This window comes from Bradyrhizobium centrosematis, from assembly GCF_045571495.1.
In the GTDB taxonomy this organism is placed as follows: Bacteria; Pseudomonadota; Alphaproteobacteria; order Rhizobiales; family Xanthobacteraceae; genus Bradyrhizobium; species Bradyrhizobium centrosematis.
This window is the reverse complement of the sequence record NZ_CP120703.1, coordinates 3,752,917-3,866,372: the sequence shown is the minus strand read 5'-3', so window position 1 is coordinate 3,866,372 and position 113,456 is coordinate 3,752,917. Positions and strand designations below refer to the sequence as shown.

Annotated in this window: 105 protein-coding genes, 1 tRNA gene and 2 pseudogenes (2 of these 108 only partly in view); 55 read left to right on the top strand and 53 right to left on the bottom strand. The window is 64.7% G+C overall.

The features are described 5' to 3' along the window. On the bottom strand, positions 1-660 hold the 5' portion of the coding sequence (locus P6U31_RS18620; RefSeq protein ID WP_407183104.1) for a hypothetical protein. Its footprint begins 282 nt before the window's first position; only the first 660 of its 942 coding nucleotides appear in the window; its start codon is at positions 658-660; the stop codon falls past the left edge of the window. A 233-nt stretch (positions 661-893) separates the two neighbouring features. Here P6U31_RS18620 and P6U31_RS18615 point away from each other — a divergent pair, with 233 nt between their 5' ends. Then, entirely contained in the window at positions 894-1,535 is a 642-nt protein-coding gene (locus P6U31_RS18615) for a hypothetical protein (protein WP_407183103.1), read from the top strand. Between the two features lie 269 nt (positions 1,536-1,804). Further along, the gene (locus tag P6U31_RS18610; protein WP_407183102.1) at positions 1,805-2,995 is read left to right on the top strand and encodes an acetylornithine transaminase; all 1,191 of its coding nucleotides are present in this window, start codon (positions 1,805-1,807) and stop codon (positions 2,993-2,995) included. Positions 2,996-3,112: 117 nt separating this feature from the next. On the opposite strand, the gene P6U31_RS18605 is transcribed toward P6U31_RS18610, so the two are convergent. The 3 genes from P6U31_RS18605 to pcsA form a co-directional block, all read right to left on the bottom strand. Beyond that, positions 3,113-4,087, bottom strand: a complete 975-nt coding sequence (locus P6U31_RS18605) for a quinone oxidoreductase family protein (protein ID WP_407183101.1) — start codon at positions 4,085-4,087, stop codon at positions 3,113-3,115. Between the two features lie 77 nt (positions 4,088-4,164). Then, positions 4,165-4,899, bottom strand: a complete 735-nt coding sequence (locus P6U31_RS18600) for a TerC family protein (RefSeq protein ID WP_407183100.1) — start codon at positions 4,897-4,899, stop codon at positions 4,165-4,167. Continuing rightward, positions 4,896-5,663, bottom strand: coding sequence for a phosphatidylcholine synthase (gene pcsA / locus P6U31_RS18595; protein WP_407183099.1), 768 nt, complete (start codon positions 5,661-5,663; stop codon positions 4,896-4,898). Before pcsA ends, P6U31_RS18600 begins: the two co-directional genes overlap by 4 nt. 86 nt (positions 5,664-5,749) lie before the next feature. Between pcsA and P6U31_RS18590 the strand changes: the two genes are divergently transcribed. Then, the gene (locus P6U31_RS18590) at positions 5,750-6,934 is read left to right on the top strand and encodes a UbiH/UbiF family hydroxylase (RefSeq protein WP_407183098.1); all 1,185 of its coding nucleotides are present in this window, start codon (positions 5,750-5,752) and stop codon (positions 6,932-6,934) included. 73 nt (positions 6,935-7,007) lie between these two features. On the opposite strand, the gene P6U31_RS18585 is transcribed toward P6U31_RS18590, so the two are convergent. Then, positions 7,008-7,961, bottom strand: a complete 954-nt coding sequence (locus P6U31_RS18585) for an AEC family transporter (protein ID WP_407183097.1) — start codon at positions 7,959-7,961, stop codon at positions 7,008-7,010. Between the two features lie 106 nt (positions 7,962-8,067). Here P6U31_RS18585 and hspQ point away from each other — a divergent pair, with 106 nt between their 5' ends. Then, positions 8,068-8,400 carry a heat shock protein HspQ gene (gene hspQ / locus P6U31_RS18580; RefSeq protein WP_018317973.1) on the top strand — a complete coding sequence of 111 codons (333 nt, stop codon included), beginning with the start codon at positions 8,068-8,070 and terminating at the stop codon, positions 8,398-8,400. A 115-nt stretch (positions 8,401-8,515) separates the two neighbouring features. Here the strand turns inward: hspQ and P6U31_RS18575 are convergent, their stop codons facing one another. Then, positions 8,516-9,331 carry an invasion associated locus B family protein gene (locus tag P6U31_RS18575; RefSeq protein WP_407183096.1) on the bottom strand — a complete coding sequence of 272 codons (816 nt, stop codon included), beginning with the start codon at positions 9,329-9,331 and terminating at the stop codon, positions 8,516-8,518. Positions 9,332-9,591: 260 nt separating this feature from the next. Here P6U31_RS18575 and P6U31_RS18570 point away from each other — a divergent pair, with 260 nt between their 5' ends. From P6U31_RS18570 to P6U31_RS18560, 3 genes are all read left to right on the top strand, one after another. Then, positions 9,592-11,448: an extracellular solute-binding protein gene (locus P6U31_RS18570; RefSeq protein ID WP_407183095.1), complete on the top strand. Its 1,857-nt coding sequence runs from the start codon at positions 9,592-9,594 to the stop codon at positions 11,446-11,448. A gap of 4 nt (positions 11,449-11,452) precedes the next feature. Then, positions 11,453-12,955 carry an AMP-binding protein gene (locus P6U31_RS18565; RefSeq protein WP_407183094.1) on the top strand — a complete coding sequence of 501 codons (1,503 nt, stop codon included), beginning with the start codon at positions 11,453-11,455 and terminating at the stop codon, positions 12,953-12,955. 86 nt (positions 12,956-13,041) lie between these two features. Next, positions 13,042-14,262, top strand: a complete 1,221-nt coding sequence (locus P6U31_RS18560; RefSeq protein ID WP_407183093.1) for a GGDEF domain-containing protein — start codon at positions 13,042-13,044, stop codon at positions 14,260-14,262. Positions 14,263-14,393: 131 nt separating this feature from the next. Here the strand turns inward: P6U31_RS18560 and mfd are convergent, their stop codons facing one another. Together mfd and P6U31_RS18550 are read right to left on the bottom strand one after the other, a co-directional pair. Further along, on the bottom strand, positions 14,394-17,912 hold the full coding sequence (mfd, locus tag P6U31_RS18555; protein WP_407183092.1) for a transcription-repair coupling factor: 3,519 nt from the start codon (positions 17,910-17,912) through the stop codon (positions 14,394-14,396). Continuing rightward, positions 17,909-18,199 carry a succinate dehydrogenase assembly factor 2 gene (locus P6U31_RS18550; protein ID WP_407183091.1) on the bottom strand — a complete coding sequence of 97 codons (291 nt, stop codon included), beginning with the start codon at positions 18,197-18,199 and terminating at the stop codon, positions 17,909-17,911. Before P6U31_RS18550 ends, mfd begins: the two co-directional genes overlap by 4 nt. Before the next feature lie 256 nt (positions 18,200-18,455). Here P6U31_RS18550 and recG point away from each other — a divergent pair, with 256 nt between their 5' ends. Beyond that, complete coding sequence (recG, locus tag P6U31_RS18545; RefSeq protein WP_407183090.1) at positions 18,456-20,564, top strand: ATP-dependent DNA helicase RecG; 2,109 nt, start codon at positions 18,456-18,458, stop codon at positions 20,562-20,564. Here the strand turns inward: recG and panE are convergent. The 4 genes from panE to glmS form a co-directional block, all read right to left on the bottom strand. Then, positions 20,522-21,490, bottom strand: a complete 969-nt coding sequence (gene panE / locus P6U31_RS18540) for a 2-dehydropantoate 2-reductase (RefSeq protein WP_407183089.1) — start codon at positions 21,488-21,490, stop codon at positions 20,522-20,524. The two genes, recG and panE, sit on opposite strands and share 43 nt — an antisense overlap. Positions 21,491-21,689: 199 nt before the next feature. Then, positions 21,690-22,562: a DUF1932 domain-containing protein gene (locus P6U31_RS18535; RefSeq protein WP_407183088.1), complete on the bottom strand. Its 873-nt coding sequence runs from the start codon at positions 22,560-22,562 to the stop codon at positions 21,690-21,692. A gap of 104 nt (positions 22,563-22,666) precedes the next feature. Next, entirely contained in the window at positions 22,667-23,437 is a 771-nt protein-coding gene (locus P6U31_RS18530) for a DUF502 domain-containing protein (protein ID WP_407183087.1), read from the bottom strand. A gap of 84 nt (positions 23,438-23,521) precedes the next feature. After that, complete coding sequence (gene glmS / locus P6U31_RS18525; protein ID WP_407183086.1) at positions 23,522-25,348, bottom strand: glutamine--fructose-6-phosphate transaminase (isomerizing); 1,827 nt, start codon at positions 25,346-25,348, stop codon at positions 23,522-23,524. Between the two features lie 221 nt (positions 25,349-25,569). On the opposite strand from glmS, the gene P6U31_RS18520 reads away from it, so the two are divergent. Next, positions 25,570-25,788: a hypothetical protein gene (locus P6U31_RS18520; protein WP_128929278.1), complete on the top strand. Its 219-nt coding sequence runs from the start codon at positions 25,570-25,572 to the stop codon at positions 25,786-25,788. Between the two features lie 158 nt (positions 25,789-25,946). Here P6U31_RS18520 and glmU read toward each other — a convergent pair whose 3' ends face one another. After that, positions 25,947-27,302 carry a bifunctional UDP-N-acetylglucosamine diphosphorylase/glucosamine-1-phosphate N-acetyltransferase GlmU gene (glmU, locus tag P6U31_RS18515; protein WP_407183085.1) on the bottom strand — a complete coding sequence of 452 codons (1,356 nt, stop codon included), beginning with the start codon at positions 27,300-27,302 and terminating at the stop codon, positions 25,947-25,949. Positions 27,303-27,475: 173 nt separating this feature from the next. Between glmU and P6U31_RS18510 the strand changes: the two genes are divergently transcribed. Continuing rightward, positions 27,476-28,834: a hypothetical protein gene (locus tag P6U31_RS18510; protein WP_407183084.1), complete on the top strand. Its 1,359-nt coding sequence runs from the start codon at positions 27,476-27,478 to the stop codon at positions 28,832-28,834. 391 nt (positions 28,835-29,225) lie between these two features. Here the strand turns inward: P6U31_RS18510 and P6U31_RS18505 are convergent, their stop codons facing one another. Beyond that, positions 29,226-29,372, bottom strand: a complete 147-nt coding sequence (locus tag P6U31_RS18505) for a hypothetical protein (RefSeq protein WP_164934922.1) — start codon at positions 29,370-29,372, stop codon at positions 29,226-29,228. Positions 29,373-29,526: 154 nt separating this feature from the next. Between P6U31_RS18505 and P6U31_RS18500 the strand changes: the two genes are divergently transcribed. After that, entirely contained in the window at positions 29,527-29,907 is a 381-nt protein-coding gene (locus P6U31_RS18500; protein ID WP_100174799.1) for a hypothetical protein, read from the top strand. On the opposite strand, the gene P6U31_RS18495 is transcribed toward P6U31_RS18500, so the two are convergent. Beyond that, positions 29,867-31,426: a beta-(1-6) glucans synthase gene (locus tag P6U31_RS18495; RefSeq protein ID WP_407183083.1), complete on the bottom strand. Its 1,560-nt coding sequence runs from the start codon at positions 31,424-31,426 to the stop codon at positions 29,867-29,869. The genes P6U31_RS18500 and P6U31_RS18495 overlap by 41 nt on opposite strands. Positions 31,427-31,771: 345 nt before the next feature. Here P6U31_RS18495 and P6U31_RS18490 point away from each other — a divergent pair, with 345 nt between their 5' ends. The 4 genes from P6U31_RS18490 to P6U31_RS18475 all read left to right on the top strand — a co-directional run bounded on the left by P6U31_RS18490 (position 31,772) and on the right by P6U31_RS18475 (position 37,594). After that, a complete protein-coding gene (locus P6U31_RS18490) occupies positions 31,772-32,365 on the top strand; it encodes a beta-1-3, beta-1-6-glucan biosynthesis protein (protein WP_407183082.1) in 594 nt (197 codons plus the stop codon). 217 nt (positions 32,366-32,582) lie between these two features. Beyond that, positions 32,583-35,249 (top strand): glycosyltransferase, encoded by a 2,667-nt coding sequence (locus tag P6U31_RS18485; protein WP_407183081.1) that lies wholly within the window; start codon positions 32,583-32,585, stop codon positions 35,247-35,249. 436 nt (positions 35,250-35,685) lie between these two features. Further along, a tRNA-Lys gene (locus tag P6U31_RS18480) sits at positions 35,686-35,761 on the top strand. A 1,641-nt stretch (positions 35,762-37,402) separates the two neighbouring features. Continuing rightward, positions 37,403-37,594: a hypothetical protein gene (locus P6U31_RS18475; RefSeq protein ID WP_407189880.1), complete on the top strand. Its 192-nt coding sequence runs from the start codon at positions 37,403-37,405 to the stop codon at positions 37,592-37,594. 3,480 nt (positions 37,595-41,074) lie between these two features. Here P6U31_RS18475 and P6U31_RS18470 read toward each other — a convergent pair. Beyond that, on the bottom strand, positions 41,075-41,389 hold the full coding sequence (locus P6U31_RS18470; protein ID WP_407183080.1) for a hypothetical protein: 315 nt from the start codon (positions 41,387-41,389) through the stop codon (positions 41,075-41,077). A gap of 12 nt (positions 41,390-41,401) precedes the next feature. Then, a complete protein-coding gene (locus P6U31_RS18465; protein ID WP_407183079.1) occupies positions 41,402-41,638 on the bottom strand; it encodes a hypothetical protein in 237 nt (78 codons plus the stop codon). Positions 41,639-42,717: 1,079 nt separating this feature from the next. Here P6U31_RS18465 and P6U31_RS18460 point away from each other — a divergent pair. Further along, positions 42,718-43,044: a hypothetical protein gene (locus P6U31_RS18460; protein ID WP_407183078.1), complete on the top strand. Its 327-nt coding sequence runs from the start codon at positions 42,718-42,720 to the stop codon at positions 43,042-43,044. 335 nt (positions 43,045-43,379) lie between these two features. Here P6U31_RS18460 and P6U31_RS18455 read toward each other — a convergent pair whose 3' ends face one another. Further along, complete coding sequence (locus P6U31_RS18455; protein ID WP_407183077.1) at positions 43,380-43,601, bottom strand: hypothetical protein; 222 nt, start codon at positions 43,599-43,601, stop codon at positions 43,380-43,382. A 661-nt stretch (positions 43,602-44,262) separates the two neighbouring features. Here P6U31_RS18455 and P6U31_RS18450 point away from each other — a divergent pair. Then, positions 44,263-44,622, top strand: a complete 360-nt coding sequence (locus P6U31_RS18450) for a hypothetical protein (RefSeq protein ID WP_407183076.1) — start codon at positions 44,263-44,265, stop codon at positions 44,620-44,622. 85 nt (positions 44,623-44,707) lie between these two features. Next, positions 44,708-44,878: a hypothetical protein gene (locus tag P6U31_RS18445; protein ID WP_407183075.1), complete on the top strand. Its 171-nt coding sequence runs from the start codon at positions 44,708-44,710 to the stop codon at positions 44,876-44,878. A gap of 77 nt (positions 44,879-44,955) precedes the next feature. On the opposite strand, the gene P6U31_RS18440 is transcribed toward P6U31_RS18445, so the two are convergent. The 3 genes from P6U31_RS18440 to P6U31_RS18430 form a co-directional block, all read right to left on the bottom strand. Further along, positions 44,956-45,177, bottom strand: a complete 222-nt coding sequence (locus tag P6U31_RS18440; protein ID WP_407183074.1) for a hypothetical protein — start codon at positions 45,175-45,177, stop codon at positions 44,956-44,958. Between the two features lie 264 nt (positions 45,178-45,441). Further along, positions 45,442-46,110: a hypothetical protein gene (locus tag P6U31_RS18435; RefSeq protein WP_407183073.1), complete on the bottom strand. Its 669-nt coding sequence runs from the start codon at positions 46,108-46,110 to the stop codon at positions 45,442-45,444. Between the two features lie 295 nt (positions 46,111-46,405). Then, positions 46,406-49,720: a DEAD/DEAH box helicase gene (locus P6U31_RS18430; RefSeq protein ID WP_407183072.1), complete on the bottom strand. Its 3,315-nt coding sequence runs from the start codon at positions 49,718-49,720 to the stop codon at positions 46,406-46,408. Between the two features lie 571 nt (positions 49,721-50,291). Here P6U31_RS18430 and P6U31_RS18425 point away from each other — a divergent pair. Continuing rightward, positions 50,292-50,531, top strand: a complete 240-nt coding sequence (locus P6U31_RS18425; protein ID WP_407183071.1) for a hypothetical protein — start codon at positions 50,292-50,294, stop codon at positions 50,529-50,531. A 273-nt stretch (positions 50,532-50,804) separates the two neighbouring features. Next, entirely contained in the window at positions 50,805-50,987 is a 183-nt protein-coding gene (locus P6U31_RS18420) for a hypothetical protein (protein ID WP_407183070.1), read from the top strand. Position 50,988: 1 nt separating this feature from the next. On the opposite strand, the gene P6U31_RS18415 is transcribed toward P6U31_RS18420, so the two are convergent. After that, positions 50,989-51,381: an NUDIX hydrolase gene (locus tag P6U31_RS18415; RefSeq protein WP_407183069.1), complete on the bottom strand. Its 393-nt coding sequence runs from the start codon at positions 51,379-51,381 to the stop codon at positions 50,989-50,991. Between the two features lie 142 nt (positions 51,382-51,523). Then, positions 51,524-52,609, bottom strand: coding sequence for an AI-2E family transporter (locus tag P6U31_RS18410; RefSeq protein WP_407183068.1), 1,086 nt, complete (start codon positions 52,607-52,609; stop codon positions 51,524-51,526). A gap of 154 nt (positions 52,610-52,763) precedes the next feature. Between P6U31_RS18410 and P6U31_RS18405 the strand changes: the two genes are divergently transcribed. The 4 genes and pseudogenes from P6U31_RS18405 (at position 52,764) to P6U31_RS18390 (ending at position 55,910) form a co-directional block, all read left to right on the top strand. Next, positions 52,764-52,976 carry a hypothetical protein gene (locus P6U31_RS18405; RefSeq protein WP_407183067.1) on the top strand — a complete coding sequence of 71 codons (213 nt, stop codon included), beginning with the start codon at positions 52,764-52,766 and terminating at the stop codon, positions 52,974-52,976. Positions 52,977-53,126: 150 nt separating this feature from the next. Further along, a complete protein-coding gene (locus P6U31_RS18400) occupies positions 53,127-53,354 on the top strand; it encodes a hypothetical protein (protein ID WP_407183066.1) in 228 nt (75 codons plus the stop codon). 111 nt (positions 53,355-53,465) lie between these two features. Beyond that, positions 53,466-55,430, top strand: a pseudogene (locus tag P6U31_RS18395) (acetoacetate--CoA ligase); the annotation flags it as partial. 177 nt (positions 55,431-55,607) lie between these two features. After that, a complete protein-coding gene (locus tag P6U31_RS18390) occupies positions 55,608-55,910 on the top strand; it encodes a hypothetical protein (protein WP_027575377.1) in 303 nt (100 codons plus the stop codon). 71 nt (positions 55,911-55,981) lie between these two features. Here P6U31_RS18390 and P6U31_RS18385 read toward each other — a convergent pair whose 3' ends face one another. Further along, on the bottom strand, positions 55,982-56,200 hold the full coding sequence (locus P6U31_RS18385) for a hypothetical protein (RefSeq protein WP_407183065.1): 219 nt from the start codon (positions 56,198-56,200) through the stop codon (positions 55,982-55,984). Positions 56,201-56,736: 536 nt separating this feature from the next. Here P6U31_RS18385 and P6U31_RS18380 point away from each other — a divergent pair. The 3 genes from P6U31_RS18380 (at position 56,737) to P6U31_RS18370 (ending at position 58,351) form a co-directional block, all read left to right on the top strand. After that, positions 56,737-57,324, top strand: coding sequence for a formyltransferase family protein (locus P6U31_RS18380; RefSeq protein ID WP_407183064.1), 588 nt, complete (start codon positions 56,737-56,739; stop codon positions 57,322-57,324). Positions 57,325-57,510: 186 nt separating this feature from the next. After that, entirely contained in the window at positions 57,511-57,861 is a 351-nt protein-coding gene (locus P6U31_RS18375) for a hypothetical protein (protein WP_407183063.1), read from the top strand. Further along, a complete protein-coding gene (locus tag P6U31_RS18370) occupies positions 57,806-58,351 on the top strand; it encodes a hypothetical protein (protein WP_407183062.1) in 546 nt (181 codons plus the stop codon). Before P6U31_RS18375 ends, P6U31_RS18370 begins: the two co-directional genes overlap by 56 nt. A 52-nt stretch (positions 58,352-58,403) precedes the next feature. Here P6U31_RS18370 and P6U31_RS18365 read toward each other — a convergent pair whose 3' ends face one another. Then, positions 58,404-58,802 carry a RidA family protein gene (locus P6U31_RS18365; RefSeq protein WP_407183061.1) on the bottom strand — a complete coding sequence of 133 codons (399 nt, stop codon included), beginning with the start codon at positions 58,800-58,802 and terminating at the stop codon, positions 58,404-58,406. Between the two features lie 149 nt (positions 58,803-58,951). On the opposite strand from P6U31_RS18365, the gene P6U31_RS18360 reads away from it, so the two are divergent. Further along, positions 58,952-59,827, top strand: a complete 876-nt coding sequence (locus P6U31_RS18360) for a DMT family transporter (RefSeq protein WP_407183060.1) — start codon at positions 58,952-58,954, stop codon at positions 59,825-59,827. A 200-nt stretch (positions 59,828-60,027) separates the two neighbouring features. Beyond that, a complete protein-coding gene (locus tag P6U31_RS18355) occupies positions 60,028-61,458 on the top strand; it encodes a caspase family protein (RefSeq protein ID WP_407183059.1) in 1,431 nt (476 codons plus the stop codon). Between the two features lie 87 nt (positions 61,459-61,545). Here P6U31_RS18355 and P6U31_RS18350 read toward each other — a convergent pair whose 3' ends face one another. Both P6U31_RS18350 and cysK read right to left on the bottom strand, forming a co-directional pair. Then, on the bottom strand, positions 61,546-61,785 hold the full coding sequence (locus P6U31_RS18350) for a BrnA antitoxin family protein (protein ID WP_027575366.1): 240 nt from the start codon (positions 61,783-61,785) through the stop codon (positions 61,546-61,548). Positions 61,786-61,788: 3 nt separating this feature from the next. Next, positions 61,789-62,766 carry a cysteine synthase A gene (gene cysK / locus P6U31_RS18345; protein WP_407183058.1) on the bottom strand — a complete coding sequence of 326 codons (978 nt, stop codon included), beginning with the start codon at positions 62,764-62,766 and terminating at the stop codon, positions 61,789-61,791. Between the two features lie 224 nt (positions 62,767-62,990). On the opposite strand from cysK, the gene P6U31_RS18340 reads away from it, so the two are divergent. Beyond that, positions 62,991-63,209, top strand: coding sequence for a hypothetical protein (locus tag P6U31_RS18340; protein WP_407183057.1), 219 nt, complete (start codon positions 62,991-62,993; stop codon positions 63,207-63,209). A gap of 6 nt (positions 63,210-63,215) precedes the next feature. Here the strand turns inward: P6U31_RS18340 and tgt are convergent, their stop codons facing one another. Then, positions 63,216-64,361 (bottom strand): tRNA guanosine(34) transglycosylase Tgt, encoded by a 1,146-nt coding sequence (gene tgt, locus P6U31_RS18335; protein ID WP_407183056.1) that lies wholly within the window; start codon positions 64,359-64,361, stop codon positions 63,216-63,218. A 197-nt stretch (positions 64,362-64,558) separates the two neighbouring features. Between tgt and P6U31_RS18330 the strand changes: the two genes are divergently transcribed. The 4 genes from P6U31_RS18330 (at position 64,559) to P6U31_RS18315 (ending at position 68,763) form a co-directional block, all read left to right on the top strand. Beyond that, complete coding sequence (locus P6U31_RS18330; RefSeq protein WP_407183055.1) at positions 64,559-65,743, top strand: patatin-like phospholipase family protein; 1,185 nt, start codon at positions 64,559-64,561, stop codon at positions 65,741-65,743. A gap of 135 nt (positions 65,744-65,878) precedes the next feature. Beyond that, positions 65,879-66,625, top strand: coding sequence for a TetR/AcrR family transcriptional regulator (locus P6U31_RS18325; protein WP_407183054.1), 747 nt, complete (start codon positions 65,879-65,881; stop codon positions 66,623-66,625). Between the two features lie 252 nt (positions 66,626-66,877). Continuing rightward, positions 66,878-67,480: a PepSY domain-containing protein gene (locus P6U31_RS18320; protein ID WP_407189766.1), complete on the top strand. Its 603-nt coding sequence runs from the start codon at positions 66,878-66,880 to the stop codon at positions 67,478-67,480. A 245-nt stretch (positions 67,481-67,725) separates the two neighbouring features. After that, the gene (locus P6U31_RS18315) at positions 67,726-68,763 is read left to right on the top strand and encodes an aspartate-semialdehyde dehydrogenase (RefSeq protein ID WP_407189765.1); all 1,038 of its coding nucleotides are present in this window, start codon (positions 67,726-67,728) and stop codon (positions 68,761-68,763) included. Between the two features lie 129 nt (positions 68,764-68,892). Here the strand turns inward: P6U31_RS18315 and queA are convergent, their stop codons facing one another. The 5 genes from queA to coaD form a co-directional block, all read right to left on the bottom strand. Further along, positions 68,893-69,999 carry a tRNA preQ1(34) S-adenosylmethionine ribosyltransferase-isomerase QueA gene (gene queA, locus P6U31_RS18310; RefSeq protein ID WP_407189764.1) on the bottom strand — a complete coding sequence of 369 codons (1,107 nt, stop codon included), beginning with the start codon at positions 69,997-69,999 and terminating at the stop codon, positions 68,893-68,895. Between the two features lie 112 nt (positions 70,000-70,111). Further along, positions 70,112-70,576: a peptidylprolyl isomerase gene (locus P6U31_RS18305; RefSeq protein WP_407189763.1), complete on the bottom strand. Its 465-nt coding sequence runs from the start codon at positions 70,574-70,576 to the stop codon at positions 70,112-70,114. Further along, positions 70,573-70,998, bottom strand: coding sequence for a hypothetical protein (locus P6U31_RS18300; RefSeq protein ID WP_407189762.1), 426 nt, complete (start codon positions 70,996-70,998; stop codon positions 70,573-70,575). Before P6U31_RS18300 ends, P6U31_RS18305 begins: the two co-directional genes overlap by 4 nt. A 9-nt stretch (positions 70,999-71,007) precedes the next feature. Further along, positions 71,008-71,571: a peptidylprolyl isomerase gene (locus tag P6U31_RS18295; RefSeq protein ID WP_407189761.1), complete on the bottom strand. Its 564-nt coding sequence runs from the start codon at positions 71,569-71,571 to the stop codon at positions 71,008-71,010. A 34-nt stretch (positions 71,572-71,605) separates the two neighbouring features. Next, the gene (gene coaD, locus P6U31_RS18290; protein ID WP_407189760.1) at positions 71,606-72,103 is read right to left on the bottom strand and encodes a pantetheine-phosphate adenylyltransferase; all 498 of its coding nucleotides are present in this window, start codon (positions 72,101-72,103) and stop codon (positions 71,606-71,608) included. A 256-nt stretch (positions 72,104-72,359) separates the two neighbouring features. Here coaD and P6U31_RS18285 point away from each other — a divergent pair, with 256 nt between their 5' ends. From P6U31_RS18285 to P6U31_RS18275, 3 genes are all read left to right on the top strand, one after another. Continuing rightward, on the top strand, positions 72,360-72,617 hold the full coding sequence (locus P6U31_RS18285) for a hypothetical protein (RefSeq protein WP_407189759.1): 258 nt from the start codon (positions 72,360-72,362) through the stop codon (positions 72,615-72,617). Between the two features lie 200 nt (positions 72,618-72,817). Continuing rightward, positions 72,818-74,671 (top strand): potassium transporter Kup, encoded by a 1,854-nt coding sequence (locus tag P6U31_RS18280; protein ID WP_407189879.1) that lies wholly within the window; start codon positions 72,818-72,820, stop codon positions 74,669-74,671. Positions 74,672-74,711: 40 nt separating this feature from the next. Further along, complete coding sequence (locus tag P6U31_RS18275; RefSeq protein ID WP_407189758.1) at positions 74,712-75,653, top strand: phosphotransferase family protein; 942 nt, start codon at positions 74,712-74,714, stop codon at positions 75,651-75,653. 42 nt (positions 75,654-75,695) lie between these two features. Here the strand turns inward: P6U31_RS18275 and gyrA are convergent, their stop codons facing one another. Together gyrA and P6U31_RS18265 are read right to left on the bottom strand one after the other, a co-directional pair. Next, positions 75,696-78,428, bottom strand: a complete 2,733-nt coding sequence (gene gyrA, locus P6U31_RS18270; RefSeq protein WP_407189757.1) for a DNA gyrase subunit A — start codon at positions 78,426-78,428, stop codon at positions 75,696-75,698. Positions 78,429-78,781: 353 nt separating this feature from the next. Beyond that, on the bottom strand, positions 78,782-79,279 hold the full coding sequence (locus P6U31_RS18265; RefSeq protein ID WP_128925846.1) for a single-stranded DNA-binding protein: 498 nt from the start codon (positions 79,277-79,279) through the stop codon (positions 78,782-78,784). A gap of 459 nt (positions 79,280-79,738) precedes the next feature. Between P6U31_RS18265 and P6U31_RS18260 the strand changes: the two genes are divergently transcribed. The 6 genes and pseudogenes from P6U31_RS18260 (at position 79,739) to P6U31_RS18235 (ending at position 86,492) form a co-directional block, all read left to right on the top strand. Next, the gene (locus P6U31_RS18260; RefSeq protein ID WP_407189756.1) at positions 79,739-80,488 is read left to right on the top strand and encodes an outer membrane protein; all 750 of its coding nucleotides are present in this window, start codon (positions 79,739-79,741) and stop codon (positions 80,486-80,488) included. Between the two features lie 226 nt (positions 80,489-80,714). After that, positions 80,715-81,407 (top strand): annotated as a pseudogene (locus P6U31_RS18255) (outer membrane protein). A 273-nt stretch (positions 81,408-81,680) separates the two neighbouring features. Further along, positions 81,681-84,656 carry an excinuclease ABC subunit UvrA gene (gene uvrA / locus P6U31_RS18250; protein ID WP_407189755.1) on the top strand — a complete coding sequence of 992 codons (2,976 nt, stop codon included), beginning with the start codon at positions 81,681-81,683 and terminating at the stop codon, positions 84,654-84,656. Positions 84,657-84,746: 90 nt separating this feature from the next. Continuing rightward, positions 84,747-85,043 carry a hypothetical protein gene (locus P6U31_RS18245; protein WP_407189754.1) on the top strand — a complete coding sequence of 99 codons (297 nt, stop codon included), beginning with the start codon at positions 84,747-84,749 and terminating at the stop codon, positions 85,041-85,043. Positions 85,044-85,105: 62 nt separating this feature from the next. Further along, on the top strand, positions 85,106-85,804 hold the full coding sequence (locus P6U31_RS18240; protein ID WP_407189753.1) for a type II toxin-antitoxin system VapC family toxin: 699 nt from the start codon (positions 85,106-85,108) through the stop codon (positions 85,802-85,804). A 46-nt stretch (positions 85,805-85,850) separates the two neighbouring features. Beyond that, positions 85,851-86,492, top strand: coding sequence for an HAD family hydrolase (locus tag P6U31_RS18235; RefSeq protein WP_407189878.1), 642 nt, complete (start codon positions 85,851-85,853; stop codon positions 86,490-86,492). Between the two features lie 75 nt (positions 86,493-86,567). Here the strand turns inward: P6U31_RS18235 and P6U31_RS18230 are convergent, their stop codons facing one another. The 6 genes from P6U31_RS18230 to P6U31_RS18205 all read right to left on the bottom strand — a co-directional run bounded on the left by P6U31_RS18230 (position 86,568) and on the right by P6U31_RS18205 (position 92,848). Next, a complete protein-coding gene (locus P6U31_RS18230) occupies positions 86,568-87,521 on the bottom strand; it encodes a cytochrome D1 domain-containing protein (protein WP_407189877.1) in 954 nt (317 codons plus the stop codon). Positions 87,522-87,538: 17 nt separating this feature from the next. Beyond that, the gene (locus P6U31_RS18225; protein ID WP_407189752.1) at positions 87,539-88,117 is read right to left on the bottom strand and encodes an SRPBCC family protein; all 579 of its coding nucleotides are present in this window, start codon (positions 88,115-88,117) and stop codon (positions 87,539-87,541) included. Positions 88,118-88,909: 792 nt separating this feature from the next. Beyond that, positions 88,910-89,662, bottom strand: coding sequence for an AAA family ATPase (locus P6U31_RS18220; protein WP_407189751.1), 753 nt, complete (start codon positions 89,660-89,662; stop codon positions 88,910-88,912). 108 nt (positions 89,663-89,770) lie between these two features. Then, entirely contained in the window at positions 89,771-90,631 is an 861-nt protein-coding gene (locus tag P6U31_RS18215) for a PCC domain-containing protein (RefSeq protein WP_407189750.1), read from the bottom strand. 9 nt (positions 90,632-90,640) lie between these two features. Further along, a complete protein-coding gene (locus P6U31_RS18210; RefSeq protein ID WP_407189749.1) occupies positions 90,641-92,248 on the bottom strand; it encodes an acyl-CoA synthetase in 1,608 nt (535 codons plus the stop codon). Positions 92,249-92,353: 105 nt separating this feature from the next. Next, on the bottom strand, positions 92,354-92,848 hold the full coding sequence (locus P6U31_RS18205) for a hypothetical protein (RefSeq protein ID WP_407189748.1): 495 nt from the start codon (positions 92,846-92,848) through the stop codon (positions 92,354-92,356). A 94-nt stretch (positions 92,849-92,942) separates the two neighbouring features. Here P6U31_RS18205 and P6U31_RS18200 point away from each other — a divergent pair, with 94 nt between their 5' ends. Together P6U31_RS18200 and P6U31_RS18195 are read left to right on the top strand one after the other, a co-directional pair. Next, positions 92,943-93,302, top strand: coding sequence for a hypothetical protein (locus P6U31_RS18200; protein WP_407189876.1), 360 nt, complete (start codon positions 92,943-92,945; stop codon positions 93,300-93,302). A 71-nt stretch (positions 93,303-93,373) separates the two neighbouring features. Continuing rightward, the gene (locus P6U31_RS18195) at positions 93,374-93,649 is read left to right on the top strand and encodes a GNAT family N-acetyltransferase (protein WP_407189747.1); all 276 of its coding nucleotides are present in this window, start codon (positions 93,374-93,376) and stop codon (positions 93,647-93,649) included. 48 nt (positions 93,650-93,697) lie between these two features. Here the strand turns inward: P6U31_RS18195 and P6U31_RS18190 are convergent, their stop codons facing one another. Both P6U31_RS18190 and P6U31_RS18185 read right to left on the bottom strand, forming a co-directional pair. Then, the gene (locus tag P6U31_RS18190) at positions 93,698-94,093 is read right to left on the bottom strand and encodes an SPW repeat protein (RefSeq protein WP_407189746.1); all 396 of its coding nucleotides are present in this window, start codon (positions 94,091-94,093) and stop codon (positions 93,698-93,700) included. Between the two features lie 200 nt (positions 94,094-94,293). Next, positions 94,294-95,223 carry a tetratricopeptide repeat protein gene (locus P6U31_RS18185; protein ID WP_407189745.1) on the bottom strand — a complete coding sequence of 310 codons (930 nt, stop codon included), beginning with the start codon at positions 95,221-95,223 and terminating at the stop codon, positions 94,294-94,296. A 101-nt stretch (positions 95,224-95,324) separates the two neighbouring features. Here P6U31_RS18185 and P6U31_RS18180 point away from each other — a divergent pair, with 101 nt between their 5' ends. Then, positions 95,325-95,600 carry a GNAT family N-acetyltransferase gene (locus P6U31_RS18180; RefSeq protein ID WP_407189744.1) on the top strand — a complete coding sequence of 92 codons (276 nt, stop codon included), beginning with the start codon at positions 95,325-95,327 and terminating at the stop codon, positions 95,598-95,600. Between the two features lie 52 nt (positions 95,601-95,652). Here P6U31_RS18180 and P6U31_RS18175 read toward each other — a convergent pair whose 3' ends face one another. Further along, a complete protein-coding gene (locus tag P6U31_RS18175; RefSeq protein WP_407189743.1) occupies positions 95,653-96,054 on the bottom strand; it encodes a DUF3597 domain-containing protein in 402 nt (133 codons plus the stop codon). Between the two features lie 335 nt (positions 96,055-96,389). Here P6U31_RS18175 and P6U31_RS18170 point away from each other — a divergent pair, with 335 nt between their 5' ends. Then, positions 96,390-97,298 (top strand): DUF2189 domain-containing protein, encoded by a 909-nt coding sequence (locus P6U31_RS18170; RefSeq protein WP_407189742.1) that lies wholly within the window; start codon positions 96,390-96,392, stop codon positions 97,296-97,298. Between the two features lie 129 nt (positions 97,299-97,427). Beyond that, complete coding sequence (locus P6U31_RS18165; RefSeq protein ID WP_407189741.1) at positions 97,428-98,252, top strand: lytic transglycosylase domain-containing protein; 825 nt, start codon at positions 97,428-97,430, stop codon at positions 98,250-98,252. A 73-nt stretch (positions 98,253-98,325) separates the two neighbouring features. Here the strand turns inward: P6U31_RS18165 and P6U31_RS18160 are convergent, their stop codons facing one another. Continuing rightward, positions 98,326-98,655, bottom strand: coding sequence for a hypothetical protein (locus P6U31_RS18160; protein WP_407189740.1), 330 nt, complete (start codon positions 98,653-98,655; stop codon positions 98,326-98,328). A gap of 597 nt (positions 98,656-99,252) precedes the next feature. Here P6U31_RS18160 and P6U31_RS18155 point away from each other — a divergent pair. From P6U31_RS18155 to P6U31_RS18135, 5 genes are all read left to right on the top strand, one after another. After that, positions 99,253-99,405: a DUF1127 domain-containing protein gene (locus tag P6U31_RS18155; RefSeq protein WP_007590701.1), complete on the top strand. Its 153-nt coding sequence runs from the start codon at positions 99,253-99,255 to the stop codon at positions 99,403-99,405. 126 nt (positions 99,406-99,531) lie between these two features. Beyond that, entirely contained in the window at positions 99,532-100,959 is a 1,428-nt protein-coding gene (trmFO, locus tag P6U31_RS18150; protein WP_407189739.1) for a methylenetetrahydrofolate--tRNA-(uracil(54)-C(5))-methyltransferase (FADH(2)-oxidizing) TrmFO, read from the top strand. 7 nt (positions 100,960-100,966) lie between these two features. Next, entirely contained in the window at positions 100,967-102,061 is a 1,095-nt protein-coding gene (locus P6U31_RS18145) for a serine/threonine protein kinase (RefSeq protein WP_407189738.1), read from the top strand. Positions 102,062-102,157: 96 nt separating this feature from the next. Next, positions 102,158-102,712, top strand: coding sequence for a CAP domain-containing protein (locus P6U31_RS18140; RefSeq protein WP_407189875.1), 555 nt, complete (start codon positions 102,158-102,160; stop codon positions 102,710-102,712). Between the two features lie 77 nt (positions 102,713-102,789). Next, positions 102,790-103,968: an aminotransferase class V-fold PLP-dependent enzyme gene (locus tag P6U31_RS18135; RefSeq protein WP_407189737.1), complete on the top strand. Its 1,179-nt coding sequence runs from the start codon at positions 102,790-102,792 to the stop codon at positions 103,966-103,968. Between the two features lie 54 nt (positions 103,969-104,022). Here the strand turns inward: P6U31_RS18135 and P6U31_RS18130 are convergent, their stop codons facing one another. Then, the gene (locus P6U31_RS18130; protein WP_407189736.1) at positions 104,023-104,484 is read right to left on the bottom strand and encodes a cupin domain-containing protein; all 462 of its coding nucleotides are present in this window, start codon (positions 104,482-104,484) and stop codon (positions 104,023-104,025) included. A gap of 127 nt (positions 104,485-104,611) precedes the next feature. On the opposite strand from P6U31_RS18130, the gene P6U31_RS18125 reads away from it, so the two are divergent. Further along, positions 104,612-106,165: a winged helix-turn-helix domain-containing tetratricopeptide repeat protein gene (locus P6U31_RS18125; protein ID WP_407189735.1), complete on the top strand. Its 1,554-nt coding sequence runs from the start codon at positions 104,612-104,614 to the stop codon at positions 106,163-106,165. 20 nt (positions 106,166-106,185) lie between these two features. Here the strand turns inward: P6U31_RS18125 and P6U31_RS18120 are convergent, their stop codons facing one another. The 6 genes from P6U31_RS18120 to yajC are packed head-to-tail and all read right to left on the bottom strand — an operon-like array spanning position 106,186 to position 111,837. Beyond that, positions 106,186-107,430 (bottom strand): threonine ammonia-lyase, encoded by a 1,245-nt coding sequence (locus P6U31_RS18120; RefSeq protein WP_407189733.1) that lies wholly within the window; start codon positions 107,428-107,430, stop codon positions 106,186-106,188. Between the two features lie 45 nt (positions 107,431-107,475). Continuing rightward, the gene (locus tag P6U31_RS18115) at positions 107,476-108,339 is read right to left on the bottom strand and encodes a phytoene/squalene synthase family protein (protein WP_407189731.1); all 864 of its coding nucleotides are present in this window, start codon (positions 108,337-108,339) and stop codon (positions 107,476-107,478) included. Further along, complete coding sequence (locus P6U31_RS18110) at positions 108,336-108,719, bottom strand: Mth938-like domain-containing protein (RefSeq protein ID WP_407189729.1); 384 nt, start codon at positions 108,717-108,719, stop codon at positions 108,336-108,338. The genes P6U31_RS18115 and P6U31_RS18110 overlap by 4 nt, the downstream gene beginning before the upstream one ends. A 60-nt stretch (positions 108,720-108,779) precedes the next feature. Further along, positions 108,780-109,799: a protein translocase subunit SecF gene (gene secF / locus P6U31_RS18105; RefSeq protein ID WP_407189727.1), complete on the bottom strand. Its 1,020-nt coding sequence runs from the start codon at positions 109,797-109,799 to the stop codon at positions 108,780-108,782. Positions 109,800-109,810: 11 nt separating this feature from the next. Beyond that, on the bottom strand, positions 109,811-111,415 hold the full coding sequence (gene secD, locus P6U31_RS18100) for a protein translocase subunit SecD (RefSeq protein ID WP_407189725.1): 1,605 nt from the start codon (positions 111,413-111,415) through the stop codon (positions 109,811-109,813). Between the two features lie 47 nt (positions 111,416-111,462). After that, positions 111,463-111,837 (bottom strand): preprotein translocase subunit YajC, encoded by a 375-nt coding sequence (gene yajC / locus P6U31_RS18095; protein ID WP_407189723.1) that lies wholly within the window; start codon positions 111,835-111,837, stop codon positions 111,463-111,465. A 181-nt stretch (positions 111,838-112,018) separates the two neighbouring features. On the opposite strand from yajC, the gene P6U31_RS18090 reads away from it, so the two are divergent. Next, positions 112,019-113,023 carry an ATP-binding protein gene (locus P6U31_RS18090; RefSeq protein ID WP_407189721.1) on the top strand — a complete coding sequence of 335 codons (1,005 nt, stop codon included), beginning with the start codon at positions 112,019-112,021 and terminating at the stop codon, positions 113,021-113,023. Positions 113,024-113,180: 157 nt separating this feature from the next. On the opposite strand, the gene P6U31_RS18085 is transcribed toward P6U31_RS18090, so the two are convergent. Then, positions 113,181-113,456, bottom strand: partial view of a peptidoglycan DD-metalloendopeptidase family protein gene (locus P6U31_RS18085; RefSeq protein WP_407189719.1) — the end only. 1,107 nt of this gene lie beyond the right edge of the window; only the last 276 of its 1,383 coding nucleotides appear in the window; its start codon lies beyond the right edge, outside the window; its stop codon occupies positions 113,181-113,183.

Genomic DNA, 113,456 nt, shown 5'->3' with positions numbered 1-113,456 from the left:
GTACTGCTTGCCGACGATCGCGACTTCGAAGCGCGTCTTGTCCCAGGGATTTCTGCCCTTGGGCAGATGTGCGGCCAGCCGCCAGCCGAGCTCGGCCATCAGGCGGTGATGGGCCCAATAGTACTCGCGATCCCGGCTCCATTTCTCCACGAAGCCGCGGAAGTCGGGCAGATCCGCCGCGCCATCGTCACACGCCGCCTTGTCGCCGACCGGTTGTCCGGCGAGCCATTGCGCCAGCTCCACTGTCTGAGGCTCGACGTCCTCATGCGGCTTCAGATCGCTCCAGGCCCGGTCGAATTGCTGCGATGTCAGCCTCGTCAGCAGCGCGTCGAGAGACGGCGCCAGCAGCTCGTAATCGCCCTCCGATCCCAGTCCGACGATCGGCGGGTCGTCGCGATCGAGACCCGCGCCATACCAGCCGCCGACGGCCGAGCCGTCAGGCAGCCGCATGAACAGCGAGAACCTGTCGCGCAAGGGACTGCCGTCGACGATTGGCGCTGAATCGGAGAACTGGCCTTGCAGCGAGAAGCAGCCGACGCTGCCCCAGGGTCGCCCCTTCAGCCAGCCGGCGAAGTCGACCAACAGCGATGGCGCCTCAATACCCGGCGGAAACGCACCGCGAATGCTGTCGAGGTCAATTGGGTAAGGCGTGTCGGACAAGGCTGAAAACTGGTCTGATGGGTCCCGTCTTGCTTGGTCTGAACCGTCGTGAAGCCGGTTCGAACCAAATCGCGTCCCATGATCACAAACGCGCCAGTGCCCCAAGGGTTGCTGCAGGGCGTGCCACGGCGAGACGGCCAGCGCACCGCAATATGACACTATAATGCATTCACGCAGGGGTCACGGACTCGGCCTAACTCTGCCCGCGTTTTCAACGCGAGCGAGGAACGAGGATGAGCCACCTCTCGGACATGCTGCGCACGCAGCGCTTCGACGATTACCGCTTCTACCACCAGAGCACCGTCAACCAGACGCTGCACCTGATCAGTGCCGTGATCTTCCTCGGCTGCTACGCCCTGCTGTTCAAGGACTCCGCCCTCGCCGGCATCATTGGCTGGCTCGCGATGCTGACGCGGCAGACCGGGCATTTCTTCTTCGAGCCGAACGGCTATGATTCCGTCAACGACGTCAGCAACGAGCACAAGGAAGCGGTCAAGGTCGGCTACAATCAGACCCGCAAGATCATCCTGCTGCTGGTCTGGGGCAGCGCGCCGCTTGCGCTGTACGCCTTTCCGACGCTGTTCGGGTTGTTCGATGCGCCGGCTGACCGCCTCGATTTCATCCGGCATGTCGGCACGCTCTGGCTCGCCATCGGCATCGGCGGCGGACTTGCGCGCATGCTGCAGCTGTTCGCGACGCGCGATGTCACGACGGGCCTCGTCTGGGTGTTCAAGGTGCTGACCGACCCCTTCCACAACATCGCGCTGTACTGGAATTCGCCGCTCAAGCTGCTGCGCGGTGAGCTGATCGACACGGCGATTGCGGACGCGGATTGGGGCTGTGAAGAGGCCGAGGAAGCCGCGCACCCGACCTGACCGATGCACGCTCGGCGAGCATCCTGCAAAAGCCTTCTTGACAAGCCCTGCTATTCGGCTGTACGGACGCGCCCCATGATCAACGCCCGGACCAACCAGCGCACCGACATGCTCCGCCGTCGCTCCCGCGACGACGAGAGGGTGCGCCATGTCCGAGGACGCCGCTGAACCACTGAATTCAGCTGAAGTTTTCGAGAAGGCCGCACCCGCAAGGTGCGGCCTTTCTGCTTTTTGCGCCCGTTTTCCACCCGCCTCCAGAGGAGTACGACATGACCACGCATCCGTATGACGCGCTGATGGACATCACTGCACGGCCGAAGGCCGTGTTCGTCCGTGGCGCCGGCTCCTACCTCTGGGACGACAGCCGCAAGCGCTATCTCGACTTCGTGCAGGGCTGGGCCGTGAACTGCCTCGGCCACTCCCCGCCCGCGATCGCCGATGCTCTCGCAGCTCAAGCCAAGCGGCTCTTGACGCCGAGTCCGGCCTTCTACAACGAGCCGAGCCTGAAGCTGGCGCAGGCGCTGGTCGAGCACAGCGCGTTCGACCAGGTGTTCTTTGCCAATTCGGGCGCGGAAGCCAATGAGGGCGCGATCAAGCTCGCGCGGAAATATGGCAGCCTGCACAAGGGCGGCGCATTCGAGATCATCAGCTTCGAAGGCGGCTTCCACGGCCGGACGCTGGCGACCATGTCGGCCTCGGGCAAGAAGGCATTCGAGCCGCTGTTCGAGCCGAAGGTCGCGGGCTTCAAGAAGGCCAAGCTCAACGACATCGCCTCGGTCGAGAAGCTGATCAACGCCAACACCGTCGCCGTGATGCTCGAGCCGATCCAGGGTGAATCCGGCGTGTGGCCTGCGACCGATCAGTTCCTGCAGGAGCTGCGCGCGCTGACCGATGCGCACGGCCTCCTGCTCATTTTCGACGAGATCCAGACCGGCATGGGCCGGACCGGAAAGCTGTTCCATCATGAGCATACGGGGATTGCGCCGGACATCATGACGCTCGGCAAGGGCATCGGCGGCGGCGTGCCGCTCGCGGCCCTGCTCGCAACGGAACGCGCATCATGCTTCGAGCACGGCGACCAGGGCGGCACGTTCAACGGCAACCCGATCATGTGCGCGGCGGGGCTTGCGGTGCTCGAACAGGTCAGCGGGCCCGACTTCCTGAAACAGGTCACCGAGACCGGCCTCCTGCTCGAAAGCGAGTTGCAGAAGGTCTCCGCCCGGCATGGGCTCGGCGGCGTGCGGGGGCGCGGCCTGCTGCTCGCGCTCGACCTCAAGCTGCCGATGGCGCCGGGCATCGTCGCGCAGGCGTTCGAGGCGGGCGTGCTGCTCAACGCCCCACAGGTCGACACCTTGCGCTTCATGCCGGCACTGAATGTCACGAAAGCAGAGATCGCCGAGATGATCGCATGTCTCGACGCGATCCTGACCAAGGCCGGCGCGGCACGACGGGTGGCGTAGGTCCATCCTTGTCATTCCCGGGCGGTCCGCAGGACCGAACCATGGTGCGCAATTGCGCACCTGAGAATCTCGAGGTTCCGGGTTCGATGCTTCGCATCGCCCCGGAACGACGGCGGGCTACGGCTTCAAGATCGAGGCGCCGGTGGTCTTGCGGCTTTCGAGATCGATATGGGCCTTCGCGGCGTCCTTGAGCGCGTAGGCATGGTTGATGGGCACGTGCAGCTTGCCGTTGATGACGGCGGCGAACAGCGTGTCGGCGCCTTCCAGCAGCTCCTTGCGCGTGCCGATGTAGTCGTTGAGCTTCGGTCGGGTCGCGAACAGCGAGCCGTGACTGTTGAGCTCGGCGATCGAGAACGGCGGCACCGGACCCGAGGCGTTGCCGAACGAGACGAACATGCCGCGCGGCTTCAGGCAGGACAGCGACCCCGGGAAGGTCGCCTTACCGACGCCGTCATAGACGACGTCGCAGCCTTCATTGCGACTGATCTGCTTGACGCGCGCGACGAAGTCCTCCTCGTTGTAGAGGATGACGTGGTCGCAGCCATTGGCCTCGGCGAGCTCGGCCTTCTCGCGCGAGCCGACCGTGCCGATGACGTGCGCGCCGAGCGCCCTCGCCCATTGGCAGGCGAGCAGGCCGATGCCGCCGGCGGCGGCATGGATCAGCACGCGGTGATGCGGCTCGACCTTGAAGGTCTTGTGCAGGAGATACCAGACGGTCAGCCCCTTCAGCATCAGCACGGCACCCTGCTCGTGGGTGATGTGGTCGGGCAGCTTGACCAGCTTCTCCCAGGGGATGGTGCGCTCGCCGGTATAGGCGCCGAGATTGTGATAGTAGGCGACGCGGTCGCCGGGATGGAAATTCGTCACGCCGGGCCCGACCGCAGTGACCTCGCCCGAGGCCTCGTTGCCGGCGATGAAGGGCAGCCCCGGTGCCTTGTAGAGACCGGTGCGATAGTAGACGTCGATGAAGTTCAGGCCGACCGCATGCTGACGAATGCGCACCTCGCCGGGACCGGGTGCCGGCACGTCGACACTCTCATAGACCAGGGCCTCGGGGCCTCCGACCTTGTGCACACGGACCGCTTTGGTCATCACCTGACCTCCTCTTCTCCCGGGCTTGAGCGAAAGACATCGCGCCCGCCTTGTCAACTCGACGCTGGCCGCAGCCGCTAAGCGGCGGGCTTGCCGGTTTTCCTGCGGTTGCGCTTTGCCAGCACGTTGAAGAATTCGACCGCCGCGGAGAACGCAATTGCGAAATAGATATAGCCGCGCGGAATGTGGAATTGGAATCCGTTCGCGACCAGCGCGACGCCGATCAGAACCAGGAAGGCCAGCGCCAGCATTTTCGTCGTCGGGTGCTCCGCGACGAAGCGCGCCACCGGCCCTGCCGAAATGTACATGATCAGGCAGGCGATCACGACCGCCGCGATCATGATCTCGATGTCCTGCGCCATGCCGATCGCGGTGATGATCGAATCTAGCGAGAACACGATGTCGATGATCACGATCTGGACGATCACCCAGAAGAAGGCGCTGCCGCCGGATTTGCTCTCGCCCTCACCGTCGTCGGCTTCGACCTCGCCGTGAATCTCGTGCGTCGCCTTGGCGATCAGGAACAGGCCGCCGCCGATCAGGATGAGGTCGCGCCAGGAGAAGTCGTAGTCGTTGAAAGCGAACAGCGGCGCGGTCAGCCCGATCAGCCAGACCAGCAGGCTGAGCAGGATGATGCGGAACATCAGCGCCAGCGCAAGGCCGATCTGGCGGGCGCGATGCGCCTGCTGCTCCGGGATGCGCGAGACGATCACCGACAGGAAGATGACGTTGTCGATGCCGAGCACGATCTCGAGCGACGTCAAGGTAAGCAGCGCCGCCCAGGCTTCGGGGCTGGTCAGCAGCTGCATCATGCGAACGATCTTGCCAGGCGGATCAAGGCGTCGCTGAAGCTGATCCAGAGCGCGATGGCGCACAGCACGATGGTGACGGAAGTGCCGACGTGGAAGTCCATCTCCAGCACGTAGAGGCCGAGCACCGCCCAGATCGCGATCAGCGACAGCGTCAGCCAGCGCAGCCGCACGACGCGGACCGGATGCAGCACGTGGAACGGCACGAAGGTCAGCACGACCAGCGCGGCCACCAGCAGCGTCGACCACAGCGGGGGCCAATGCAGCAGGAACAGATAGAACGCCGCCGCATTCCACAGCGCCGGGAAGCCGCGGAAATGATTGTCGTCCGCCTTCATGCGCAGATCGGCGAAATATAATGCGCTGGTGACGATGATGGCGACGCCGAGCAAGGGAGCTGCGACGGGCAGCAACAGCCCGCTGGCCACGATCGCATAGGCCGGCACGAAGACATAAGTGACGAAGTCGACCACGAGATCGAGCACGTCCCCCGACCAGTTCGGCTGCACGTTCTTGACGTCGAGCCGGCGCGCGATCGGTCCGTCGATCGCGTCGATGATCAGGGCGACGCCCAGCCATTGAAACATCGCCGCCCAGTGCTCGCGCACGGCTTCCATCATCGCCAGCAGCGCGATCGCCGCGCCGAACGCGGTGAAGATGTGCACCGAGAAGGCCGCGGCGCGGATCGCGGGCGTGGGCTTCAGGGAATCCTCTTGGCTATCCATGGCTTCTGCTATCAGAACGAGGCCGATTTGCACATCCGCCATGGCGTCGCCCGACCGCACAATTCGTCGAAAAATCGGGCAAAATCAGTGGACTTGAATTTGCCGCGGAGCGTGTCATTTGTCGTTCCATGACAGACGCATCGACACTCCATGACACCGCCGTGATCGGCGGCGGACCGGCGGGCCTTGCCGCGGCGATCGCGCTGGCGCAGGCGGGGGCCCGGACCGCACTCGTGGCGCGCCGTCTTCCTTATGCCGACAATCGCACCACCGCATTGCTCGGCGCCTCCGTCGACCTCCTGGAGACGCTCGACGTCTGGTCGCACTGCAAGGACAAGGCGGCCGCGCTCGAGGTCATGCGCCTCGTCGACGACACCGGCCGGCTGTTCCGCGCACCGGAAGTCCGGTTCTCCTGTCACGAAATCGCGCTCGACGCCTTCGGCTACAATATCGACAATCGCTCGCTGATGCTGGCGTTGGAAGAGCGTGCGGCCGAGCTGCCCAATCTCGTCCGTTTCGACGACGAGGCCGAAAGCGTCATCGTCGGAGCCGACGACGTCGCGATCCGCACGACCACCGCACAGTTTCTCTCGGCCCGCCTCGTGGTCGGCGCCGACGGCCGGCATTCGCTGTGCCGTGAGGCCGCCGGCATCGAGGTGACGCGGCGCGAGCTGAACCAGACGGCGCTGACCTTCAACGTCGGGCACGCGCGGCCGCATCGCAACGTCTCGACCGAGTTCCACACCCCGCACGGGCCTTGCGTGTTCGTGCCCCTGTGCGGTGACCGTTCCAGTGTCGTCTGGGTCTCGGCACCGGCGGAAGCCGAGCGGCTGCGGAGCCTTGACGACGCGGAGCTGTCGGCGGCGGTCGAGAAGCAGTCACATTCGATCCTGGGACGCATGACGGTGGAGCCCGGGCGCAACTTGTTCCCGCTCGCGATCGAACGTCCAAAATCCTTCGGCCGCGACCGCATCGCGCTCGTCGGCGAAGCGGCTCACGTGGTTCCGCCGATCGGCGCTCAGGGCCTCAATCTTGGCCTGCGCGATGCCGCCGACATTGCGCGGCTTGCCGGCGAAGCCGTCGCCACGGGCCAGGATCCCGGCGCGGACGAGGTGCTCAAGCGCTACGATCGTGCCCGGCGCCCGGACATCCTCAGCCGGACCTTTGCCATCGACATCGCCAACCGCTCCCTCCTCAATGATTTCCTGCCGCTGCAGCCGGTCCGCGCCGTCGGCATGCACCTGCTCGGCGCCATCGGCCCGCTTCGCCGCTTTGCGATGCGCGAGGGCCTGACGCCGACCTGGCGACGGTAGCCGCGAACTGGCTGTCGGCCGGAGCGTTCGAACACCTCTCCCCGTCGGGGAGAGGTGGACATCCCGTCAGCACTCACGGAAACGCCAGCCGTCCCGTCTGGATCGCCCACATCACGCTGGTCAGCGTGACCACCGACGCGAAGGTCCCGAGCAGCACTGCGACGGACGCGGATTCGATCCAGGCATCGTTCTGCCGGGCGATCACGAACACGTTCAGCGCCGGGGGCAGCGAGGCCATCAACACCGCGGTGGCGGCCCAGGGCTGCGCGAACGGCCCGAACGCCAGCATCAGGCCGAATGCAGCGAGCGGGTGGAACAGCAGCTTGACCGTGATCACGCCCGGCACCTCCCATGGGACCCGGTCGAACGGGCGCAGCGCCACGGTCACGCCGAGCACGAACAGCGCGGTCGGGGCCGCGGCGTTCTGCAGGAAGGTGATGGTGCGGTCGAGTGCGACGGGCATTTCGATATGGAGCGCGGCGACCGCCGCACCAAAGCAGGCCGACATGATCAGCGGATTGAGCACGATCTGCTTCAGCACGACGCCGAAGGCGTGCACGATCGAGGGATGATCGCGGTCGGACAGCTCGATCAGCAGCGGCACGATGGTGAACAGGAAGATGCTGTCGCAGCAGAAGATCAGCGCGGTCGGCGCCGCAGCCTTGGTGCCGAGCACGGCGAGCGCCAGCCCGGGCCCCATGTAGCCGATATTGCCGTAGCCACCCGAGAGGCCGGCGAGCGTCGCCTCGCGCAGTGTCAGCCGGCCGAAAACCTTGGCCACCACCAGTGCCAGGGTGAATGCGGCGACGGTGGACAGCGTGGTCGCGACCAGGAACGGCGGGTTGTTCAGTTCCGAGAACGGCGTCTTGGACATGATCGCGAACAGCAGCGCCGGCAGCGACACGTAGAGCAGGAAGAAGTTCATCCAGGCGAGGCCCGATTCCGGCAACGATTTGACCTTGCCACACGCGAAGCCGACGAAGATCAAGCCGAAATAAGGTAGTGCCAAGTTGAGGATATCGACCATTGATGAAGTGTTTTCTGAAGATTTTGGGGCTATCCGCCCAGCAGCCGCAGGTTAATTCCAGATCAGGGCACTAGCATCGGCCACAATCCTGGTCTATCGACGAGGGATGATTAAAGCGCGGACCGCCAAATTCCAGATCGGACAGGTCGTGCGCCACCGGATCTTCTCGTTCCGGGGCGTGATCTTCGACATCGATCCGGAATTCAACAACACCGAGGAGTGGTGGCTGTCGATCCCCGAGGAGGTGCGGCCCCACAAGGATCAGCCGTTCTACCACCTGCTCGCGGAGAACGCGGAGTCCGAGTACGTCGCCTACGTGTCCGAGCAGAACCTGTTGCCCGACGAGTCCGGCGAGCCGATCCGGCATTCCCAGGTCGCCGAGATCTTCATCAAGAACAAGGATGGCGGCTACCGCCCGCGCAATCCCTCGCTGAACTAGAACGCGGGCGAACGCTTCGTTCATCTCTCCCTTCGGGTGTCGATCTCTCGAAGTGCGGCCAGCAAAAAAGGCGCTCGAGATGAGCGCCTTTTCCATGTCCGGGATCGGGTCCCGATTACTTCTGACCTGCCGGCGGTGCCCCGGGAGCAGCACCCTGCTGCTCGAGCTTCTTGCGCTGCTCTTCGGCTTTCTTCTGAAGCTCTTCCTGCAGCTTCTTCTGGGTTTCCTCGAACACCTTCGGATCGGTCGGCGGTCCGTCATAGGCCTTCTGGAACTCGCCGGCGAGCGGCAGCGGCAGGGTCAGCGGTGCGCCGTTGGCGTTGATCGCCTGGACGACGAGGTTCTGGCCCTTCTTCATGTTGTTGATGAGCTCGGGCGTCGCCTCGTAGTCGGACATGCAGCCGTTCTGGAAGCAGATCACATACGGGCTCTGCAGCGGCGCGTTGCTGTCGACGATGATGCGGGTGCCGTGCACGAGCTGCATGCCGAGCGGCAGCGTCACGCGCAGGATCTTCTTGGGCTCGCCTTCCGGCTCGATGATGACGGCCGCGATGACCGGCTGGCCCGATTCGATGCGGCCGTCCTTGCCGGTGAAGCAGACCTGCTTGGCGTTGGCGTCCTGGCCCTTCAGGCAGAACTTGGTCCAGGGGGCGTAGATCAGCTGGATCTGCTGATCAGCCGGCTGAGCCGCACCCTGCTGTGCCGGAGCGCCCTGGGCGGGAGCTTGCTGGGCCGGCTGCGCCTGGGCCGGCGCCTTGGGGGCGGCCTTCGGAGCCGCCGCTTTCGGGGCCGGGGCGGCCTTGGGCGCGCCGGGGGCTGGCGCCGGGTTCTGGGCCTCGGCAGCAAACGGAACGGCCAACGCCGTCGCCGTCAACAAGGCGAGAAGTCGCCCGCGCGGCCGGACGGACGCGGCCAAGTAACGGAAATTCATTGCGGAAAACCCTTTCTGAACGGGAAGCGCCCGAACCGCTCCGAAGCGCCGAACCTGGCCGCGTTGGGCGCGGTTCTCTCCCCGTCGATTGAGGCGGATAAGTGACGGGCTCGACGCTCTTGCGCGATCGGGTGCCTTCTTAACGTGGCCGACGAAAAGATCAATGCCGACAAGCGCCTTTGACCACATCCGCAGCTGCGCCCGGTGAAATTCCCTGTGATAGGATTCATGCGCGCCGATCCTCGAATCAACGTGTCCTGATGTTCATGTTCCCACGCCTTTTCGAGGGCCTCGGTATCCGCCTTTGCGTCCTGGCCTCGGCCATTGTCTCGGTCCTTGCTGGCGGACTGCCATCAGGCGCCGCGTGGGCCGAGGAGGCCCATGCCATTGCCATGCACGGCAAGCCGGCGATGCCGGCCGATTTCGCCCACATGCCCTACGTCAATCCGGATGCTCCCAAGGGCGGCCGCCTGACCTGGGGTGTTCTCGGGACCTTCGACAGCCTCAATCCCTTCATCGTCAAGGGACTGGCCGTGCAGCAGATGCGGAGCTACGTGGTCGAGAGCCTGCTCGCGCGCGGCAATGACGAGCCGTTCACGCTCTATGGCCTGCTCGCCAGAAGCGTCGAGACCGACGACGAGCGAAGCTTCGTCACCTTCCGCCTCGATCCGCGCGCCCGTTTCTCCGACGGCAAGCCGGTAACGGCCGAAGACGTGCTGTTTTCCTGGCAATTGCTGCGCGACCACGGCCGGCCGAACCACCGGCAATACTACGCCAAGGTCGCCAAGGCTGAGGCGCCCGATCCCCTCACCGTCCGCTTCGATCTCGCAGGCGCCAACGATCGTGAGCTGCCGCTGATTCTCGGCCTGATGCCGATCCTGCCCAAGCACGCCATCGACGTCGCGACCTTCGAGGAAACGACGCTGACGAGCCCGATCGGCTCCGGCCCCTATCGCGTCACGGCGGTCAAGCCCGGCGCCAGCGTCACGCTGACCCGCAATCCCGATTATTGGGGCCGCGACCTGCCCATCAACCGCGGGCTCTACAATTTCGACGAGATCCGGCTCGACTATTTTCGCGAGGCCAACGGCCAGTTCGAAGCCTTCAAGCGCGGGCTCTACGATTTCCGCATCGAGCACGAGCCGCTGCGATGGCACGACGGCTACGATTTTCCGGCTGCAAGGAGCGGCGAGGTGATCCGCGACACTGTCAGGCCCGGAGTGCCGCAGCCGTCCGAATTCCTGGTCTTCAACACGCGCCGCCCGATCTTCGCCGACATCCGCGTGCGCCGGGCGCTGACGCTGCTGTTCGATTTCGAGCTGGTCAATCGCAACTACTTCTTCGGGCTCTATTCGCGGGCCGCCGGCTATTTCGCCGGCTCGGACCTGTCGGCCTATGGCCGGCCCGCGGACGCGCGCGAGCGTGAGCTGCTGACGCCGTTCGCGGCGCGTATTCCGGCCGACATCATGGATGGCAGCTACCGCCTGCCGGTCACCGACGGCTCGGGCCACGACCGCACCACGCTGCGCGCGGCGCTGAAATTGTTGTCGGAGGCCGGCTACGAGCTCAACGGCAACGTGCTGCGCAACCGCGCGACCAAGGCGCCGTTCACCTTCGAGATCATGGTCACGACCCGCGACCAGGAGCGGATCGCCCTCGCGTTCCAGCGCGACCTCAAGCGCGCCGGCATCGAGCCGAGCGTGCGGTCGGTCGATCCCGTGCAGTTCGACCAGCGCCGGCTTGCCTTCGAGTTCGACATGATCCAGAACCGCTGGGACGAGTCGCTGTCGCCCGGCAACGAGCAATATTTCTACTGGGGCAGCGCTGCCGCGGACAATCCGGGCACCCGCAACTACATGGGCGCCAAGGATCCGGCGATCGATGCCATGATCGCCGCGCTGCTCGAGGCCCGTGAACATACGGATTTCGTCTCGTCGGTGCGGGCGCTCGACCGCGCCTTGATGGCAGGCTTCTATACAATCCCGCTGTTTAACGTATCCGAGCAATGGATCGCGCGCTGGAATCGGATAGAACGGCCCAAGGACACCTCGCTCTCGGGCTATTTGCCGGAGACCTGGTGGTCGAAGGGTGAGCCTCCAGCGACGCAAGCGAAGTAACGCCGTGAACCAGCCAGCCGTATCGCCGACGCTCGACACACTGTTTCAGCGCACGCTGATGCGGCAGCCGCATGCGACCGCCCTGCTCGATCCCCTCAACAAGGCGCGCATCACCGGGCACCAGCCGCGGCGCATGACCTATGCCGAGGCCGACACGGCCATCGAGGCGCTGTCGGCCTTCTTCGTCGAATCGGGCCTGCCGGCCAATTCCGTCATCGCGGTCCAATTGCCGAACACGGTCGAGTTCGTGCTCACCGTGCTCGCCGCCCATCGCGCCGGCCTCGTCGTCGCCGTGCTGCCGCTGCTGTGGCGGCACGCGGAACTGACCGCTGCGCTGAACCGTACCGCGGCGCGCGCGATCGTCACGATGAGCACGGTCGACGGCGTCGGCTATGCGGATCTCGCGATGCATGCGGCGGCCGAAGCCTTCTCGATCCGACATGTCTGCGGCTTCGGCACCGGTCTGCCCGAAGGCATGGCGCCGCTCGACGAGGTGCTGGCACGGCCGCCGGGGACCACGCGGGCCGTGATCCAGGACGGCCGCAAGGCGGCCATGATCTCCTTCGACGTCACGGCAGAAGGCTTTCGGCCGGTGCCGCGGCCGCATTTCAGCCTGATCGCCGGCGGACTGGCGATGTCGCTGGAAGCCGACATCAGGCAGGGCGCGACCGTGATGGCGGCGTTCGCGCCAATGTCGTTCGCCGGCCTCGCCTCCTCGCTCGCGGTGTGGCTGCTCTCCGGCGGCGCGCTCGCGCTGCATCATCCGTTCGAGCACGAGGTGCTGGAGCAGCAGATCAACGAGCATGAATGCGAGGTGCTGATCGCACCAGCGCAGCTTGCCTTGCGGCTCGGCGATGCCGATCTGGCGGCACGAATGCCGACCTTGCGCAACGTGATCGGCCTGTGGCGCGCGCCCGAGCAAGTGGCGGCGAGCGATGCCTGGATCGCTCCCCATGCCCCGCTGACCGACGTCTATCTGTTCGGTGAGGCAGGCTTGTTCGGCGCCCGCCGCGGCGAGGACGGCATGCCCGTCCCGGTGATGCCCGGGCCGCACGGCGCCCCGCGCGAGCAAGCGGGCTCGTCCATCGCCGGCGAAATCCTGCTGACGCCGAAGGGCATGCTTGGCCTGCGCGGCGCGATGGTGCCGATCGCGGCCTATGCCCCCCCGCAGCCGGTCGGCGAGACGCTGACGGCACAGCCGCCGCGCGACTATGTCGACACCGGTTATGCCGCACGGCTCGACCGTCCGAGCGGCGCGATCTGCATCACCGCGCCGCCCTCCGGCATCATGGCCGTCGGCGGCTACCGCTTCCTCTCCAACGATTTGCAGGAATGGGCCCGCCGGCTCGGCCAGGGCGCGCTGCTCACCGCGCTGCCCGACCGGCTCTCGGGGCACCGGCTCGCCGGTCGCGCCCAGGACAATGCCCGCGCCCGCGAGGCGCTCAGCGAACTCGGGCTTAACCCCCTGATGGTCGAGGCTTTTCGCGACCGCTCCGGGCCGGTCTAGGCGCAGTTTCGCCATCTCCGTTGACGCTGCATTAAGGCGGCCGAACTAGATTGCGCGGCAGATTGTTGCGCGATCAGAGTTCTCTAATGTCCCAGGCGGGCCCGATCCTGTTTGTGTCCGATGCCGAGCGGCCGCCCTTTATCGGGGCGCTGGACGAAGCCCGGCTGTTTCCCGTGGTGGATATCGACTGGGCCAGCGCGGCACGCGCGGTCGAGGAGGTGCAGCCGGCTGCAATTCTCGCTGCGATGCATGGTGGACACGAGCCGTATATCGCGCCGCTCGCAAAGAAGATCGCCGACCAATCGCCTTACCTTCCCTTCGTGGCCGTGGATGCCGCCGGCACGCTGCCTCACAACGCCCTGCCCTTCTCGCGCGGCGGCAATCCCGACCGCCTGATCGCGAGGCTTCGCGCCGCGCTGCGCGTGCGCACGCTCCATGCCACGGTGCTGCGCCGATTGCCCGAAGTGAAGGTCGCGGTGCCGGACGGCGATCCCGCGCGCGACGCCACCGTCCTCCTGATCGGCCGCGGCGCGGCTTACCCTGCGCTCTCCGTCGCGCTCGGCGAGCGCGTCGGCGTCGTCGGTGCGCTCTCGATCGAAGCCGCCGCCAAGCACCTCAACACCCGCGATCTCGACGGCGTCGTGCTCGCCGAAGGTTTCACCGCGCGCGTGACCGATGCCTTCCTCACCGTGCTCGCCGAGGACACCCGCTTCCGCAGCCTGCCCGTCGTCGTCACCGCGCACCAGCTGACGCAGACTTACGACCTGCCCAATCTCGAGCTGATCCCTGGCGAGCCCGCAAGGGTCGCCGCGAACGCGTTGCCCCTGATCCGCCAGCACGCGATGGAAGCGCAGCTGAGCCGCACCTTGCGCTCGATCGATGCCGGCGGCTGGCTCGACCCGCGCAGCGGTCTGCTGACGGTGGAAGCCTTCGCTCGCGATTTCGCCAAGGCGGTCGAACAGGCTCACGTCCGCGGCGGCGGTTTGTCGGTGGCGCGCTTCGCCTTCGATCCCGCCAATTCCCGCGCCCAGCTCGATGCTGCCCGCATCCTGAGCCGCCTGATGCGGCAGATGGATTTCGGCGCGGCGCAGAAGGACGGCTCGGTGATCGTCGTTTTCGCGGAAACCGACTTCCGCACCGCGCACATGATCGCGCGGCGCTTGTCGGCCGTGATGCGGCACACCTCCAACGGCAAGCACGAGATGCGCAGCGAGCCCGTGGTCAGCGTGGATTCGCTGTCGCCGTCGGATACGGCGAGGTCCTTGCTGGCCCGGCTGTCGGCGGACGCGTCAAGGGCGGCGTCCTAACTTTTCGCGCGAGCTACAGCAACCAGCACCGCCATTGCGAGCGCGGCGAAGCAATCCAGGCTCTCTCTGCAGAAAGATTCTGGATTGCTTCGTCGCAAAGGCTCCTCGCAATGACGTGGTGAGAGCCGGGCCTACGCCGCCTTCTTGCTCTCGGCGAGTTGGGCCAGTTGCCGCATGATCTCCGTGGTGCCGGCCAGACGCTCTTCCGGCGTCTCCCAATCCTGCAGGAACACCACCTTCATGTCGGGCCGCACCTTGGCGGCCTGGCCATAGCTGCGGATGAAGGTCACGAGGCGATCGGGATAGGCGAAGGAATTGTCGCGGAAGACTATGACGGCGCCCTTCGGGCCGGCGTCGATCTTCTCGACATTGGCCCTGCGGCAGAACGCCTTGATCGCGGCGACCTTGAACAGATAGCGCACCTCGTCCGGCAGCACGCCGAAGCGGTCGCGCATCTCGGCGCCAAAATTCTCGATCTCCTCCTCGGTGTCGAGATCGGCAAGACGCCGGTACAGCGACAGCCGCACCGAGAGGTCGCTGACGTAATCCTCCGGAATCAGCACGGGCATGCCGATGGTGATCTGTGGCGACCAGCGGTCCGCGGCGGGCTCGGAGACGCCGGCCTTGAGGTTGACGATCGCCTCCTCCAGCATCGATTGATAGAGCTCGAAGCCGACCTCCTTGATGTGGCCGGACTGCTCCTCGCCGAGCAGATTGCCGGCGCCGCGGATGTCGAGGTCGTGGGAAGCGAGCTGGAAGCCGGCGCCCAGCGTCTCGAGCGATTGCAGCACGGTGAGCCGGCGCTCGGCCTGCGCGGTGATCTTCTGCTGTGCCGGCAGCGTGAACAGCGCGTAGGCCCGCAGCTTGGAGCGGCCGACGCGGCCGCGGAGCTGATAGAGCTGCGCGAGACCGAACATGTCGGCACGGTGCACGATCAGCGTGTTGGCGTTGGGAATGTCGAGGCCGGATTCCACGATCGTGGTGGACAGCAGGATGTCGAATTTGCCGTCGTAGAACGCGGTCATGATGTCCTCGATCACGGCGGGCGGCATCTGGCCGTGCGCGACCGCGACCTTCATCTCGGGCACGTTCTTGTCGAGGAAGTCCTTGACCTCGGCGAGGTCGTCGATGCGCGGCACCACGTAAAACGCCTGGCCGCCGCGATAGCGCTCACGCAAGAGCGCCTCGCGGATCATCAGGGGATCGTGCGGAGCGACGAAGGTGCGCACCGCAAGGCGATCGACCGGGGGCGAAGCGATGATCGAGAGCTCGCGCACCCCGGTCAGCGCCAGCTGCAGGGTACGCGGAATCGGCGTCGCCGACAGGGTCAGCACGTGCACCTCGGCACGCAGGGCCTTCAGCCGCTCCTTGTGGCTGACGCCGAAATGCTGCTCCTCATCGACGATGAGCAGGCCAAGGTCGCGGAATTTGATGGCCTTGCCGAGCAGCGCGTGGGTGCCGACGACGATGTCGACGGAGCCGTCGGCGAGGCCCTTCTTGACCTCGTTGAGCTGCTTGGTCGGGATCAGGCGCGAGGCCTGCGCGACGTTGACGGGGAAGCCCTTGAAGCGCTCGCTGAAGGTCCGGTAGTGCTGGCGCGCTAGCAGTGTGGTCGGCACCACAACGGCGACCTGCTTGCCATCGAGCGCAACCGCAAACGCGGCGCGCAGCGCCACCTCGGTCTTGCCGAAGCCGACGTCGCCGCAGATCAGCCGGTCCATCGGGCGGCCCTTTTCGAGGTCCTTCAGCGTGGACTCGATCGCACCGAGCTGATCTTCGGTCTCGTCATAGGGGAAGCGTGCGCAGAACTCGTCGTAAAGGCCCTGCTGCACCGGCAGCTTCGGCGCCTCGTGCAGCATGCGTTCGGCGGCGATCTTGATCAGCTCGCCCGCGATCTCGCGGATGCGGTTCTTCAGCTTCGCCTTGCGGGTCTGCCAGCCCGAGCCGCCGAGCTTATCCAGCTCGACGCTGGTTTGATCCGAGCCGTAGCGCGACAGCAGCTCGATGTTCTCGACCGGGAGGAACAGCTTGGTCTCGGCGGCGTAATGCAGCTCGAGGCAGTCATGCGGCGCGCCGGCGACGTCCAGCGTCTGCAGGCCGACGAAGCGGCCGATGCCGTGCTCGACATGGACGACGATGTCGCCGGCGGCAAGGCTCGTCACCTCCGAAATGAAATTGTCGAGCTTCCGGCTGGCCTTGCGCGGCCGCACCAGGCGGTCGCCGAGGATGTCCTGCTCGCTGATCAGCGCGATCTCGTCGGTCTCGAAACCGCTCTCGAGGCCGAGCACGGCCAGCATGGTCTCGTTGCGCGGGGTGGCCTGCACCGTGCGCCAGGAGTTGACGCTGGTGGTGTGGGCCAGCTTGTGGTCGCGCAGCATCGAGGTCATGCGGTCGCGCGAGCCCTCGGTCCACAGCGCGATCACGACCTTCTTGCGCTGCGCCTGCAACGCCATCACGTGGCTGACGACGGATTCGAACACGTTGACATTGCTGTCGTTGCGCTCTGGCGCGAAATCGCGGCCCTTGCGCGCGCCGGCGTCCACCACGCTCGTCCCATCTGTCGGCACCGAAAACGGCGTCAGCCGCGCCAGCGGGATATCGCCGAGGCGCCTGGTCCACTCCTCCTCGGTCAGATAGAGCCGATCCGGCGGCAGCGGCTTGTAGATCGCACCGCCGCCGGGATGCTCCATCGCCTCGCGACGGGCCTGGTAGTAATCGAGGATCTGCTTGAAGCGCTCGCGGACGGCGTCCTCGGCCTGCGGCTCGATCGCGATTGCCGCGCCCTGCAGATAGTCGAACAGCGTGTCCATCCGGTCCTGGAACAGCGGCAACCAGTGCTCCATGCCGGGATGGCGGCGGCCCTCGCTGACGGCCTCGTACAGCGCATCGTCACGCTCGGGCGCTCCGAACTCGGCGACGTAGCCCATGCGGAAGCGGCGGATGGTGTCGGTGACGAGCTGGAATTCCGAGACCGGCACCAGATCGAGCGAGCGCATGTCGAGCAGCGTGCGCTGGGTCTCCGCGTCGAAGGTGCGGATCGATTCCAGGCTGTCGCCGAAGAAATCGAAGCGGACCGGCTGCTCGAGGCCGGCCGGAAACAGGTCGAGGATGCCGCCCCGCACGGCGTATTCGCCGGGCTCGCGCACGGTCGAGGAGCGGTTATAGCCGTTGTGCTCGAGCCAGGCGACAATGGTGTCCATCGGCACCACGTTGCCCGGCGCGACCGACAGCGCCTGCGCCGCCACGAGCTCGCGCGCCGGCACGCGCTGCACCACCGCGTTCACCGTGGTCAGCACGATCAGCGGCTTGTCGCTGCCGGTGAGCGCCGCCAGCCGTGCCAGCGTGGTCAGGCGCTGCGCCAGGATGCCGCCATGTGGCGAGACACGGTCATAGGGCTGGCAATCCCAGGCGGGAAAGGTCAGCACCGGCAGATCGGGTGCGAAGAATTGCAGCGCGCGCTCCAGCTGCTGCATGCGCGGGCCGTCGCGGCAGACCACGGCAAGGCTGACCGCGGGCTTCTTCGGCCGCGCCGCGATGGCGCGCGCCAGATCGGACACGACGAGGCCTTCGGCGCCTTCCGCGACATTGGCAATCGTCAGGGCTCGGCCGGGCGCAAGCAGCTCGGCCGGAGATTTCATCCCCTGCTTCATACGCCGCCGTCCGCGATCGGATAGGCCTTGATGCGGGCAAACAGCGCGCCGGTGACCGCGGCCGGCAGCACCTTGTCGCCGGTGATGGCGGCATAGAGATCGGGATCATTGACCTCGAGCAGCGTCTCGAGCTGCGTCAGCTCGTCATCCGACAGATTGCCGATCTCGGCATCCGCGAAGCGGCCGAGGATCAGGTCCATCTCGCGCGTGCCGCGGTGCCAGCAGCGGAACAAGAGCCGCTTGCGGCGGTCGTCCAGCCCGCTGCTCGATCGTGTCGTTCCCGTCATGTCTCAAATCCAATCAAACGCAGAAAGCCCGGACGTGCCGGGCGGGGGTGATATAGCCACTCGGACCGGTGATGTCAGCCCTTTGTTATTGCAATTGTTTGGGGGCGTCATTGCCGGGCTTGCCGTCTTCGCAAAGCTTCGCCGGCCTGATATCGAGAGCCCGGCGAAGCCGTTTGCGGCGCCGAGCCCCGGCAATCCATCGTCCTTGAAAAGATGGATGCGCGGGTCAAGCCCGCGCATGACGAATGTTGCAAGAATGCGCCCCAGCCTGCTCAATCCGCTGTTTGCTCCCGTGACCAGCCTGCCCGGCGTCGGTCCGAAGCAGGACAAGCTGCTGCAGTACCTGCTCAGCCGCAATGAGACGCCGCGGCTGGTCGATCTCTTGCTGCATCTGCCGAGCCAGGTGATCGACCGCCGGGCGCGTCCGAAGATCCGCGACGCGGCGCAGGGAACCATGGTGACGCTGGAGGTCACCGTCGATCGTCACCGCCCACCCCCGCCGCGCAATTCGCGCGCGCCGTATCTGGTCTATGCCAGCGACGACACCGGCGACGTCGTGCTGACTTTCTTCCGCGCCAAGCCGGGCTATGTCGAAAAGCTCTTGCCGGTCGGCGAGAAGCGCTTCGTCTCCGGCACGCTGCAGATGTATGACGGCATCCCGCAGATCGTGCATCCCGACCGCGTGCTCGACGAGGCGGCGATCTCGAAACTCTCTGGCATAGACCCGGTCTATCCGCTGACGGAAGGCCTTGCGCTCGGCTCGCTCCGCCGCGCGATCGCACAGGCGCTGCAGAAGCTGCCGGCCCTGCCGGAATGGATCAGCCCGGAGGTGATGCGCCGCTGCCACTTCCCGCCGATCGCGGAAGCGCTCATGCGCGTGCACCAGCCGGTCGAGCTGACGGACATCCTGCCGGACCGGCCGTTCTGGTCGCGGCTCGCCTTCGATGAGCTCCTGGCCGGCCAGCTCGCCCTCGCCCTGATCCGCGCACAGCTGCGCCGCCCGGCCGGCGTGCGCAATGCCGGTGACGGGCACCTGCGCAGCAAGATCATCGACGCCCTTCCTTATGCGCTCACGCCGTCGCAGCGCAACGCCGCGGCCGCCATCGCCGAGGATCTGCAACAGCCGGTGCGCATGCTGCGGCTGCTCCAGGGCGATGTCGGCTCCGGCAAGACCGTGGTGGCGCTGCTCGCGGCTGCCGCCGTCGCCGAAGTCGGCAAGCAGGCCGCACTGATGGCGCCGACGGAGATTTTGGCGCGCCAGCACATCAAGACCATCGCTCCGCTTGCCGAGCGGGCCGGCATGCGGGTTGCGATCCTCACCGGCCGCGAGAGGGGCAAGGAACGGCGCGAGATCATCACGCAGCTCGCCGCAGGCGAGATCGACCTCCTCGTCGGCACCCATGCCCTGATCCAGGACGACGTGATCTTCCGTGACCTCGCGCTTGCCATCGTCGACGAGCAGCACCGCTTTGGCGTGCGCGAGCGGCTGGCGCTGACCTCGAAGGGCGAAGCGGTCGACGTGCTGGTGCTCAGCGCAACGCCGATCCCGCGCACACTGGTGCTGACCTATTTCGGCGACATGGACATCTCAGAGCTGCGCGAGAAACCCGCCGGCCGCCAGCCGATCGACACGCGCGCGGTGCCGGTGAGCCGGATCAGCGAGGTCATGGAGGGTGTCGGCCGCGCGCTCGAAGCCGGCAAGCTGGTCTACTGGATCTGCCCGCTGGTCGAGGAATCCGAGGCGGAAGGAACCGAGCATCTCACCAATGCGACAAAGCGTTTCGAGAGCCTGCAGAAGCGGTTCGGCGACCGCGTCGGCCTCGTCCACGGCCAGATGAAGGGCACCGAGAAGGACCGCGTGATGGGCCAGTTCGCCGCCCACGAGATCGGGCTGTTGGTCGCGACCACCGTGGTCGAGGTCGGCGTCGATGTGCCGGCCGCCACCATCATGGTGATCGAGAATGCCGAACGGTTCGGCCTTGCCCAGTTGCACCAGCTGCGCGGCCGCATCGGCCGCGGCTCGGAGGCCTCGACCTGTATCCTGCTCTATGGCGAGCCGCTCGGCGAGATGTCGAAGGCACGGTTGAAGGTGATCCGCGAGACCACCGACGGCTTCCGCATCGCCGAGGAAGATTTGAAGCTGCGCGGCGAAGGCGACGTGCTCGGCGTGCGCCAGAGCGGCCTGCCCGGCTACCGCATCGCGCGCTCGGAGGTCCACGGCCAGCTCATCACCCAGGCGAGAGACGAAGCGCTGCGCATCCTCAAGGACGACCCGAAACTGAAGGGCGAGCGCGGCGAAGCGCTGCGCTGCCTGCTGTATCTCTACGAACGCGATGAAGCGATCCCGCTGATCGGGGCGGGTTGACGCTCGGCCCTCTGTCGCCCGACCTCGTAGGCCGCCACATGCGCGCGGGCGAGGTCCAGTAGCGGCGTGTCGATGCCGAGCGTCCGCGCGCGATTGGCCATATCGCCCAGAATATGCTCCGCCTCGGTGATCGAGCCGCGCTCGATGTCGCGCAGCATCGAGGCCTTCAGCGGCGAATCCAGCGTGGTGAACAATTTTCGGTCAAACTCAATGAACGGTGCGCGCGGCTCGAAACCGGAGGCTGTCGCAACGGCGCAGCATTCGGCGAACAGGCGGAAGATGGACTGCTCACCGTTCGGCACGGCCAGGATGTCTCCGATGCTCGCCCGCATCAGGCAGGTGATGCCGGCGAGCGTCGAGAGCTGGACGAACTTCTCCCACATGTCCTGCATGATCGCTTCGCTGGCGCGCACGTCGATACCGGGGACCTGGAGCAGCTTTTCCAGCGCGAGCACACGTTCGCTCAGTGCGCCATCGATCTCGCCGAAGACGATGGTCTGATTGGCCATGAAGTGAACCACCCGGCCCTCCGCATCGAGCCCGGCGCTGACATTCGCGAGCCCGCCGAGGACGCGGGCCGCGCCGAACCTCGCGGTGAGAGCGTCGAGATGTTTCAGCCCGTTCAGGATCGGCAGGATCATCGTGTCGGGACCGAGGGCGGGCGCAAACTGGCTCATCGCGTCATCCAGCGAATAGGCCTTCACCCCGACGAGCACGACGTCGAACGGCTCCTTGAGTTCACCGGCCACAAGAAGCGTCGGCTGCACGGCGAAATCGCCGTGCGGGCTCACGACCTGCAGGCCATTCAGCCGCAATTGCTCGGCCCGCTTCCCGCGCACCAGAAAGGTCACGTCTCGGCCCGCTCGGACGAGGCAGGCTCCGTAATAGCCGCCCAGAGCCCCCGCGCCGATCACCAGCACTCTCATTCGAACTCCCATGCGCCTGCTTCCGCAGAATAGTAACAGATGGGGATCGCGACGTCTCCTCCCCGTCATTGCGAGCGCAGCGAAGCAATCCAGAGTCCCTCCGCGGAAAAATTCTGGATTGCTTCGCTGCGCTCGCAATGACGCCGTGGATAGAGCAACTTCAGAACAATTGCGCCTTCGCCGACTGAGCGCGAACCGATCAGGTCTTCTTCTGCGCGATGCCCGCGGCAAACGTCTTCATCAGCGCAGCATCCGCCGCCTCGCCATTCGCATCCGCTGCGAGATGTTCAAACCACCGTGCAAAGCCCTCATAGATCTGGCTGGCGGGATGACCGGGCCCGAGGAAACCTGAAATCTCCCGCATCTCGGCGACCCAGCGATAGGCCTTCGGGATCATGTCCGGCAGCGCGATCTCGAGCCGTGCCAGGATCGCGGGCTGGCTCAAAGCCAGCTCGTCGCGCAGCGCGTCGGCCGCGCCCGCTTTCGTTGCCGCGACCACCATGGCCGAGCCGATGCCGGCGAGGCCCTTGACGATGCCGGCATAGGACATCTTCAGAGCGGATGCCGCGCCGACCGGGCCTTCGACGATCCGCACGTCGAGGCCGAAATCCCTGAGCACCGCAACGTCCTTGGCGTACTCGCCAGACATGTAGAAGGCCGGGCTCTTGCCGCCGGGCTGCGGCGGAAACCCGATGATGCCGGCATCGACGAACGGCGCCTGGGCCGAGCCGATGATCTCCTCGATCCTTTGCACGGTGTCGACATTGACCGCGTTGCAATCGACCACGATCGGCTTGTCCTCACGCCTGACGATCAGCGCAGCCAACCGTTCGGCCAGCGCAACGGCTTCGCCTGGCGGCACGATCGAGAGAATGATGTCGGCGGCGGCGATCGCATCGTCATCGGCGCCGACCATGCCGGCGTCTGCTGCGCGCTTCAGCGTCGCCTCGCTGCGGCCTTTCAGGGAGGTCAGCACGCGCGCGCCGTTCTCGCTGAGGCGACGGGCGACGGCGCTGCCCATGGCGCCGGGTGCGAGGATCGCAATGGTCTTGGACGCAATGGTCTTGGACATCGTGCACTCCAGGTCGATTCCGAGCGAGGCGCTCAGGTCAACCGGGACATTAGCAGAGGATGCGAATGCTTGCGTGAACGCGGCCATCCCGCGAGGGAATGGCCCTACTCCACCTTCGCAGGCTCGGGCTGCAGCGCCGACGCATTGGCGATCCGCGCGGCATTCGCCACGCCGGCAAGCGCCGCCGCCTTCTTCGGATCGGGTGCCGAGCCCGGCTGCACCACGCCGGCCGACATGATCAGCGTCGCCGCATCCTCTGCCGTGAGATCGACCTCGATGATCTTGCTCTTCGGGACATAGAAGAAGAAGCCGGTGGTCGGGTTCGGCGAGCACGGCAGGAAGACCGAGACATGCTCCTCCTGCCCCGGCAGGTTGCGCGCGATGTCCTCGTTCGGCGATTGCGAGATCAGCACGATCGACCACATGCCCGGCGACGGAAATTCGACCAGACCCACTTTCCGGAAGCTCGATCCCTTGCCCGAGAACAGCGTCTCGAACACCTGCTTCAGGCCGCGATAGATCGCCCGCACGGCCGGGATCCGGCCGAGGAAGGTCTCGCCGACGTCGACCAGCGTCTTGCCGATCAGGTTGGCGGCGAGGAATCCGACCAGAGTCAGCGTGAAGAATGCGACAATCAGTCCCCAGCCGGGCACGCCATAGGGCAGATAGGTCTCGGGCCGATAGGCCAACGGCACAAAGGGTCGCACCACGCCATCGACCCAGGTGACGAACCACCAGACCAGATACAGCGTGATCGCGATCGGCCCCGTCACGACGAGGCCGGTCAGAAAATAATTGCGGAAGCGGCCCATCAGGCCGGTATGCGGTTCCGGGACGGGATCAAGAGGCGCAGGCGCGTCGTCGCGGGGGGTCATTCGGGTTCCAGATCGGTCGCAGCACACAAGCTAGGGTCTTCTAGCAGGTTTTGGAAGGCCGCGACCGATCGATATCCCGTCTGCCTATTCCACAGTCACCGATTTCGCGAGGTTGCGCGGCTGGTCGACGTCGGTGCCCATGACGACGGCGGTGTGATAGGCGAGCAGCTGCACGGGCACAGCGTAGACCATCGGCGTGAAAGCCGCCGCCATGTCAGGCATGACGATGGTGACGAGGGACTCGACCGTGGCCTCTTCCGCGCCCTTGGCGTCCGTCATCAGGATGATGTTGCCGCCGCGGGCGGCGACCTCCTGCATGTTGGAGACGGTCTTTTCGAACACCCGGTCGTAGGGCGCGATAACGACGACCGGCATGGTCTCGTCGATCAGAGCGATCGGCCCGTGCTTGAGCTCGCCGGCGGCATAACCCTCGGCGTGGATGTAGGAGATCTCCTTCAGCTTCAGCGCGCCTTCGAGCGCGAGCGGGAAGCTGGTGCCGCGGCCGAGATAGAGCACGTCGCGCGACTTGGCGATCCGGTGCGCCAGCTTCTCGATCTGGAGCTCGGTGGTGAGCGCAGCCGCCATCAGGCGGGGCACCTCCACGAGGCCGTGGACCAGCTTGGTCTCGTCCTCGTCGGACAATTCGCCGCGCGCCTTGCCAGCCGCGATCGCAAGGTTGGCCAGCACCATCAGCTGGCAGGTGAAAGCCTTGGTCGAGGCGACGCCGATTTCGGGGCCGGCTAGCGTCTGCAGCACGGTCTCGCTCTCGCGTGCGATGGTCGAGGTCGGCACGTTGACGACGGCGACCGTGTGCACGCCCTCGGCCTTGGCATAGCGCAAGGCCGCCAGCGTGTCGGCCGTCTCGCCTGACTGCGAGATGAAGATGGCGAGATCGCCCTTGCGCAAGGGCGCCTCGCGGTAGCGGAATTCGGAGGCGACATCGACCTCGACCGGCAGGCGCGCAAAGCGCTCGAACCAGTATTTTGCGACGAATCCCGCATAGCTCGCGGTGCCGCACGCGGTGATATTGATGCGCTGGATGGTCTTGAAGTCGAAGGGAAGATCGACGGGCAGCGCGACGCGCTCGGTCGCCATGTCGACGTAGCGCGCCAGCGTGTGACCGACCACCTCCGGCTGCTCGTGGATCTCCTTGGCCATGAAATGGCGATAGTTCGCCTTGTCGACCAGCGAGGTCGAGGCGGCGTGCTTGATCTTGTCGCGCTGGACGGCGTTGCCGTCCTTGTCGAAAATCGTCGCGCTCTTGCGGGTGAGCACCACCCAGTCGCCGTCCTCGAGATAGCTGACCGTATCGGTGAACGGGCCGAGCGCGATCGCATCCGAGCCGAGATACATCTCGCCGTTGCCATAGCCGATCGCCAGCGGCGGGCCGTTGCGGGCGCCGATCATGAGGTCGTCGTCGCCGGCGAAGATGAAGCCGAGCGCGAAGGCGCCGCGCAAGCGCGCCAGCGCCAGCTTGACGGCTTCGACCGGCTTGTTGCCGCGCGTCAGCAGGTCGTCGACGAGGTGCAGCACGATCTCGGTGTCGGTCTCGGTGTTGAACACCGTGCCCTTCTTCTCGAGCTCCTCGCGCAGCTCGCGGAAATTCTCGATGATGCCGTTATGGACCACGGCGACGCGCTCGGTCGCGTGCGGATGGGCGTTGTTGACGGTCGGCTTGCCGTGGGTGGCCCAGCGGGTGTGGCCGATGCCGGTCGTGCCCTTGAGCGGCTCGGCTTCCAGCCGCTTCTCGAGATTCTTCAGCTTGCCTTCGGCGCGGCGGCGCTCGAGGTGCTTGCCTTCGAGCGTGGCAACGCCCGCCGAGTCGTAACCGCGATATTCAAGACGTTTGAGCGAATCCACCAGCTGCTCTGCAACCGGCTCGCGCCCGAGAATGCCGACAATCCCGCACATGCGGACCACTATCCCCCAAATCGTCGAAAAATCGCCTAAACGACGCGTTCGGTTTTTAGCGAAATTCCCAGGGAACCATATACTCAATAATTATTGCGGATTGAGACAGCGTGGACCGCAACCTGAGCTTCGCCTGCGTCGAATTGGCCGGCCTTAAACCTCGCGCGTTAACTCGTTGTCAACATGTTTGACCAACGATTCCGGTCCAGGAGGGTAAGGCCATGAAGGGCTCGTCCGACCGCAAAGGTCTGTCATCGATGTATTTGCGCGCCAGCGAGACCACGGGCACGCATCTGGCGCATTGGCCACCGCCCCAGCGCGGCAAGGAAAGCAAGCCCGTCTTCATGAAGCATCCGGAAGGCGAGCCGGTCAAGCGCGCCAAGCCGCGCGGCTGGCGCCTGACCCGCGCGATCTTCTCCGAATTCGCCGACGACGAATAACAGTGCAGCGGAAGGAATCCCTGATGGTGAGGAGCGCGAAGCGCGTCTCGAACCATGAAGGCCCACCTCTAGCCCGCAGCCATACTTCGAGATGCCCGCTTGCAGCGGGCCCTCAGGATGAGGGCGGAGACTGTTGCGACACAACAGAATAGCGGAGCTCATTTCTCCCGCTTCTTGCCGCCCGTCTTCATCTCGCGATAGCGCGCCGCGCCGCCGTCCCGGATGGTCTGCGGGCTCCGCTCCAGCGCCATCGCGTCGTCGGGTACGTCCTTCGTGATCACCGAGCCCGAGCCGATATAGGCGCCGTTGCCTATTCTGACCGGTGCCACCAGCGAGGAGTTGGTGCCGACGAAGGCGCCCTGCCCGATCACCGTCTTGTGCTTCTTGAAGCCGTCGTAGTTGCAGGTGATGGTGCCGGCGCCGATGTTGGAATTGGCGCCGACGGTGGCATCGCCGATATAGGAGAGATGATTGACCTTGACGCCGGCCTCCAGCGTCGCCGCCTTGGTCTCCACGAAATTGCCGATGCGCGCGCCGTCGCCGAGCGAGGTGCCCGGGCGGAGCCGCGCATAGGGCCCGATCGAGACGTTCTTGCCGAGCGTCGTCTGCACGATGTGCGAGAAGGAATGGATCACCGTGCCGTCGGCGATCGAGACGCCGGGGCCGATCACCACGAACGGCTCGATGGTGACGTCCTTGCCGAACACGGTGTCTGCGGCGAGATAGACGGTCTCCGGCGCGATCAGCGTGACGCCGGCCTCCATCGCCGCCTTGCGCAGGCGCGCCTGCATCACCGCTTCGGCTTCGGCGAGCTGCGCCTTGGTGTTGATGCCGCGCACCTCGTCCTCGCCGGTCTCGATCACCACGGACTCCCATCCCTGCTTGCGGACGATCTCGACCGCGTCCGTCAGATAATATTCGCCCTTGGAATTGGCATTGCCGATCTGCCCGAGGATCTCGAGCGCCCGGCGGCCGTCGATCGCCATCACGCCCGCATTGCACAGGTCGATCTTGCGCTCCTCGGCGCTGGCATCGGCCTGCTCGCGGATCGCGACCAGACGGTCGCCCGCGACGATGAAGCGGCCGTAACCGGTAGGGTCAGCGGCGCGAAAACCGAGCGCGGCGAGCGCGGCGCCCTTCGCGAGCGGCGCGCGCAGCCGCGCGAAGGTCTCGGCCGAGATCAGCGGCGTATCGCCGAAGGCGATCAGGAGATCGTCGACGCCGCGCGCGATGGCCTCGCGCGCCGCCAGCACCGCATGCGCGGTGCCGAGCCGCTCGGCCTGCACGAAGGTGAGCGCGTCGGGCCTGATGCGCTTTGCCTCATCGGCGACCGCCTGATGGTCGGGACCGATCACGACCGCAAGCGCACTACCGGTTCCCTTGGGAGCAGCGGCGAGCACATGGGCAAGCAACGTCTGACTTGCGACCGGATGCAGCACTTTCGGCAGGCTCGATCGCATGCGCGTGCCTTCGCCGGCGGCGAGCACGATCGTGAGGCTGGAACGGGCGGTCATCGAAATCCTGTCAGATATGGCCGAATCGATTTGCGACGGGCGGCAAGCCACCCTCAAAAAAGGGCTTGCCTTGCTACCCCCGCAAACGCCCGGAATTCAAGTGCGACACGCATTTCCTGTTAATGTTCCCTGATTGATTCGGGGAAGCCGGACAGGGCGGGCACTTAACGTTCATGGCAAAGGATTCCGACCCACTGGCGGATGCCTTCGGCACCAAGGAGACCGGCGGGCTGTTCTCCGGACTTGTCGCCGAGGAAAGCGCGCTCGATCGCCGCCTGATGTGGCGGCTTGGCTCGTGGGGCGTGGCCGCCGTCGGCGCGGTCACCATCGCGGTGATGGCCAATCAGGCCCAGCTCGGCTGGCGGCGTGATCAGGTCGCCTCCGCCGACCTTGCGCGCCAGGCCGACCGGCTCCAGGTGCTGACCAGGGAAAGCCAGAACGAGGCCCGCCGGCTCGCAGCCGCCATCGAGACGCTGAACACGGATCGCGACCGGCTCTATTCGCGCGTCACCGTGCTGGAGCAAGGGCTCGAGTCCGTCACCGGCGCCATCGCCAAGCAGGCCAGCCCGCCCCCGCAGGCCGGCAAGCCGCAGGATGCTGTGCCCGCGATCCCCAGTGTCGCGCCGGTCGCCTCGATGCCTGCCCCCGCCACGGACAAGCCGCGCGCGGATGCGGCCAAGGACACGCCCAAAGAAACGGCGAAGGAAATAGCCAAGGAGCCGCCGAGCCCGCCGCCGCAGACTGCGGCGGCCGCCTCGGTCGTGCAGCACTCGCCGGCGACGACTTCGGCATTGCCGACGCTGCCGCTGCTGCCGTCCAAGTCGATCATGGCACCGCCCGATCCGGCCGCGTCGAAACTGGTGCAGCCCGAGGCCAACGAGAAGGCCGCCGAGAAGAAGGGCGAGCCGGCGCCCGCCCCGACCGAAGTCGCGACGGCCGCCAAGGCGCCAGATGCGGCCGAGGGCGAGTCACCCGCGATCGCGGTTCAGCAGACGCGTTTCGCAATCGATCTCGGCGGCGCCAATTCGATCGATGGCCTGCGCGCGCTCTGGCGCGGCGTGACCAAGTCCAATCCGGAAATCGCAACGCTGCGCCCGATCATCATGATCAAGGAAGGCACCAGCGGGCTCGGCATGCAGCTCCGCCTCGGGGCCGGCCCGCTGGTCAACGCGGCCGCCGCCGCAAAATTCTGCGCGACCCTCGCCGAGAACGATCGTCACTGCGAGACCACCGTCTTCGACGGCCAGCGCCTGTCGATGCGCGGCTCGGAAAAGGGACAAGAGAAGTCTCAGGACAGGGTTCAGGAGAAGAGCCCGGAGAAGACCCAGGACGCGGCTCCGCAAGCCGAGACCGCGCCCGCGCCGAGCGCAAAGCCCGAGAAGCCGCAACGCCGCCGCAGCTACTCCTCCAAACGCACCAAGCGCGAGGAGCCGGCGCCCGCGCCTGCCGCGCAGCCGGCGCCGGCCAAACCGGAAACCGCATCGGCGTCGGCAACCACGACATCGACGCTGTCGTCGTTCTTCAGGCGGTAGCACGCGCCATCCGTGGCAGCAGCCGCTTGCGTGCGGCGATCGGACGCTTGGACCTGAGCTGCCTTCACGTTGCTCGTGCTGTTCGTTCTCGGCCGGGCCGAGCGCCGGCTCGGATCGAAATCGCCAGCATGCTGGTCGGCCGAACATACCAAATGATAGCGAAGAGCTCGGCTCAAGAAGGCACTATCCGCGACGAATGTGATTCGGAGCGGAGATGACGGACGCGAATTTCTTGCGGGAGCAACTCGCGTTGATCCGCGAGCTTGCCGATCAGGCCGATCCCCATATCAGGAAACGACTGCTCGCATTGGCCGAGAAATACGAGCGCCGCCTTGCGGAGCAGAATCGAAAGATTCCTCCTCGACCTTGACGGCTCGTGCGCGCACGCGACCTACTCGATGCGTGCCTTCTCCTTGAGATCGCGAATCCGCATCTCGGCTTCGTCTCTGGACTGGACGATCTCCGACCAGTCCTCGACCCGCGCCTCCTTGCTTAGCCTTTTGAGCTCGTTGAGCTGCTCCTGCGTCGGCTTGTCCATGCTCGCTCCTTGACCGGAAGATGCACCAGGCATCACACCGTCCAGAACGAGCCGGATCCTCGCCTGTTCCTCGCGGGGCCCCGGGTCGAGCCAAATCGCCGGAAACATCGCCTGCCCTGTTGCCTGCCCGCGCCATCCCGACCATATTGCCCGCATGACAAAGAAGCCCTTCCGCCTCACGCCCTACCAGGTGCAGTTCCTGCTCGTCGTCGGATTCGTCACCGTCGGCTGCGCGCTCTACGTGCGCTATCTCGCGATCGAGTTTTCGCAGGTCGCGCTCGCCTGCGACGCCGGCCTGCAGACGCTGATCTGCAAGTCGCGTTCGGTCTCGACCGTGCTGTTCAAGAACTCGGTGTTCGGCATCGTCGCGCTGGTGGTTGCGACGCTGAACCTGATGCGGCCCTCGATCGTGCTGCTCACGGTCGGCCTCGTCGCGGCCGGCCTCGGCATCGTGCTCTATAATGTCGTGCTGTCGGGCCTTGCGATCGGCTTGTTCATTCTCGGGTTTGCTCGGCCCGCGCCCGCCACAGCGTGAGCGCGAACAACAGATAGATCGTGCAGGTCCACAGCGACTGCCAATTGTCGCGGCCTTCGTTGACGAGCACGAACACGGCCGACAGCGCCAGCACGCCGGCGAACACCGCTTCGGCGATCGGACGCTGGCCGATCTGCGGCCGGTTCAGCATCAGAAGCGCGAACGGCACCACCGCCATCGTCAGCGCGGCGTAGGGAAAATCCTTGTAGCGCGGGTCGAACACGAAGCCGAGCGCGGTCGCGGCCGCGATCACCGCGGTCACCGCGAGCGTCAGGCCGAGCACGGCGGTCAGCTTCGACCATTTCCGCCCCTCGCGCGGTCCGAGCAGATCGAGGAAGGTCGGAAGGCTGCGGCCGATCACCATGGCCTGGGCGCAGAAGATCGGCGACAGGATGCCGGCCAGCAGCAGCGCGCCCCAGAGCAGCCAGCCGCCGATGCCGTAGCTCTCGTAATACATCTTGTCGGCGCCGATCCCGAGCAGGCTCCCCGCCGTCGTCGCCGAGATGGCAACGCCGAGCCAGGCCGAGGAGCGCGGCGTCCACGGCCGCCGGCGCAGCGTGATGAGGGCGACCGCGAACACCAGCACGGAAAGGCCCATGCCCGCGCCCATGTACCATTTCCAGTACGGGAAATTGCTGATCGGCTGACCCGGCGGGTATTTCAGGCTCCGGCGACCCCCGTCATACAGGCCCCAATAGCCGCCCACCGTGCCTTCCAGCCTGCGCTTCCACGGCTGGTCGTAGGATTCGATCAGATTGACGCGGAACTTCTGCGCCTTTGCCAGGCTCAGGATTTCCGAGACCACCCGCGCCTGATTGGTGCGCGAGGGCAACGCCGCGTCGCGCATGCGCCCCTCGCTCGGCCAGCCGGTTTCGCCGATCAGGATCTCCTTGCCGGGAAAGGCCACCGCCATGCGCTCGCGGATCTGTTCGACATGGGCCGCGGCGAATTTCGCCTTGACCGGAAAATCCTCCCAATAAGGCAGGATGTGAATGGTGACGAAGTCCACGCTGTCATAGACCTCGCGGTTCTTCAGCCAGTATTCCCAGACGTCGGCATAGGTGACCGGCACGCCAACTTGCGCCTTCACCATGCGGATGATGGAGACGAGATCCGCCGTCGTCATCTCACCGCGCAGCAGCACCTCGTTGCCGACGATGAGCGTGGTGATGACGTCGGGGAATTCCTTGGTGAGGCGGACCGCCAGCGCGGCCTGCTCGAAGTTCTTGGTGCGGTTGCTGGAGAGCCAGATGCCCTGCAGCACTTTCAGCCCGCCGACCTTGGCCGCGACCGCCGGCACCTGGTCGAGCCCATTCTCCATCGAATAGGTGCGGATGCAGCCGGTGATCTCCTTGAGCTGACGCAGATCCTGCTCGATCTGCTCGGCCTCGATATGCGTCCACGCGTCCAGCGGCGTCTGCTCGCCGCGGAACGGCGCGTAGGAGACGCATTGGACCTTCTCGGCGGGATCGATCGGGGCGCGCGCGAGCGTGATCGGCGTCGCCAACCACCACCACAAGGCAGCAATCGCACCCAATGAAACGAGCAGAAGCGCCAGTGGCGTACGAAGAGAAATCGGTTCCGTCCTCCGCGAAGGGTCCGTCGATTACCTGCTTGGACGCCGTCTGCCAAGGGGGTGTCCAAATGCCGATCGCACTGCGCTGATCCCCGTCTCGCCTCGGAGGAATCAGCCTGCGGCCGTTCGACCGAGGCCTAGCATCGTGACTTTGCTGGACAAAATTCCAAATACAGGTCATGGACTCCGAAAGACTTTTCCGCCGCATTGGAGACCCATTTGGACGCCATCACCGGGCGCGTCCGCGGGATCCTGACGCGGACGGCCAGCGAATACATTGGGGAATTCATGCGGCAACGGGTGTTCGAGTTACGAAATGCGGTCCTGCGGCAGTTCGCCGCCACCTTGGCCGTCTCCTCCCTTCTCGTTTTCGCCGGTCTCGGTGGCGCCGTCGCCCAGAGCGGCACGCCCGCACCCGACCAGGGCAAGGCCGCCGCCCAGCCCGCCGACGCCGCCAAGGATGCGGCCCAGAATCAGCGCCGCACCGACGAGTTCGCCGAAGCGGCCCAGGTCATCAACGGCCCGGCCGGCAATCCCGAATGCGTCTGGCTCGGCCGGCGCGTGGTACGGCTGATGTGGCGGGACGACCTCGATACCGCGTTCCGCCATCTCGACCTCTACGACCGCTTCGGCTGCCCCGGCGGCCACATCCAGGCCGCGTTCCGCTGCCTGACCCGCTTCGGCGGCCAGATCGATCCCAAGGTCGCCGAGACGCTGGACAGCCGCGTGCACGCCTGCTGGATCAACCCGGCGGCCCAGCCGCAGCAGGCGGCCGCGAGCGCGGCCCAGCCCGCGGCACCGGCGCCGGGCAATCCGCCGGCACCGCAGCCCGCCGCGAGCCCCGCGCCGGCGGCAAGCCCGAGCCCGGCGCCCCCGAAATAGCCGCGATCGTTTCAGCTGTCGTTCAGGAACGATCGGCCATAGACGCGGTTGGCACTGCCGCGCGTCTTCCAGAAAAGGCCATGCCCTCATAAGGACATGAGCCCATGACAGTTGTGAAACCGCGCGGCGGAGGTATGCTTCCTTTGCCGCGGACACGGTCGGATCTCGGGGTCGGATCCGCTTCCCTGCCACCTCAGCCCCTATTGGTTTAGCCGCGATGCGCGTTGTCGCCGCCGTTCTATTGCTCGTGTCCGCGCTTCACGCCGGCATCTGGGGAGTCTTGCGCGACAGGGAACCCGCGCCCGACTTCAAGGGCCTCTTGCCCAGCGTCTCCTACGCGCCGTTCGAGGGCTCGGCCCACCCCGACATCGACAACATCCCGACCGTCGAGAAAATCCGCGCCGACCTGAAGACGCTGTCGACCATGACGCGCGCGATCCGCCTCTATTCGTCCACCGGCGGTGTGGAGCTGGTGCCGCCGATCGCGGCCGAGTTCGGCCTCAAGGTCACCGTCGGCGCCTGGATCGACAAGGACAAGGATCGCAACGAGCGCGAGATCAAGGCCGCCATCGAGCTCGCCCGCAAGAACAGCAACGTCGTCGGCGTCGTCGTCGGCAACGAGGTGATCTACCGCGGCGAGCAGAAGGTCGAAGACCTCATCGACATGATCAAGAAGGTGAAGGGCTCAGTCCGCGTGCCCGTCACCACCGGCGAGATCTGGAACATCTGGCGCGACAATCCCGACCTCGGCTCCAGCGTCGATTTCATCGCCGCCCACGTGCTGCCCTATTGGGAAAACTTCCGCTCCGACCAGGCGGTCGACCAGGCCGTCGATCGCTACAATCTGTTGCGCAACCTGTTCCCCGGCAAGCGCATCGTGATCGCCGAGTTCGGCTGGCCGAGCCAGGGCTACAACTTGCGTAACGCCGATCCGGGCCCGTTCCAGCAGGCCCTGATCCTGCGCAACTTCGTCACCCGCGCCGAAGCCATCGGCATGGAATACAACATCGTCGAAGCCATCGATCAGCCCTGGAAGTACTTCGAAGGCGGCGTCGGTCCGTACTGGGGCATCCTCAACGCCAACCGCGAGCCGAAATTCGCCTGGACCGGCCCAGTCGAGAACCCCGACTATTGGAAGCTGATGGGCATCGCGCTGCTGGTCGGCGTCCTGCTGTCGCTGCCGATCCTGCGGATCGAGAAAGCGACCGCGAAGCAGGCCTTCCTGCTGTCGGCGACCGCCAATGGCGTCGGCGCCTGGGCCGCGACCGTGTTCGCATTCTGGAACAGCCATTACTTCATCTTCGGCTCGGCCTTCGCGCTGACGCTCGGCATGATCCTCCTCGTTCCCCTCGTCCTGATCGCAATGGCGCGCATCGACGAGATCGCCGCGGTCGCCTTCGGCCGGCCGCCACAGCGGCTGATCACCAAGGACAAGCCGGTCGCGAACGTGCCCGAGGGCTACTGCCCGAAGGTCTCGATCCACATCCCCGCTTATTTCGAGCCGGTCGACATGCTCAAGCAGACGCTGGATGCGCTGTCGCGGCTGAACTACCCGAACTACGAATGCGTGGTCATCATCAACAACACGCCCGATCCCGCCTTCTGGCAGCCGATCCAGGACCATTGCCGCGCGCTCGGTGAGCGCTTCAAGTTCATCAACGCCGAGAAGGTGCAGGGCTTCAAGGCCGGCGCGCTGCGGATCGCGATGGATCGGACCGCGGCCGATGCCGAGATCATCGGCATCCTCGATGCCGACTATGTCGTCGAGCCCGACTGGCTGAAGGACCTCGTGCCCGCCTTCGCCGATCCGCGCGTTGGCCTCGTGCAGGCGCCGCAGGAGCACCGCGACGGCGATCAGTCGATCATGCACTACATCATGAACGGCGAATATGCCGGCTTCTTCGACATCGGCATGGTCCAGCGCAACGAGCTCAACGCCGTCATCGTGCACGGCACGATGTGCCTGATCCGCCGCGCCGCGATGGACATGGCGGGCGGCTGGTCGTCCGACACGATCTGCGAGGACTCAGATCTCGGCCTTGCGATCCAGGAGCTCGGCTGGACCACTCACTACACCAACACCCGCTACGGCGCGGGCCTGCTGCCGGACACCTACGAGGCCTTCAAGAAGCAGCGGCATCGCTGGGCCTATGGCGGCCTGCAGATCGTGAAGAAGCACTGGCGCCGCTTCCTGCCGGGCGCGAGCCGGCTGACCGCCGACCAGAAGCGCGAATACGGACTCGGCTGGCTGAACTGGCTGGGCGCCGAAAGCCTCGGCGTGGTGGTGGCGCTGCTCAACCTCGTCTGGGTGCCGATCGTCGCCTTCGCCGACATTGCCATCCCCGACAAGATCCTGACGCTGCCGATCATCGGCGCCTTCGTCGTCTCGCTGGTACACTTCCTGTCGATGTACCGCGCCCGCGTCGCCATCAAGCCGGGCCAGATGCTAGGCGCCATGATCGCGGCAATGAGCGTGCAGTGGACGGTGTCGCGCGCGGTGGCACAGGGCCTCATCACCGAGCACATCGCGTTTGCCCGCACCTCCAAGGGCGGTCTGTCCAGGATGTCGATCGAGTTCCAGGCGTTCTGGGAGGCCGTGATCGGCACCCTGCTCCTGGTCGGCGCCGGCGTCCTGATCGCCTCCAACAGCTTCCGCCAGATCACCGAGATCTACATCTTCGCCGGCGTCCTCGTGCTGCAGAGCCTGCCGTTCCTGGCGGCTGTCGCCATCGCCATCCTCGAGCTCAGCCGCATCAACTCGTTCCAGTTCTGGCATGACAGCGCGATCCGCACCGCCGAGCTGATCGGCCTGCGCCCGGTCGCGCTGCCCCCAGTGGGCGCACCGCAGGCTGTGCCGAGCGAGGTGCGGCGGGAGACGAACTGACCGACGAAAGCTCGCCTAGCGGCCATCCTTCGAGACGCCCGCCGCCGGCGGGCCCTCAGGATGAGGTATGACGTGTCTGCGGCAAGCCCTTAGACCTTCGTGGTGAGGAGCCCGCCAAAGCGGGCGTCTCGAACCATAAAGGCCGAGCTCCGTCGGCGTCCCTCTGCAGTTCAGCGTGGATGACGGCCCGCCAATTAGGTTGAGATTCCCGGCGTAACCCGCGGAGGCAACGATCAAATCCCCGCCCCTGCCAAGACTTTCGGCAGCCACGCCCGCTATTGACCTCCGCAGCCACTCCCCCTACACAGCCCGGGCCGAAAGCATGATCCGGAAACAGCCGGTTTTCCCCGCAACGCAAATTGGGCGTAGCGGCAAGACATGCTTCTCGAATGTCCGACAACGATGGCCATCTCTTCAAAGCCATCAGCGGCCATGGGAGCGCGTAGCTCAGCCGGTAGAGCACGTGACTTTTAATCACGGGGTCCTGGGTTCGAGCCCCAGCGCGCTCACCAAAGTAATTTTAATAGCTTAGGCGAATCAGCAACCATCCGAAAAAGTCTTGAGTGGGCACTGTGTTGGCAAATCAATTGTCGCGCTCGCGGTCGAATATCTCGGCACGATAGTTGTTCGCCATCACGAGCAAGCCGGCACGCAGCGCTGGCATGGTGCTGTCGTTGGCCACGGGCAAAGCCGCTCGAACCGCTTGAGCTCTATGATTTGTCAGACTGCGGCGCGCGGTGGGTCAAGAACGACTTGAAGTCGAGCGGCTATAATTGTGCCCGTTGATTCGGGAGGATCGTTTGCAAGTTGAGCGGTTAGCTACTGCGGCGGCCGTCGTGCTTGGTGCCGTCATCTTGGCCGAAACTATCATGCTCCTTCGCCATCGAGCATTGCAGATATCTCCGGACGTGTCGTCCGCTTGGGCCGCTGGACCGACCGCCTAACCTGGTGCGCTCCCACGGCAGCGGTTGCGCCAAGCTACTTTCATTGCGAGCCGGGTGAGTGGGAGCACGTGAAGCCGTAGAGGCACGAACGAAGCGTGCGGAACGGGGGTAGTGATGGCGAAGAAAACACTTTTCTTTAATGGCAAACTGAGGCGCCTGCGATCAACAGGCAGAGGTTTTGCTATGTCGAGATATTTTGAAGCAGCGAGGCCTTTGGGTCCCCGCTAGCAAAGAGCGGATAATATTCAATCAGACTCTCGCGTTCCAAGCACAGCCACGCTCATCTACGAACGCGATCTCTCGGGCTCGCCTGTAAATAACGGCCATAGCGCCGTGCCTTTCATTGTGAACTCGTGCTTCGCCACCGAGATCTACCTAAAAGCAATCGCTCTTGTTAATGGGAAGGTTTTGCAGGGGCACGAACTCGACTGGCTCTTCAAGAAAATACCCGCCGGCGGCCTTCAATCGATAGATCAAAAGCTAACTCAACTTGCACCGGTCAATCGTTGGCGAAGCAACATTAGAAATACAGACGGTTTGCGGAGATTGCTTCGCCAGCACAGGACCGCCTTCTGACCGGCGTTACGTGCATGAACACGATCAACTGGGATCATTCCATTTTCCGGATGCAATTTCCTCACCGGAGGTTCTTCACGAAGCCTGCCTGAGCTATGCGCAAATTGTGCCGACGTCCCAAAATGGAATCTCGCCAGTGTGAACCGGCAGGGGCTTCTGAACGCCGCACCGAAGCCTCGCCCCGCCTTGCCTTGTTCCGAGTGGCGCCACACCCACGGCCGGCAGTAGTCCTGAGCGCCGATCACTGGCCTGACGATGTTCGCTTCTCTGCTATCGAGCCGCAGTTTGTCTGCGTCGGAGGCGGCAACCGTGGCGCGGAGATCAGGCCGGATTTCGACAGCGGTACGCCGCCGCAATTTGCAAGCTCAAGACGCGTTATAGCGCAGCTGAGATTGCTTCACAAAAGGGCGGCCTCAGCTGGGCAGCGTCTGCTCCGGCGTCGGGGGGCCCTTTCGGGGCACCGGAGTAGCGAAGCAATTCGCCAAATTACCACTTGTTCCCGACTTCCAAACGCGGCGCGAAATCTTATCTCCGGTCCATGCGTATGGCGACGAGCTCTGCCTCGCGACCGCCGGCAAGCAGGTCCCAGATGGGCCAGACTGGACCCACGAAGTGAAGCACGACGGCTACCGGATGCTGGTCACTCGGAAGGACAATCGCGTGCGCCTGCTATCCCGCAATGGCACCGACTGGACCAAGTTCTATCCCTGGATCACCGAGGCCGCCTTAAAGAACCGACAGAAGCACTTCGTCTTGACCGGTGATCCTTGGCGCCAACGGCATCTCCGATTTCAACGCCCTTCACTTTCGCAAGCACGACTATGAGGTGCAGCTTTACGCGTTGACATTTTGGCCATAGGCGGAGATGATTTGCGCTCACTCCCCTTGCATATGCGCAAAGCAAATCTCGCGCAGTTGCTGGCGCGCCGTCCAGACGGCATACCGTTGCGCCTTTCGAGCGTGGTGAAATTGGCCCGATCTATTCCGCGCAGCGTGCCGGATGGGCCTGGAAGGTCTCGTGTCCAAGCACCAGGACCCGCCTTACCGAGGCGGCCCGCAGAAGTTCTGGGTCAAGGTGAAGAACCGCACGCATCCTGTGATGGATGCGGGTTGTGATGTCCGCCTGGTTTGTATGGCTTTGAGCCGCGCGCGGGCCGACCGCTCAGATTTGGCGACAAAAAGTCGAGATCTACCGACGTCAATCAGAGGACCAGATCCTCGGCTTGCGTGAGCTCACGGAATGCAGAGGCGGGCGAACCGCTCGCCAATCTAGCCCGAAAGTATCCTGCCCCGCCGCAAGCAGTGGAATAAAACAACGCGTGGCAAGAGCCAGAAGCCAAACACGAACAATGCGCTCGCCGGTCGATTTTATGGATCGTTCCCGTTGCATCCCCCCGATCATGGCCATTGATCATTCCGATTGTGAGGCGCTAAAGAAGATCTGCCTATGGTTGCCCTGATTGAACTCGACCAGTAATGCGTTATTCTCCTTTGATGTGCCTGCTCTTGACTGCCTGCTCCTCAATCTGGGCAGACACGCCCGCCCCCTTGCCGGCCAGCCGGGGAGTGGAGCCGCCTAGCCAGCAAGAAATAGGAAAGGGCGTTCAGATTGCAGCGGCAGAGGCAAAATTAGCCCGGCCGATCGAAATCTCTACCCTTAGAAAGGCTGATCACGGGCTGGGAGGTTATTTCGTCTGCTTGCGAGAGGCGAACCAATCTCTCGATAGACCGCGCCTCAATTTTTCCGTGTTTTTCGATGGGGTTTACAAGTTTTCGAGACAATCCGTCATTATGGAGAATTGCGAGCAGCAGGAGTATACAGCCGCGAACTAAAGCTGCTAGCGGCGGTCAGTGCTAGATCTCGCGGCGGCGCATCTTGCACGTGACGTCTCTCCAAGAAAGCGCTTCTCGACGAGTTGAATGACAACAGGGCCGCAACAGTGGTTAGAAGGGCAGTTAGCATCATACCGATCCAGAAGTTTCCAGTGCCGCGATTGATCACCAGCTGCTGGAGCAGAGAAGCGCAGATGTAAACCCTATAGGAGATATCGAATACGCCCGCCGATCTTGGGCGGCCGGGGGCCGTTGTTTTTACCGTTTCAAAAATTGGCGGTGCGTCATCAGATGCTGCCGGTCGCGCTTCATGTGCAGTTTGCGCCATCGCTTCATGTCCGCTCTCGCCGTTCGCAATCCCGTTCGATCAGGCCGAAGAGCGCCTGCAGAAAGGCGACTTCGAAGGGCTCGAGGTTTTCGCCCGACTGGCCGTCGCCGAGTTGTTCATAACGATCTTCGCGAGGCTGGCGAGAGACCAAAGCTCAATCGTTCGGACTGTTTCCGCCTTAGCGATCAGCCGCGTCAGCCTGCGCAACGCGGGTCCTTGCGCTCGCGCGTGCCCGCAATGACGATTTCAGCAACCGCATTGCTGCGCATTCAGAAGTAGTCGTTGTTCTGCTCGCGCTCGGTCTCATTGTGGACGCGAGTCCAATGGGTCCTCAGCGCGCGCGATCGGCAGCCTTGGATAACCTTCGCAGCGAGCGCTTCTATTACAGGATTTTCTCGCCTAGCCCGCTTAAGAGCGTGATGGGCCAGAAGCCGCGTTGGTCTCCCGGACGACGTCAAAGAACTGATCGTGGCTCCTCGCTCCAGAGCTGCTTTCACCTTTATCAGCACCTGAGGCTTAACGAGGCCGCCTTCCTTGTATCGGAGGAAGTGGCACATGTTGCATTTCCGGATGACGCTGCCCTATCGAAGTTCAGCCGCTGATGCACGGCGAAGGGATGGCCGAACTTGCAATGAGTCTTGTTGCGGTTGTGCCCTTTGCCATGGTTCGCAGCTTTTGCATTGGCTGCCGCCAGCTTCATCGCCTCGCCTCCCCACTCCGGATAGGCGGCGCAGTGAGCTTTGAACTTTGCGAGAGAGACGATCATTTTGCCGGCCGCGCCCCCGCCCCCGGTGACGCGCCGGAGGGTCAGCCCGCGCCGAAGCGCCTCCATGGACTCCATTACCTGTGTGGACGTCATTAAGGTTGGATAGGGGCAGCTTCTTCGTTTCGCAATCTACGCGGCGTTGATCTCGTCGAGACAAGATCCCACCCTCTGACAATCGATCTGGTGTGGACAGGCGGCACAGTTCGTCAGCACTGGGGCGGGCATGCACAGCTCCATCGAGCGCGTGATTGCGCCAGATAAGCTCCTGAGTCGCGGCGTCCACATGTCAGCCAGCGCCATCGAATATCCAAGAATCAGGGGAGCCTCTTGGGCTCGCCCTTCGGTTGCACTTGGAATGACGCTTTAAACACAGCCGGAGCTTACTTCATGCGGATTTTGGGAGCCGTGGCGCTCGGCGCTGCGCTGCGCGTCTTCATCATCCGAGATCACGCCGGCCTATGTCTCGCCTCTTTCAATACCAGCCGTACAACCGTAGCAGCTTGCGCTGGAAGCGCAGTCAGTTTCCGCGCGCGCGGCCGCTCTCTCAGGCACGCAGAATAGCCAACGCCACCAAGGATCAGGTGGCAGCGGGCGTTGCAATCCTTGTGTTCTGGCCGGCAGCGTTCCTTATCGGATGAGATAAGCAGACCGCTGCCGAGCTCGGTCAGACGAAAGGTCAGATGGTTGCACTCGAGCAGGCTTCCATTCAAAAGAAATGCAACATTCGATTCCAACAACCGAAGCCCCCGCTGGCCTAATCGAATAAGCACCGCATCCTGCCGACGACCGACCATCATGAAAATGAGCAAGCCGGCGAGCGGGTGCTGACCGTCGCCGATTCCGTAGATGAATAGACGATGAATGCCGCTCAGCCAGTTGTGAAATTCATTCCTTCCGGGGAAACCGCGCGGGCTTGTGGCGTTTAGTTCCTACAAGCCACGGGAGGAACTGAACATGCCACTGACCAGCGCAGCCGCCGCAACAATCCTTGCCCTTCAACTCGGGACACCCGCAGCGGTCGCTAGCGAAGGATCCGCAATCCAAGGCGACGTCCCGATCGTGCAGGTGGGGTACTGCGGAAACGGCTATGACATCGACGTCTATGGCCGCTGTTACCCGAACGGGGTGATACCGCCGGAGTATCAGGCCGCACGCCGATATCATCGAGAGGGACGATACGGCGCTTATGCTGGTCCCGTTCCGTGCGGCAACGGTGCGGACGTAGATAGCCGCGACGGAAGGTGCTATCCGACAGGAACGGTGCCGCGTCGGTTCCAGCAAGGGCTCCATCATCGCCGCTACTACGACGCATATTGACCTGGTCCTTCGTCGCAGCTGTCGCAATGCCGCTTCTTCGCATCACGGGTTGAATGATTACCTAGCCTGCCGACGGCCGCGCATCGGCGGCCCGGCTGGTCGCGCTGGGTTGCCCGTCCTGCACCAGATTGGTGGGGCAGCCGTTCTTCTGGGCGTTGCACAATGAGACGTTACCGGCGGTATTGGTGCTAGTGAGGTTCACGAAGTCGATGCAGCCGTTGCCGCCCGTCGAGTTGAACAGAATGAGCGAATGGTTCGCAGTCGTCATGTTGACGAACAGCGGCGTGCCGATGCCCTCGGAATGGTAATTGTCCGGCGTGATCACGCCACCGAGCGCATTGATGCCCTGTTGCACTCGGAGTTGAAGACGCTTCAACGATCGTATCGATCAATGGATCAGGGTCGTGCTGTAATTGATCCGGATGCCTTCCGATGAGGGGCTGTTCGCCAGCGTGCAGAACAGGCCCTTGATGTAGACGGCAGCCGCGCCGCCATATCCCGTCTCAAGATCCCGGCAGCCCCTCGGACCAGGATCGATCGCAACATTGTTGATGAGTTCGCCCTGCTGCGCGCATTTTGTGTACAGCGCGTACATTTGCGAGGTGCCAACAGCGGAGTACGACACCGAAATATCGATGTCGGAGATGCGGTTGCCGAAGCAGGCGACATGCGGGGTGGAATCGCCGATTGTGATGAAGGGGCTGCCGGCCGGAAACGCATCACACTGGAAGCTAAATCATCAGCTCTCGCAATGAACGCGGTTAGTGATCGAGCTTCCTCCTGCGCCCACATCCCATGAAATAGCTGCCGCTCACCTCTGTCTCTGACCGCACTGCTGCCATGAATCGCATGTTAGACCAAAGCGCCTGAGTGCTTTCACAGGCGCGTGCTATGTCGACGAGCGAGCCGCTCGGGCCTAGTGCCCACGCACTGAGCTCGTCAGCTTCTTCGGCAAGTTCGAGACCGCGGTCATAAGCCTACTGCCAGTCGGCGTCTTCGTCTCGCGAATACGCGGCTTCGCACAGAGGCGGAGGCCCGTCAGCTCGCCAGCCCCGGCGGGCCTCCCGTCACACCGCGCAGGAACGCCCACAGCCTAAGTTCCTCAAAAGGAACAGCAATTTCTTTTGCGACGAAACACGCCAGAAACAATCCAGTGATTTAGTCGCGGGGCCGGGGCTGGCGCATTGTTTCACTTCAATCTTTCACCCGGCTTATTTTTGACCATCGCACGGGCCGTAGCAGCGTACCTGCTACGGCCCTTTTGCGTCTCTGAAGCCAGATTGAGCGAACAAGGGTCTTTGGCTTCGCATCGAATCGGATTCTTATGTCCGCATTTCCGCGGAGAGCATAATGAAAGTCCTTCTTACCAGCGGTCGCGCTCCTGCCAGGACTTGCGAGTTTTGCCTGATCCCGATGAAGTTTCTGGGCGAGCAAGCCCACTGTCGAATATTCAGATGTGACGATTGCGCGCTGGTGAGCACGGAGCCCGTTGCTATGGCCGCCATTCCCGAAAATGCACTCCCACCAAGACGCTCTTCGATGTGGCGTTGAAGAAATCATTCTTGTTATTGGGGCTGGCGATGTTTTGAGCCCAATAATTGGCCGCCTCGTGCTGGAAGAGGTGGCCAAAGCGCGAAGGCGCTCCTTAACCTTGAGAGGTGAGGTTAATCCGAACATCCGCTTGATGCGGGTCCCGCTGCCGGCATGATCGCGGCACCGGACGAGGCTGGTCTTCCCCCAGGTCGAAACCCCAAGACCGCAATTTCAATCGTCCGGTACGGGCCGCCAGCGATACCGCCCCAAGCCTGGCGGCCCACCCTCGCGGGAGGATCACCATTGCCGTTCGAAAATCTCTCCGATCACTTCATCATCCGCATGTACGAAAGCATTCGCGATCAAGCGCGCGCCGACGTCACATCAGGCGTTCGTCTGCTCGGTGAACCCGCGCGCGAGCGGGCGGAGAGGCTCAAACAGGAAATCGAGCGCCGCGGGCTGTTCTGCGCACCGATCGATTGGCCGACCGAGATTTAGAAGGAGCGGCCCCAGCAGGGCGGCTGCCGGGGCCGTTGGGGTCTGCTCCGGTTTCAGGGGGGCGTTGGGGACACCGGAGCACAGAAGCAACGCACCGAATTGCCATTTGTTCCCGAATCTTGAACGCCGCTAGAAATAAATGTTTGGGCGGCCAGCCAAACCGCGGGGGCGCCAAAAACTCGAGGGCTCTCCTTATAAGTGTTCCGCTTATAAATACACGCCCAGAGAACGAAACAGGACTGAGTATTCGCACGAGATGTTCTTGACCGGAGAACAACGGGCCCACCGCCGTAAACCGGCGCTGTCCGGAGTGCCCCCTGAACGAAACCGCTTGCTCAGGTTTGCTTGCCGCGCATGCAGTTGCGGACAAACTCACGCTTTGAGCGACCTTGTCCTTTCATAATTCCCCCCGCACTGGAGAAACCACGTTCGCTGGCGAGTTGCCGGCAGCTGTCCAGGCTTCGGACAAAGCCTTTACGGGACGTGCCCTGTTGGGCCAGTACGGCGCCGGCAGTCACAACCACAGCAATGGAAACAATTAAAACAAGCCTGATCATTCCCAATCTCCCAAGTCCAACGAGGAGAGGAATGGCATGAGCGTCCGTCTTGAGGCGGATGTCTCACGCCCGGCGTCAAAACAACCAACGTGAAGCCAAAAATTGCCGATCGCTCATCAATCGTAGCACGATGACCCGCCGGCGTGAACCGGCGGGGCTCTTGATCTGAAAACCCGAATTTCGACGCGTGGGATGGGTGAGCTCCTGCGACACCCATCGCGCGTTTCAACCAGCGCCGCTGCGATCGTGGTCGACTTTCGCAGCAATCCTCGACAGCGCCTCCGTCGCAAGAACCCGCCAGATTCCGATAGAGCCCCGTAGTCCCCCCGGGATGAACCATCCGCGGCATCCGCCTAGTGTGCCTTCCTCCCTGAGCATCTTGGCGATGATCTGCACAGCGAAAGACAGCCCGCCCGTTCTGATCTGCTCCAAGTGCAGACGGCCGATGACGTTTCTGGCCACGCTCCCCGCCATCCTCAATCTGCCCGCGGTCCACGCCTTCCAGTGCCGCCCCTGTCTGCGCGTCGACAGCATTCCGCTGGCGTAGGCGCGGCGACGCGGCGTTGTTGTCCACAGCCACGACAGGCAGTAGCTCGGCGTTGTTCCGGCCTACCCGGAATCGATAATTTGACTCCGCGCATTCAGCGCCATTCTTGGCGGGATGCCTCCTCCGACCAGACGCATCACGCCGACCCGCCCCGATGGTCGCCCGGTCAAGATCACGCTGGGCGAGATGCGCGAGATGGGCATCCGCCGCGTCCTGGTCTATTGCTGCTGCGGTCACCACATGGCCTTGAGCGCGGATCGCTGGCCGGATGATCTGCGGCTATCGGACGTCGAGCCCCGCTTGGTCTGCACGGCTTGCGGCAGGCGCGGAGCCGACGTCAGACCAGATTTCGAGACGGGCAAGTCACCGCTGGCGGCGATGGGCTGTGCGGGACCGGCCCCGCCCATCGAGCAGCCTGCCGGCGGCATTGCCGGCGATGCGGTTCGCAAGAGCTCACCCCATCCTGCGCGCTGAGCCAGCCCTTCCCCGCCCTTGCCAAAAACCCGCTGACAAGGCGCCGCAAACGTGTAGGATTTCACCAAAACCGGAGGAAAACGGCATGTTTGAAATCAACGGTTTCGACACGGCGGGTGTCGTCAGCCTCAAGCGGCCTTCGCTCGCCGCGGCCCTCAAGAAGGCCCGAGAGCTGGTCGAGGACGGCTGCTGGGACGTTCAGGTCGTTGATCCCGCCGGCCGCATCTACACCTCGTTTGAAGAGCAGGCCGCCTAACCGCTACACTCCTCGCCATCTGGAAGCCGGCCCCATCAGTTCGCTAGCCAGCGCGGGCGGACAACGCAACCGGTCGGCTATCCCCCTCGGCCGACATTGGACGAGGCACTGTTCAGCCATCGCTGCGTTGCTTCGTCGCTCCAGCCGGGGACTGCGAACTGCACCCGCGGATTGACCTCGGCGCCGGAACGATCGACCGCGGGATCATTCGGGTGATGTGCACGGGCGCGATGTGCTGGCGCGGCACTCGCAGCGGTGCACAGGACGATCACGAGGCCCATGGCGAGGATAGCGCGCATCGCATCAGCTCCTGTCGAACAACTGGAGTGATGTGATGCGCCAGCGGTCCCGCCGCAATCCGACGTGGCATCACAGTCCGGCGATGGACGTGCGATCGCGAAACTCGCGCGGCACAAGCCTGTGGCCGGCCCTCCGCCAGTGCACCGCGCGCGCCAATCAGTCGATAAGATGTCTCAGCTTCAAAAAGAGCTAGGCTTCGCTGCAGGCCTCTCAGACCCCGCCAGCGGTCGCACGCGCCAAGGCGCGATGCACTTGGCGTACTTTCAGCTCTCCGGCGCGGCCGGCGCCACCGGCACACTCAGCGGCGCGCCGCCAACCGAGACCGGCCCCACGGGTTTGGAGTCCCGAACCAACCGCTTGCGCATCGCGGCGGACAGTCCGTAGCGCGCATGCGCTCTTCGGATGGACGACGTGACGTCCGGCATCATCGTTGTTTGCAGTGCGTCGATCTTCGCCATCAGCGTGGAGAGCTGCGAGGAGATCTTCCTCACATCGACCCGCTCGTCCGTGATGCTCTGTCGCAGCGACAGCAGCACCATTGAATCCTGCTGCAGCAGAACCGAGTTCTGATCCGCTGCCTGATTGTTCTGCTGCAGCAAGGCGGTGTGTTGCTGCTGGGCCGCCTGAATATCCTTCAACACGGCGATAACGGGATCCGGCTTTGGCTCGGGCGCACCTTGGCGCGGAAGCAGTTCAGCCAGGCGGCTGACACCCAGCGACAATAAATCAGATGGCGATGTATAGATCGCCGCCGCGCCGTTGATGGCCAGGGCACACACCGAGAAGGCCAGGATCGATGTCCGGCGGGACCGCTTGATCGGCTCCGGAGCTTCAGGAATTTCGGGTTCTTGCGCCGCTGCGGCGGCTGCAAGTGCTGCGGCGTCGAGCTCTTCGGCGAAGCTTGCTGTTTCGAAAGTCGTGGTCACGTGCATGGACCTCAATGAGCGAGCAACAGGAAGCCGCCCCTGGAACGTCCTCGCGACGAGTCCTTGTACGCAGCACCCAACTCCAACTGTCCAAAATTGTGAGCATTTTGAATTAATTCCACGTTAGCGGCCGGGCCGTCCCATGGGCCCGGTGACCCCGCCCGATTACGGAGGCGGTGGCACGTGGAAGCGCGTTTTGCCCGACGGAGCAAACGCCCCCTTCCGCGGATTCAAAAAGCCTTGTGCCAGCACCACTTAGCTACGGTGCATGGGGTTGTTTTCGCGTTTTCGAATAGCCGCCCTAGCCTTCATCCAGCAGCTCGAACAGCTCCTCCACCCGCTCGAACGGCGCGTCCTGCATCTTGGCGTGGTAGACGACGCGATCGCCGTCGCGTTGCAGCGACTTGCCGCGCGACTTGCGCAGGCGTCCGGGCAGGAAGGTTGCGGCCGCAGCCTCGGGGCCGACGTCGAGGCGGATGATGCCTCTTCGCTTGCATTCGAGCCTGAGCCTGGCTGCGGCAAAGAAGTCCCGCGCGACCTTCGGCAGCGGGCCGAAGCGGCGGGCGGTTTCCTCCTCGAGGTCTTCGAGGTCGTCCTCTTCGGTGCATCTTGCTGCGCGCGCATAGAGCTCGAGCCGCACCGGCTCGGACTGCACATAGGTCTCGGGCAGCATGTCGCCGACCGGCAGATTCAGGTCCGGCACCCACACCGCCTGCCCCTCGCCCGGCTTTTCCGAGGCCATCTTCAGGAGGTGGCTGTAGAGCACGGGCCCGAACACCTGGACGTGGCCGGATTGCTGCTCCGAGAACAGATCGCCCGCGCCCCTGAGGTCGAGGTCGCGCTCGCTGATGGCAAAGCCGGCGCCCGGCCGGCTGAACTCCTCGAGCACGGCGAGCCGCTTCTCGGATTGGCCGGACTCGGTCTCGGTCAGCAGATGAGCGAAGGCGCGGATGCCGCCGCGGCCGACGCGCCCGCGCAGCTGGTGCAATTGGGCGAGGCCGAACTTCTCCGGCCAGCACACCACGATGGTGTTGGCACGGGGAATGTCGAGGCCGCTCTCGACGATGTTGGTCGCGAGCAGGACGTCGGCCCTGCCCTCGACGAAGCTCATCATGCGGTCATCGATCTCGTCCGCCGCCAGTCTGCCGTGCAGGCAGACGATGCGCAGGTCCGGCGCCACGGCCTGCACCCGCGCCAGCATCGGATCGAGATCCTGGATGCGCGGGCAGATCAGGAAGCTCTGGCCATGGCGGCGCTGCTCGCGCAGCAGCGCCGAGGCAATCGCCGCGTCCGACAGCGGCGCGATCCGCGTTGCGACCGGCAGCCGGTGCACCGGGGGCGAGGCAATCACGCTGAGGTCGCGGAAGCCGGCAAGGCCCGCGGCGAGCGTGCGCGGGATCGGCGTCGCGCTCATCATCAGCACATGGACGTTCTTGACAAGGCCGGACAGCTTTGCCTTCTCGGCCGCACCAAAATGCTGCTCTTCGTCGATGATGACGAGGCCGAGATCGTCGAACCTGACGTCCTTGGCCGTGAGCGCCTGGGTGCCGATCACGACCTTGATCCGGCCGCTGCGCAAGCCTTCTTTCGTCTCCCGCAGCTCCGCGCCCGAGGTTGCCCGCGACAGGCTGCCCACCTCGATGCCGAACGGTGCAAACCGCTTCTGGAACGTTGCGACATGCTGCCGGGCCAGCACGGTCGTCGGCACCGCGACCGCCACCTGCTTGCCCGACAGCACCACGGCGGCCGCCGCACGCAGCGCCACCTCGGTCTTGCCAAAGCCGACATCGCCGCAGATCACCCGGTCCATCGCATGACCGGAGGCAAGATCGTCCAGCACGTCGCGGATCGCCTTGGCCTGGTCGATCGTGGTGAAATAAGGGAAGCGCGCGACGAACTTCTCGTAGGCCGATCCCGGCGGAACCAGCTTTTCGCCGCGCCGCTTGCGGCGCTGGCTGATGTGCTTGGCCAGCGCCTTGCCGGCGACCTGGATCTCGCGCTCGGCTTCGGTGCGGCGCGCCCACCATGTGCTGCCGTCCGCCTTGTCGAGCGAGAGCTTGCCGAGTTCGGCAGCGTAGGGCCACATCAAGGCGAGATCGGTCGGCGGCACCAGCACCGCGTTGTCGCCGGCGAACTTCAGGCGGATCATCTCGCGCAGCGCGCCGCCGCCGGTGTTTACGGTCTGCAAGCCGTCGAGCACGCCGAGGCCGCGCTGGAGATGGATCACCACCGTGCCTTGCTCGGGCACGTCGGGATGGTCGAACGCCGCGCTCCAGGCGCGCGCCATCGGCTGGGCATGATGCGCCCGGCTGCCAAGCACGTCGGAGGCCGTCACGACGACGAGAGGCTTCTTGCCCGGCACGACGAAGCCGGCATCGAGATCGGCCAGCAGCGCCGCCTCGCCGTTCCGACCGTTTGTTGCCTCGTTCCAGTCTGCGCAGCGCTGCGCCTTGAGGCCGCTCATCCGCTCCATCAGGCGCAGATCGTCCTCCTGCGCCGCGACGAGGATCAGCCGCGATCCAGCCCGCCGTGTGTCCTCGACGAAGGCACGCAGCGCCTTCCTGGCAGATGTCAGCTTCGAAAACTCCGGGACGGTCGGAAAGGACGAGGCGCGCGGCAGCACCTTCATGTCCTTGGAGAGTTGCTTCCAGTCGCGCCGGCCGAGATATTCGCGCTCGCGCTCGGCGCGCGGCGCGGCCTCCTCGATCGTATCGATCCAGCTCTCGGCATGCGCCGGGACCCCCGCATCGGCGATCCATTTGGCGCGCCCGCAATAGTCGAACAGGCTGGCGCGCTTGCCGCGTTGGCCGGCAAGGCCGAGCCGCTCCGACATGGGATCGACGAGCAGCTCCTTGGTCTCGAAGATGATCCTGTGCTCGTTCGGGTCGAACGCCACGATACGCTTGATCGCGCGATCGGAATGCTCGATCCGGAACGGGCCCAGCGCGCCCGCCGGAAATATCTCGAAGGTCTGGCCGTGGAACAGCGCCCCGCCCGGATAATCCGGCTCGTCGTCGAGATCGTATCCGAGGGCTTCGAGGCGCGTCTCGAGATCCCGTTCGGAGAACGTGCCGCCCACCTTCAGGCTCACGCTGAGGCGCGACAGGCTCGCCGGCAGCGGCAGGCGCTCCATCACGGCTTCCGCCGTCGAGACGAGAAACAGCGGCTTCTTGGATTTTGCGATGCGCCTCAGGACGGAGGCTCTGCGCCCCGCGAGCTCGTGCGAGGGCTCGAGCTGGTCGAACGGCAGGGTGTTCAAGCGCGGAAACACCAGGACCTCGCAAGCGGGATCGAGCGCGTGAATGACGCTGCCCAGCCGCTCCGCCCTGTTCTCGTTCTCGGCGAGAAACACGATGCCGCTGCGTCCGGACTGTTTCCATTGCGCAAGCAGATGCAGCGCCAGCCCCCCGAGCGGCGACGAAGACGAGATCGTGGCGCGCTGCGCCGCCTTGCCCGTCCTTGGCGACCTCTTGCCCGGCAACGCCCTACTTGTCGACGTCCTGGTCGGCAACGTCGTCTTCGGCGACCTCTTGGCCACCCGCGCCTTCTTGGTAAGCCTCACTTGAATCCGTTTCTGGTCGTAAACCGTCGTCAACTGAACGCCAGCCGCCCGCATTTCCGATTCGGCGACTTCGCGCCATGCATATGGGATTTGCCCCGTGAACGCACGCCTGGTGGCAACGTTCGGCTCGACGCCGTGATCCCGACACGTGGGTCGGGACTAGCGCGGCGCGGGATCTGCGTCGGTCGATGCGACGCCTGGCGCGATTGTAGACGTTCTGCGCACAGGAAGACACGAAAAACCCCAGCGCTTGGAGGCACGCTGGGGCGTTTCGAACTAAATGAATTGGTCAAGCAATGGCATCTTCGTAGCAGCGATTTCAGCGCAGGCGTGTGAACTGGTTCACACCTCCGCCAAACAAACGACCTCAGTGCGGGGGAGCCCTGAGGTCGCCAACCTTTGTGGGGAAGGTTTTCTCGCGGCCCGCGGCTTTGGGGGCTTGGGGGTTGGGCCGAGAGCAAGGATTCGACGCCGGCCAGACGCAGTGGTTCCAAAACCGTCGCCTGAAAGGTGCGCCGGGTGGTCAGAATGGTCCAGCCGCCCATCAGGCCGGAGCAGGATACCGCGCTCGCGGATTGAGTGCGCACCCGCCGCGCGCTACGATAATCACTTTTAGGAGGCTCATTTGAAACCATTCATTTTCATTGCCGCCATCGCAGTGCTTGCAACGGCTCCCGCCCGCGCGCAGACGCTGGTCGATCCCAGCAAGGTTGCTCCCGAATATCGCGAGGCGGCCGAGAAGCGCCGGGCCGAGCAGATGCGTCAGCGCGAATGCGCGCTGAAGGCTGATCTCGAGAAGGTGCTGCCCAGGGATCGCACCGCCTTCCTCAACCACTGCCTGGACGCGATGGCGGCCAAGCAATAGCGGCCGAGGAGCTGGTCGAACCAGACTTTTTCTTTCCGTTGCCAGCCGCGGCCCGCCGATGGCGCTTGGCTGCGCCCGTCCTTGCGATAACCAACCGCCAAGCCATTCAAGCTTTCTTCAGACATTTGGGATGAGCTGAAGTTCCATATTCAAAGTCATTGTCGTCCGCGCATGGGTTCGATCCAGATTCAGTGCACGCGGTGCAAGAACGTGTTTCGCGATCGCGCCGGGCGGTTGCAGGACGGCTATTCCAGGCAATGTCCGAGTTGCGAAGTGGTGCTGTTCTTCGCCGAGGATTCCCAACATCCTTTCATCAAACGCGCGATGCGCAATGCGCGCAACGCCCGCAAGGAGATGCGGGAGGCCGTGGCCGCGAGGCTCGCTGCACCCGAACCGCGCGCGGCGCAATCGAGGAGATTTGCCGGGCGGGCGCGATCGGGCGAACGCGAGGACTAGCTCACCTGCGCTTTTGCTTCCTCGGAAACAGGCGGTCGCGGATATAGCGCGAGGTCGCGGTCAGGCGGATGCCGCGCGGCTTCTGCCAGGCGGCGCGGTCGATCTCCTTCTTGTCGCCGATGGCCAGCCGGCCCTTGGCTGTCTTGGCAATGAAGATCGCATCGCTCATCTTGCGGCCGGAGCGCTTGTTCCTCGCCTTCACTTCCTTCCAGAGACTGATCCTGCCGAGCTTCAGCTTGGGCAGCTCCTCCCTGATCTCGCGCCGCAGGCAGTCCTTCGCGGACTCGCGCCCGCGCTTGCGGCCGCCCGGAAACATCCACAGGCCATCCGACCGGCGTCTGACCAACAATACCTTGCCGCGCCTTGCGGCAACCAGCTTGGAAGACTTCGCCATCGCTGCCGTCATTGAAACAGAATCGTTCCAATCGTAACTTGTCTAGTCGAATAGACAAGTTCGCGGCCTTGCCTGATCACAGGCCGCGGGCTGCCGCGATCCGGCGCGACACCGGCGGCGGATCGCACCGCGCGCGGCGAGCTCAGTCCTTACCCGTCCCTGCCCGGTCCTCGGTCCTGATCCAGGCCATCATCATCTCCCAGGCCACCGACAGGATGATCGGTCCGATGAACAGGCCGACGATGCCGTGGGCGAGCGTGCCGCCGATCACGCCGACGAAGATCACGATGGTCGGCGTCGTCAGGCCACGTCCCATCACGAGCGGCTTCAACATGGTGTCGATGAAACCGACCAGGACGAGAAATACGGTGAGCAGCAGTGCCGTGGTGACGTCCTTGGCGGTCCAGATCCAGATGATCACCGGCAGCAGCACCAGGAAGGCACCGATCTGCACGATCGAGAGCAGCAGCACGATAAAGGCGAGAAGGCCGGCGCTCGGCACCGCCGCGAGCTTGAAACCGATGCCGGCGAGCAGCGCCTGCACGATCGCAACGCCGATCACGCCCTGCGCCACGGCGCGAATGGTCGCGCCCGCGAGCGACAGGAAATGCTCGCTCTGCTCGGGTACGATGCGAAACAGGAAGCTGCGGCCGGCGGCGACCAGCCGCGGCCCGTGCGGAAACAGGAAGCCGGCCACGAACACCGAGACCAGAAACTGCAGCGTGCCGACGCCGGCATCGCCCGCGAGCGAAAGCAGCGGACCCGCCAGCGGCTGGAGATACGGCGCCACCTCACGCACCACCGCGCGAACGTTATTGTAGGCCTGATCCCAGAGGTCGTAGAGCCAGGGACCGACGAGCGGCCAAGACTTGATCTGCTCGGGCGCAGCCTGAAGCGCCAGATCACCGGTGCCGAGCTGATGCGCCAGCTCACGCACGCCGTCCACCGCACTGATGCCGAGCCAGGTCGCCGGACCGATGACGATGCCGAGCGTGACCATGGTCAGGATCGCTGCTGCGGTCTTGGGCCGGCCACCGATGGCTTTGGCGACCCAGCTGAAGGCCGGATAGAACGCAACCGCGAGCACGCCGCTCCAGGCCAAAATCGGCACGAACGGGCGGATGATCAGGAAGGTCCAGATGATCAGCAGGGCGAGCAGGCCGAGCCGGATCACGAGCTGGATGACGTCCTCTCCCGTCAGGAGCTGACGGAGACTTTTCACGGGCACGACCTTCCTTGCGGCATCGACGCGGGTTCCGGCACTTGCACGGCCAGGCCGTTATTGCCAGCGGCGCATCCGCCGTCAAGACGACCGGCCTTCCCACAAGGACGCACCAGCCGCCGGATTAGGAACGTATCGATCGAAAAAGCATTCCCTTGCGATGCCGCGCCACCCCGGAGAGCCCGACCAGCATGCAGGGACACACCGCGGCGTTCATTTTTCGCTCAAACAGAATGCGGCAAAGGGCTATTGGCGCTACGCCTACACGATCGACGACAAGGTCCGTTCCGGACGGGTGCAGGGCCGGTTGCCGCTGCTGGCGATCCGGCGCGTGCAGATGCGCATCGACCGGGACATGCGAAACCGCGACTGATCCAGGTCCAAGGGCCGCCGATCGCGCACGGCCTGCGGTTGCAGCCGGGCTTGGCTAACGCGCGTTAACCGGATTCTCGTCCGTCAATTTACGTCGCCGCAAACGCCGGTGCGTACCGTGGACCGGGGTCACCAACAAGCATTCCGTGCAATGGCCAACAGCATTTGGACGATCGAAGAATTCACCTGCAGCGGTTGCAGCATGAACTACACCGCGACCAGGGAGGAGCATAGCGAGACACATTCCGGCTGCTTCAAGTGCACCATCTGCAGCGGCGTGGTGCACAGCTGGTCCGGCAAGCATCACTTCTTCGGCTGGCAGGCGGTGAAGACCAAACCGGCGGTGTTCGGACGGCGCTGGGCCGGCGCCGGCTGGTAGGCTGAGGCAGGGGCTCCTTCACTCCCGTCATTGCAGCCTGCGCGAACTGCCGCTTCTGCTATTCTGCGGCGCGGGTTAGATTCCCCTCCCCGCAAACCGACGTCGAAGCCGATGACCGCCCCCTTCATTCCCCAGATCGCCCTCTACCGCAATTGGCTCGCAGCGCAGCGCGGTCTCTCCTTCGCCAATTACGAGGAGATGCGGCAATGGTCGGTGCGTGATCTCGACGGTTTCTGGCGCAGCATCTGGGACTATTACGATCTGCAATCGCCGACGCCGTTCGAGGCTGTGCTCACCGAGCGCAAGATGCCCAGCGCGGTCTGGTTTCCGGGTGCGCAAGTCAATTATGCCCGCCAGGTCTTCCGGCATGTCGAGGCGGCCGATGCCGCCGGCCTGCCCGCGATCGTCAGCAGCGGCGAGGATGGCAGGATCACGGAGACGAGCTGGCCCGAGTTGCGCCGCAAGGCGGCCGCGCTGGCACTGCACCTGAAAGACGTAGGCATCAAGCCGGGCGACCGCGTCGCGGCCTATCTGCCCAACATTCCCGAGACCATCATCGCGTTTCTCGCAAGCGTCAGCATCGGCGCGGTGTGGAGCGTCTGTGCGCCCGACATGGCCGCGCCCGCCGTGATCGACCGCTTCAAGCAGATCGAGCCGAAGGTGCTGATCGCCTGCGATGCCGTCACCTATGCCGGCCGGCGGCACGATCGGCGCGATGTGGTCGCCGAGCTCCGGCGATCGCTGCCGACCGTCGCGCATGTCATCCTGCACGGTGAGACCGACGCGGCCGCTACGCCCGATGCCTTGCTCTCCGAGATCACGGCGCGAACCGGCGATGCGATCGACAGGTTCGAGCCGATGTGGCTGCCGTTCGATCATCCGCTCTGGATCGTCTATTCCAGCGGCACCACCGGCCTGCCGAAACCGATCGTGCACGGGCATGGCGGCATCGTCATCGTGGTGCTGGCGCTGCTCGGGCTGCACAACGACATCGGCTGCTCCTATCACCCGAACTCGTTCGGCGAGCGTTATCATTGGTACTCGTCGACCGGCTGGATCATGTGGAACTCGCAAGTCGGCGGCCTGCTCAGCGGCACCACCTGCTGCATCTTCGACGGCAGCCCCGGCGGCACCAAGGACAAGCCGGACTGGTCCACGCTGTGGCGCTTCGTCGCGCGGTCGAAGGCGACCTTCTTCGGCGCGGGCGCGGCGTTCTTCGCCAACTGCGCCAAGGCCGAGGTCGACCTCGTCGCCGCCGGCGATCTGTCGCGGCTGCGCTGTCTCGGCTCGACCGGCTCCCCGCTCAGCGCCGACACACAAGCCTGGTTCAACGACCGCTTCGCGGCGCTGTCGAAGGCGAACGGCAGCAAGGCACAGGCCGACATCTGGTGGGCGAACATCTCCGGCGGCACCGATTTCGCAGGCGCCTTCATCGGCGGCAATCGCGAGCTGCCGCAGACGCCAGGCGCGATGCAGTGCCGCCTGCTCGGCGCGGCCGTCGAAGCCTTCAGCGAGCAAGGCCGCGCGGTCATGGGCGAGGTCGGCGAGCTCGTCTGCACCGAACCGATGCCGTCGATGCCGCTCTATTTCTGGAACGACAAGGACGGCACGCGCTATCGTGCCAGCTATTTCGAGACCTATCCGGACAATTTTGACGGCAGCGGCCGTGGCCCAGTGTGGCGGCACGGCGACTGGCTCAAGATCAATCCGGACGGTTCGTGCATCATCTACGGCCGCAGCGATGCCACCATCAACCGCCATGGCCTGCGCATGGGCACCAGCGAGCTCTATTCCGCGATCGAGGCGCTGCCGGAGGTGCTCGATTCCCTCGTCGTCGATCTCGAATATCTCGGCCGCGACAGCTACATGCCGCTGTTCGTGGTGCTGCGCGAGGGCGTGGTGCTCGACGGCGCGATGCAGGCCAAGATCAACAAGGCGATCGAAGCTGGTCTGTCGCGCCGCTTCTTGCCGAACGAGATCTTCGCCGTTGCCGAGATCCCGCGCACACTCTCCGGCAAGAAGCAGGAGTTGCCGATCAAGAAGCTCTTGCTCGGCCATCCCGTCGAGAAGGTCATCAACAAGGAGGCGATGGCCAATCCCGCCTGCCTCGATTGGTATCTGGCCTTCGCGCGCGACTATCTGGCGCGGACCGCGGCATGATGAGAAATCGCCCCAATTGCGTCGATGCCGTTTGGATTCCGTTCACCGATCGCCGCTAGATCAGGACGGATCCTTCGCGCCGAACCTGCAATCATGGCCGACCTCAACGCCGTCCTCACCAGGCTCAACGACCGCCTGCTCCGCCTCGAAGGCGAGTTGTTCGTGCTGCGCTCGCTGGCGCGCGCGACGCTGACGGCGGGCGACGACCATGCAGCGCGCATGCGCAAGCTGGTCGAAGCCGCCAAGGTCGCGCTCGACGACGAGGCCAAGCGGCCCCTCGACAAGCCGACACGCAAATATGTCGATGCAGCCACCGCGCTGGTGGAAGAGCTTCTGGTCGAGCCAACTCCCGCGCGGCCGCTGTTCACGGTGATCGACGGCGGCCGGCGCGATTGAACGACAAGCACGTCGGGGGCGCGAGCTCGGCGCTCGGATAGCTGGGCAACGGCGCCAAGCTCGAGGGCCTGCTAGCTCGGCGTGGAATTCTCAGCCTTGAGCCGGGCAAGGCCTGCTTCGATGATGGCGATCTCCTCGTCGATCTGACCGATCGGCAGGCTGAAATCATAGCCGGCCCTGCTCTTCAGATCGACCGCGAGCCGCTGCCTGTGCATCATCAGCTCGTCAAGGCCGCGCCGGTTCTTCAGTCGGACATAACTGTCGACGATCTGCTCAATCGCGCGCGGCATGAAATCGGGTCCCGGCGAAAAAGACCGCGCGGCGCACGCGACGCCGGCGGGACAATATCAGTGTCGCGGTACGCAATACAAATCCGCGACGGGTTCGTCGATACGCCAAGCTGGTTGAGATCGTGTTACCATACGATGATTTTTCGCGACGCCCGCATGAAAAAGCCGCTGACGATCACGTCAGCGGCCAAAACCGGGTTCGAAAACGGATGCGGGGTGAAATGTCGCCAGCCCCGGTCGGCACCTTCTTATCAGCCCACCAAGGTTACCTCTGTTAAGAACGAAACACAGGAACCGGCTTGTTGGCGGCCGGGGCCGTGGCCGCGCGGCAACGCCGGTCGGCGACGCAGAAGGACGCGCACGCCGGACTAGGCGCGATGATCAAAACTGCTCACCGGCCCCGCGCGCATGGCGTTCGTCGCACCCGGCACCGCTGCGCATTGTTGATAACCCAGGCAAACGCCGCGCGGGTGGTGACAGGGCGTCCGGACGTGTTATCGGGGGATAACGCAGTTGCGAGACCGGATCGGACACCCATGCGCATTACCCTCGTCGGCTCCCGCCATTTCGGCGTGACCACCCTGAACATGCTCCGGGAGCACGGCGTCTCGGTGGTCCGGGTCGTGGTGGCCGATGCCGAGGATCGCCTCGCCGCGACCGCCAAGGCGGCCGGCATCGAGGTCGTGGTGCAGGCCAATCCGAAGCTGGTGGTGGCCTCCGAGATTGCCCCCGATACCGACCTGATCATCACGGCGCACAGCCACGCCCGAATCGGCAGGGACGCGCTCGCTGCCGCCAAGCTTGGCGGGATCGGCTATCACCCCTCTCTGCTGCCGCGCCATCGCGGCAAGGCCGCGGTGGAATGGACCATCAAGGAAGGCGATCCGATCGCCGGCGGCACGATCTACCATCTCGCCGACCGCATGGACGCCGGCGCCATCGCCGCCCAGGACTGGTGCTTCGTCAAGAAGGGCGAGACGGCGCGGGAGCTCTGGGAGCGCGCGCTGGCGCCTCTTGGCCTCAAGCTGCTGGCCGACGTGATCGACTACGCCAAGGTCCACAAGGCGCTGCCCGCCAAAACTCAGGACGAGCAGTTCGCGACCTCGGCGCCGAGCCTATCGTAAGGCCCCGCTCCTCACGTTTACCTTTAACGTGAAGCCGCATTGAATCTGCTTCGAAAATTGTATCCGGAAACGCAAATAAACCATTGTTTGCACAGGAACAATTTTCGGTTTGGCATTGCAACAAATTTCCGTCACATTTCGCCCGAATAAGCGTCAGTATATCAGACACATTCAAGGACGGAATTTATGCGTTTTGATCGCATTGCGGTGATTTGTGCCGCTTCAGTTGTCGCCGGCACCCTCGCCGCTCCCGCCCTCGCCCAGAGCCCCTACGACGGCAATTGGCAGGTCACGATTGTGACCAAGAGCGGCTCCTGCGAGCCGACCGCGAGCTCCATGCTGACGGTTGCCGATGGCAGGATCACCGCCCCTGGCGCTAACGTTTCCGGCACCATCGGTAGCGGGGGACTTGTGAAAGTTTCGATCAATGGTGCATATGCCAACGGTCAACTCAACGGCAACGCCGGATCGGGGAAGTGGAATGGAGCATCTGCAGGCATACCGTGCAGCGGGCGGTGGGAAGCATCGCGCCAATAAACCTAACGCGGCTCGCGCCTGGAACCGGCGGCTGCTGATCGCGGCCGCCGTTTTGTTTGCGGCAGGAATCGCCAGCTCCGAAGGCAAGGCGCAGTCCGGCCCGTTCGGCCCGCTGGCGGGCAGCTGGAGCGGCAGCGGCACCGTCACCCTGGACGACGGCTCGACCGAACGAATCCGTTGCCGCGCCAAGTACGCCCCGATCGGACCAACCATGGAGATGTCGCTGACCTGCGCCAGCGACGCCTACAAGTTCAACCTGGCGGCCAGTGTCAGGGCTGAGGGCAGCGCCATCACCGGCAACTGGTCCGAGGCCAGCCGCAACATCTCCGGCTCGCTCCAGGGCCGTGGCGGCGGCGGGAATTTTGAGGTGGTCGCCTCCGCCGCCGGCTTCAACGCCAACATTGGGCTGCGGACAAGCGGCAACAAGCAGACTGTCACGATGCGCGCCGACAGCCAGTTCCGCGGCGCCAACATCTCGATGTCGCGCTAAGCCATTACGGCTTGACGGCAAGCGATCCGGCGACCTCGCCGGATCGCTTTTTTTACGCGTCCGGCACGAACGCCGTGACCTCGATCTCGACCTTGGCCCGCTCGTCCACGAGGCCGCCGATATAGAGCAGCGTCGAAGGCGGGAAATTGCGTCCGAGCGTTTCCTTCCAGGCCGCACCAATGCCGCTGCCGGCCGCCTCGTATTCGCTGCGGCTGGTCAGGTACCAGGTCAGTCGGACGATGTGCTCCGGGCCTGCGCCGGCCTCGCCGAGAAGCTTGATGATCCGCTTCAGCGCGGCTCCGACCTGCGCCGCCATGTCGGGCGCGTAATTGCCGGCCTCATCGCCGCCGGTCTGGCCGGCGAGGACCACCCAGCGCCCCGGCCCCTCGACCACGACGCCGTGAGAAAAGCCGCGCGGTTTCTTCCATTCGGCCGGCTGCAAGATGCGCATGAGCGAGATCTCCCGATTTTCTTGTCGTTCGCTGATGCCTTAACACGTCGTCCTGCATTGCTGCATCCGCAGAATTGACCGTTGCAAACGGCAACGATGTTGCCGATACCGGCCTGCCCTTCGGATTCCACCCTTCCGCATCCGCTGCAATGAGCACGACACCGTCCAAAACGATGGCTGCCCTGTGGATGGCCGGCTGGCTGTCGCTGATGCTGGTCATGGCGGTGGCCGGGCGCGAGACCACGCGCGAGCTCAATGTTTTCGAGATCATGGAGATCCGTTCGCTGGCTGGCTTCGTCCTGCTGGCACCGATGATCTCTCGTGCCGGCGGCTTCAGGGTGCTCAGGACGTCGCGCCTGCAACAGCACGTCGCGCGCAACTTCGTGCACTATGTCGCCCAGCTCGGCTGGTTCTTTGCGCTGACGCTGATTCCGATCGGCCAGGTCGTGGCGATCGAGTTCACCATGCCGATCTGGACCGCGATCCTCGCGGCGAGCTTCCTCTCCGAGCGCATGACGCCGTGGAAAATCGCCGCCATCGTGCTCGGCCTCGTCGGCGTGATCGTGATCGTTCGCCCCGCCACCGGCGAGATCAATCCGGGCCAGCTCATCGCGCTCGGGGCCGCCATGGGGTTCGGCGTGTCGATGGCGCTGGTGAAATCGCTGACCCGCACCGAAAGCGCGTTGTCGATCCTGTTCTGGATGCTGGTGGTGCAGTCGGTCGCGGGCCTCGTGCCGACGCTGCTGGTCTGGACCTGGCCCTCGGCCTATGCCTGGGCTTGGGTCGGCGTGATCGCCGTCTGCGGCACGTTCTCACACTACTGCCTCGCCAGCGCGATGCGCTATGCCGATGCGACGATCGTGGTTCCCATGGACTTCCTCCGGGTTCCGCTGACCGCAACCGCTGGTTGGCTGCTGTATTCGGAGCGGCTCGACGCCTGGACAGTGCTCGGCGCAGCGCTGATCCTGTTTGGCAATCTGCTGAATTTGAAGCCGGCTCCAGCGGTCCCCGCCCGCGCGCGCTGAACCTTCCGCCGCGCTGCGCGACAAAACCAAGTGGCCGTGTGATTTGGATCACGTTGGGAAATGATTCCACCGTGCACATTCGGCCACACAGCAGCGGGTTGAACGCGCGGACTGCCGTTTTGGTGGCACGAAGTCGGGCACTTCGTGTAGGTTCGTTGCCAATTTGTTGCTGCCTGCAATTCGATTCTGGGGATTTCAGAATGCGCTATCTCACCCTCCTCGCTTCGCTGATGTGCATGGCACTGTCGGTCGGTGCCGCGAAGGCTGACCGCCGCGTCGCCTTTGTCGTCGGCAACGGCTCCTACAAGAACGTCGCGCAATTGCCGAACCCGCCGATCGACGCCAAGGCGATGGCCTCGACGCTGCGCAATGTCGGCTTCGAGGTGATCGAAGGCTCCAATCTCACCCGCGACCAGATGACCGAGAAGCTGCTCGACTTCGGCCGCAAGGCGCAGGGCTCCGACATCGCGCTGTTTTATTATGCCGGTCACGGCATCGCCGTGAGCGGCACCAACTACCTGCTGCCCGTCGATGCCGACATCAAGTCGGAGATGGACGTCAAGCTCGGCGCCGCCATCAACATCGACCTGACGCTGGAGCAGACCATGGGCGATGCCAAGGTCAAGCTCGTCTTCCTCGATGCCTGCCGCGACAATCCGTTCGCCGCCAAGATCAAGTCGAACTCGGCGACCCGCAGCGTCAACGTCCAGAGCGGCCTTGCCGAGATGAAGTCCGGCGAAGGCACGCTGATCGCATTCGCCACCGGCCCCGGCCAGACCGCGCTCGACGGCCAGGAGGGCAACAACAGCCCGTTCACGCGCGCCCTGATCGACAACATCACCAAGCCCGGCGTCGAGATCCAGCAGGCGATGACGGCGGTGCGCGCTCAGGTCAATGAAGAGACGCGCAAGGGCCAGCTGCCCTGGGGCCACACCAACCTGACGGGCTCCGTCTATCTCAACCAGGCCCCGACCACGCAGGTCGCCAACGCGGCTCCGACCGCGTCCGGCATCGTGCCGGCGGCGGCCGGAAGCTCGGACGGTGTCGAGCTCGAATACTGGCGCTCGGTGAAGGAGTCCAACAAGCCGGAGGAGCTCAACGCCTATCTCTCCGCCTATCCGAACGGTCAGTTCAAGGCGCTGGCGCTGGCACGGCTCGCGGCGATCAAGAGCGGCCCTTCGACCGCGACCCGCACGCTGAACGCCGGCGTCGATCCCGCAACCTTCACCGACGAGGCCACCCAGCTCACTGAGGACCAGATCGGCCTCGACAAGACCCAGCGGCGCGATGTGCAGCGCCGCCTCACTGGCCTCGGCTTCGACACCAAGCAGACTGGCGTGTTCAGCGAAGAGACCCGCGCGGTGATCAAGCGGTGGCAGGCCGCCCGCGGGTACCCGTCGTCCGGCTATCTGAACAAGCACCAGCACAAGGCCCTGCTCTCGGAGATCGTGGCCGCCCCGGCGACCGCCAGCGACAGCAGCCAGAAGGCAGCCCGGCGCGCCTCCAGCGCCCCGGCTCAGAGCAGCGCGCCGGCCCCGGCTCCCCAGCGCAGCAGCCCCGGAGATGCGGCCGGTGCGGCTTTCGTTGGCGGTGTCGTCGGCGGCATGATGGGCGGCATGTTCCGCCGCTGAGGCAGCATGACAGCTTCAAGACAAAGCCCGGCTCGCGCCGGGCTTTTTCAGTCGCAGCTCCTCATCCTGAGAAGCGCTCGGCGTAGCCTACTTCCCCGCCGCCTTTCGTAGCGCCTCATTGATGCGGTCCTGCCAGCCCGGGCCGCCCTCCTGGAAGAACTCGAGCACGTCCTGGTCGATGCGCAGCGTGACCTGCTCCTTGATGCCGGGAACGGCATTCTGCTTCGGCGGCGCCGCGGCGACCTTGGCGGTCACCTTCTTGAACGCCGCCTCGGCTTCCGTCCTGGCATCGCCAAGCGTGCGCGGCCGCCTCGGTTGATCCGCCATATGCTAGATTCCTTCAAACAGAGCCGTCGAAAGGTACCGCTCGGAGAAGGACGGCACGATTGCGAGAATGGTCTTTCCCGCAGCTTCCGGACGCTTGCCGATCTGAAGCGCGGCCGCGATCGCAGCGCCCGAGGAGATGCCGCCGGGAATCCCCTCATGCCGCGCCAGCGCGCGCGAGGTCTCGATCGCCGTCGTCGAGTTGATCTTCACGATCTCGTCGATCACGGCGCGGTCGAGGATGTCAGGAACGAAGCCGGCGCCGATGCCCTGAATCTTGTGCGGCGAATGCTGTCCCCCCGACAGCACCGGGCTCTCCTCCGGCTCCACCGCGACGACGCGCAAATCGGACTTGCGCGGCTTGAGCACCTGACCGACGCCGGTGATCGTGCCGCCGGTACCGACGCCGGCCACGAAGAAATCGATATTGCCGCCGGTATCGTTCCAGATCTCCTCCGCCGTCGTGCGGCGGTGCACCTCGGGATTGGCGAGGTTCTTGAACTGCTGCGGCATCACCGCGTTCGGCGTCGTCTTCAACAGCTCCTCGGCCGCGGCGATCGCGCCCTTCATGCCTTGCGCCGCCGGCGTGAGCACCAGCTCGGCGCCGAGAAAAGCCAGCATCTTGCGCCGCTCGATCGACATCGATTCCGGCATCACCAGCTTGAGGCGGTAGCCGCGTGAGGCTGCCACGAAGGCGAGCGCGATGCCGGTATTGCCGGAGGTCGGCTCGATCAGCACGGTGTCGGGCTTGACGATGCCGGCCTTCTCCATCGCGACGATCATGGCCGCACCGATGCGGTCCTTCACGCTTGTGGCGGGATTGAAATATTCAAGTTTTGCCAAAATGGTCGCATTCACGCCGTGCATGCCGGGAAGCCGGCGCAAGCGCACGATGGGCGTGTTGCCGAAGGCCTCGACGATCGAGTCATAGATCCGGCCGCGGCCGGGTTGGTGCGCTGCACCGGTGTTGGACGATGCGTCCATGTTGAACTCCCTGTGGCGACGATCAGCACGCCCGTCGCGGCCATGCTCGCAGTTACCGACAGCTTGCGGCGACACGCAAGCGGCAATGCAGCACATGTTAAATACGCTGCATCGCAAAATCACGTGAGCTGTAATTATCAGAAAACCAACGCATTTGTGTTGCGACCTCGTCAACTGCTTCTGCTTATGTTAGACTTACGTCTCAAAGCAGGGAGGTCACCACGATGTCAGCAGTTGCTGAAGTGATGTCGACCGTCGCGCCGAACCGCGATCCGCGTTGCAGCGAGTTGCCCACGTGTCCCGTTTGCGCCGACTCCATGGTCGCCGCCGAAGCTTCCGCCTACGTCTCGGACCACATGATCAGCTATCTCTGGACCTGCGATAATTGCGGCTACGGCTTCGTGACCAAACACGCCGTCAAGCAGCGGATCGTCTGCAATTGACGTTGATCAGCGCGGGGCGATATCGCCCCTCGCCCAGCCCTCGCGTGTGCGCTGATAGAAATCGTCGAACGTTCCGTGTGCGATCGCGTCCCTGATGCCCTGCATCAGGGACTGGTAGTAGGCGATATTGATTTCAGACAGCAGCATCGCGCCCAGCGTCTCGCCCGCCTTGACGAGATGATGCAGATAGGCGCGCGCGCAGCTCCGCGTCGACGGCCACGAGCTCTCCTCGTCCAGCGGGCGCGGATCTTCGGCGTGGCGTGCATTGCGCAAATTCACCTGGCCGAAGCGCGTGAAGGCAACGCCGTGCCGGCCATTGCGCGTCGGCATCACGCAGTCGAACATGTCGATGCCGCGCTTCACGGCCTCGAGGATGTCGTCGGGCGTGCCGACCCCCATCAGGTAGCGCGGGCGCTCCTTCGGCAGCAGCGGCGCGGTCTCGTCGATCATCGCCAGCATCACCTCCTGCGGCTCGCCGACGGCAAGGCCGCCGATCGCATAACCGTGGAAGCCGGTCGCGACCAGGCCTCTGGCACTCGCATGACGAAGCTCGGGCACGTCGCCGCCCTGCACGATGCCGAACAGCATGTAGCCCTCGGGAGCGCTCTCGAAGGCGCGCTTTGAGCGCTCCGCCCAGCGCAGCGACAATTGCATCGCGCGCTCGATATCGGCCCGCTCGGCCGGCAGCCGCACGCATTCGTCCATCTGCATGGCGATGTCGGAGCCGAGCAGGCGCTGCACCTCGATCGAGCGCTCCGGCGACAGCTCGACCTTGGCGCCGTCGATATGCGACCGGAAGGTGACGGCGTTTTCCGTGACCTTGCGCAGGTCTGCCAGCGACATCACCTGGAAGCCGCCGGAATCCGTCAGCATCGGTCCGTTCCAGCCGGTGAACCTCTGCAAGCCGCCGAGCGCTGCGATCCGCTCGGCGGTCGGACGCAGCATCAGATGATAGGTGTTGCCGAGCACGATGTCGGCGCCGGCGTCGCGCACCTCGCGCCAGTGCATGCCCTTCATGGCGCCGGCGGTGCCGACCGGCATGAAGGCCGGAGTGCGCACCACGCCATGCGGTGTGGTCAGGCGGCCGGTGCGCGCGGCGCCGGCGGTGGCGAGCAGCTCGAAGTGATTGGGAAGATCATCGTCGGGATTCATGGCCGTGCTTATTGCGTGTCGGAGCAGGCCGATCAACCCGCAGCGGATGCCTCAGACTGGGACACAATCGGCGCGGATATTGATGCCGGCGCCCTTGCTAAACAAAACGATACCGTGTAGTTTTATGGTGGGGGCTGGACGAGACGCTGCGGCGGGGTTCGCCGGCGGCGCCAATCTGTGATCGCCAGCCACCGACAATGCCTCTTCCTTCGTGTTCGACTGACGTATCCAGCCGCTCCCGTGACTGGATCAGGCAGGCAGGCACCCGCCTGACCGGACTTCTGGCCCTGACCTGCGGCCTGGCGCTCGCCGCCTGCACCTCCCTGCCCCGTACGCCCTACTCGGCCGCTGAAGCCCGCGCATCGCGTGTGCTCGATATCGATGGCCTCAGGCGCTACGCCGACGAACCCGTCACGAAATTCAGCTTCGAGAAGGACACCAGCACCGCGACGAAGTCCTATCTGGCGCTTTCCGGTGGCGGCGCCGATGGCGCTTACGGTGTCGGCGTTCTCAACGGCTGGACCGCGGCCAGAACCCGCCCCGCCTTCTCGGTCGTCTCGGGCGTGAGCACCGGCGGCCTGATCGCGCCGTTCGCGTTTCTTGGATCGCAATATGACGACACGCTGAAGGAGGTCTACACCAGCGGCATCGCCGAAAGCCTGTTGAACGATCCCAGCATCATGCGCGTGCTGTTCGGGTCCGGCCTGTTCGGCAACACCCGCCTGCGGGAGCTCGTCGCCCGCTATGTCGGGCCGGAGATCATGGCGCAGGTCGCGCGCGAGAACGCCAAGGGGCGAAAGCTGCTGATCGTGACGACCGATCTCGACACCCAGCGCACTGCGATCTGGGACATGGGCAAGATCGCCGCGGTCGGAACGCCCGAAGCGCTCAAGCTGTTCCGCGACGTGATGGCGGCCTCCGCCAGCATTCCTCTGGTGTTTCCGCCGATCATGATCGACGCCGAAGGCGCCGGCCGCAAGTTTCAGGAGATGCATGTCGATGGCGGCGTCACCGCCCCGGTGCTGACGCTGCCCGAAGCCCTGCTGTTCCAGGGCGGTCGGTTGCCGGGCACGGCGAAGATGGACATCTACATCCTCGTCAACAAGAAGATCGAACGCAATTTCGAGCTCGTCTCCAACGGCACCATCGATGTCGCCTCGCGCAGCCTGTCGGCGATCACCCAGTCACAGACTCGCTCGATCATCTTCTCGACCTATGATTTCGCCAGGCGCAACGGTCTCGGCTTTCATCTGTCCTACATCGCGCGCGACTATCCGGCGCCGCCGTCGGAAGGGTTCGATACCGCCTATATGCGGGCGCTCTATCAATACGGATATGACAAGGCCGCGTCCGGTCAGGCCTGGACCTCCACGGTGCCGTGAGCTCGCATGGAGGAACGAGGCCCGGCCGAAACCGTTGACGATACGGCCAATTCGGCCGGATTCGCGATGACGCCTCGGCTCCTGCGCGATATAGAACGAATGACGACTGTCCGAAACGCGCAGGAATCATTGGGCATGGGATTGACTGCGACCAAGACGAGAGCGGCAGCGCCGCGGCGCGAGGTGCCGAAATCCCGCGGCGGCCGGCCGACGAAGTCAGCTGCCATCGAGCGCGACCAGCGGCTGATCGAGGTCGCCACCCGCCTGTTCCTGGACCGCGGCTTCGAGGCCACCTCGCTCGATGCGGTCGCGGAAGCGGCGCGGGTCAGCAAGCCCACCGTCTATTCCCGCTATGGCGACAAGCGCGGCCTGTTTGCCGCCGTATTGAGGCGCGAGATCGCGCGTTGGCTTGCGCCGCTGTCTGCCGCGGCAGAGACGCAGCTCAGCAGCCCCTCGGACATCTCGGTCGAGCAGCGGCTGGTCGAGATCGGGCGCGAGATGCTGACCTTCACCTGCGGTCCCGATGCGGTCGCCTTCAGCCGCATGATGACGGCGCAGGCCATCAACTTCCCCGATGTCGCCAAGCTCGGCAAGGAGGAAGGCTGGCTCAAGGCGGTCGCCACCACGGCGCGCTTCTTCGACCACCTGGTGGCGCAGGGCGCGCTGGACGTCGAGGACACCGCCATTGCCGCCGAGGTGTTTCTCGACGTGGTGGTCGGTCACACCCACCGCATGGCGACCTTCGGAACGGCGCTCGAGATGAAAGCCGCCGAAAAGCGCATGCGCGCGGCGATCAAGCTGTTCCTGGCCGGCGCGCTGGGACCTGCCGACCGCGTCCAGGACGCCGCCAAGGGCACGCAACGCCGCCGCTCCTCGCGCTGACAATTCCGTGAGCACCCGCTCTATCCCCATGTGGATGGTCGCCGCGGCATTGACCGAAATAAAACGATACGGTATGGTTTAGTTATAAGGCGATGCGGACCGCTTTTTTCACCAGCCCCAAGGGCGGCCCGTATCACCGAGATCGCCGTAGCGGGTACAGCCCGCCACGGCGCTCCGCGGCCGGCCTTTGCCCGAGGTCGGCCGCGAATTCTTTACGATCATCCGGCACACTCGCTGGCCGAGGGTTCGAGCATGACGATTGCCAAACGATGGATCTCGCAACTGCTTGCGACCGCCTTGCCCGTGCTGCTCATCGCCGCACCGGCAGAGGCCACCGTGACCACGGGCACGCCGACCGCTCTTCACAGCGATACAGATGGTAGTGCCGAGGCTGACCGCCAGGCCGTCAGCCGCGAGATCGAACGATTCCGCAGCTCGTCGATCTCGATCAGCCAGGCCATGGCGATTGCCGAAGCCCGCCATGCCGGCGCCACCACCGCCGATGTGAGCTTCGACGGCGGCTCCGGCGTGCCGGTGTATCGAGTGAAGACCGTGCACAACGACCGGATCTGGCGCCACACCATCAACGCTGCGACCGGCGAGCTCGTCGGCGGGGAAGCCGCCCTGCCCCTGACCGAGCTTGACCACGACGATCGCAGCAATCTCGCAGCCTTGGGCGTGATCAGGCATCGGCTCGCCGACGCCGTGCGCGTCGCCGAGCGCGCGGCCTCGGGCAAGGCGATCAGCGGCGGGCTGGTGCGCGAACGCGGCCGGCTGAACTTTTCGATCGTCGTCGTCAGCGGCGACGACCTGAAGGAGGTCACCCTGGAGCCGCCGGGGGCGCGACCCCGCTAGCAGCGTCCCCAGGGCAGGTTCGGCACCCCGGCACCGACCGGGGCGAAAAGCCATTGACGGGCCCAAGACTCTCCCGCATAAGTCGCCGCCATGTTCACGACCACCAAACGCACGACCAAAACCACCACGGCCCCAGGGGCCCGGGGAGGCGTGCGCGCGTAGGTCGTCGACTTAAACGCATCAGCTCTACGGCAAGCCCCGCCCTCGATGGTCCGGGGCTTTTTTGTTGTCTCAATCTCAATGCAATGGAGGACAAAGTGAGTAACGATCCCGTCGTCGCGATTGTCGGCGTCACCGGTGCGGTGGGCGCCGAATTCATCGCCACCATGGACAAGCGCGGCTTTCGCGTCGGCAAGCTCAAGGCGCTCGCCAGCGCCCGCTCCGCCGGCAAGACGGTATCGTTCCGCGGCAAGGATATCGTGATCGAGGAGCTCACCGAGCGCTCCTTCGAGGGCGTCGATATCGCCCTGTTCTCCGCCGGCGGCAGCATCTCAAGGAAGTACGCGCCGATCGCGGTCAAATCCGGTGCCGTCGTGGTCGACAACTCCTCCGCCTTCCGCATGGACCCGAACGTGCCGCTGGTGATCCCCGAGATCAACGCGAACCGCATCCGCGACCATAAGGGCATCATCGCCAACCCGAACTGCGCCGCGATCACGGCGCTGGTGCCGCTGTGGCCGATCCATCAGAAGAACCGCATCAAGCGCGTCATCATCTCGACCTATCAGGCCGCTTCCGGCGCCGGTGCAGCGGCGATGGAGGAGCTGGTCGAATCGACCCGCGCCAATCTCAACGGGCAGGTCTATACGCCCAAGGTGATGCCGCATCCCTACGCCTTCAACCTCTTCAGCCACAACACGGCGATCGACCCTGACACCGGCTACAACGACGAAGAGACCAAGGTCATCAAGGAAACCCGCAAGATCTTCGAGGACGACAGCATCGCCGTCGGCGTCACCTGCGTCCGCGTGCCGGTGCTGCGCGCCCATTGCGAGGCCATCACCTTCGAATGCGAGAAGCCGATCACCGAGGACCAGGTCCGCGCCATCATGGCGCAGGCGCCCGGCGTGAAGGTGGTCGACGACCGCGCCAAGAACTACTTCCCGATGCCGATCGACGCCTCCGGCCAGGACGACGTGCTGGTCGGCCGCATCCGCAAGGACCTCAGCGACGCATCCGGCCATTCGATCTCGATGTTCGTCGCGGCGGATCAGTTGCTCAAGGGTGCGGCGCTCAACGCGGTGCAGATTGCGGAGCTGTTGCCGCAGCGGGTGATGGCGTAGTCGATCCGTCATCCTGAGGTGCGAGTGGCGCGATGCGTTTAGCATCGTGCCGCGAGCCTGGAAGGATGAACGGCCGAGGTGCAGCAACTGGGCCGTCGCCCTTCGAGGCTCGCCGAAGAGGCGAGCGCCTCAGGGTGACGGGGAAGGATCTGCGCTTGCCGTTGGCTCTTGTGCCCGAAACAGCAAACACGCATCGCCATACGAATAGAACCTGTAGCCTTTCGCGATCGCATGCGCATAGGCCTGCTTCATCGTCTCCAGCCCGGAGAATGCCGAGACCAGCATGAACAGCGTCGACTTCGGCAGGTGGAAATTCGTCATCAAAATATCGACCGCGCGGAAGCGATAGCCGGGGGTGATGAAGATCGAGGTCTCCGCCGCGAAGGGCTGGATCGTTCCGTCCTCGCCTGCCGCGCTTTCGAGCAGACGCAATGACGTGGTGCCGACCGCGACGATCCGCCCGCCATTTTTGCGCGCGGTGTTGAGCCGCTCCGCGACCTCGGCCGAGATCGTGCCCCACTCGGCATGCATCTTGTGGGCTTCGGTGTCGTCCACCTTCACCGGCAGGAACGTCCCTGCCCCGACATGCAGCGTGATACGGCTGAGGCCGACATCGCGCGCGCGCAGCGCCTGCTCCAGCGCCGGGGTGAAATGCAGGCCCGCCGTGGGCGCCGCGACCGCACCTTCGTTCGCGGCGAACATGGTCTGGTAATCGGCGAGGTCCTGCTCGTCAGGCGTGCGCTTGGAGGCGATGTAGGGCGGCAGCGGCGGACTGCCGAGATCGGCGATGGCCTGGTCCAGCGCCGGGCCGTGGAACGAGAACGACAGCGTGACCTCGCCCTCGGTGCCCTTGGCCTCGACCTCGGCATCGAGATGACCGAGCAGGCAGACCTTGCCTTCGTTGCCGAAGCGGATGCGATCGCCCGCAACCAGCTTCTTCGCCGGCTTCACCAGCGCCTGCCAGCGCGAGCTGTCGAGGCGCTTGATCAGCGTCGCCTCGATCTTCGGCTCGGTCTCGCGGCCGATGCGGCGGCCCTTCAATTGCGCCGCGATCACCTTGGTATCATTGACGACGAGCTGGTCGCCCGCCTTCAGCCATTGCGGCAGGTCGGCGATGGTCTGGTCGCGCAAGCCGCGGTTCTCCACCACCAGCATCCTGGCGGAGTCGCGGGGGCTCGCCGGGCGCAACGCAATGCGCTCGGCGGGCAGGTCGAAATCGAACAGATCGGTGCGCATGAGCGCTGTCGCGCCTTAGTTCGTGTCATTCCGGGGCGATGCGGAGCATCGAACCCGGAATCTCGAGATTCCGGGTTCGCGCTTCGCGCGCCCCGGAATGACCGCTACGCGGTCATTCTTTGTCCGCGGCCATCCGCGCCTTGATGATCTTGTCCGGATTCATCACGGGCTCGCCGCGCTTGATCTTGTCGACGTTCTCCATGCCTTCGGTGACCTTGCCCCACACCGTGTACTGGTTGTCGAGGAAGCGGGCGTCGTCGAAGCAGATGAAGAACTGGCTGTCGCCGGAATCGGGATTGGCGGCGCGCGCCATCGAGGCGGTGCCGCGAACATGCGGCTCCTTGTTGAACTCGGCCTTCAGCTTCTTGCCGGAGCCGCCGGTGCCGGTGCCGTGCGGGCAGCCGGTCTGCGCCATGAAGCCCTCGATCACGCGGTGGAATACGATGCCGTCGTAGAAGCCCTCACGGACCAGCTCCTTGATGCGCGCGACATGGCCGGGCGCGAGGTCGGGGCGCATCTCGATGGTGACGGGACCCTGCGTGGTTTCGAGGATCAGGGTGTTTTCGGTGACGCTCATGCTCGTCTCTCTTGCGTTGGGGGTGAAGTCTTGTCAGGTGACGTCTTGCGGCTGCGGAACTGGATCGCGAATGGACGTCCCGCGGCGGCGCCGGCCATTGCATCGGTAAATGGCACCGGCGTGCAGCGTTGCAACGCCTCCATCACCGCGATCCGGTATTGCAGCCGGTCATTGTCGGAGGCCTCCACGGATTCATAGGTAATCCTCGGATGGCCCAGAATGTTTCCGGCCCGGTTAAAGCTCACGACGACGGTGATGTCGAGGGGGCGGGCCTTGGCGGGCGGCGGCGGTCTCCAGCAGGTACGCAAGTGCCGGAAGACGTCCTGAATGGTGTTGACCTGCGCGTCCTCGGCCTTCGCGCTGGAGACACCGAGCAGCAGCACTGCGGCAGCGAGCAGAAGCCTGTTGCCGCAGCGCGCCATCGCGTTTTCCTACTTGATGTCGGAAGCGACCTGCACCTTGACCATCTTGTCGGGATCGGTCACGGCGCCGCCGGGGGAGCCGGGCGCGGCCTTCTTCAGCTTGTCGACGACGTCCATACCCTGCACCACCTCGCCGATCACGGTGTACTGGCCATCGAGGCTGCCGCCATCGGCGAACATGATGAAGAACTGCGAGTTGGCGCTATCGACGCTGTCGCCGCGCCGGGCCATGCCGACGATGCCGCGGGCAAAATGCACCTTGGAGAATTCCTGCTTCAGGTTCGGATATTTCGAACCACCGGTGCCGTTGAAGTTCTGGCCGTCGCCGGTCTGCGCCATGAAGCCGTCCATGACGCGATGGAACGGCACGTTGTTGTAATAGCCTTCGCGTGCGAGCTGCTTGATGCGCTCGGCATGCTGGGGCGCGATATCGGTCCTGAGCTTGATGACGATGCGGCCCTTGGTGCTGTCGATGACGATAGCGTTGGCCTTGTCGAGATTGGCCGGCAATTGCTGCGCCAGCGCCGGCACCGCGAACAGAAGCGCGGCAAGAACTGCGAGAATTCGGATCATGACAACTCCGGATCAGAGAAGAGAGGAAGCGCCGTTATCCGGCGAATTTTGCCTTGAGCTGGCTGGCTACAATCGGCGGGACGAAGGCCGAGACGTCCCCGCCCATGCCGGCGATCTGGCGCACCAAAGTGGCGGTGATCGGGCGAACCATGGGAGATGCCGGAAGGAACACGGTGTGCACCTCGGGCGCCATCGCCTCGTTCATGCCGGCGAGCTGCATCTCGTAGTCGAGATCGGTACCGTCACGCAGACCCCGAATCATGATCGTCGCACCGTGCTTGCGCGCCGCCGTCACCGACAGATCGTCAAAGGTCACGGCTTCGAGCACGCAGCCGGCCTTGGCCGCCACCGGCCCGCAAACGTCGTGGAGCATCTTGAGCCGCTCCTCGGTCGAGAACAGCGGCTTCTTGCCGGGATGGACCCCGATCGCGACCACGAGCCTGTCGCACAGCGACGCGCTGTGCCGGACCACGTCCAGATGGCCGTTGGTGATGGGGTCGAAGGAACCGGGATAAAAGGCAATGCGCGGCATGGCTCCCTCCTACCGCGCCCTGCCCGGCCCGGCAAGCCGGGCTGGTTCCCTGGCCGTTTCCGGCGAATATCCCGCGGCCCTGTCGGCGAGGGCCGGTTTGTTTCGTCCTGAGAGCGCCCACGAAACAAAGCGGCGTGGACACGAAACCATTTCCAGGGGCGGCGAAGACGTCCGGAAACTGGCCATGGTTACTAATCCGGTCAACGAATGACGGGCCGCATCAAGGCGCAGGCGGCCGCATCACAGGGGACTGTCAATGATCAAGACGATCTCGGCGATTGCCATCTCCGCATGCGTTGCGGCCGCTCTCACCCTGCTGCCCGGTTTTGCCCCGACGGTCGAAGCCAGCGTACCGCAGCCGCTGGCCAAGAGCGACCGGCTCGACATCCGCAGCATCGGCAAGGACTGCTCGGGGCAGGCATGGCCGAATTTCGAAGCGTCCTGTCTGCGCCGTGCCGGAACCAAGGCGGCCATCCGCGAGGCGCGCCTCGTGACTGCCGACCGCAGCCCGTAGTCGGGTCTGTCAGTCTCGCGTCAGCTCCCCCGAGCTGAACCTCAAGCTAAACCCCATGGATATTTGCGACGTCTCGTCGCAGACTGTGTGATGCTCGCGCCCGTCGGAATGGCCCGTCGGGCGCGATCCCATTGGGGGCACCGTTGTCCACGACACAAGCAACCGCTTCCGGCCACCGTCCCGATCCCCTGCCGCTGACCATGACCATGGGCGCCCTCGGGGTGGTCTATGGCGATATCGGCACCAGCCCCCTCTACGCCCTGAAGGAAGCCGCCAAGGCGGCTGCGCATGGCGGCTCCCTAAGTCACGAGGCTGTCCTCGGGGTTGCCTCGCTGATCCTCTGGGCGCTGCTGCTGATCATCTCGCTAAAATATGCGCTGTTGATCCTGCGCGCCGACAATCGCGGTGAAGGCGGCATCGTCGCGCTGCTGGCGTTGCTGCACGCCCGTCACGCCCAACCCGACACCTGGCGCGCCCATTTGCTCGTGGTCGGCCTGATCGGCGCCGCCCTGCTCTATGGCGACGGCGCGATCACGCCGGCCATCTCCGTGCTCAGCGCCATCGAGGGACTCAAGGTCGATGCGCCTTCGCTGGCGCCCGCTGTCGTGCCCCTGACCGTCGCCATCCTGATCGGCCTGTTCATCATGCAGAAGCAGGGCACCGGCTTCATCGGCCGCATCTTCGGACCGGTGATGCTGGCCTGGTTCGCCGTACTCGCCGCGCTCGGCATCCACGGCATCGTCAAGGCGCCGGCGGTGCTGGCAGCGCTGAGCCCGCTCTATGCCTTCGACTTCCTGATCCACCAGGATTTCCACATCTCGTTCGGAATTCTCGGCGCGGCCTTTCTCGCCGTCACCGGGGGCGAGGCCATGTATGCCGACATGGGTCATTTCGGCCGCCTGCCGATCCGGCTCGCCTGGTTCGCCGTCTGCCTGCCCGCTCTGGTGCTGAACTATTTCGGCCAGGCCGCGCTGCTGATCACCGATCCCACGACGATCGAAAACCCGTTCTTCCAGCTTTGCCCCGACGCCCTGCACTATGTCCTCGTCGCCTTCTCGACGGTCGCGACCGTGATCGCTTCGCAGGCGATCATCTCCGGCGTGTTCTCGCTGACCCAGCAATCGATCCAGCTCGGCTTCCTGCCGCGCATGCAGATCCGCCACACCACCAGCGATGCGATCGGCCAGATCTACGTGCCGCTGGTGAACTGGCTGCTCGCCGCCGCAACGCTCGGGGCGGTGCTGAGCTTCGGCACCTCTGACGCGCTTGCGGGTGCCTATGGCATCGCGGTCTCGCTGCTGATGGCGATCACCACGCTGCTGGCCGCCCTCGTTGCGATCCAATGGGGCTATTCGCCGTGGCTCGTGGCCGTCGTGAACGGCGGCTTCTTTGCGATCGACCTGATCTTCTTCTCGGCCAATTCGATCAAGCTGTTCGAGGGCGGCTGGTTTCCGCTGCTGCTCGCCGGCCTTGTCGCCTTCCTGATGCTGACCTGGCGTGCCGGCGTGAAGCTGGTCGAAGCGGCACGCGCCCGGCTGCGCCAACCCGAGGAGGACCTGATCGAGACCGCGGTCAACAAATGCCACGCGAGGCTGCCCGGAACCGCCGTATTCCTGGCCGCCGCACCGCGTGGCGTGCCGCTCGCGCTGACCCAGTTCGTCAGGCACAACCGCGTGCTGCATGAGCGCGTGCTGATCGTCACCGTGCTGATCGAGGAATCCCCGCATGTCCCCGACGAGGAACGTGCCGAGGTGCATGAGATCATCCCCGGCATCACCCGCGTGATCCTGCATTACGGGTTCATGCAGAACCCGACGATCTACGAAGGCCTGAAGGTCACCTGCCGCCAGGGCAAGCTGCCCGGCATCGACCTCTCCGAGATCACCTATTACGTCGGCCGCGAGACCATCATCCCGCGCGAGGACGTTCCCGGCATGTGGGTCTGGCGCGAAGGCGTGTTCGCCTTCCTCCAGCGTAACGCAGAGCGTTCGGCGGCGTTCTTCGGCGTGCCGACCAAGCAGGTCGTGGAGTTCGGGACGGAGCTGGAGATCTAGAGCCACGGGGCCGCCCACAACAAGCGACGAGATGTCTCTCATGTTGAAACCACGGCTGGCGATCTCGCGCGATCAGGCCCAGGCGATCGTCCACCGCATCACTCCGCACGCGTCGGTCCTCGGCGTCACCGAACTGCATGGCGGCGAAATCGGGACCGTCCTGGAGATCACGCTGGCGGATGCGCCAGCCTGCATCCTCAAGGTCTACCCGGAATCGCTGCCGTGGAAGATGGCCAAGGAGATCCATGTGCTGGGGCTCTTGCGGGATGTCGGCGCGGCCATCCCGACGGTCCTGCTCGCCGATGACACGCGATCGGTGATCGAGCTGAACTATGTGCTCATGACCAAGTTGGACGGCGTCGTGCTTGGCCGACGCGAGGCAACGCTGTCCGAGACGGAGCTGTTTGCGATCTATGCCGCGATGGGCGCGGCGCTCCGTGGAATCAACGACATTACCCTCGATAGTTTTGGCTATATCGGCCCCAACGGGGTGTGGACGGCATATCCGAGCAATCAGGCCTACATGTCCGCGCAGCTCGAGAGGAAGCTGAAGGAGTTTTGCGCGCGGGGCGGTGATCCCGCGCTTGCCGCGCGGCTCCGGAACAGCGTTGTGGCGCGCCAGCATCTGTTGGATGCCGCAACTATCCCTCGCCTGTGTCACTACGATTTCCATGCCGGAAATATCCTGGTGACCTCTCAGGGCGAGCCGCACCTGACGGGCATCGTCGATTTCGAGAACGCAACGTCAGGCGATCCGCTGATGGATATCGCGAAGGCGCTGTACTACTTCACGCCGAAGGATGCGCCGAAGCGAGACGGACTGCTCGCGGGCTATGGCAAGATCGAGCGTCCCCATTGGCAGGAGACGCTTCGTCTCTACCGCGTGTATTGCACGCTGGAGCTATGGTGCTGGATGGCACAGATCGGCAAGCACGAGGCGCTTGCCGATCTCACGGCGGAGCTTTCGCAGGCCACGTCGTAGCCCGGAGGGAGCGAAGCGCAATCCGGGCCGCAGGGCGGCCCGCTATTCTCCGTTCGCTCCGTCGCCGCTCTCCGCCTCTTCGGTGATGTGCTCGACCGAGACGACGTGCTCGTCCTCGGCGGTGTCGAACACGATCACGCCTTGCGTCGAGCGGCCGGCGATGCGGATGCCTTCGACCGGGCAACGGATCAGCTGGCCCTTGTCGGTGACCAGCATGATCTGATCGGCCTCCTCCACGGGGAAGGATGCCACCAGGTTGCCGTTGCGGTTGTTGACGCTCATGGCGACGATGCCTTTGCCGCCGCGGCCGGTGGTGCGGTACTCGTAGGACGAGGTCCGCTTGCCATAGCCATTGACGGAGACCGTCAGCACGACCTGCTCGGCCGCCGACATCTCGACATAGCGCTCCTGCGGGAGCTGGAAGCTGCCGGAGGTCTCTTCGGCCTCGGTATCCCCAGGGGCTTCTTCCGCGACGGATTCGCCGGCGACCGCGCGGCGCATCTTCAGATACGCCGAGCGCTCGTCCGAGGTCGTCTCGACATGACGCAGGATCGCCAGCGAAATCACCTTGTCGCCTTCGCCGAGCGCGATGCCGCGCACGCCCATCGAGGTGCGCCCGGTGAACACGCGCACATCGGGCACCGGGAAGCGGATGCACTGGCCCCCGGCAGCGGTCAGCAGCACGTCGTCGCGCTCGGTGCAGATCTGCACGTCGACGATCGACTCGCCATCCTCGAGCTTCATGGCAATGATGCCGGAGCGGCGGACATCGACGAAGTCGGACAGCTTGTTGCGGCGGACGTTGCCGCCGGTGGTGGCGAACATCACGTCGAGCTCGCCCCAGGTGGATTCGTCCTCCGGCAGCGGCATGATGGTGGTGATGCGCTCACCCTGCTCCAGCGGCAGGATGTTGATCAGCGCCTTGCCGCGCGCGTTCGGCGCGGCCATCGGCAGCCGCCAGACCTTCTCCTTGTAGACCTGGCCCCGCGAGGAGAAGAACAGTACCGGCGTGTGTGTGGAGGCCACGAACAATCGGCTGACGAAATCCTCATCGCGGGTCTGCATGCCGGAGCGGCCCTTGCCGCCGCGGCGCTGCGCCCGGTAGGCCGATAGCGGCACGCGCTTGACGTAGCCGGCGTGCGAGACGGTCACGACCATGTCCTCGCGCTGGATCAGGTCCTCGTCCTCGACCTCGCCCTCCTGCTCCATGATCACGGTGCGGCGCGGCGTCGCGAACTCCGCCTTCACCTCGGCAAGCTCGGTCTTGATGATGTCGAGGATGCGGGCGCGCGAGCGCAGGATCGCGAGATAGTCCTCGATCTCGCCAGCGAGCTTTGCGAGCTCTTCGCCGATCTCGTCGCGGCCGAGTGCGGTGAGGCGTGCGAGGCGCAGTTCCAGGATCGCCCTCGCCTGCTCCAGCGACAGGCGGATGGTGCCGTCCTCGTTGATGCGGTGGCGGGGATCGTCGATCAGCGTGATGATGTCCTCGACGTCGCGCGCGGGCCAGTCACGCGTCATCAGGGTCTCGCGCGCGGCGGCCGGCGTCGGCGAATGCCGGATCACGCGGATGATCTCGTCGATATTGGCGACCGCGATGGCGAGGCCGACCTGCTCATGCGCGCGCTCGCGCGCCTTGCGCAGCTTGTATTTGGTCCGGCGGGTGACGACCTGCTCGCGGAAGCCGACGAAGATCGTCAGCATGTCCTTCAGGTTCATCGTCTGCGGACGGCCGCTATCGAGCGCGACGGCGTTGACGCCGAATGAGGTCTGCAGCGGCGTGAACTTGTAGAGCTGGTTCAGCACCACGTCGGGCACGGCATCGCGCTTGAGCTCGACCACGACGCGGTAGCCGTCGCGGTCGGATTCGTCGCGCAGATCGGAGATGCCCTCGATCTTCTTCTCCTTGTAGAGCTCGGCGATGCGCTCGACCATCGTCGCCTTGTTCACCTGATACGGGATCTCGGTGATGACGATCGCCTCGCGCTCCTTGCGGATCGTCTCGAAGGTGACCTTGCCGCGCATCACGATCGAGCCGCGGCCGAGATGATAGGCGCTGCGGATGCCCTGGCGTCCGAGGATGATGCCGCCGGTCGGGAAATCCGGGCCCGGGACGATGTTGATGAGCTCGTCGATCGTGAGCGAGGGATTGTCGATCAGCGCCACGCAGGCGTCGATCACCTCGCCGAGATTGTGCGGCGGGATGTTGGTGGCCATGCCGACGGCGATGCCGCCGGCGCCGTTGACGAGGAGGTTCGGGAACCGGGCCGGCAGAACCACCGGCTCCTTCTCGGAGCCGTCGTAATTGTCCTGGAAGTCGACCGTGTCGTCGTCGATGTCCTCGAGCAGCTTCAGCGCGATCTTGGTGAGGCGGGACTCTGTGTAGCGCATCGCCGCCGCCGGATCGCCGTCGACCGAGCCGAAATTGCCCTGCCCGTCGATCAGGGGCGCGCGCATCGAGAAGTCCTGCGCCATGCGCACCAAGGCGTCGTAGATCGCCTGGTCGCCATGGGGGTGGTACTTACCCATGACCTCACCGACAGCACCGGCGGACTTCTTGTGCTTCTTGTCCGGGGTGTCGCCGCGATTGTTCATCGCGAACAGGATCCGGCGGTGCACCGGCTTCAACCCGTCGCGCGCGTCAGGCAGCGCACGCGAGACGATCACGCTCATGGCGTAGTCGAGATAGGACTTCTTCATCTCCTCGTAGATGGAGACGGGGCGAATGTCCGAGGGTTGCGCCGGCTGGTCGCCGGGCTTGTTGTCGTCGTCAGCCAAGGGGGAATCCGGTGAGTTTTTGTCTGGGAATCATATAGCGCATCGGGGGTCGGATAACCACCCTTGCAGGCCGCCGTAAGGCGGTTTTTCCGCCTATTTTTCCAACTACTTACGGTCGGGAACCCGACACCTCGGACAGCTTGGAATGAGCCCTTTCGGAACGTCCGTCACGCGCACAGCGATCGCACCGCAAGGGCAGCTCGGCCGGCCAGCCCGCCCGCCTTCAATGACCTCATCTCAAACGTGAAGCGGGCCCGGAAATCCCGAGCCCGCCCCGTCGATTAGTAGGATTTGCTGACACAAAATGGAAAGCACCGGCCGGCCGCCACCTCCGCGTCGCGCGCTCCGCCCGCTCAGAACGGGATGTCGTCGTCCATGTCGCTGTTGCGGCCACCGCCGCCAGCGGCCACGGGGCGGCGTGGCGCGCTGCTGATGGGACCGGAGGAGCCGAAATCGCCACCCGGCTCGTCGCCGAAGCTGCCGCCGCCGCCTCCGCCGCCACGGCCGTCAAGCATCGTCAGCGTCGAGTTGAAGCCCTGGAGCACGACCTCGGTCGAATACTTCTCGACGCCGCTCTGGTCGGTCCATTTGCGGGTCTGGAGGGCGCCCTCGATGTAAACCTTTGCGCCCTTCTTCAAATATTGCTCGGCGACCTTGCAGAGCCCCTCATTGAAGATCACGACGCGATGCCACTCGGTCTTCTCCTTGCGCTCGCCGGTATTCTTGTCGCGCCAGGTCTCGGAGGTGGCGATGCTCAAATTCGCGATCGGCCGCCCGTCCTGGGTGCGGCGGATTTCCGGATCCTTGCCGAGATTTCCAACCAGAATGACCTTGTTGACGCTTCCCGCCATCGCCGCTCTCCACTCCGAATGCCACTGAATCTGAAAGGCCGCATCTGAAAGGCCGCGCACTGCCCGCGCTCATCTGCGCCCTGCTGAGGCGACCTATACGCTTGCCGGGACCGCTCAGCCCGCCACCGCCAAAGGTTATCCCCACATATAGCATCGACGCCGGATTTGTTCCAGATTTGTTCCTGCAGCCCTGGGCGCAAAATGTGAGGGCAGGTCCCTTCTAAACGGCGGCGCGATGGCCGCGAGGAATGGAACCAAATCGGGTTCCCGTGAACGGCAAAAACCACTTAACATTCATTAAGTTGAGCGCGACCCGATTGGACCGGACTGTTGCGCGCCGGGCACGGACTCTGCCGCCGCACGCGGCTATCGTTGCCTCGATTTGATGCAGATGGGCCTCGCGCCTGAATTGTCCCGCCTCGGGGAACGCAAGAGGCGGTTACAAATGGGGAGATTGCAATGAAGAAAATCCTGATCGGCCTTGCTGGCGCATTTGTGCTGTCCCTTTCGGCTCCGGCCGGTGCTGCCGACCTCGCAGCCCGACCCTATACAAAGGCGCCGGTCGCGCCCCCCGCTCCGATCTACACCTGGACCGGATTCTACGTCGGTGTGCAGGGCGGCGGCGCCTGGGGTCGCAGCAACGAGACCTTCTTTGGCGCTCCGAATACGGCGATCTTCGCTGGAACCCAGAATTATGACACCACCGGCGGGTTCGTCGGCGGTGTGTTCGGCTACAACTGGCAGTCGGGTCCGGTCGTGTTCGGCATTGAGGGCGACTACCATTGGGCTGACATTCACGGGCGTTCGGCAGAGATCAATGCCGGCCTCGGCGACACCTACTTTACGCGAATCCGTGGCTTCGGCGATATCAAGGGCCGGCTGGGCTATTCGACCGGCCCCGCCCTCTTGTTCGTCAGCGGTGGTGCCGCGGTCGGCGACATGCAACACCGCTATGACGGCGTGCCTGGAAACGTCTTCGTCCAGAACAACACCCGCTGGGGTTGGACGGTCGGCGCCGGCGCGGAATACATGTTCGCTCCGAACTGGTCGGCCAAGGTCGAATACAACTACATCGACTTCGGCCGCAGCACGATCCAGTACTCTGCCGTCGCCACCAATCGCTCCGAGTGGACCGACACGGTCCATACGGTCAAGGCCGGCGTGAACTATCACTTCAATTGGGGCGGAGGGGGCACCACGCGATATTGATATCTCACTGATATCGTTAAGATCCAAGGCCGGCCTCGCGCCGGCCTTTTTGTTGGTGCCTCGCCGAATGTAGCAGCCACGCTCGCTTTTAGGCGACCGTGTGGCTTTTGAGAGACACAACTTGCAGCTTTGGTGGTGTAAGCACGGCGTCAGTTGGGCCGAATGAGTCCGCTCCCCTTCCGGCCACGGAAGGCAACAACAGAAACTGGGACTGGGTAAATTGAAAATGAAGAAGGTTTTGTTGGCTTCGGCCTGTTTGTTCGCTCTGGCGGCCCCCGCTTCGGCTGCTGATCTCGCGGCTCGCCCCTACACCAAGGCGCCCGTCGCTCCGGTTGCGGCCGTCTACAACTGGACCGGTTTCTATCTCGGTATCGTTGGTGGCGGCGCCTGGGAAGCCTCGTCGGGCGACCCGAAGATGCAGGGTGGCTTCGTCGGCGGCACTGCCGGCTACAACTGGCAGACCGGCAACGTCGTGTTCGGCGTCGAGGCCGATGGCTCCTGGGCTGACGTCAGCGCCTCCGTGACCGGCGCCACCGTCGTTCCCGGCTTCGGTGTTTAGACTGCGACCGCGAGCTCCAAGACCGATGCGATGGGCACCGTGCGCGGCCGCCTCGGCTGGGCCGTCAACAACGTGCTGTTCTACGGCACCGGTGGTTACGCCTGGATCGACAACAAGATCACCCTCTCCGCCCTCGGCGTGTCCGTGTCGGATAGCAAGTTCCACTCGGGCTGGACCGTCGGTGCGGGCGTCGAAGCGTTCTTCGCGCCGAACTGGACGGTCAAGGGCGAGTATCTCTATCGCAGCCTCGGCGGCGAGACCTACTTCTCGGGCGCTCTCCCCACCGGCACGCTCAACTTCCACACCGTGCAGGTCGGCGTGAACTATCACTTCGGCGGCCCGATCGTCGCGAAGTACTAAGCTTCAACGCTATCAGCGTTGCGAAAGGCCGGCCTCGCGCCGGCCTTTTTGTTTTTGCGACACGCTCCGGCGCAGCCCCGCGTCCTCCTGCTGCCAAGTGCCGCCAGCGCGCCAACATTCCGTTGACGATTCGCAACTCCCTCTGGAAATCCGTCTCCGTTCTTCCTACGTTCGCTGCCATACCCATCGGCGCCGATCCCGGTTCCGGGCGCAGCGCGCCTCTTTTTTCCAGGCGCGGTCGCGCACCCATGGGCTTCCTTGAGGGCAACTCGGATGGATGAAGTGATCAAGGCGAAGCGCCAACAACAGAACGCGGGTTCACACCTGCGCGCAATTACGATCCGTGGCGCGCGCGAGCACAACCTCAAGAACATCGACGTCGAGATTCCCCGCGACAAGCTGGTGGTGTTCACCGGCCTGTCAGGCTCCGGCAAATCCTCGCTCGCCTTCGACACGATCTACGCCGAGGGCCAGCGCCGCTACGTCGAGTCGCTCTCGGCCTATGCGCGCCAGTTCCTGGAGATGATGCAGAAGCCGGACGTCGACCAGATCGACGGCCTGTCGCCGGCGATCTCGATCGAGCAGAAGACGACCTCGAAGAACCCGCGCTCGACCGTCGGCACCGTCACCGAGATCTACGATTACATGCGCCTGCTCTGGGCTCGAGTCGGTGTGCCCTATTCACCGGCCACCGGCCTGCCGATCGAAAGCCAGACTGTCTCGCAGATGGTCGACCGCGTGCTGGCGCTGCCCGAGGGCACCCGCCTGTATCTGCTCGCGCCTGTCGTGCGCGGCCGCAAGGGTGAATACCGCAAGGAGCTCGCCGAATGGCTCAAGAAGGGTTTTCAGCGCGTCAAGATCGACGGCACCTTCTATGAGCTGGCGGAAGCGCCTGTTCTCGACAAGAAATTCCCGCACGACATCGACGTTGTCGTCGACCGCATCGTGGTGCGCGCCGACATCGGCCAGCGCCTCGCCGAGAGTTTTGAGACCGCGCTGAAGCTCGCCGAAGGCCTTGCCGTCGTCGAGTTCGCCGACGCGCCGGCGGCAGCCCCCACCGAGGAGAAGAAGAAGACCGCAAAAATCCACGACAAGAGCGGACCCGAGCGCATCCTGTTCTCGGAAAAGTTCGCCTGCCCGGTCTCCGGCTTCACGATTCCAGAGGTCGAGCCGCGCCTGTTCTCCTTCAACAATCCCTATGGCGCCTGTCCCGCCTGCGGCGGCCTCGGCGTCGAGCAGCATGTCGACGAAGATCTCGTCATCCCCGACAAGGAGCTCGCCATCGGCAAGGGCGCGATCGCGCCCTGGGCCAAGTCGTCCTCACCCTATTACGTGCAGACGCTGACCGCGCTCGGCAAGCACTACAAGTTCACGCTGACCACCAAGTGGAAGGATTTGCCGAAGAAGACGCAGAACGCGATCCTCCATGGCTCCGGCGATGACGAGATCAAGTTCTCCTACGAGGACGGGGTGCGCTCCTACGACACCAAGAAGCCGTTCGAGGGTGTCATCACCAACATCAACCGGCGCTATCGCGAGACCGAAAGCGAGTGGGCCCGCGAGGAGCTGGCGAAATACTTCCACGACGTGCCTTGCGAGGCGTGCCGCGGCTTCCGGCTCAAGCCCGAGGCGCTCTGCGTCAAGATCGGCGGCAAGCACATCGGCGAGATTTCGGAGCTGTCGGTCAAGAAGGCCGGCGAGTGGTTCGAGACCGTGCCCGATGCGCTGAACGCGCAGCAGAACGAGATCGCTGGGCGCATCCTGAAGGAGATCCGCGAGCGCCTCACCTTCCTGCTCGACGTCGGCCTCAACTACCTCACGCTGTCCCGCTCCTCCGGCACGCTGTCCGGCGGCGAGAGCCAGCGCATCCGCCTCGCCTCGCAGATCGGCTCGGGCCTGACGGGCGTGCTCTACGTGCTCGACGAGCCCTCGATCGGCCTGCACCAGCGCGACAATGCCCGCCTGCTCGACACGCTGAAGCGGCTGCGCGACCTCGGCAACACCGTGGTAGTGGTCGAGCATGACGAGGACGCGATCCGTTTGGCGGATTATGTGCTCGACATCGGCCCCGGCGCCGGCATGCATGGCGGCCACATCGTCGCCGAAGGCACGCCCGCCGAGATCATGCGCAACCCGAAATCGCTCACCGGCAAGTACCTGACCGGCGAGCTCGAGGTCGAGGTGCCGGAGCGGCGCCCGCCGAACCATCGCCGCACCATCAAGGTGGTGAACGCGCGCGGCAATAACCTCAAGAACGTCACCGCCGAGATTCCGCTCGGCCTGTTCACCTGCGTCACCGGCGTCTCCGGCGGCGGCAAGTCGACGCTCTTGATCGACACGCTCTACCGCGCCATCGCCCGCAAGCTGAACAATGCGAGCGAGGGCGCAGCGCCGCACGATCGGATCGAGGGCCTCGAGCACATCGACAAGATCATCGACATCGACCAGTCGCCGATCGGCCGCACCCCGCGCTCCAATCCTGCGACCTACACCGGTGCCTTCACGCCGATCCGCGAATGGTTCGCCGGCTTGCCGGAGGCGAAAGCGCGCGGCTACGAGCCCGGCCGCTTCTCCTTCAACGTCAAGGGCGGCCGCTGCGAGGCCTGCCAAGGGGACGGCGTCATCAAGATCGAGATGCACTTCCTGCCCGACGTCTACGTCACCTGTGACGTCTGCAAGGGCAAGCGCTACAACCGCGAGACGCTGGAGGTGCTGTTCAAGGGCAAGAGCATTGCCGACGTGCTCGACATGACCGTCGAGGAAGCCGCCGAGTTCTTCAAGGCGGTGCCGCGCGTGCGCGAAACCTTCCAGACCCTGCACCGCGTCGGGCTCGATTACATCCATGTCGGCCAGCAGGCGACGACGCTCTCGGGCGGCGAAGCCCAGCGCGTCAAGCTGGCCAAGGAATTGTCGAAGCGCGCCACCGGCCGCACGCTCTACATCCTGGACGAGCCCACCACCGGCCTGCACTTCCACGACGTCAAGAAGCTCTTGGAAGTGCTGCACGAGCTGGTCGCGCAGGGCAACACGGTGGTCGTCATCGAGCACAATCTCGAAGTCATCAAGACCGCCGACTGGGTCATCGACCTCGGCCCCGAAGGCGGCGACGGCGGCGGCGAGATCGTCGCCTGGGGCCCGCCGGAGGACATCGCCAAGGCGCCGCGGAGCTATACGGGCAAGTTCCTGGAGCCGGTGCTGAAGAAGGCGCGGAAGCCGAAGCGAAGGAGCACGAGCGAGGCCGCGGAGTGAAGGCTGGTAGGACCAGAATCCGTTTCGTCTTAGTATTGCCGATCCGGGGGTGTGATGGCATGATGTCGCAGGGCCGGTCAGGAGCAGCCTATGAGTGCCAGAACGCAAGTCACGCTCGATCCCGAAACTCGGCGGCGAGCACAAGCGAAGGCCGCTGAGCAAAAGTTATCTTTCGCCGAATATCTGAGGCGGCTTGTCGTCACCGATTTGGGCGAAGTGGAAAGGAAGCTGGATATCTCTACGGTTTTCGATCTTGTAGACGACGGGGAAGAAACGGACGTCGCGAGTCATAAAGACGAAATGATCGCAGAAGCGATTTTGGATGTGCATTCCTCTAAACGAGGACGCAAGACAACCAAGCTCAAGCTAAAGTCTCGTCGCCGTTGAGTGTCTTTGTAGACACTTCTGTTTGGTTTGCAGCGGTCGCAAAACGTGACCGAAACAACGCCGTGGCCAAGGCTATCCTTCAAAGCTTTCCCGATCCGGTGATGACCGATCATGTTCTTGCCGAGACTTGGCTCTTGCTCAGAAGCCGATTCAATCGGAATGTGGCCGAGACGTTCTGGGATCGTATTCGCAACAGCGCTGTACGCCTCGAACCTGTCGTTGCCGCCGACTTAGAGGCGGCTTGGGCAATCGGAACTTCGTTTCGAGATCAGGATTTTTCACTGGTAGACCGAACAAGCTTCGCCGTAATGGAGCGACTTGGGATTACCCGCGCAGCGAGTTTCGACGAGGATTTCTCGATATACCGTTATGGTCGCGCCCGCGACAGGGCATTTGAGATCGTTCGATCTAGTCATAGCGCAGCCTACGAAATGCTCGCAGAAGCGATATTGAAGCGCTTACCTGTATCTCTGAACTACAATGGCGTTCGACGTGAGGTGTGTCCCTACATCCTCGGGCATACCAACGGACAAGAAAGAGCATTGGTCTTTCAGTTTGGCGGCTCAAGCCGATCTAAGTTGCCGGCCGGCGGTGAGTGGCGCTGCCTCACGGTTGCACAAGTCAGCGATGTCGAAGTCTGTGAAGGAGAATGGCGCGGCGGCAGCTATCACCGCACGGTACAACGCTGCGTCGATAAAGTTTATCTGGACGTCAATGAGGCGGTGCCAAATCAACCCGGCCGTCGACTGAACTATGACTAGAGCTTGGAGCCGCGCAGCGAATCCGGCTGCCGTTGGCTCGAGATCTCTGTCCTACGCCCTCGCCATCTTCGATCTCGACGGCACACTGGCCGACAGCTTCCCCTGGTTCCTGCGCACCATCAACGACATCGCCGATCGTTTTGGCTTTCGCCGCGTCGCCGATGAGGACATCGAGGGACTGCGGCATGCCTCGACGCGCGAGATCCTCACCCGGCTCGAAGTCCCCTCGTGGAAGCTGCCGGCGATCGCGCGGCATGCACGGCGGCTGAAGGCGGAGGCAGCAGCTGAGATTTCGCTGTTCGGGGGCGTCGAGGCGATGCTGCGGACGCTGGCGGACAACGGCGTGCAGCTGGCGCTGGTGACGTCCGACAGCGAGGCCAATGCGCGCGAGAAGCTGGGGGACTCCGCGGCGCTGTTTTCGTATTTCGACTGCGCAGCGTCGATCTTCGGCAAGCCCACGAAATTCCGCCGGGTCGTGCGGCGCGCGGGCGTGGACCCTGCCCAGGTGATTGCGATCGGCGACGAGGTGCGCGACATCGAGGCGGCGCGAGCTGTCGGCATTGCCTGCGGCGCGGTGTGCTGGGGATATGCGGCCCCACTCGCGCTACGGGCGCTGGAGCCGGATCATATGTTCGAGCGGATGGATGAGATTACGGATGTCGTGTGCCGAATTCGTAGGGTGGGTTAGCGCAGCGCAACCCACCACTTCTGGCGCCGCGGAAGCCAAAGGGTTACGCTGCGCTAAGCCACCCTACGCAATCCCCTACTCAGTCCTCCTCAAGAAGGCCCCGAACGCCCTTGGGCCGTCGCCGGTCTTGATCTCGCCGATCACCTTCAGCTCGGCCGCATCGATGATGCTGAGCGTGTTGCTCTCCCAGCAGGCGACGATGACGCGCTTGCCGTCGGCGGTGGCGTTGATGCCCTCGGGATAGTCGCCGACATTGATGCGCTTGACCGGCTTCAGGCTCGCAACATCGAACACGCTGATGGTGCCGCCATATTGGTCGGTGACGAAGCCGCGCCCTAGCGTCAGCGCCACCGCATAAGGGCGCATGCCCACCGGCACGCGGCCGATCTCGCGACCCTCCGCAAGATCGATCACCGAGACGTCGTCAGAGCCGACATTGGCTGTGTAGGCGCGCTTGCCCTCGGCATCGATGGTGACGCCGAATGGGCGGGTGCCGACCTTGATGGTCGCCTTGCGCTGGCGCGTCGTGGTGTTCACCACCGAAACGCTGTCGTCATCGCGGTCCGCCGAGAGCAGCAGTCTGCCGTCAGGCGTCACCGCCAGTCCCGACGGCGAGGCGCCGACCGCGATGCTGGCCGTGACGCTGCGTGAGGCCGTATCGATCACCCGCACCGCCGCCGCGTACCAGTCCGCGACATAGACCGTGTTGCCATCAGGCGCGACCGCAATGCCGAGCGGCCCGCCGCCGACCTCGATCCGCTCCACCACCCGCCGCATTGCGGCGTCCACCACCGTCACCGCCTTGGCGTCGGGGCTCGTCACATAGGCAAAGCGCCCGTCGGCGCTGACGGCGATGCCGGCCGGCTTGCCACCGATCGGGATGGTCGCGACGCTGCGCAGGTTGCCGAGATCGACGACCATCAGATCGTCGCTGAGCTGATTGGTGACGAACGCCTCCTCGGCAGCTGCGCTGCCGGGGTCCGCATGGCAAAGGCCGGCGGCGAGCGCCGCCAAGACCAGCGCCCGCAAGCCCAGTGCCCGCACGATCAGCTTCCGCTCTCGATCTTCTTCTTCAGCGCCTCGAGCCCGGTCTTGTAGAGCCCGCTCACCGCTTTCACCGCGGCCTCGTCGCTCAGCTCCGGCGGCGGATCGTTGTTGGGATAGCCGCGATAGAATGCGCCGGCCCATTCCAGCTTCGCCTTGCCGTCCGGCGCTGGCGACACCGTCAGCGTCGAGGAATAATTGGTCACCGGCAGCACCTTCACGTCGACCTTGGTGATCCGGTACGAATAGCTCATCATGTCGGGCTCGTATTTGTAGAGCTCCTCGTCGACGGTCGCTCCGCCCGTCAGCGTCAATTGGCGCGTCGCACCGATCTCATTGCCCTTCTCGCCCGTGGTCTTGGTGACTGGCGGAAGCCAGCTCATGTCCTGGAAATTGCGGATCGCCGCCCACACCTTCTCCTGCGGTGCGTTGATCTCGATGGATTCCCGTACCTTCTGCCGGGTCGGTCCGTGAGCCCAGGCTGGTGAAAAAGCCGGCGCGAAAGCCACCGTCAAAGCCGCCGCCCCTGCCACAGTCAGCACTGCAGCCACGGCCGTGCGCCGTCCGATCGTCACCCTCATCTCGTTTCCTCATGCATCCCGTTGATCGCGCGACTTTGGGCGCGCTCCGATCATCCTAGCGTATTTTAGGGCCGAGGGGAGACCGGTTCATGGCGCCCTTGCGGCGAAGCTCGTCGCAACCCACAAGCTCTTGCGCGGCCCGGCGGGCGAAACACCCACGGGAGGGTCAATCGCCTCCGGCCGAAATAATTCTCTTTATCAGAATTTCGGATTATCGTATACGACACCCATCCCGTCCCGGCCGAGGGGCGCATCGCGATCGTCACGACACGCGGGATGGGACGTGGTGGACGCTGGCTGCGCCGGCGCGACAGTGGTTTGCAGGGCGGGTCACTCCGTGAGCAAGCCTATCGCGCACACGACCGGAGCAGCCTGCGTACGGCAAAATCGTGTGGTCCTGGCGCCCGGGGTCTGTGCGCCAAGCCTTGCGGCGGATGTGGCGGCCCGACCGGGCGCGCGCATCAGCCATCCGCAAGGCGACGGGGGCAATAGTGCATCGCTCCCCGAGGAGAGCACGACATAAGCCGTAAACCCACTGCGCAGGGAAGGCCGGATGTTTGGCTTCACCTGTATGCCGCTGTGCAGCTTTTTCAGGCACGCGCTTCGCACAGTGGACCGCGGGTGCCAGCCGGCACCCGGCCTTCCCTGCGCCCTCGGCATTCTCGGGGGCGAATGTAGTGGCAAAGCTCGGGCGGAAATACGCTGCGAGGTAGCGAAGGCGTGTCTGTGCTTCAAGCGCTGGTTGAAAGAGCAAGCATTCGGCCACACTCCGTCGTTGCGAGCGCGTGTCGACTACTGCCCCAGCGTCGCCTCCACGAATCCGCGCGGGTCATTGCAGAATTCGCGCATCACCCGGTAATGATCCGTCTCCTCCACCGTCACGGGCTCGAGACCGTATTTTGTCAGCCGCAGCAGCCGCGCGTTGGGATAGGCCATCAGCATCGGCGAATGGGTCGCCATGATGACCTGGCAATTCCGGGAGGAATCCATGCGGTGCAGCAGCTTCAAGAACTCCATCTGGCGCGCCGGCGACAGCGCCGATTCCGGTTCGTCGAAGATGAAGATGCCCTGCTTCTGACATCGCTCCTGGAAGAAGCGCAGAAAGCCCTCGCCATGGGAGTAGGACAGAAAATCCGGCGGCATGTCCGAAACTTCGTCGAGATATCTTGCGACGGAGAAGAACGTCTCGGCGCGGAAGAACCAGCCGTTGGTGATCTTCGGCACCCAGCCGGCGCGAAGCGCCGCCGACAGTTCGCCCCCCATGATCTCGCGCGCATTGGAATGATCGACCGCGCGATAGCCCTTGCCGCCGCCGGCGTCGTCATAACCGGCGAGCGCTGCAATGCCTTCCAAAATGGTCGATTTGCCCGTGCCGTTCTCGCCGACGATGATGGTGATCGCGGTGTCGAAGCTCAGATCGAACTCTTCGCGGAAGATCGGAAGACAGTACGGATAGGTTTCCCAGTCCGGCACCAGCGCGCGATCGATCCAGACGCGCCGAAGATAGGGAGCAGGCAGCCTGATGTTGCGCTGTCGCCCTCGCATGCTCACCACTCCCTGCCCTATCCGAGAACGCCTTGTCATGGGAACGTATCAGGAACATTCATCCTGAGGAAGTGGTTTCAGCGACCAAAGACAAGCCCAGGCTGCAATCTAATCCCAAACCTCCAGCACCAGCTCCATGGTCATCAGCACCGGGTTGTCGCCGCGGACCAGGCGCCCCTCGGCGATACCGCCGGTGTAGTCGATCAGAGCGACGTCGAGCGCCGCTTCCAGCGCGCCGGCGGCATCTGGCGCAATCGTCCCGGCTGTGATCGCAAGCTCAGTCGCGAACGGCTCGGTGACCCCGCCATGGGTGAAGCGGGCACCGATGGTCGAGCCGACGCCGCCATGGATCTTCGCGCGCGCGATGCCGCACGCACGGCAGAACGCTTCGAGCGCGCCGGCAAAATCCTGGTTGGGCCGCAGCCGCAGCGCGAAGGCGCGGCTCGTCGTGCGCGCGCCGCTGCGCGCGGCCGCGACCGGCCCAAACAGCTTGAAATTGGTCTCGGGATCGGGCTCGGCGATGAACGTCGCACCGTCAATGCCGAAAGCGTCGACCTCGAACGGTTCGGCGACGACAGTCTCGTCCGGCATCATGTGGCCGCCGCCAGCCTTGCCGTCCGTCTCCGTCCACAGCCCATGGCAATGAAAGAACGGCGCCCCGTCGCGCGTGCCGAGTGTCATGCTGCCGAGCTTCGTGCGGGTCACGCCGCTGGGCCGGTACGTGTCGCTGTAGAACGCGGCGTTCTCGCCGGTCTTCGACAGCGCCGGCATGACATAGGCGAACGGCCCAAGCGCGCCGCGCCGGAAATTCAGCACGCCGCCGGCAAAACCCGCTGCGGCAAAGCCGCGTCGCGCGGCATCGAGCAGCGGCACGCCTGCCTCAAGCGTGAACGAGAAGGCGCGTCCCCTCGCCTCCACCCATTGGATGCGTTCTGCGATCGGCGCGCCCGGCTGCCTGATACTCCGCATCGCCTGCGCTCAGCCTGCCTTCGTCTTGTCGAGATCGAGCAGGCCGCGCGCCTCGAGCTCGTCGCGCACCATGCGCTTCGGCACCTTGCCATAGCCGGATTTCGGCAAAGCCTCCCAGAAAAAGAAGCGTTTCGGCATCTTATAGCGCGGCACTTTGGGACCGAGGAACGCCGCCATCTCGGCCTCGCTCACCGCGGCCGCACCTTCGCGCGGAACGCAGACGGCGATGCCGACCTCGCCCCAGGTCGCATCGGGCACGCCGAGCACGGCGACCTCGCCGATCGCGGGATGGGTCAGGATCTTCTCCTCGATCTCGCGCGGATAGATGTTGGAGCCGCCGGAGATGTACATGTCGGAGGCGCGCCCCGTGATGTAGACGAAGCCCTCCTCGTCCATGTGGCCGAGATCGCCGGTGCGGAACCAGCCATTGCGGAATGCCTTCGCATTGGCTTCGGGATTGTCGTAATAGCCGGCGAGCACGGCCGGTCCGATCACGCAGATCTCGCCGCTCTGATTGGCCGCGAGCTCGCGCCCCTCGTCGTCCTGGATCGAGACCTGCATGCCGGTGCGCTCGAAGCCGCAGGTGCCGATCTTCGCATGCGGACCATCCTCGGGGTCGTGCAGCGCCGCCGGAAGCACGGTGATGTTGCCGGTGACCTCGCCGAGGCCGAAATACTGCACGATGACCTTGCCGAGCTTCTTCAGTGCGGTCTTCTGATCCTCGCGATACATCGGCGCGCCCGCATAGATCACGTGGCGCAGCGAGGAGTGGTCATACTTGTCGACGGCGGGATGCTCGACCATCATCTTGAGGATCGTCGGCACGGTGAAGAGATTGGCGACCCGATGCTTCTCGATCAGGCGGAACGCCTCGTTGATGTCGAACTTTTCGGTCGGCAACAAGACGGTGCACACACCGCGCGCGGTCTGCACCAGCTGATGCACGCCGGCGCCATGCGACAGCGGGGCCACCACCAGCGAGGCGTCGTTCTCCGTGACGCCGGGCGTCAGATCGGCGAGATGGTTGGTGACGACAAAGCCCATCTGGCCATGGGTCAGCACCGCGGCCTTGGAGCGTCCGGTGGTGCCCGAGGTGAAGAAGAACCAGCAGGGATCGTCATGCTCGACGGCAACGTTCTCGACCACCGCTCCGGCGCGCGAGGTGATGGCCTCCGCAACCGAGGTCTCGCCGAACGCGCCCTTGCCGTCGACGCTCCAGGTGAACTCCAGCGCGCCGCCGTTCACGGCCGCCGCGTGCTCGGGGAAATCGACGTGACACAGAAACGCCTTCGCACCGGACGCTTGGGCGAGATAGGTCACCTCATCCGGCATCAAGCGAAAATTGGTGGGGACCCAGACCGCGCCGAGCCGGAAGGCGGCGAACATCGAGAAGAACATCTCGTCGCCATTCTTGGAATGGACCAGGATGCGGTCGCCCTTGGCGATGCCCCGCGCGGCAAGCGCCGCCGCCAGCGCGGAGACCCGCGTATCGATCTCGCGCCAGGTCCAGGATTTGTCTCCCCAGACGAAACCGGGACGCGCGCCATGCCGCCGCGCATTCTGGGTCAGCATGTGGGCGAGATTCATGACGCGGCGGGACATGCGCAGGGGCTGCATGGGGATTCCTCTTCAGCGGCGGACGGCACGCGAGCCGCCCGCTCATTGCGGCTCATTTATCGCCATCGCCCGCGCCCCTGCAAGGCCGCCGGCCGCACACCTGCCCTACGGCTGTCTGAACGCGAACGGGGTCGCCGTGATCGTCTGCTTCTTGACGCAGGCCTGCGCACCAAAGCCGCCGCAGAAGCTGCCATGCAGATCGAAGCGGATGCTCCGCGCGCCGCCGCGCTTCACCGGCGGTGCCATGATCGTATAGCTGCGGACATAGCCGTCGAACACCTCACGCACACCGCCATCGGGCAGCGTCACCAGGATCTTCATGACGCAGCCACCGGTTCCGCAATAGATGGCCTCGCGATCCCCGCATTTGGTGTCGCGGAAATCGACGATGTAGTCGTCGCGGCCGTCGCCGGTCAGGTCGATCTTGCGCACCGTGTCAGGCGCGAAGCTCACCTCGCCGCCGTCCTGGCTGGTGCATTCCTCGTTGGCGTAACGCAGCGCCTTCTGCACGCCCGGCGGATAGTTGGACGGATCGAACGACCTGGCATCGTCGGCACGCGCGGCGGAGATCAGGACAAGCAGAAGCAGCAGATGGCGCATGGACGTTGGTCGCGGGCGCAGCCGAAACCGTTCAGGAAATCTTAAACATGATCAGCGCACCCTCGCTCAGTTCTCGCCTGCAGAGTGCCGCACCATGATCAAAGCGCCCGCCCTCCTCATGCTGTCGCTGGCGCTCGCCGGATGTGCCGTGACGCCACAGGCGCATCTGGCGTCTGATCCCGCGTTCAAGCCTGCACGCTATGCCTGGGATGGCGCCGGCGAGGATCCCAATCGGCCGCATGCCGCCGCGCAACCGACGCACGCCGCGGCTCGATCCGATCGCAACGGGTCGCGAGCCGGGCTTCAGTCCCGTTCGAACGAGTGGTGGCAAGCGCAGGACGGCAGCGAGGCCGAGCAGGATGCCAGGGTCAATCGCTCCCTGGTCATCTGCCAGGGGTGCCTGCGCCCGGCGCAGCAGCCTGAAGATTCCAGGCTCGCCAAAGCGACCGATTGAACCTACGCCAGAAACCCGCTGGGCAGATCGTGCGTTACGGCTGCGTGCGCGAAGAGCTGGCCGGAGATCATATGAGCGACGTGATCAACAACGAGCCAGAGCACCGTTACGAGCTCCAGGTCGAAGGACACCTCGCAACCGAGCACTACAGGCTCGAGGGCAATGTGATCACCTTCGAGCACACGGACGTGCCGAAGGAGCTTGGCGGCAAGGGGGTCGGCTCGAAACTGGTGCAAGGCGCGCTCGACCAGGTCCGCGCGGCGGGATTGAAGGTCGTCCCGCAATGTCCGTTCGTGAAGGCATGGATCGAGAAGCACCCAGACTACGCAGATCTCGTGGCGGGATAAGGCACAGGCCCGCCGGCTGCAACTGGCGGGCCTGCCGACATCTATCGCCTATTGTCCATGCTTGAGCATGTCCTGATCGGTCAGATCCCAGTCCTGCCATAGCTGGAGCACGCCGAGCAGCACGAGCACAGCGCCGAGACCGGTGTGATAGACGCGGAGAAAGCCATCAGCGGAATAGCCGACGACGTAGGGCGAGGCGATCAGCCACAGCCCGATGAGGATCGTCGTCACCTCCTGCCAGCGCTGCAAGGCGACATATTCGAGCTGGCTGATGCCAAAGACGACCAGACCGATTGCGACCGTGTTCAGGATTGCCGTCTGATGTCCGGCGATCGCCGGATCCTGGATCGGAAACCATGGTGACGCCACGATCACCGCGCCGAGCAGCATCCCGCACCAGTCTTCCCATGTTCGATGAGTCTTCAAGAAACCAAAGTCCGACATCGTACCCTCCTATGACAGAGGCACACGTCGGCGGCTGGCGGTCACGACTTCCGAACATCTTAGCGACCCTGCCGGCCGCATTCGGACGTATGTCCTCCAAAAGACGTGGGAACCGCCGGCGACCGCGCAAGAGCGGATGTCGGGATTATTTCGGGTCGCCGCACGACGTTGGCCGGTCATGAGCTCATGCCGCACCGCAGCTAGAGCGCCCCGAGCTTGCTCAGCGATTCCTGCGCGCTCGCCAAGTCGGGCTTCAACTCCAGCGCCTTCCTGAGATCGGCGATGGCGCCCTGCTTGTCGCCGAGCCGCAAGCGGGCCTGCCCGCGATTATTCCACGAGAACGCGTCGGACGGATCGTATTGCAACGCCTTGTCGTAGTCCGAAACGCCGCGCTTGTAGTCGCCCTGGAAGAGGCGCATCAGGCCGCGATTGCGCCAGCCGCGGGCGTCGGTGGGTGCAAGGCGGATGGCCTCGCCATAGTCGGCCGCGGCACGGTCGAGCTGTTCGCTGTCGCGATAGACGTTGCCGCGATCGATATAGGCGAGCAGATCGGGTGCAAGCTTGATCTGCGTGGTGTAATCGGCGATGGCGTGCGCCATGTCATGCTTGCGGTAGTACACAAGAGCGCGATTGCCGTAGGCCATGGCATAGTTGGGGTTGCGCTTGATCGCAGCGTCGAAATCGGCGAAGGCGCCGTCGAGGTCGTCCTTGTTGAAGCGAGCCTGCCCGCGATTGCTGTAGGCCAGCGCCAGCGACGGATCGAGCTTGATGGCCTCGTCGTATTCGGCAATGGCGCGATCGTAGTCGTGCTTGAACGAATAGACGCGGCCGCGATTGTTGTGGGGACAAGCATAATCCGGCGCGAGCCTGATCGCTTCGTCGAGATCGGACAGCGCGGCATCGAGCTCGTGCTTCTCGGTGAGACCATGGCCGCGATTGCAATAGGCGCCGGCGAGCCGGCGGCCGCTCTCGCTCTTGGTGTCGATGACGGTGGAGCAGGCCTTGACCCGCTGGTCCGGCGTGCTGGTCAGCCCCACGCAGACATCCCAGGCTGGACCGCCTTCAGCCGCAACCGGCGCCGTCGAGATCAGCGCCGCAAGCAACGCCATGAGACTGAGCGGGACACGCATTTTACGGATATCTCCCCTGCGGCAACCTTCCTTGGTCGCACCTTGGCAAGCACCGGTTCAGGCGCCTAGATCAGGAAGACAGCACGTTGGAAGGATCTTGCATGGCCGCATCGGTACGGGACAACAAGGACAGGAGCCGCTTCGAGCTCGATGTCGGCAGCGACATCGCCTTCGCCAATTACCGGCTGACACCGACGGCTGTCATCATCACCCATACGGAGACACCCCGCGCATTGCGCGGCCGCGGCATCGGCTCCGAGCTGGTCAAGGGCGCGCTCGATCTGATCCGCCGCGATGGAAGGAAAGTGATCGCCGGCTGCGGCTTCGTCGTCGACTATCTCGACAGGCATCCGGAGGATGCGGATCTGGTCGCCTGACGGCAAAAGGGCCCGCGAGAGCGCGAGCCCTTCCGGCACGACCGCTGTTCGGTCAGTGCTTGATCTCGGGCGGCAGCTTGCCGCCATTGGCGGCGAGCTTGGACATCACCTGCTTGTGCAGCCAGACGTTCATGCTGGCGGAGTCGTTCATGTCGCCGCTGTAGCCGAGCTCCTTGGCGAGGTCCTTGCGCGCGGCGAGGCTGGAATCGATGTCGAGGGCCTTCATCAGGTCGACGATCGAGGTGCGCCATTCGAGCTTCTCGCCCTTGTGCGCAGCCGCCGCCTTGTCGACGACCGCCGCCACGTCGACCGCGGCCATGGGCGCGGCGGCTGGCGCCGATGCGCCCGACGCAGTCCCTGCGGGCGCACTGCTCGGCGCTGTGCCACCGGCGGGCGCAGCGGAGGCCGTCTGGCTGCCGAAGATCGCGCTCATGATTTTCCCGAAAATGCTCATGTCTGCTCCCCGAAAAGGATCCGTTGGAAGGGCCTGAGTGGCACACTTATAGACCAAGTTACTGCGTGGCGCCCGCGAAGTTCCGCGAACCATCGCGCAGCATCAGCTTATCTGCGGCGAAATGACGACCGAATGACGCTGCCGAAGTTGCGCTGCGGCATCGAATTTCACCCAAGCGTGAGGGACAGGACTCGGAAATAGGCGTACGCTTCGTGCTCAGCTCGCGATGCCTTCCGGAATTCGCGTCTGGTCGGACTCGCGAAACTCGAAAATGGCGGCCGATCGCGCCGTTTGCCGGCGCCGAACTCGGCCGCGCGGCAAGGGAGCTAGCGACCATGGCCACACTCTACCAGGGCAATGTCCCCCCGATGGGCCGGACCGCAGATGCGGCAGGCCCAGTGATCCGAACCATCCAACTCTCCGATCTGCACGATGCGCTCCGGCGCGGCTGGGATGATTTCAAGGCCGTTCCGAGCCACGCCATCATCCTCTGCGCGATCTACCCGGTGCTCGGCCTCGTGCTCGCGCGCGTGGTGATGGGCTATTCGGTGCTGCCGCTGCTGTTTCCGCTTGCCGCCGGCTTCGCGCTGATCGGCCCCTTCGCGGCCCTCGGCCTCTACGAGCTTTCCAGTCGGCGCGAACGCTATGAAGAAGCGAGCGCCTGGGATGCCATGGAGGTGCTGCGCTCGCCCTCGTTCGGAGCGATGCTTGGCCTCGGCACGTTGCTGCTCGCTCTGTTCGTGACCTGGGTTGCGACCGCGCAGGCGATCTATATCGCGGCATTCGGCTATGAGGGCGTGACCGGGATATCAGACTTCGTAACGCGCGTGCTGACAACGCGGCAAGGCTGGTGGCTGATCGTGGTCGGCTGCGGCACCGGCTTCCTGTTCGCGCTCGCTGCGCTCTGCCTCAGCGCCGTGTCGTTCCCGCTAATGCTGGACCGTCATGCCGGCGCGTTCGAGGCGATGAGCACGTCGCTGCGCGTTGTCGCGACGAACCCGATGCCGATGGCGGCCTGGGGCCTGATCGTCGCGGTGCTGCTCGCGCTCGGCACCGTTCCGGCCTTCCTCGGTCTGGCCGTGGTGATCCCCCTGCTCGGCCATGCCACCTGGCATCTCTACCGCAAGGTGATCGTCTCGGAGCCCGGTGCACGTCCGGTGCCGCCCCCGCCACATCGTCCGCGCAAACCCGCAGCCGACTTCCCGGCCAATCTCTTCCCTTGGCGTAACAGGACCGACGCCTGACGGTATCGTGACATGCGATCCTGCCCCGGCTCGGGCAGGATCGCACTGCCACGCGCCTTGCTTTGGCCGCGGTTCCGACCGAGATTGCTTCCTGCCGGCCAGATCGCTTCACGGAATTCATTACCTCGAATGACCTCGACGATTTCTCGTCTCGCTCTCGCAGCCTTCGCCCTCTCCGCGTCAATCCTTTCCGTCCAGCCAGCGTTCGCCGCGGTTGCCTGCGGTTCTGGCAATTTCGATGCCTGGCTTGCGGACTTCAAGACCGACGCTGCGGCCAAGGGCATCTCGCAACAGGCCATAACATCGGCTCTCGCCGGCGTGACGCTGGATCAGAGCGTGCTCAACCGCGACCGCTCGCAAAAGGTTTTCACCCAGACCTTCGAGGAGTTTTCCGGCCGCATGGTCCCGCCGCGTTTGCAACGCGGCTCCGACAAGATGAAGCAATACGGCTCGGTGCTGTCGCGCATCGAGCAGGCCTATGGCGTTCCCGGCGAGATCCTGGTCGCAATCTGGGGCTTGGAGACCGATTTCGGCGTCAACACCGGCAAGTTCGCCACGATCCGCTCACTCGCAACGCTGGCCTACGACTGCCGGCGGGCCGAGCAGTTTCGCGCCGAACTGATGGATGCGCTGCGCATCGTCCAGCGCGGCGATCTCGCGCCAGCCGAGATGAAGGGCGCCTGGGCCGGTGAGCTCGGCCAGACCCAGTTCATGCCGTCATCGTGGATGAAATACGCCGTCGATTTCGACGGCAATGGCAAGCGCGATCTCCTGCACAACGCGCCCGACGTGCTCGCCTCCACCGCCAATTATCTCGCCGGCTATGGCTGGCAGAAAGGCAAGGATTGGCAGCCCGGCAGTCCTAATTTTGCGGTGCTCCAGCAGTGGAACAAGAGCGAGGTCTATTCCAAGACCGTCGCTTATTTCGCCACCCAACTCGCACGCGCGCCCTAAATCGCAATCACGTAACGCGTAGGGCCGATCGCCCAGCGACCGGCCCTCTCTTGGGTCGCGTTTACCTGCCTATTTACTTGGCCATGGTGGCGTGCATCGCCTTGTTCAGATGTGCGCCGCACGCAGCCATCTTGCCGTTGAGCAGCGAATCCTGTGCCGCCGCGATCTCCTTCTGTGCGACGAACTTGCTGTCGCCGTCAGCCATGTTCTCGATCGCGGTTTCCGTCTTCTCCAGATTGGCCGAGCTGCAGCCGCCCATGGCGTGCTTGGCGGCCTGGGCGGGCGCGATGGCGAGCGCGGCGGTAGCAATTGCGATAACCCCGAGTAACTTCGTCATGACGTTACTTTCCTTCTCTTGTTCTTCTTGAGACAGACCTGGCGGCATTGCCGGATTCTGCGACATGACTTTCCCCCGAGTGCGGCAACTTGCCGCAATAAATTCATCGCGAGAATTGCGTGATGTTGCGGGTCGCGCAGAGGGGCATGCAGAAATTCTGTTCTCCACCTCATGGTGGTCGTCGAATCGCACGCTGGCGCGACGGGAATGCGACCTCTGACTAAGGCCCGCCGCCTACCCCACCCCAGAATTCACGCGGCGAAACGCTGGAACTCACCAGGACGCCGTATGGCCCACTAAAGTAATGAATATAAATTCAGATCGCCTCATGCCTCATCATGCGATTCGCGCATGCCGGACTTGGGTCTAGAAGCTGAACGACCGCTTGCCGCCAATGACCGCGCAACTTATTTCCGGGATGACCGAGATCAAGGGACTTGCGTTAAACCCGTGATTTCACGGGCACTTATTGCAGGCCGCAGACGATCTTGAGCAGGCTTTGGGCAGGAGCGCCTTCGAGTTAATCCTCCGTTACCGCCGTTATGCGCTTCTCGCTTAGCTGCATCGCAACATCGGAACTTTCGCACTGCACCACTCTCACCTATATTCATTTCAACGATGAGGCCCGAAGCAAGGGCTGAATCGAACTACAGGAGACTACCAATGCTGCTCTCGCTCATCCGCATGATCCAGGCCTTCCGGGACTATCAGCGCAATGTTGCCGAGCTGTCCCAGCTCAGCGATCGCGAGCTGGCCGATATCGGCCTCGATCGCTCGGACATCCCGCGCGTTGCCGCCGGTCAGTATCAGGGCTGATATCGTTCAGTCCTCAACCGGACCAACCGATAGCGCCCGCCTCGTGCGGGCGTCGTCGTTTCTGAAGGCAGAAAACTCGATCTCGGCGATTCCACTCCCGGCCGAAAAGCGCTACCTGTCCGCCCCATGACAGGACCCCAATCCAACATCGTCCACGTGATCGGCGCCGGCCTCGCCGGCTCTGAAGCCGCTTGGCAGGTGGCAAAAGCCGGCGTGCCCGTGATGCTGCACGAGATGCGGCCGACCCGCATGACCGAAGCGCACCGCACTGACGGCCTCGCCGAGCTGGTCTGCTCCAATTCGTTCCGCTCGGACGATGCCGCCAACAATGCCGTCGGCCTCCTGCATGCGGAGATGCGCCGGCTCGGCTCGCTGATCATGCGTGCGGCCGATGCCAACCAGGTGCCCGCCGGTGGCGCGCTGGCCGTCGATCGCGACGGCTTCTCGGCGGCCGTAACCAAGGCCCTCAACGACCATCCCCTGATCGAGATTGCCCGCGGCGAAGTCTCAGGCCTGCCGCCGGCCGAGTGGAGCAACGTGATCGTTGCCACTGGCCCCCTCACGTCGGCCCCCCTGGCCGATGCCATCCGCGAGCTGACGGACGAGAACGCGCTCGCCTTCTTCGACGCGATCGCGCCGATCGTGCACCGCGAGTCGATCGACATGTCGGTGGCTTGGTTTCAGTCACGCTATGACAAGGTCGGCCCAGGCGGCAACGGCGCGGATTACATCAACTGCCCGATGACCAAGGAGCAGTATGACGGCTTCGTCGCCGCACTGATCGCCGGCGAGAAAACCGAATTCAAGGAGTGGGAGACCAACACGCCCTATTTCGACGGCTGTCTGCCGATTGAGGTGATGGCGGAACGTGGCCTCGAGACGCTGCGCCACGGTCCGATGAAGCCGGTCGGCCTCACCAATCCGCACGATCCCACCACCAAGGCCTACGCGATCGTACAGCTGCGCCAGGACAACAAGCTCGGCACGCTCTACAACATCGTCGGCTTCCAGACGAAGCTGAAGTACGGCGAACAGCAGCGCATCTTCCGGACCATTCCGGGGCTGGAGAACGCCGAATTCGCCCGCCTCGGCGGCCTGCATCGCAACACCTTCCTGAACTCGCCAAAGCTGCTCGACGGTCAGTTGCGCCTGCGTGCACAGCCACGGCTACGCTTTGCCGGCCAGATGACGGGCTGCGAGGGCTATGTGGAATCGGCCAGCGTCGGCCTGATCGCCGGTCTCTATGCCGCCGCGGATGCGCGTGGCGAGGCGCTTGTCAGCCCGCCCGGCACGACCGCGCTCGGATCGCTGCTCGGCCACATCACCGGCGGCCATATCGAAACCATCGAGCCGGGCACCCGCTCGTTCCAGCCGATGAACATCAATTTCGGCCTGTTCCCGCCGCTTGCGAGCGTGCCGACCAAGAAGCCCGACGGCACGCGGCTGCGCGGCAACGAGAAGACGGTGGCCAAGAAGCAGGCGTTGAGCGCACGGGCGCTCGCCGATCTCGATCGCTGGATCGCCGATCACCTGCGCATTGCCGCCGCCGCGTGAGTCTTCGATGAGCCTCCCCAAAGACGACGCCGCAGAGCTCTCGGCGCGCTGGACCGAGGGCGTGCTGCTCAAGCGCGACGTGTTCTCGACCGTCGAGCGCGGGCGCTTCCGCGGTGAGACCGGCGAGGTCGACGCCGTGCTGCGCCGGCTCGACGAGGTGCCATGGTGGTCGTTCCTGCTGGCGCGTCATCTGTTCGCCCGCGAGAAGCACGCGCTGGCGCGCGCCAAGGGTCTCAATGTCGGTCCCGAGCTGCTGTGGGCCGGGCAGCGCGCGCTGGTGCGCGGCTTCGTCGACGGCGCCGCGCTGCATCTGGCCAAGCCGCATGGCGACCTCGCTTATTTCCGTTCGGCCAAGGCGGTGCTGCGCCGCCTGCGCCGCGCCGGCATCTGCCACAACGACCTCGCCAAGGAGCAGAACTGGCTGGTCGGCCGTGACGGCCGCGCTTATGTGACCGACTTCCAGCTCGCGGCCTGCTTTGACCGCCGCAGCCGGCTCTATCGCATCCTCGCCTATGAAGACCTCCGGCACCTGCTCAAGCACAAGCGCTCCTACGCGCCCGACGCGCTGACCCCGCGGGAGCGAAAGATCCTCGCCAAGAAGTCGTTCGCGGCAAGCCTGTGGCTCGCGACCGGCAAGAAGGTCTATCGCGCCATCACGCGCGGCCTGTTCAACTTCACCGACCGCGAGGGCGGCGGCCGCAGGCTGGTGAATGATGCGCCGGTGCTGACCGCGCTGATCCGCAAGAATCCGGCCGTGCGCGACACCGCCATCGTCGCTTTCGCCGACCGCCGGTCCGGCGTCGGCCTCTATGCCTTCGTCGAAGCCGATCAGGCCACGCTCGAAGGCCAGTTGCGGAACGAGCTCACAGCCGCGCAGGGGCCGAAACCGCCGGAACACATCCAGGTCGTGCACGCGCTGCCGCGCGACACCAGCGGCAAGCCGCGCACCGAGATCCTGCAACTGGTGGCCATGAACCAGCTCGACCTGATCGAGCCGATGATGAAGAACGACCAGGATCGCGCCTTTCTCAAGGACATCCTCGAACAACGGAAGAACCTGCGTGATCGCTTCAACTTCGAGGCGGACCTGCCGACGGGCTGACGGGCTGCCCGCGCCTTGAAGCGTCCACATTGGCGATAGAGAAGCGGTCGGAGAACTTGGGCTCGGGTGGGGGTCATGAGCACGCGGTGGAGGATGATGCGTCGTGGGGTTGGCGGAATGATCGCCGGCCTTCTGCTGCTGGCGGGCACGCCCGCGATGGCGGACTCTCCGGCCGAGTTGATCTCCAGTTTCCGCCTCAAGCACGGTGAGGCCCGTGTCGTCCGCGATGCTACCCTGGATCGCATCGCCATGGACCAGGCCCGGGCGATGGCCGCCAAGGACGACCTCAGCCACGATGCGCTGGGGCCCTTCAATCGCCGTGTCGCACCGGCCGGGGCGGGCCGCGCAGCCGAGAACATCGCCTACGGCTACGACAATTTCGAGAAGACCCTCGGACAGTGGATCGACTCGTCCGGGCACCGCAAGAACCTGTTGCTGCACAACGCCTCCCGCGTCGGCATTGCCAGCGCCAAGAACGCCAGCGGCAAGCGTACCTACTGGGCCATGGTGATTGCCGGCGACTACGAGCCGAAGGGCAAAGGCAAGAAAAAGGACAAGGAGCCGGTCGTTGCCGTGAAACGCGAAGTCGTTCCGGCCAGCAAGCCAAAGTCCGGCAACTGCCACGTCAAGCTGCTCGGCCTCTGCATCTGACGCGGGCTCGCCCATCTTGCTCGCGCTCGGCAACGCGCCTAATTCATGCGCGAGATCGCCAGAAGCGGAGGGCGTGAATGATCGACCTCGACCGAATACGTGCCGACACGCCAGCGACTGACCGGCTCGCCTATCTCCACAACGCCGGCGCGGCGCTCATGCCAGCCTCCGTTGCCGCGGCGATGAAGCAGCATATCGATCTGGAAAGCGAGATCGGCGGTTATGCCGCGGCCGACCGCGAGTCCGATCGGCTCGAGGCGGTCTACGGCTCGGTTGCGCGCCTGTTGAATGCCGCGCCGGACGAGATCGCGCTCGTGGAGAACGCGACCGTTGCCTGGCAGATGGCATTCTATTCGCTTCCGTTTCGCAAGGGCGACCGGATCCTGACTGCCGAAGCAGAATATGCGGCCAATTATGTCGCCTTCCTTCAGGTCGCCAAGCGAACCGGCGCGGTCATCGACGTGGTGCCGAGCGATGCCAGCGGTGAGCTCGACCTCGACGCGCTCGAACGGATGATCGACGGGCGGGCGAAATTGATCGCGATCACCTGGGTGCCGACCAATGGCGGGCTGGTCAATCCGGCAGCGGCAATCGGCAGGATCGCGCGGGCGCATGGCATTCCCTATTTGCTCGACGCCTGCCAGGCGGTCGGCCAGATGGCGGTCGACGTCGAGGCCATCGGCTGCGACATGCTGTCGGCCACGGGGCGCAAATTCCTGCGGGGCCCACGCGGCACCGGCTTTCTCTACGTTCGCCGCGAGAGGCTGCAACAGCTCGAGCCGCCGATGATCGACCACTTCGCGGCGCCTTGGGTCGCGCGCGATGAATACCGGCTCCGCGACGATGCGCGCCGCTTCGAGACCTGGGAAAACAACTACGCGGCCCGGCTTGGGCTGGGCGCGGCTGTCGATTACGCTCTCGAGATCGGAATCGCTCCGATCGAACAACGCTGCCGCCTGCTTGCCGGCCGCCTCCGCAGCGGCCTTGCCGCCCTTCCCGGCGTCACCATTCGCGACCTCGGGCGTGCGCCGGGCGCCATCGTCAGCTTCACGATGAACGGGCACGAGGCGGCCGCGATTGTCGCAAGTGCCGCGGCAGCCGGTATCACGATCGGCGCTTCGGATCCGTCGAGCACGCGTATCGATGCCGAGCTTCGCTCATTGCCGCATGTCGTGCGGGCGTCTCCGCATTATTACAACAGGGAAGCCGAGGTCGATCGGCTGATCGCGCATCTGACGGATCTGGCGTCGGGGTAGCAACAGGAGCCGGCGCGACGAGGTCGACTGTGAAGCCGGCGCGCCATCTGGACCTCAGGCTCTTGTGGTCAGCGCCGAGAGTTGATCGGTATCGAAGCGAGCGCGTAACGCGCTGATGGCTTTCGCATCCGGCGCTCCACTTGCCGTCAACTTGGCCAGTTCCTCGAAGTAATGCTCGTGTCCCGGCGGAGATACGGTCATGAGCACGCGCGCGGGCTTCTCGCTCGTGTTGGTGATGTTGTGAGGAACGCCGGGCGGAATGAAGAGGAACGTCCCTGGGGTTGCCCGGACAACCTCGTCCCCGACGTGCCATTCACACGTGCCGTCGAGCATGTAGAAAGTCTCTTCCTGAACACGATGAACGTGCCGGCCGGTGGCAAATCCTGCCGGAACTGTCCAGTCGAATATGCTGGTGTGCCTGGTGTCCTCTCCGGTCACCAGGAAGGCCATTGGTTGGCCACGCAGCATGACCCCTTCGGTCTCGCCGGGCCTGCGGATCACGTGTTTCGCGGTCATGTCCTCCTCCATGGCTTGTTGCAGCGTTCCTCACAGCTCGCGCGATAATGGTCCGATCTAGCCCCGAAAGTGGTGAAGCCGTTCGGAAAACGTTGCAAAAAACCTGCGAAATGTGCCCTTCTTTGGCATGGCCGCGATCCTTGCATTTGGTCCCTTTCGGCTCGATGGCGAGGCGGGGATCCTGTTTCACGGTGTCGAGCCGACCGGACTCGGCAAGCGCGCCGTGCTGCTCCTGGCCCTCCTCGTCCGGCACGCCGGAGCGCCGGTTTCGAAAGATGCCTTGATCGAGGCGGCCTGGCCCGCCCAGGCCGTTGAGGACAGCAATCTGACCGTCCAGATTGCTGCGGTGCGGCGCACGCTGGCGGACCTGTCCGGCGAGGGGCATTGGATCGAAACGCTGCCGCGCCGCGGCTATCGCTATGTCGGCCCCACCGCGACGACGTCCGATCCGGATCGCGCACAGGCAACACCGCAAGGGCCGACGCTGACATTGCCCGACAGGCCGTCGATCGCGGTGTTGCCTTTCACGAACCTGAGCGGTGATGCGGGCCAGGACTATTTTGCCGACGGGATGGTCGATGACATCATCACCGGACTTTCGCGCATCAACTGGCTGTTCGTGATCGCGCGGAATTCCACATTCGCCTACAAGGGCCGCGCGGTGGACGTGAAGCAGGTCGGCCGCGAGCTTGGTGTGCGCTACGTGCTGGAAGGCAGTGTCCGCAGGACAGGCACGCTCGTCCGCATCACTGGCCAGTTGATCGATGCATCGACTGGAATGCACGTATGGGCCCAGCGATTTGACCGCCGGTCCGAAGACGTCTTCGCCCTCCAGGATGACATCGCATTGTCGACCGTCGGTGCCATCGCGCCCAGCCTGCGGCGCGCCGAGATCAACAGGGTCAAGCGCAAGCGGCCGGAGAACCTGGACGCCTATGATCTCGTGCTGCGCGCCCAACCGGACGTCGATTCCGGCATGCCAGCCCAGGTCGCCCAGGCGCTCGTGTTGCTCGAACGGGCGATCGCGCTCGAACCTGCGTACGCGCTCGCACACGGCAATGCAGCGATGTGCCATCATTGCTTGTTCCTCCGGGCCGGTCTGCAGGACGCCAATCGCGAGGCCTCGATCCGCCACGCGCGCTCGGCCATTGCCCACGGCCAGGATGATGCGCTCGCTCTCACGCTCGCGGGTTTCTCGATCGGTATGGACGGGCACGATCGTTCCGCAGCATTCACTGCGTTCGAGGCTGCGCTCGCCATCAGCCCATCATCGGCGCTGACCTACATCCTCGGCAGTGTCGTGCTCGGCTGGAGCGGAGATTCCGACCGCGCCATCGAATGGAGCGAGCAAGGCCTGCGGCTCAGCCCGTTCGATTCCTGGGCTTTCGCCGCATTCGACGCCCAGGCGCTCGGGCACTTCCATCGCGGGCGATATGAGGAGGCGTGCCGCGCCGCGTACCGCTCGGTTCAGGCCAATCCTCGCCACAGCATCACGCATGTGCAATTGGCCGCAGCACTGGCAAAACTTGGACGATTGCAGGAGGCGAAAGCTGCGGCCGCGCGGGTGCTGGAGCTTCACCCGACGTTCCGCTACGGCCGCCAATTCCAGGGGGTCAACTGCGCGCCGGCGCTCGCCTCCTCGCTTGGCGATGCCCTCCGCGTTGCAGGCCTCCCCGAGTAGTGCTCGGCGTGGCCTGTCGCTCACGTGCAGCGCGCGCTCAGGCCGGATGCATTGAGCCTCGCCATCACCTCGTCGAGATGGGCGGCATCGCGGGTCTCGATGACGAGCTGCAGCAGCGTGGCCTTGGCCGGCAAGTCCGAGAAGGTCCGCTGGTGCGAGACCTCGATGATGTTGGCGCCGGCCTCGGCGAGCAGCGCCGCCACGGCCGCCAATTGCCCGGGTCTGTCAGGAATATCGAGCGAGAGCTGGGTCAGCCGCCCTTCGCGCGCGAGCTCGCGCGTCAGGACGGAAGCGATCAGCCGCGTGTCGATATTGCCGCCGCTCAGGACGAGGCCGACCTTCTGGCCGGCAAAGCGAGTCCGATCGGACATCAGCGCGGCGAGGCCGGCGGCGCCGGCGCCCTCGACCACCGTCTTCTCGATCGAGATCAGGGTCGCCACCGCCCGCTCGAGCTCGGCCTCGTTGACGAGCGCGATGTCGTCGACGAGGCGGCGGACGATTTCGGTGGTGATCTTGCCGGGTGACTTCACGGCGATGCCTTCGGCCAGCGTATCACCGCGCGCCGGCAGATTGCCGTCATGAATGGCGTTGTACATCGAGGGATAGAGCCAGGCCTCGACGCCCAGGATTCGCAGCGACGGCTTGATCGATTTCGCGGCAATGGCGATGCCGCTGATCAGGCCGCCGCCGCCGATCGGAACAACCAGCGTATCGAGCTCCGGCACGGCTCTCATCATCTCCAGCCCGACGGTGCCCTGCCCCGCGATCACGAGCGGATCGTCGTAGGGGTGGACGAAGATCATGCCCCTGGCTTCGCCGTGGCTGCGCGCGAACGCGGCCGCCTCCTCTAGCGTCGCGCCGGTGACGACCACTTCCGCGCCGTGGTGCCGTGTGTTCTCGATCTTCACCATCGGCGTGCCGACCGGCATCACGATGGTAGCGGGAATGCCGAGCCTCTTGGCGTGATAGGCAACGCCCTGTGCGTGGTTTCCGGCGGACATGGCGATCACGCCACGCGCACGCTCCTCCGGCGTCAGCGCCGTGAGGCGGTTGAGCGCGCCACGCTCCTTGAAGGAGGAGGTGAACTGGAGGTTCTCGAACTTGAGCCAGATCTCGCAGCCGCAGATGCTGCTCAGCGTGCGGCTGTAGCTGCAGGGCGTCTCGACGACAGCGCCCTTGATCGTCTCGGCGGCAGCACGAATGTCGCTGGGTGCGACGGGAAAGTCGCTCAGGTCGGGCGATGTGGTTTGGGACAACTCAGCCATGGGACAGCATAGAGCATCCGGCGGTTCGAGGCGACAAGCCAGCCGCTATTTGGTAAATTCGCGGGAACGTGAAGCTCGCCACAGCGTCCACAGCGTGCGCAGCCGCGACGTCGGCTGCGGCAGGAATGGATTGCGGCCGGCTTGCGACAGGCGCTTGAGATCGACGCTGACCTGGCTCAGCGGCAGAAACGCCGGACGCACCGCCGCCGGCACGTCCACCAGCAGCGACAAGGCCGTGGTCAAATGCTGCTGCGCCTCGGCTGCGAGCTGCTCCAGCACGGCCCGCAGGCTCGGCGTCTCCTTGCCGGCGAACACGTCCTCCATCTGGCAGCCATGGCTCGCCAGCACCTGCTGCGGCAGAAACAGCTGCCGGTGCGAGGCATCGCGCGGCAGGTTCGTGATGACCTGCACGATGCCCTGCGCCAGCCCGGCATGACGGGCGAGATGTTCGACCGCTTCCGACGGCGGCGCCAGGACCTGCGCGGCCAAACCGAACAATGCCGATGAGGTCGCGGCCAGATAGCCCTCCAGCGCCGCCATGGTCGGCATCGGGTCGTTGTAGAGGTCGAACTGGTGCTCGTCGATGAGTTGCGAGAACGGTTCGACCGGCAGGTCGGAATCGCGAATCGCGCGCAATAGCTCGGCCGCGACCGGATTACCCTCGGCACTACCGTGGACGAGACCCGAGAACAGGTCGGTCCACCACTGAAAGCGGATCTCGCCGGGCAAGGGCTGGCTGACCTGGTCGCGGACACGAACGATCTCGACGTTGAAGGCGTAGAGCGCCAGCAGCGCGCGGCGCTCGGCGGCCGGCACGAACAGCGTCGCGGCATAACGCGGAAAGTCGTGGCTCCGCACGAGATCGGCGCAGAAAGCAGCGGAATCAGGCGGCGGCGCGGGACTGTTCATGGAACGGCGATCAGCGCAGCCGCGACGCGGCGTCGCTCGCCGATCATAATGTTGTAGGTGCGCACGGCGGGGCCGGTCTGCATCGTGTCCAGCACCACCCTCACTGCCTTGAGCGCCTGGCGCAACTCCGGCGGCGGCAGCCAGAGCCCGGTTCCGGTGCCGATCAGGAGCGTGTCGATGCCGTTGGCCGCCGCGAACACCCGATCCAGCGAATAGCGGTCGATCTTGGCCGGATCGGTCACGTCCCACGCCCAGATCGCCTCGGGCAGGCACAGCAGCGATCCCCGGTGCGACATGCCGGCAAAGGCAAAGCCGCCCTTGCCATAGGCCTCGATCGGCGCCGAGCGCGGGAAATGGGGTGCGTTGGGATCGCCGGCCATGAGCGGGCTCCGAATGAGCTTACTGCCCCCGCCAACTCGCGCGAGGGCACGCGGTTCGGATCATGCCTTGTTTTTCTTCGCCGGCGTAGCCGTATCGGGCGCATCCTCGCGATGCTCGCCGACGCCCAGATAGATCAGGATCGGCGCCGCGATGAAGATCGACGTATAGGTGCCGACCAGCACCACGCCGAACATCATTACAGCGGTGAAGCTGTGGATGGCATGACCGCCGAACAGCAGCAGGGCGAGCAGCGCCAGCGTCACCGTGAAGTGGGTGATGATCGAGCGCGACAGCGTCGAGTTGATGGACTCGTTGAGCAGCTGCGGCATCGGCATCTTCTTGTAGCGACGCAGCATTTCACGGATACGGTCGTAGATGACGACGGTGTCGTTGAGCGAATAGCCGAGAATGGTCAGAAGCGCGGCGATGCTGGTGAGGTCGAAATCGACCTGGCTGATCGACATGAAACCGATCGTCAGCACGATGTCGTGCACGTTCGCGATCATGGCGCCAAGCGCGAACTGCCATTCGAACCGGAACCAGAGATAAATCAGGATCGAGACGATCGCGAGCATCAGGCCCAGCATGCCATAGGCGAGCAGTTCGCCGGCGACGCGCGGGCCGAGCACCTCGGTGCGCTGAATGTCGACGCTGTCGCCGAGCGCGCCACGAAGCTTCTGCAGAGCGGCCTGCTGTGCGGCATCGCCGCCCGGCTGTTCCGCAACACGGATCAGGACGTTCTCGGGCCCGCCGAACTGCTGCAGCTGGACTTCGCCGAGACCCAGCGCGTCGAGCGAGGTACGCATCGCCGCGATATCGGCAGTGCCGGACCTGGCCTTCACCTCGAGCAGCGTGCCGCCCTTGAAGTCGATGCCGAGGTTCAGCCCGTGGGTGAAGAACAGCGTGATGGCGACGATCGAGAGCGCCGCCGAGATCGGGAAGCTGATGCGGCGGAATCGCGTGAAGTCGAAATGCGTGTTGTCCGGGACGATCCGCAGGGACGGCAGCACGCCGAGCGCTGCGACCACGGTAAGGACGGCAATCAGGATGCCAAGCCCGATGAGAACGGTCTGAGTCACGGTCTTAGCTCCTAGATCGGCACGCTCTGCGGCCGCTTCCACCGTACCCACCCGGCGACGATCAGCCGCGTCATGGTGAAGGCGGTGAACACCGTGGTGATGATGCCGATGCCGAGCGTCACGGCGAAGCCGCGCACCGGGCCGGTGCCGATATAGAACAGCACCGCAGCGGCAATGAAGGTGGTGATGTTGGAATCGAGGATGGTCGCCAGCGCCCGCTTGAAGCCGGCGTCGATCGCGGAAATCGCATTGCGGCCGCCACGCAGCTCCTCACGGATGCGCTCGTAGATCAGCACGTTGGAGTCCACCGCGATGCCGACGGTGAGCACGATGCCGGCAATGCCGGGCAGCGTCAGCGTGGCGTTGAGCAGCGACAACAGGCCGAAGATCATGGCGACGTTGATGACCACCGCGATGTTGGCGAACACGCCGAACAGCCGGTAGGTCAGCAGCATGAAGACGACGACGAGGATCGAGCCGACATAGGCCGCCAGCTCGCCCTTCTCGATCGAATCCTGGCCGAGGCCCGGACCGACGGTGCGTTCCTCGACCACCGTGAGCGGTGCCGGCAATGCGCCGGCACGCAGCAGGATCGCGAGATCGTTGGCCGATTGCACGGTGAAGCTGCCGGAGATCTGGCCTTGGCCGCCGGTGATGGGCTCGCGGATGACGGGCGCCGAGATCACCTTGTTGTCGAGCACGATGGCGAACGGCAGCCCCACGTTCTCCTGCGTGGCCTGCGAGAATTTCCGCGCGCCCGAGGTGTTGAACTTGAAGCTGACGACCGGCTCACCGGTGCGCTGGTCGAAGCTCGCCTGTGCATCGGTCAAATCGCCGCCGGCGACCAGCACCTGCTTCTTGACCACATAGGGCGTCGGCGGCGGCGAGGCGCTCATCAGCAGCTCGGATTCCGGCGGCACCCTTCCCGCTTGCGCCTGATCCGGCGGCACGGAGGTGTCGACCATGCGGAATTCCATCTTCGCGGTCCTGCCCAGCAGCTCCTTCAGGCGGGTCGGGTCCTGAAGGCCGGGGACCTGCACCAGGATGCGGTCATTGCCCTGGCGCTGGATCACGGGCTCGACGGTGCCGAGCTCGTTGACGCGGCGTTCGACGATCTGAATCGACTGCTCGATGGTCTTGCGCAGGCGATCGAGCATCGCGGCCTGCGGGACGCTCAGACGGATCACCCCGCCGCCGGCATCGGTGACCTCGAGGTCGCGCTGGCCGCCGGATCCCATCAGGCCGCCCAGCGGCTGAGACAATTCGCGCAGCTTGGCGAGCGCGGCCTGAACGTCGGATTCCTTGGTGATGCGCACTTCGGCCGCGTCGTTGCGCACGACCACACCGCCGGTGAAGCCGATCTTGGCATCGCGCAGGATGCGGCGAACATCGTCACGGACCTGGTCGAGCCGCTCCTTCTTCACGTAGTTGGAATCGACCTCGAGCAGCAGATAGGAGCCGCCCTGGAGGTCGAGCCCGAGCACGAGCCGGCGCTGCGCCCAGGCGGGCCAGGTCTTGACCTGGGCCTCCGGGAAGAAGTTCGGGACCGCGCAGAGGCACACGATCAGCGCCGTCAGGATGATCCCGAGCGCCTTCCACCGCGTGAAATACAACATCGACTGGACCTGTCAGATCAGGAGACTTGAAATGCTCGCGGACGCGCTCACTTCGACGCGGCGTCGTCCTTGGCAGCTTCCTTGCTATCCTTGGATTCCTTGGCCGGCTCGCCCTTGGCGCGCACGCCGGAGATCATCTGGCGCATCTGCCGCACCCGCACGCCGTCGGAAATCTCGAACTCGATCTGGTCGTCGTCGACGACCTTGGTGACCTTGCCGACGAGGCCGCCCGAGGTCACGACGGTGTCGCCGCGGCGGATGTTCTTCACGAGTTCGGCGTGGTCCCGGACCTTCTTCTGCTGCGGGCGCAGAATCAGGAAGTACATGATCACGAAGATCAGGGCGAACGGCAGCAGCGACATCAACATGCTGTTGGTGTCACCGGCGCCCGCGGCCTGGGCATACGCAGGGGTAATCAGCATTCGGACGATCCTCGTGAGAACGGGGGAAAGCCGGTCAGGCCCTCAAAGGCGACCGGTTCGGTCAAATTCGCGCGGACTATAGCGGCCATTGCCCCAATTGCAACGCTGCCAGACCGCTCATTTAGCCACCTTGCGGCGGCTCCTCAGGCCCGATAAGGCTGCGTTCTCAGGAACTTCGGACATGCCCAAAAACCTCAGCAAAAGCCCGGCCGGCAAAGGCCCCCGCACCCCTGCCCGAATGCCCGCCCGCGTCGCGGCAAAACGCCCCAAGGGGATTTCCAAGGGGGCCGCCAAGGCGCCCCGCGAGGCCGTCGCGGACTTCTCCCAGGAGCGCATCGTCCGTGCGCTGGAGACCATTGCGGCGCACCTCGCAGCCCAGGGCAAGCCGATCGTTGCCGCTGAGTCGTTCGAGCGAGCGGACGCCTATGTCTGGCACCCCGACGGCCGCCTTGCGGCGGTGCCGCGAGTCAGCCGCGTCGAGCTGTTCCTGCTGAAGGGCGTCGACCGGATGCGCGACATCCTGATGGAGAACACCGAGCGTTTCGCCAATGGCCTGCCCGCCAACAACGCCCTGCTCTGGGGCGCACGCGGCATGGGCAAGTCGTCGCTGGTGAAAGCCGCGCATGCCAGCATCAATGCGGAGCGCAAACCGGCCGAGAAGCTGAAGCTGATCGAGATCCATCGCGAGGATATCGAAACACTGCCGATGCTGATGGAGAAGCTCCGCGACGCCAGCTTCCGCTTCATCGTGTTCATCGATGACCTCTCCTTCGACGGCAATGACGCGTCGTATAAGTCACTCAAGGCGGTGCTCGAAGGCGGCATCGAGGGCCGGCCCGAAAACGTGATCCTCTACGCCACCTCGAACCGCCGTCATTTGCTGGCGCGCGACATGATCGAGAATGAACGCTCGACCGCCATCAATCCCGGCGAAGCCGTGGAGGAAAAAGTGTCGCTGTCGGATCGCTTCGGCCTCTGGCTCGGCTTCCATCGCTGCAGCCAGGACGAATACCTCGCCATGGTACGCGGCTATTGCAGCCATTTCGGTATCAAGATCGACGACGAGGCGCTGGAGCGCGAGGCACTGGAATGGTCCACGACGCGCGGCTCACGCTCGGGCCGCGTCGCGTGGCAGTTCGTGCAGGAGCTGGCCGGACGGCTCGGCGTGAAGCTGACGGCGAAGTAGCGCACAGTATCGCGCCGCCGCCAACCGTCATCGCCCGCGAAGGCGGGCGATCCAGTATTCCAGAGACTCTTGTGATCGACCGAGAGGCCGCGGCGTACCGGGTCGCCCGGTCAAGCCGGGCGACGACACCGTTGTTGTGGCGACTGAGACCCGCGCCTCACGCCCCGTTCAGGAATTGAAGCGGGTCAACCGGGCTCGATCCCTTGCGGATCTCGAAGTGGAGTTGCGGCGACGCCACCTCCCCGGATTGACCCGACTTGGCAATGACCTGGCCGCGCTTGATGGTATCGCCGCGCTTCACCAGCAGCTCACTCGCATGGGCATATGCGGTGACGTAGCCATTGGAGTGCCGAACCAGGACCAGATTGCCGTAACCTTTCAGCTCGTTGCCGGAATAGGCAACGACGCCGTCCTCGGCCGCCTTGACCGGCGT

Coding starts and splice junctions, on each gene's coding strand:
- P6U31_RS18615 (WP_407183103.1), top strand. CDS start 894: ATGAGCCACCTCTCGGACATGCTGCGCACGCAGCGCTTCGACGATTAC.
- P6U31_RS18610 (WP_407183102.1), top strand. CDS start 1,805: ATGACCACGCATCCGTATGACGCGCTGATGGACATCACTGCACGGCCG.
- P6U31_RS18605 (WP_407183101.1), bottom strand. CDS start 4,087: ATGACCAAAGCGGTCCGTGTGCACAAGGTCGGAGGCCCCGAGGCCCTG.
- P6U31_RS18600 (WP_407183100.1), bottom strand. CDS start 4,899: ATGATGCAGCTGCTGACCAGCCCCGAAGCCTGGGCGGCGCTGCTTACC.
- pcsA (WP_407183099.1), bottom strand. CDS start 5,663: ATGGCGGATGTGCAAATCGGCCTCGTTCTGATAGCAGAAGCCATGGAT.
- P6U31_RS18590 (WP_407183098.1), top strand. CDS start 5,750: ATGACAGACGCATCGACACTCCATGACACCGCCGTGATCGGCGGCGGA.
- P6U31_RS18585 (WP_407183097.1), bottom strand. CDS start 7,961: ATGGTCGATATCCTCAACTTGGCACTACCTTATTTCGGCTTGATCTTC.
- hspQ (WP_018317973.1), top strand. CDS start 8,068: ATGATTAAAGCGCGGACCGCCAAATTCCAGATCGGACAGGTCGTGCGC.
- P6U31_RS18575 (WP_407183096.1), bottom strand. CDS start 9,331: ATGAATTTCCGTTACTTGGCCGCGTCCGTCCGGCCGCGCGGGCGACTT.
- P6U31_RS18570 (WP_407183095.1), top strand. CDS start 9,592: ATGTTCATGTTCCCACGCCTTTTCGAGGGCCTCGGTATCCGCCTTTGC.
- P6U31_RS18560 (WP_407183093.1), top strand. CDS start 13,042: ATGTCCCAGGCGGGCCCGATCCTGTTTGTGTCCGATGCCGAGCGGCCG.
- mfd (WP_407183092.1), bottom strand. CDS start 17,912: ATGAAGCAGGGGATGAAATCTCCGGCCGAGCTGCTTGCGCCCGGCCGA.
- P6U31_RS18550 (WP_407183091.1), bottom strand. CDS start 18,199: ATGACGGGAACGACACGATCGAGCAGCGGGCTGGACGACCGCCGCAAG.
- recG (WP_407183090.1), top strand. CDS start 18,456: ATGCGCCCCAGCCTGCTCAATCCGCTGTTTGCTCCCGTGACCAGCCTG.
- panE (WP_407183089.1), bottom strand. CDS start 21,490: ATGAGAGTGCTGGTGATCGGCGCGGGGGCTCTGGGCGGCTATTACGGA.
- P6U31_RS18535 (WP_407183088.1), bottom strand. CDS start 22,562: ATGTCCAAGACCATTGCGTCCAAGACCATTGCGATCCTCGCACCCGGC.
- P6U31_RS18530 (WP_407183087.1), bottom strand. CDS start 23,437: ATGACCCCCCGCGACGACGCGCCTGCGCCTCTTGATCCCGTCCCGGAA.
- glmS (WP_407183086.1), bottom strand. CDS start 25,348: ATGTGCGGGATTGTCGGCATTCTCGGGCGCGAGCCGGTTGCAGAGCAG.
- P6U31_RS18520 (WP_128929278.1), top strand. CDS start 25,570: ATGAAGGGCTCGTCCGACCGCAAAGGTCTGTCATCGATGTATTTGCGC.
- glmU (WP_407183085.1), bottom strand. CDS start 27,302: ATGACCGCCCGTTCCAGCCTCACGATCGTGCTCGCCGCCGGCGAAGGC.
- P6U31_RS18510 (WP_407183084.1), top strand. CDS start 27,476: ATGGCAAAGGATTCCGACCCACTGGCGGATGCCTTCGGCACCAAGGAG.
- P6U31_RS18505 (WP_164934922.1), bottom strand. CDS start 29,372: ATGGACAAGCCGACGCAGGAGCAGCTCAACGAGCTCAAAAGGCTAAGC.
- P6U31_RS18500 (WP_100174799.1), top strand. CDS start 29,527: ATGACAAAGAAGCCCTTCCGCCTCACGCCCTACCAGGTGCAGTTCCTG.
- P6U31_RS18490 (WP_407183082.1), top strand. CDS start 31,772: ATGCGGCAACGGGTGTTCGAGTTACGAAATGCGGTCCTGCGGCAGTTC.
- P6U31_RS18485 (WP_407183081.1), top strand. CDS start 32,583: ATGCGCGTTGTCGCCGCCGTTCTATTGCTCGTGTCCGCGCTTCACGCC.
- P6U31_RS18475 (WP_407189880.1), top strand. CDS start 37,403: ATGCTGGTCACTCGGAAGGACAATCGCGTGCGCCTGCTATCCCGCAAT.
- P6U31_RS18460 (WP_407183078.1), top strand. CDS start 42,718: ATGATCGCGGCACCGGACGAGGCTGGTCTTCCCCCAGGTCGAAACCCC.
- P6U31_RS18455 (WP_407183077.1), bottom strand. CDS start 43,601: ATGATCAGGCTTGTTTTAATTGTTTCCATTGCTGTGGTTGTGACTGCC.
- P6U31_RS18450 (WP_407183076.1), top strand. CDS start 44,263: ATGCCTCCTCCGACCAGACGCATCACGCCGACCCGCCCCGATGGTCGC.
- P6U31_RS18445 (WP_407183075.1), top strand. CDS start 44,708: ATGTTTGAAATCAACGGTTTCGACACGGCGGGTGTCGTCAGCCTCAAG.
- P6U31_RS18440 (WP_407183074.1), bottom strand. CDS start 45,177: ATGCGCGCTATCCTCGCCATGGGCCTCGTGATCGTCCTGTGCACCGCT.
- P6U31_RS18435 (WP_407183073.1), bottom strand. CDS start 46,110: ATGCACGTGACCACGACTTTCGAAACAGCAAGCTTCGCCGAAGAGCTC.
- P6U31_RS18430 (WP_407183072.1), bottom strand. CDS start 49,720: ATGCGGGCGGCTGGCGTTCAGTTGACGACGGTTTACGACCAGAAACGG.
- P6U31_RS18415 (WP_407183069.1), bottom strand. CDS start 51,381: ATGGCGAAGTCTTCCAAGCTGGTTGCCGCAAGGCGCGGCAAGGTATTG.
- P6U31_RS18405 (WP_407183067.1), top strand. CDS start 52,764: ATGCCGCGCCACCCCGGAGAGCCCGACCAGCATGCAGGGACACACCGC.
- P6U31_RS18400 (WP_407183066.1), top strand. CDS start 53,127: ATGGCCAACAGCATTTGGACGATCGAAGAATTCACCTGCAGCGGTTGC.
- P6U31_RS18390 (WP_027575377.1), top strand. CDS start 55,608: ATGGCCGACCTCAACGCCGTCCTCACCAGGCTCAACGACCGCCTGCTC.
- P6U31_RS18385 (WP_407183065.1), bottom strand. CDS start 56,200: ATGCCGCGCGCGATTGAGCAGATCGTCGACAGTTATGTCCGACTGAAG.
- P6U31_RS18380 (WP_407183064.1), top strand. CDS start 56,737: ATGCGCATTACCCTCGTCGGCTCCCGCCATTTCGGCGTGACCACCCTG.
- P6U31_RS18375 (WP_407183063.1), top strand. CDS start 57,511: ATGCGTTTTGATCGCATTGCGGTGATTTGTGCCGCTTCAGTTGTCGCC.
- P6U31_RS18370 (WP_407183062.1), top strand. CDS start 57,806: ATGGAGCATCTGCAGGCATACCGTGCAGCGGGCGGTGGGAAGCATCGC.
- P6U31_RS18365 (WP_407183061.1), bottom strand. CDS start 58,802: ATGCGCATCTTGCAGCCGGCCGAATGGAAGAAACCGCGCGGCTTTTCT.
- P6U31_RS18360 (WP_407183060.1), top strand. CDS start 58,952: ATGAGCACGACACCGTCCAAAACGATGGCTGCCCTGTGGATGGCCGGC.
- P6U31_RS18355 (WP_407183059.1), top strand. CDS start 60,028: ATGCGCTATCTCACCCTCCTCGCTTCGCTGATGTGCATGGCACTGTCG.
- P6U31_RS18350 (WP_027575366.1), bottom strand. CDS start 61,785: ATGGCGGATCAACCGAGGCGGCCGCGCACGCTTGGCGATGCCAGGACG.
- cysK (WP_407183058.1), bottom strand. CDS start 62,766: ATGGACGCATCGTCCAACACCGGTGCAGCGCACCAACCCGGCCGCGGC.
- P6U31_RS18340 (WP_407183057.1), top strand. CDS start 62,991: ATGTCAGCAGTTGCTGAAGTGATGTCGACCGTCGCGCCGAACCGCGAT.
- tgt (WP_407183056.1), bottom strand. CDS start 64,361: ATGAATCCCGACGATGATCTTCCCAATCACTTCGAGCTGCTCGCCACC.
- P6U31_RS18330 (WP_407183055.1), top strand. CDS start 64,559: ATGCCTCTTCCTTCGTGTTCGACTGACGTATCCAGCCGCTCCCGTGAC.
- P6U31_RS18325 (WP_407183054.1), top strand. CDS start 65,879: ATGGGATTGACTGCGACCAAGACGAGAGCGGCAGCGCCGCGGCGCGAG.
- P6U31_RS18320 (WP_407189766.1), top strand. CDS start 66,878: ATGACGATTGCCAAACGATGGATCTCGCAACTGCTTGCGACCGCCTTG.
- P6U31_RS18315 (WP_407189765.1), top strand. CDS start 67,726: ATGGAGGACAAAGTGAGTAACGATCCCGTCGTCGCGATTGTCGGCGTC.
- queA (WP_407189764.1), bottom strand. CDS start 69,999: ATGCGCACCGATCTGTTCGATTTCGACCTGCCCGCCGAGCGCATTGCG.
- P6U31_RS18305 (WP_407189763.1), bottom strand. CDS start 70,576: ATGAGCGTCACCGAAAACACCCTGATCCTCGAAACCACGCAGGGTCCC.
- P6U31_RS18300 (WP_407189762.1), bottom strand. CDS start 70,998: ATGGCGCGCTGCGGCAACAGGCTTCTGCTCGCTGCCGCAGTGCTGCTG.
- P6U31_RS18295 (WP_407189761.1), bottom strand. CDS start 71,571: ATGATCCGAATTCTCGCAGTTCTTGCCGCGCTTCTGTTCGCGGTGCCG.
- coaD (WP_407189760.1), bottom strand. CDS start 72,103: ATGCCGCGCATTGCCTTTTATCCCGGTTCCTTCGACCCCATCACCAAC.
- P6U31_RS18285 (WP_407189759.1), top strand. CDS start 72,360: ATGATCAAGACGATCTCGGCGATTGCCATCTCCGCATGCGTTGCGGCC.
- P6U31_RS18280 (WP_407189879.1), top strand. CDS start 72,818: ATGACCATGGGCGCCCTCGGGGTGGTCTATGGCGATATCGGCACCAGC.
- P6U31_RS18275 (WP_407189758.1), top strand. CDS start 74,712: ATGTTGAAACCACGGCTGGCGATCTCGCGCGATCAGGCCCAGGCGATC.
- P6U31_RS18265 (WP_128925846.1), bottom strand. CDS start 79,279: ATGGCGGGAAGCGTCAACAAGGTCATTCTGGTTGGAAATCTCGGCAAG.
- P6U31_RS18260 (WP_407189756.1), top strand. CDS start 79,739: ATGAAGAAAATCCTGATCGGCCTTGCTGGCGCATTTGTGCTGTCCCTT.
- uvrA (WP_407189755.1), top strand. CDS start 81,681: ATGGATGAAGTGATCAAGGCGAAGCGCCAACAACAGAACGCGGGTTCA.
- P6U31_RS18245 (WP_407189754.1), top strand. CDS start 84,747: ATGAGTGCCAGAACGCAAGTCACGCTCGATCCCGAAACTCGGCGGCGA.
- P6U31_RS18225 (WP_407189752.1), bottom strand. CDS start 88,117: ATGAGGGTGACGATCGGACGGCGCACGGCCGTGGCTGCAGTGCTGACT.
- P6U31_RS18220 (WP_407189751.1), bottom strand. CDS start 89,662: ATGCGAGGGCGACAGCGCAACATCAGGCTGCCTGCTCCCTATCTTCGG.
- P6U31_RS18215 (WP_407189750.1), bottom strand. CDS start 90,631: ATGCGGAGTATCAGGCAGCCGGGCGCGCCGATCGCAGAACGCATCCAA.
- P6U31_RS18210 (WP_407189749.1), bottom strand. CDS start 92,248: ATGCAGCCCCTGCGCATGTCCCGCCGCGTCATGAATCTCGCCCACATG.
- P6U31_RS18205 (WP_407189748.1), bottom strand. CDS start 92,848: ATGCGCCATCTGCTGCTTCTGCTTGTCCTGATCTCCGCCGCGCGTGCC.
- P6U31_RS18200 (WP_407189876.1), top strand. CDS start 92,943: ATGATCAAAGCGCCCGCCCTCCTCATGCTGTCGCTGGCGCTCGCCGGA.
- P6U31_RS18195 (WP_407189747.1), top strand. CDS start 93,374: ATGAGCGACGTGATCAACAACGAGCCAGAGCACCGTTACGAGCTCCAG.
- P6U31_RS18190 (WP_407189746.1), bottom strand. CDS start 94,093: ATGTCGGACTTTGGTTTCTTGAAGACTCATCGAACATGGGAAGACTGG.
- P6U31_RS18185 (WP_407189745.1), bottom strand. CDS start 95,223: ATGCGTGTCCCGCTCAGTCTCATGGCGTTGCTTGCGGCGCTGATCTCG.
- P6U31_RS18180 (WP_407189744.1), top strand. CDS start 95,325: ATGGCCGCATCGGTACGGGACAACAAGGACAGGAGCCGCTTCGAGCTC.
- P6U31_RS18175 (WP_407189743.1), bottom strand. CDS start 96,054: ATGAGCATTTTCGGGAAAATCATGAGCGCGATCTTCGGCAGCCAGACG.
- P6U31_RS18170 (WP_407189742.1), top strand. CDS start 96,390: ATGGCCACACTCTACCAGGGCAATGTCCCCCCGATGGGCCGGACCGCA.
- P6U31_RS18165 (WP_407189741.1), top strand. CDS start 97,428: ATGACCTCGACGATTTCTCGTCTCGCTCTCGCAGCCTTCGCCCTCTCC.
- P6U31_RS18160 (WP_407189740.1), bottom strand. CDS start 98,655: ATGTCGCAGAATCCGGCAATGCCGCCAGGTCTGTCTCAAGAAGAACAA.
- P6U31_RS18155 (WP_007590701.1), top strand. CDS start 99,253: ATGCTGCTCTCGCTCATCCGCATGATCCAGGCCTTCCGGGACTATCAG.
- trmFO (WP_407189739.1), top strand. CDS start 99,532: ATGACAGGACCCCAATCCAACATCGTCCACGTGATCGGCGCCGGCCTC.
- P6U31_RS18145 (WP_407189738.1), top strand. CDS start 100,967: ATGAGCCTCCCCAAAGACGACGCCGCAGAGCTCTCGGCGCGCTGGACC.
- P6U31_RS18140 (WP_407189875.1), top strand. CDS start 102,158: ATGCGTCGTGGGGTTGGCGGAATGATCGCCGGCCTTCTGCTGCTGGCG.
- P6U31_RS18135 (WP_407189737.1), top strand. CDS start 102,790: ATGATCGACCTCGACCGAATACGTGCCGACACGCCAGCGACTGACCGG.
- P6U31_RS18130 (WP_407189736.1), bottom strand. CDS start 104,484: ATGACCGCGAAACACGTGATCCGCAGGCCCGGCGAGACCGAAGGGGTC.
- P6U31_RS18125 (WP_407189735.1), top strand. CDS start 104,612: ATGGCCGCGATCCTTGCATTTGGTCCCTTTCGGCTCGATGGCGAGGCG.
- P6U31_RS18120 (WP_407189733.1), bottom strand. CDS start 107,430: ATGGCTGAGTTGTCCCAAACCACATCGCCCGACCTGAGCGACTTTCCC.
- P6U31_RS18115 (WP_407189731.1), bottom strand. CDS start 108,339: ATGAACAGTCCCGCGCCGCCGCCTGATTCCGCTGCTTTCTGCGCCGAT.
- P6U31_RS18110 (WP_407189729.1), bottom strand. CDS start 108,719: ATGGCCGGCGATCCCAACGCACCCCATTTCCCGCGCTCGGCGCCGATC.
- secD (WP_407189725.1), bottom strand. CDS start 111,415: ATGTTGTATTTCACGCGGTGGAAGGCGCTCGGGATCATCCTGACGGCG.
- yajC (WP_407189723.1), bottom strand. CDS start 111,837: ATGCTGATTACCCCTGCGTATGCCCAGGCCGCGGGCGCCGGTGACACC.
- P6U31_RS18090 (WP_407189721.1), top strand. CDS start 112,019: ATGCCCAAAAACCTCAGCAAAAGCCCGGCCGGCAAAGGCCCCCGCACC.